At 44.3% G+C, this 115,343-nt stretch carries 102 protein-coding genes and 8 tRNA genes (1 of these 110 running past the window's edge); 78 read left to right on the forward strand and 32 right to left on the reverse strand.

All coding sequences use genetic code 11. From position 1 onward, the window contains the following. From OH459_RS11615 to OH459_RS11665, 11 genes are all read left to right on the forward strand, one after another. Positions 1 to 457, forward strand: a 457-nt coding sequence (locus OH459_RS11615) for an Hcp family type VI secretion system effector (RefSeq protein WP_269986846.1), incomplete at its 5' end; no start/stop codon positions are given. 50 nt (positions 458 to 507) lie between these two features. After that, positions 508 to 2,343 carry a type VI secretion system tip protein TssI/VgrG gene (gene tssI, locus OH459_RS11620; RefSeq protein ID WP_269986848.1) on the forward strand — a complete coding sequence of 612 codons (1,836 nt, stop codon included), beginning with the start codon at positions 508 to 510 and terminating at the stop codon, positions 2,341 to 2,343. 11 nt (positions 2,344 to 2,354) lie between these two features. Then, positions 2,355 to 2,645: a PAAR domain-containing protein gene (locus OH459_RS11625; RefSeq protein WP_005447025.1), complete on the forward strand. Its 291-nt coding sequence runs from the start codon at positions 2,355 to 2,357 to the stop codon at positions 2,643 to 2,645. A gap of 9 nt (positions 2,646 to 2,654) precedes the next feature. Further along, complete coding sequence (locus OH459_RS11630) at positions 2,655 to 3,470, forward strand: NAD/NADP transhydrogenase beta subunit (RefSeq protein ID WP_269986853.1); 816 nt, start codon at positions 2,655 to 2,657, stop codon at positions 3,468 to 3,470. Between the two features lie 9 nt (positions 3,471 to 3,479). Continuing rightward, positions 3,480 to 7,718 carry an RHS repeat-associated core domain-containing protein gene (locus OH459_RS11635; protein WP_269986855.1) on the forward strand — a complete coding sequence of 1,413 codons (4,239 nt, stop codon included), beginning with the start codon at positions 3,480 to 3,482 and terminating at the stop codon, positions 7,716 to 7,718. Between the two features lies 1 nt (position 7,719). After that, a complete protein-coding gene (locus OH459_RS11640; protein WP_005447021.1) occupies positions 7,720 to 8,076 on the forward strand; it encodes a hypothetical protein in 357 nt (118 codons plus the stop codon). A gap of 224 nt (positions 8,077 to 8,300) precedes the next feature. Then, positions 8,301 to 9,014 carry a GAD-like domain-containing protein gene (locus OH459_RS11645; RefSeq protein ID WP_269986858.1) on the forward strand — a complete coding sequence of 238 codons (714 nt, stop codon included), beginning with the start codon at positions 8,301 to 8,303 and terminating at the stop codon, positions 9,012 to 9,014. 103 nt (positions 9,015 to 9,117) lie between these two features. Continuing rightward, positions 9,118 to 9,492: a hypothetical protein gene (locus OH459_RS11650; protein WP_029790240.1), complete on the forward strand. Its 375-nt coding sequence runs from the start codon at positions 9,118 to 9,120 to the stop codon at positions 9,490 to 9,492. A gap of 82 nt (positions 9,493 to 9,574) precedes the next feature. Continuing rightward, entirely contained in the window at positions 9,575 to 9,823 is a 249-nt protein-coding gene (locus OH459_RS11655) for a hypothetical protein (RefSeq protein WP_269986861.1), read from the forward strand. A 137-nt stretch (positions 9,824 to 9,960) separates the two neighbouring features. Further along, a complete protein-coding gene (locus OH459_RS11660; protein ID WP_050937858.1) occupies positions 9,961 to 11,100 on the forward strand; it encodes an exonuclease SbcCD subunit D in 1,140 nt (379 codons plus the stop codon). Between the two features lie 9 nt (positions 11,101 to 11,109). Then, positions 11,110 to 14,166, forward strand: a complete 3,057-nt coding sequence (locus OH459_RS11665; protein ID WP_269986865.1) for an AAA family ATPase — start codon at positions 11,110 to 11,112, stop codon at positions 14,164 to 14,166. A gap of 88 nt (positions 14,167 to 14,254) precedes the next feature. Here the strand turns inward: OH459_RS11665 and OH459_RS11670 are convergent, their stop codons facing one another. Beyond that, positions 14,255 to 14,635 (reverse strand): cystatin domain-containing protein, encoded by a 381-nt coding sequence (locus tag OH459_RS11670; RefSeq protein ID WP_009699049.1) that lies wholly within the window; start codon positions 14,633 to 14,635, stop codon positions 14,255 to 14,257. 375 nt (positions 14,636 to 15,010) lie between these two features. Here OH459_RS11670 and OH459_RS11675 point away from each other — a divergent pair, with 375 nt between their 5' ends. The 7 genes from OH459_RS11675 (at position 15,011) to OH459_RS11705 (ending at position 20,377) form a co-directional block, all read left to right on the forward strand. After that, positions 15,011 to 16,696: an immunoglobulin-like domain-containing protein gene (locus tag OH459_RS11675; RefSeq protein ID WP_239212991.1), complete on the forward strand. Its 1,686-nt coding sequence runs from the start codon at positions 15,011 to 15,013 to the stop codon at positions 16,694 to 16,696. A 184-nt stretch (positions 16,697 to 16,880) separates the two neighbouring features. Beyond that, positions 16,881 to 17,423 (forward strand): (d)CMP kinase, encoded by a 543-nt coding sequence (locus OH459_RS11680; RefSeq protein ID WP_017190817.1) that lies wholly within the window; start codon positions 16,881 to 16,883, stop codon positions 17,421 to 17,423. A 170-nt stretch (positions 17,424 to 17,593) separates the two neighbouring features. After that, positions 17,594 to 17,839, forward strand: a complete 246-nt coding sequence (locus OH459_RS11685; protein ID WP_269986871.1) for a hypothetical protein — start codon at positions 17,594 to 17,596, stop codon at positions 17,837 to 17,839. 70 nt (positions 17,840 to 17,909) lie between these two features. After that, positions 17,910 to 18,563 carry an amino-acid racemase gene (locus OH459_RS11690; RefSeq protein ID WP_017818788.1) on the forward strand — a complete coding sequence of 218 codons (654 nt, stop codon included), beginning with the start codon at positions 17,910 to 17,912 and terminating at the stop codon, positions 18,561 to 18,563. Continuing rightward, positions 18,550 to 18,978 carry a hypothetical protein gene (locus OH459_RS11695; RefSeq protein WP_017818789.1) on the forward strand — a complete coding sequence of 143 codons (429 nt, stop codon included), beginning with the start codon at positions 18,550 to 18,552 and terminating at the stop codon, positions 18,976 to 18,978. Before OH459_RS11690 ends, OH459_RS11695 begins: the two co-directional genes overlap by 14 nt. 27 nt (positions 18,979 to 19,005) lie before the next feature. Beyond that, on the forward strand, positions 19,006 to 19,533 hold the full coding sequence (locus OH459_RS11700) for a histidine phosphatase family protein (RefSeq protein WP_269986875.1): 528 nt from the start codon (positions 19,006 to 19,008) through the stop codon (positions 19,531 to 19,533). A gap of 322 nt (positions 19,534 to 19,855) precedes the next feature. Beyond that, the gene (locus OH459_RS11705; protein WP_005444070.1) at positions 19,856 to 20,377 is read left to right on the forward strand and encodes a lipocalin family protein; all 522 of its coding nucleotides are present in this window, start codon (positions 19,856 to 19,858) and stop codon (positions 20,375 to 20,377) included. 17 nt (positions 20,378 to 20,394) lie between these two features. Here the strand turns inward: OH459_RS11705 and OH459_RS11710 are convergent, their stop codons facing one another. After that, positions 20,395 to 21,174: an AraC family transcriptional regulator gene (locus tag OH459_RS11710; RefSeq protein ID WP_269986882.1), complete on the reverse strand. Its 780-nt coding sequence runs from the start codon at positions 21,172 to 21,174 to the stop codon at positions 20,395 to 20,397. 136 nt (positions 21,175 to 21,310) lie between these two features. On the opposite strand from OH459_RS11710, the gene OH459_RS11715 reads away from it, so the two are divergent. Continuing rightward, entirely contained in the window at positions 21,311 to 22,432 is a 1,122-nt protein-coding gene (locus OH459_RS11715) for a multidrug effflux MFS transporter (protein WP_172580936.1), read from the forward strand. 112 nt (positions 22,433 to 22,544) lie between these two features. Here the strand turns inward: OH459_RS11715 and OH459_RS11720 are convergent, their stop codons facing one another. From OH459_RS11720 to OH459_RS11740, 5 genes are all read right to left on the reverse strand, one after another. Beyond that, entirely contained in the window at positions 22,545 to 23,540 is a 996-nt protein-coding gene (locus OH459_RS11720; protein ID WP_172580935.1) for a succinylglutamate desuccinylase/aspartoacylase family protein, read from the reverse strand. A 145-nt stretch (positions 23,541 to 23,685) separates the two neighbouring features. Beyond that, positions 23,686 to 25,218 (reverse strand): putative basic amino acid antiporter YfcC, encoded by a 1,533-nt coding sequence (gene yfcC, locus OH459_RS11725; protein WP_005443800.1) that lies wholly within the window; start codon positions 25,216 to 25,218, stop codon positions 23,686 to 23,688. Positions 25,219 to 25,436: 218 nt separating this feature from the next. After that, a complete protein-coding gene (locus OH459_RS11730; protein WP_187993064.1) occupies positions 25,437 to 25,763 on the reverse strand; it encodes a c-type cytochrome in 327 nt (108 codons plus the stop codon). 78 nt (positions 25,764 to 25,841) lie between these two features. Beyond that, entirely contained in the window at positions 25,842 to 26,846 is a 1,005-nt protein-coding gene (gene ltaE, locus OH459_RS11735; protein WP_269986887.1) for a low-specificity L-threonine aldolase, read from the reverse strand. Positions 26,847 to 26,870: 24 nt separating this feature from the next. Next, positions 26,871 to 27,386: an NUDIX hydrolase gene (locus tag OH459_RS11740; RefSeq protein WP_269986890.1), complete on the reverse strand. Its 516-nt coding sequence runs from the start codon at positions 27,384 to 27,386 to the stop codon at positions 26,871 to 26,873. A 271-nt stretch (positions 27,387 to 27,657) separates the two neighbouring features. Here OH459_RS11740 and OH459_RS11745 point away from each other — a divergent pair, with 271 nt between their 5' ends. The 10 genes from OH459_RS11745 to OH459_RS11790 all read left to right on the forward strand — a co-directional run bounded on the left by OH459_RS11745 (position 27,658) and on the right by OH459_RS11790 (position 37,184). After that, a complete protein-coding gene (locus OH459_RS11745; RefSeq protein WP_009696114.1) occupies positions 27,658 to 29,319 on the forward strand; it encodes an ATPase RavA domain-containing protein in 1,662 nt (553 codons plus the stop codon). A gap of 15 nt (positions 29,320 to 29,334) precedes the next feature. Further along, on the forward strand, positions 29,335 to 30,789 hold the full coding sequence (viaA, locus tag OH459_RS11750; RefSeq protein ID WP_005443815.1) for an ATPase RavA stimulator ViaA: 1,455 nt from the start codon (positions 29,335 to 29,337) through the stop codon (positions 30,787 to 30,789). Between the two features lie 234 nt (positions 30,790 to 31,023). Further along, a tRNA-Cys gene (locus OH459_RS11755) sits at positions 31,024 to 31,097 on the forward strand. 218 nt (positions 31,098 to 31,315) lie between these two features. Next, the gene (locus tag OH459_RS11760; protein WP_101961103.1) at positions 31,316 to 32,218 is read left to right on the forward strand and encodes a LysR family transcriptional regulator; all 903 of its coding nucleotides are present in this window, start codon (positions 31,316 to 31,318) and stop codon (positions 32,216 to 32,218) included. A gap of 447 nt (positions 32,219 to 32,665) precedes the next feature. Beyond that, positions 32,666 to 34,372: a D-lactate dehydrogenase gene (dld, locus tag OH459_RS11765; protein WP_017190803.1), complete on the forward strand. Its 1,707-nt coding sequence runs from the start codon at positions 32,666 to 32,668 to the stop codon at positions 34,370 to 34,372. Positions 34,373 to 34,618: 246 nt separating this feature from the next. Next, a tRNA-Leu gene (locus OH459_RS11770) sits at positions 34,619 to 34,705 on the forward strand. Between the two features lie 97 nt (positions 34,706 to 34,802). Beyond that, positions 34,803 to 34,878, forward strand: a tRNA-Gly gene (locus tag OH459_RS11775). Positions 34,879 to 34,883: 5 nt separating this feature from the next. Then, positions 34,884 to 34,957, forward strand: a tRNA-Cys gene (locus tag OH459_RS11780). Between the two features lie 320 nt (positions 34,958 to 35,277). After that, positions 35,278 to 36,801, forward strand: a complete 1,524-nt coding sequence (gene amyS, locus OH459_RS11785; RefSeq protein ID WP_005446966.1) for an alpha-amylase — start codon at positions 35,278 to 35,280, stop codon at positions 36,799 to 36,801. A 137-nt stretch (positions 36,802 to 36,938) separates the two neighbouring features. Further along, positions 36,939 to 37,184 carry a hypothetical protein gene (locus tag OH459_RS11790; protein ID WP_005446964.1) on the forward strand — a complete coding sequence of 82 codons (246 nt, stop codon included), beginning with the start codon at positions 36,939 to 36,941 and terminating at the stop codon, positions 37,182 to 37,184. A gap of 82 nt (positions 37,185 to 37,266) precedes the next feature. Here OH459_RS11790 and OH459_RS11795 read toward each other — a convergent pair whose 3' ends face one another. From OH459_RS11795 to OH459_RS11805, 3 genes are all read right to left on the reverse strand, one after another. Beyond that, entirely contained in the window at positions 37,267 to 38,055 is a 789-nt protein-coding gene (locus OH459_RS11795) for a lipase family protein (RefSeq protein ID WP_038899627.1), read from the reverse strand. Between the two features lie 166 nt (positions 38,056 to 38,221). Further along, the gene (locus OH459_RS11800) at positions 38,222 to 39,283 is read right to left on the reverse strand and encodes a hypothetical protein (protein WP_269986898.1); all 1,062 of its coding nucleotides are present in this window, start codon (positions 39,281 to 39,283) and stop codon (positions 38,222 to 38,224) included. 86 nt (positions 39,284 to 39,369) lie between these two features. Next, positions 39,370 to 40,416 carry a hypothetical protein gene (locus OH459_RS11805; RefSeq protein ID WP_026138207.1) on the reverse strand — a complete coding sequence of 349 codons (1,047 nt, stop codon included), beginning with the start codon at positions 40,414 to 40,416 and terminating at the stop codon, positions 39,370 to 39,372. 495 nt (positions 40,417 to 40,911) lie between these two features. Here OH459_RS11805 and OH459_RS11810 point away from each other — a divergent pair. From OH459_RS11810 to cobA, 10 genes are all read left to right on the forward strand, one after another. Further along, a tRNA-Leu gene (locus OH459_RS11810) sits at positions 40,912 to 40,998 on the forward strand. 97 nt (positions 40,999 to 41,095) lie between these two features. Beyond that, positions 41,096 to 41,171 (forward strand) — tRNA-Gly (locus tag OH459_RS11815). 5 nt (positions 41,172 to 41,176) lie between these two features. Continuing rightward, positions 41,177 to 41,250, forward strand: a tRNA-Cys gene (locus OH459_RS11820). 165 nt (positions 41,251 to 41,415) lie between these two features. Then, positions 41,416 to 41,489: transfer RNA gene (locus tag OH459_RS11825), tRNA-Cys, on the forward strand. A 352-nt stretch (positions 41,490 to 41,841) separates the two neighbouring features. After that, positions 41,842 to 42,327, forward strand: coding sequence for a hypothetical protein (locus OH459_RS11830; protein WP_009696661.1), 486 nt, complete (start codon positions 41,842 to 41,844; stop codon positions 42,325 to 42,327). Positions 42,328 to 42,453: 126 nt separating this feature from the next. After that, positions 42,454 to 43,806, forward strand: coding sequence for a sensor domain-containing diguanylate cyclase (locus tag OH459_RS11835; RefSeq protein WP_154203041.1), 1,353 nt, complete (start codon positions 42,454 to 42,456; stop codon positions 43,804 to 43,806). Positions 43,807 to 44,158: 352 nt separating this feature from the next. Then, positions 44,159 to 46,723 (forward strand): nitrite reductase large subunit NirB, encoded by a 2,565-nt coding sequence (gene nirB, locus OH459_RS11840; protein ID WP_269986899.1) that lies wholly within the window; start codon positions 44,159 to 44,161, stop codon positions 46,721 to 46,723. Between the two features lie 13 nt (positions 46,724 to 46,736). Then, on the forward strand, positions 46,737 to 47,060 hold the full coding sequence (nirD, locus tag OH459_RS11845) for a nitrite reductase small subunit NirD (RefSeq protein ID WP_005387969.1): 324 nt from the start codon (positions 46,737 to 46,739) through the stop codon (positions 47,058 to 47,060). Positions 47,061 to 47,242: 182 nt separating this feature from the next. Next, complete coding sequence (locus OH459_RS11850) at positions 47,243 to 48,091, forward strand: formate/nitrite transporter family protein (RefSeq protein ID WP_005446948.1); 849 nt, start codon at positions 47,243 to 47,245, stop codon at positions 48,089 to 48,091. 297 nt (positions 48,092 to 48,388) lie between these two features. Then, positions 48,389 to 49,147, forward strand: coding sequence for a uroporphyrinogen-III C-methyltransferase (cobA, locus tag OH459_RS11855; RefSeq protein WP_029789298.1), 759 nt, complete (start codon positions 48,389 to 48,391; stop codon positions 49,145 to 49,147). A 21-nt stretch (positions 49,148 to 49,168) separates the two neighbouring features. On the opposite strand, the gene OH459_RS11860 is transcribed toward cobA, so the two are convergent. Beyond that, positions 49,169 to 49,609, reverse strand: coding sequence for a DUF4174 domain-containing protein (locus tag OH459_RS11860; RefSeq protein WP_009696657.1), 441 nt, complete (start codon positions 49,607 to 49,609; stop codon positions 49,169 to 49,171). Between the two features lie 127 nt (positions 49,610 to 49,736). Between OH459_RS11860 and OH459_RS11865 the strand changes: the two genes are divergently transcribed. After that, positions 49,737 to 50,225: a LabA-like NYN domain-containing protein gene (locus OH459_RS11865; protein WP_005446941.1), complete on the forward strand. Its 489-nt coding sequence runs from the start codon at positions 49,737 to 49,739 to the stop codon at positions 50,223 to 50,225. Positions 50,226 to 50,323: 98 nt separating this feature from the next. On the opposite strand, the gene OH459_RS11870 is transcribed toward OH459_RS11865, so the two are convergent. Next, positions 50,324 to 51,655 (reverse strand): anaerobic C4-dicarboxylate transporter, encoded by a 1,332-nt coding sequence (locus tag OH459_RS11870; RefSeq protein ID WP_005446939.1) that lies wholly within the window; start codon positions 51,653 to 51,655, stop codon positions 50,324 to 50,326. Between the two features lie 390 nt (positions 51,656 to 52,045). Between OH459_RS11870 and OH459_RS11875 the strand changes: the two genes are divergently transcribed. Both OH459_RS11875 and OH459_RS11880 read left to right on the forward strand, forming a co-directional pair. After that, positions 52,046 to 52,786 carry a siderophore ferric iron reductase gene (locus tag OH459_RS11875; protein WP_199450747.1) on the forward strand — a complete coding sequence of 247 codons (741 nt, stop codon included), beginning with the start codon at positions 52,046 to 52,048 and terminating at the stop codon, positions 52,784 to 52,786. 88 nt (positions 52,787 to 52,874) lie between these two features. Next, positions 52,875 to 55,046 (forward strand): TonB-dependent receptor, encoded by a 2,172-nt coding sequence (locus OH459_RS11880; protein ID WP_269986913.1) that lies wholly within the window; start codon positions 52,875 to 52,877, stop codon positions 55,044 to 55,046. Positions 55,047 to 55,117: 71 nt separating this feature from the next. Here the strand turns inward: OH459_RS11880 and OH459_RS11885 are convergent, their stop codons facing one another. Beyond that, positions 55,118 to 55,306, reverse strand: coding sequence for a DUF2986 domain-containing protein (locus OH459_RS11885; RefSeq protein ID WP_005446933.1), 189 nt, complete (start codon positions 55,304 to 55,306; stop codon positions 55,118 to 55,120). A gap of 72 nt (positions 55,307 to 55,378) precedes the next feature. Here OH459_RS11885 and OH459_RS11890 point away from each other — a divergent pair, with 72 nt between their 5' ends. Further along, positions 55,379 to 55,888 (forward strand): GNAT family N-acetyltransferase, encoded by a 510-nt coding sequence (locus OH459_RS11890; RefSeq protein WP_017819651.1) that lies wholly within the window; start codon positions 55,379 to 55,381, stop codon positions 55,886 to 55,888. 254 nt (positions 55,889 to 56,142) lie between these two features. After that, entirely contained in the window at positions 56,143 to 56,541 is a 399-nt protein-coding gene (locus tag OH459_RS11895; RefSeq protein WP_269986917.1) for a nitrous oxide-stimulated promoter family protein, read from the forward strand. 7 nt (positions 56,542 to 56,548) lie between these two features. Here the strand turns inward: OH459_RS11895 and OH459_RS11900 are convergent, their stop codons facing one another. Then, entirely contained in the window at positions 56,549 to 57,934 is a 1,386-nt protein-coding gene (locus tag OH459_RS11900) for an MATE family efflux transporter (protein WP_269986918.1), read from the reverse strand. A gap of 52 nt (positions 57,935 to 57,986) precedes the next feature. On the opposite strand from OH459_RS11900, the gene OH459_RS11905 reads away from it, so the two are divergent. After that, the gene (locus OH459_RS11905) at positions 57,987 to 58,883 is read left to right on the forward strand and encodes a helix-turn-helix domain-containing protein (RefSeq protein ID WP_029789304.1); all 897 of its coding nucleotides are present in this window, start codon (positions 57,987 to 57,989) and stop codon (positions 58,881 to 58,883) included. A gap of 106 nt (positions 58,884 to 58,989) precedes the next feature. Here the strand turns inward: OH459_RS11905 and OH459_RS11910 are convergent, their stop codons facing one another. Beyond that, on the reverse strand, positions 58,990 to 60,150 hold the full coding sequence (locus OH459_RS11910) for an MFS transporter (RefSeq protein WP_005446927.1): 1,161 nt from the start codon (positions 60,148 to 60,150) through the stop codon (positions 58,990 to 58,992). A 176-nt stretch (positions 60,151 to 60,326) separates the two neighbouring features. Next, entirely contained in the window at positions 60,327 to 60,761 is a 435-nt protein-coding gene (gene trxC, locus OH459_RS11915) for a thioredoxin TrxC (RefSeq protein ID WP_005446926.1), read from the reverse strand. A gap of 165 nt (positions 60,762 to 60,926) precedes the next feature. Between trxC and OH459_RS11920 the strand changes: the two genes are divergently transcribed. Further along, the gene (locus OH459_RS11920) at positions 60,927 to 62,024 is read left to right on the forward strand and encodes a ketoacyl-ACP synthase III (RefSeq protein WP_017189083.1); all 1,098 of its coding nucleotides are present in this window, start codon (positions 60,927 to 60,929) and stop codon (positions 62,022 to 62,024) included. A gap of 69 nt (positions 62,025 to 62,093) precedes the next feature. Here the strand turns inward: OH459_RS11920 and OH459_RS11925 are convergent, their stop codons facing one another. The 4 genes from OH459_RS11925 to OH459_RS11940 all read right to left on the reverse strand — a co-directional run bounded on the left by OH459_RS11925 (position 62,094) and on the right by OH459_RS11940 (position 68,595). Continuing rightward, on the reverse strand, positions 62,094 to 63,419 hold the full coding sequence (locus tag OH459_RS11925) for a DUF1501 domain-containing protein (protein WP_269986921.1): 1,326 nt from the start codon (positions 63,417 to 63,419) through the stop codon (positions 62,094 to 62,096). Positions 63,420 to 63,428: 9 nt separating this feature from the next. Beyond that, positions 63,429 to 64,991 carry a DUF1800 domain-containing protein gene (locus OH459_RS11930; protein WP_269986923.1) on the reverse strand — a complete coding sequence of 521 codons (1,563 nt, stop codon included), beginning with the start codon at positions 64,989 to 64,991 and terminating at the stop codon, positions 63,429 to 63,431. A 786-nt stretch (positions 64,992 to 65,777) separates the two neighbouring features. Further along, positions 65,778 to 67,040, reverse strand: a complete 1,263-nt coding sequence (locus OH459_RS11935; protein WP_017189080.1) for a hydroxymethylglutaryl-CoA reductase — start codon at positions 67,038 to 67,040, stop codon at positions 65,778 to 65,780. A 541-nt stretch (positions 67,041 to 67,581) separates the two neighbouring features. Further along, positions 67,582 to 68,595: a helix-turn-helix domain-containing protein gene (locus tag OH459_RS11940; protein WP_045487499.1), complete on the reverse strand. Its 1,014-nt coding sequence runs from the start codon at positions 68,593 to 68,595 to the stop codon at positions 67,582 to 67,584. Between the two features lie 160 nt (positions 68,596 to 68,755). Here OH459_RS11940 and OH459_RS11945 point away from each other — a divergent pair, with 160 nt between their 5' ends. Genes OH459_RS11945 through OH459_RS11960 form a run of 4 tightly spaced genes read left to right on the forward strand, consistent with a single transcriptional unit; the run spans position 68,756 to position 72,684 of the window. Further along, positions 68,756 to 69,877 carry an HlyD family secretion protein gene (locus OH459_RS11945; protein WP_269986927.1) on the forward strand — a complete coding sequence of 374 codons (1,122 nt, stop codon included), beginning with the start codon at positions 68,756 to 68,758 and terminating at the stop codon, positions 69,875 to 69,877. After that, a complete protein-coding gene (locus tag OH459_RS11950; RefSeq protein WP_017189078.1) occupies positions 69,867 to 70,880 on the forward strand; it encodes a DUF2955 domain-containing protein in 1,014 nt (337 codons plus the stop codon). Before OH459_RS11945 ends, OH459_RS11950 begins: the two co-directional genes overlap by 11 nt. 29 nt (positions 70,881 to 70,909) lie before the next feature. After that, positions 70,910 to 72,031, forward strand: a complete 1,122-nt coding sequence (locus tag OH459_RS11955; protein ID WP_009701207.1) for an AI-2E family transporter — start codon at positions 70,910 to 70,912, stop codon at positions 72,029 to 72,031. After that, positions 72,028 to 72,684 carry a potassium channel family protein gene (locus OH459_RS11960; RefSeq protein WP_005446913.1) on the forward strand — a complete coding sequence of 219 codons (657 nt, stop codon included), beginning with the start codon at positions 72,028 to 72,030 and terminating at the stop codon, positions 72,682 to 72,684. The genes OH459_RS11955 and OH459_RS11960 overlap by 4 nt, the downstream gene beginning before the upstream one ends. Before the next feature lie 70 nt (positions 72,685 to 72,754). Here OH459_RS11960 and manA read toward each other — a convergent pair whose 3' ends face one another. From manA to uhpT, 5 genes are all read right to left on the reverse strand, one after another. Beyond that, entirely contained in the window at positions 72,755 to 73,978 is a 1,224-nt protein-coding gene (manA, locus tag OH459_RS11965; RefSeq protein ID WP_269986931.1) for a mannose-6-phosphate isomerase, class I, read from the reverse strand. A 118-nt stretch (positions 73,979 to 74,096) separates the two neighbouring features. Next, a complete protein-coding gene (locus OH459_RS11970; protein WP_050906999.1) occupies positions 74,097 to 75,437 on the reverse strand; it encodes an MFS transporter in 1,341 nt (446 codons plus the stop codon). A gap of 5 nt (positions 75,438 to 75,442) precedes the next feature. Next, positions 75,443 to 76,942: a signal transduction histidine-protein kinase/phosphatase UhpB gene (gene uhpB, locus OH459_RS11975; protein ID WP_017189075.1), complete on the reverse strand. Its 1,500-nt coding sequence runs from the start codon at positions 76,940 to 76,942 to the stop codon at positions 75,443 to 75,445. After that, positions 76,942 to 77,550, reverse strand: coding sequence for a transcriptional regulator UhpA (gene uhpA, locus OH459_RS11980; RefSeq protein ID WP_005446909.1), 609 nt, complete (start codon positions 77,548 to 77,550; stop codon positions 76,942 to 76,944). The genes uhpB and uhpA overlap by 1 nt, the downstream gene beginning before the upstream one ends. A 297-nt stretch (positions 77,551 to 77,847) precedes the next feature. Continuing rightward, the gene (gene uhpT, locus OH459_RS11985; RefSeq protein ID WP_005446907.1) at positions 77,848 to 79,245 is read right to left on the reverse strand and encodes a hexose-6-phosphate:phosphate antiporter; all 1,398 of its coding nucleotides are present in this window, start codon (positions 79,243 to 79,245) and stop codon (positions 77,848 to 77,850) included. Positions 79,246 to 79,653: 408 nt separating this feature from the next. Between uhpT and OH459_RS11990 the strand changes: the two genes are divergently transcribed. The 5 genes from OH459_RS11990 to OH459_RS12010 all read left to right on the forward strand — a co-directional run bounded on the left by OH459_RS11990 (position 79,654) and on the right by OH459_RS12010 (position 84,644). Then, on the forward strand, positions 79,654 to 80,667 hold the full coding sequence (locus OH459_RS11990) for a helix-turn-helix transcriptional regulator (protein ID WP_029789315.1): 1,014 nt from the start codon (positions 79,654 to 79,656) through the stop codon (positions 80,665 to 80,667). A 277-nt stretch (positions 80,668 to 80,944) separates the two neighbouring features. Beyond that, the gene (locus OH459_RS11995) at positions 80,945 to 82,276 is read left to right on the forward strand and encodes a metal-dependent hydrolase family protein (RefSeq protein ID WP_005427103.1); all 1,332 of its coding nucleotides are present in this window, start codon (positions 80,945 to 80,947) and stop codon (positions 82,274 to 82,276) included. A 78-nt stretch (positions 82,277 to 82,354) separates the two neighbouring features. Continuing rightward, positions 82,355 to 82,987, forward strand: coding sequence for a DUF3299 domain-containing protein (locus OH459_RS12000; protein ID WP_005446901.1), 633 nt, complete (start codon positions 82,355 to 82,357; stop codon positions 82,985 to 82,987). A gap of 111 nt (positions 82,988 to 83,098) precedes the next feature. After that, entirely contained in the window at positions 83,099 to 84,325 is a 1,227-nt protein-coding gene (locus tag OH459_RS12005; RefSeq protein ID WP_269986936.1) for a carbohydrate porin, read from the forward strand. Positions 84,326 to 84,425: 100 nt separating this feature from the next. Further along, entirely contained in the window at positions 84,426 to 84,644 is a 219-nt protein-coding gene (locus tag OH459_RS12010; protein WP_017189071.1) for a DUF6500 family protein, read from the forward strand. Positions 84,645 to 84,704: 60 nt separating this feature from the next. Here OH459_RS12010 and OH459_RS12015 read toward each other — a convergent pair whose 3' ends face one another. Beyond that, positions 84,705 to 86,408: an FAD-dependent oxidoreductase gene (locus OH459_RS12015; protein ID WP_269986939.1), complete on the reverse strand. Its 1,704-nt coding sequence runs from the start codon at positions 86,406 to 86,408 to the stop codon at positions 84,705 to 84,707. A gap of 151 nt (positions 86,409 to 86,559) precedes the next feature. Here OH459_RS12015 and OH459_RS12020 point away from each other — a divergent pair, with 151 nt between their 5' ends. Genes OH459_RS12020 through OH459_RS12030 form a run of 3 tightly spaced genes read left to right on the forward strand, consistent with a single transcriptional unit; the run spans position 86,560 to position 87,736 of the window. Beyond that, on the forward strand, positions 86,560 to 86,853 hold the full coding sequence (locus OH459_RS12020; RefSeq protein ID WP_009700376.1) for an ArsR/SmtB family transcription factor: 294 nt from the start codon (positions 86,560 to 86,562) through the stop codon (positions 86,851 to 86,853). Between the two features lie 26 nt (positions 86,854 to 86,879). Beyond that, complete coding sequence (locus OH459_RS12025; protein ID WP_005446896.1) at positions 86,880 to 87,281, forward strand: YeeE/YedE family protein; 402 nt, start codon at positions 86,880 to 86,882, stop codon at positions 87,279 to 87,281. Positions 87,282 to 87,295: 14 nt separating this feature from the next. Beyond that, positions 87,296 to 87,736, forward strand: a complete 441-nt coding sequence (locus tag OH459_RS12030; protein ID WP_045487474.1) for a YeeE/YedE family protein — start codon at positions 87,296 to 87,298, stop codon at positions 87,734 to 87,736. Between the two features lie 36 nt (positions 87,737 to 87,772). Here the strand turns inward: OH459_RS12030 and OH459_RS12035 are convergent, their stop codons facing one another. After that, positions 87,773 to 88,636 carry an endonuclease/exonuclease/phosphatase family protein gene (locus OH459_RS12035; RefSeq protein WP_005446894.1) on the reverse strand — a complete coding sequence of 288 codons (864 nt, stop codon included), beginning with the start codon at positions 88,634 to 88,636 and terminating at the stop codon, positions 87,773 to 87,775. A gap of 308 nt (positions 88,637 to 88,944) precedes the next feature. Here OH459_RS12035 and nrdD point away from each other — a divergent pair, with 308 nt between their 5' ends. Further along, the gene (gene nrdD, locus OH459_RS12040) at positions 88,945 to 91,065 is read left to right on the forward strand and encodes an anaerobic ribonucleoside-triphosphate reductase (protein ID WP_005435223.1); all 2,121 of its coding nucleotides are present in this window, start codon (positions 88,945 to 88,947) and stop codon (positions 91,063 to 91,065) included. Between the two features lie 85 nt (positions 91,066 to 91,150). After that, positions 91,151 to 91,621: an anaerobic ribonucleoside-triphosphate reductase-activating protein gene (gene nrdG / locus OH459_RS12045; RefSeq protein WP_005435220.1), complete on the forward strand. Its 471-nt coding sequence runs from the start codon at positions 91,151 to 91,153 to the stop codon at positions 91,619 to 91,621. A gap of 146 nt (positions 91,622 to 91,767) precedes the next feature. Here the strand turns inward: nrdG and OH459_RS12050 are convergent, their stop codons facing one another. Further along, complete coding sequence (locus OH459_RS12050) at positions 91,768 to 93,153, reverse strand: MATE family efflux transporter (RefSeq protein WP_269986948.1); 1,386 nt, start codon at positions 93,151 to 93,153, stop codon at positions 91,768 to 91,770. A 155-nt stretch (positions 93,154 to 93,308) separates the two neighbouring features. Here OH459_RS12050 and OH459_RS12055 point away from each other — a divergent pair, with 155 nt between their 5' ends. From OH459_RS12055 to OH459_RS12065, 3 genes are all read left to right on the forward strand, one after another. Beyond that, entirely contained in the window at positions 93,309 to 94,166 is an 858-nt protein-coding gene (locus OH459_RS12055; RefSeq protein ID WP_269986989.1) for an AraC family transcriptional regulator, read from the forward strand. A gap of 155 nt (positions 94,167 to 94,321) precedes the next feature. After that, positions 94,322 to 95,509 (forward strand): amino acid aminotransferase, encoded by a 1,188-nt coding sequence (locus OH459_RS12060; RefSeq protein ID WP_005446889.1) that lies wholly within the window; start codon positions 94,322 to 94,324, stop codon positions 95,507 to 95,509. Between the two features lie 12 nt (positions 95,510 to 95,521). Next, complete coding sequence (locus OH459_RS12065) at positions 95,522 to 96,199, forward strand: ATP-dependent zinc protease family protein (RefSeq protein WP_269986951.1); 678 nt, start codon at positions 95,522 to 95,524, stop codon at positions 96,197 to 96,199. 106 nt (positions 96,200 to 96,305) lie between these two features. On the opposite strand, the gene OH459_RS12070 is transcribed toward OH459_RS12065, so the two are convergent. Both OH459_RS12070 and OH459_RS12075 read right to left on the reverse strand, forming a co-directional pair. Continuing rightward, a complete protein-coding gene (locus tag OH459_RS12070; RefSeq protein ID WP_005446887.1) occupies positions 96,306 to 96,842 on the reverse strand; it encodes a hypothetical protein in 537 nt (178 codons plus the stop codon). A 162-nt stretch (positions 96,843 to 97,004) separates the two neighbouring features. Then, positions 97,005 to 97,376: a YgiW/YdeI family stress tolerance OB fold protein gene (locus OH459_RS12075; RefSeq protein WP_005427087.1), complete on the reverse strand. Its 372-nt coding sequence runs from the start codon at positions 97,374 to 97,376 to the stop codon at positions 97,005 to 97,007. A 164-nt stretch (positions 97,377 to 97,540) separates the two neighbouring features. Between OH459_RS12075 and OH459_RS12080 the strand changes: the two genes are divergently transcribed. From OH459_RS12080 to modC, 4 genes are all read left to right on the forward strand, one after another. Then, a complete protein-coding gene (locus OH459_RS12080) occupies positions 97,541 to 98,992 on the forward strand; it encodes a cobyric acid synthase (protein ID WP_269986954.1) in 1,452 nt (483 codons plus the stop codon). Positions 98,993 to 99,082: 90 nt separating this feature from the next. After that, positions 99,083 to 99,835 carry a molybdate ABC transporter substrate-binding protein gene (gene modA, locus OH459_RS12085; RefSeq protein WP_269986956.1) on the forward strand — a complete coding sequence of 251 codons (753 nt, stop codon included), beginning with the start codon at positions 99,083 to 99,085 and terminating at the stop codon, positions 99,833 to 99,835. 12 nt (positions 99,836 to 99,847) lie between these two features. Then, complete coding sequence (modB, locus tag OH459_RS12090) at positions 99,848 to 100,537, forward strand: molybdate ABC transporter permease subunit (RefSeq protein ID WP_005446883.1); 690 nt, start codon at positions 99,848 to 99,850, stop codon at positions 100,535 to 100,537. Beyond that, positions 100,534 to 101,640, forward strand: a complete 1,107-nt coding sequence (modC, locus tag OH459_RS12095; RefSeq protein ID WP_269986958.1) for a molybdenum ABC transporter ATP-binding protein ModC — start codon at positions 100,534 to 100,536, stop codon at positions 101,638 to 101,640. The genes modB and modC overlap by 4 nt, the downstream gene beginning before the upstream one ends. A gap of 63 nt (positions 101,641 to 101,703) precedes the next feature. On the opposite strand, the gene OH459_RS12100 is transcribed toward modC, so the two are convergent. After that, positions 101,704 to 102,141, reverse strand: coding sequence for a DUF3069 domain-containing protein (locus tag OH459_RS12100; RefSeq protein WP_005446880.1), 438 nt, complete (start codon positions 102,139 to 102,141; stop codon positions 101,704 to 101,706). A 244-nt stretch (positions 102,142 to 102,385) separates the two neighbouring features. On the opposite strand from OH459_RS12100, the gene OH459_RS12105 reads away from it, so the two are divergent. The 3 genes from OH459_RS12105 (at position 102,386) to OH459_RS12115 (ending at position 105,852) form a co-directional block, all read left to right on the forward strand. Continuing rightward, entirely contained in the window at positions 102,386 to 103,345 is a 960-nt protein-coding gene (locus OH459_RS12105) for a diguanylate cyclase (protein ID WP_005446879.1), read from the forward strand. A gap of 14 nt (positions 103,346 to 103,359) precedes the next feature. Then, complete coding sequence (locus OH459_RS12110) at positions 103,360 to 104,337, forward strand: Solitary outer membrane autotransporter beta-barrel domain (RefSeq protein WP_269986959.1); 978 nt, start codon at positions 103,360 to 103,362, stop codon at positions 104,335 to 104,337. A 540-nt stretch (positions 104,338 to 104,877) separates the two neighbouring features. Then, the gene (locus OH459_RS12115) at positions 104,878 to 105,852 is read left to right on the forward strand and encodes a Solitary outer membrane autotransporter beta-barrel domain (RefSeq protein WP_050938536.1); all 975 of its coding nucleotides are present in this window, start codon (positions 104,878 to 104,880) and stop codon (positions 105,850 to 105,852) included. A 25-nt stretch (positions 105,853 to 105,877) separates the two neighbouring features. Here OH459_RS12115 and OH459_RS12120 read toward each other — a convergent pair whose 3' ends face one another. Continuing rightward, complete coding sequence (locus OH459_RS12120) at positions 105,878 to 107,122, reverse strand: GGDEF domain-containing protein (RefSeq protein ID WP_005446873.1); 1,245 nt, start codon at positions 107,120 to 107,122, stop codon at positions 105,878 to 105,880. Positions 107,123 to 107,376: 254 nt separating this feature from the next. Here OH459_RS12120 and OH459_RS12125 point away from each other — a divergent pair, with 254 nt between their 5' ends. The 8 genes from OH459_RS12125 to OH459_RS12160 all read left to right on the forward strand — a co-directional run. After that, a complete protein-coding gene (locus tag OH459_RS12125) occupies positions 107,377 to 107,745 on the forward strand; it encodes a late competence development ComFB family protein (RefSeq protein WP_005446871.1) in 369 nt (122 codons plus the stop codon). Positions 107,746 to 107,804: 59 nt separating this feature from the next. Next, entirely contained in the window at positions 107,805 to 108,086 is a 282-nt protein-coding gene (locus tag OH459_RS12130; RefSeq protein WP_005446863.1) for an HlyU family transcriptional regulator, read from the forward strand. A 435-nt stretch (positions 108,087 to 108,521) separates the two neighbouring features. After that, positions 108,522 to 110,078 carry a Re/Si-specific NAD(P)(+) transhydrogenase subunit alpha gene (locus tag OH459_RS12135; RefSeq protein ID WP_009696668.1) on the forward strand — a complete coding sequence of 519 codons (1,557 nt, stop codon included), beginning with the start codon at positions 108,522 to 108,524 and terminating at the stop codon, positions 110,076 to 110,078. A gap of 12 nt (positions 110,079 to 110,090) precedes the next feature. Further along, entirely contained in the window at positions 110,091 to 111,485 is a 1,395-nt protein-coding gene (gene pntB, locus OH459_RS12140; RefSeq protein ID WP_005446861.1) for a Re/Si-specific NAD(P)(+) transhydrogenase subunit beta, read from the forward strand. Positions 111,486 to 111,673: 188 nt separating this feature from the next. After that, positions 111,674 to 113,095 (forward strand): sensor histidine kinase VxrA, encoded by a 1,422-nt coding sequence (gene vxrA, locus OH459_RS12145; protein ID WP_301182665.1) that lies wholly within the window; start codon positions 111,674 to 111,676, stop codon positions 113,093 to 113,095. Next, positions 113,070 to 113,732 (forward strand): response regulator transcription factor VxrB, encoded by a 663-nt coding sequence (gene vxrB, locus OH459_RS12150; protein WP_005446851.1) that lies wholly within the window; start codon positions 113,070 to 113,072, stop codon positions 113,730 to 113,732. The genes vxrA and vxrB overlap by 26 nt, the downstream gene beginning before the upstream one ends. Before the next feature lie 8 nt (positions 113,733 to 113,740). Beyond that, positions 113,741 to 114,622, forward strand: a complete 882-nt coding sequence (locus OH459_RS12155; protein ID WP_005446850.1) for a DUF2861 family protein — start codon at positions 113,741 to 113,743, stop codon at positions 114,620 to 114,622. Between the two features lie 59 nt (positions 114,623 to 114,681). Next, positions 114,682 to 115,343, forward strand: partial view of a conjugal transfer protein TraF gene (locus tag OH459_RS12160; protein ID WP_005446848.1) — the 5' portion only. Its footprint extends 466 nt past the window's final position; 662 of the gene's 1,128 nt are visible here — the first part of the coding sequence; the start codon lies at positions 114,682 to 114,684; its stop codon lies off the right edge, out of view.

Below are 115,343 nucleotides of genomic sequence, written 5' to 3' on the forward strand. Positions count from 1 at the left end.
ATATGCAGATATTAAAGGTGAGGCAACAGCCGAACAGTACAAGGATCTAATTACTCTACTATCTGTAGATTGGAGTGTTGGTCGTGAAATTTCATCGTACACTGGTACAGCGATGGACCGCGAAGCAAGTGCAACACGTCTATACGATTTGACGATCACTAAGCTTCAAGACCGTTCATCACCGGACCTATTTAAAGAAGCTACCATTGGTAAAGGTAAACCAGCGGTATTCCACATCACCAAGCAAGGTGAAAAGGTAGAAGAGATCATGAAAATCGAACTTACCGATGCAATGATTTCAAACTACTCTGTGTCAATCCAGGACGATCGTCCAATTGAAACAATCACTATTTCTTACACTGAAATGATGATGACAGTTACACCTACTGACGATAAGAACAACACATCTGCGCCATTAGTATATGGCTACAGCGGTGTTAAAGGTCAGCAAATGTAATTGTATTGCGGGAAGAGCTTTCTTCCCGCTATTTTATAAAGAAGTATCTAATGAAAAAAGCATCTCAGAAAAATAACTTTATACGAATTTCTTCACCATTTGGGAGTGATACGTTAATTCTTAATTCCTTTGAATATAAAGAGACTGCATCCCAACTTTTTTCATTGTATGCTCATGCTTATTTTAACGACCAACATGAGGAATTGAATAACATCATTGGAAAAGAGGTCTTGATCACGATGGATAATCATCCATCTGTTAGCGCTAAACCTCGTTATTTCCATGGGGTTGTATCTAGAGCCAGATTAACTGGTTCAAGGGTTACTACAGTTGAGCATGGTGAGAATTACAAAAACATAGATTTGTATATCGAGCCTAAAATTCGATTTTCTGATTACCGCACTAACTGCCGTATTTTTCAAAATAAAAGCATAGAAGAAATAATTTCATTGATTCTATCAGAACACGATGTTGAGTTCAGTTTTAAAACTCTAAGAAGTTACCCCAAGTATGCGTATAAAGTTCAATATGACGAAACTGATCTGGCATTTATAGAGCGGTTACTGTCTGAAGAGGGAGTTGCTTATTGCTTTTCGCATACAGAATCTTCCCATGTTATTGAATTTTTTGATGACGCTGATTACTACGAGTCAGGGGAAGAGTTCTTTGTTAATCATTCAACAGGTACGAGTGAAGTAAGCCACATTAGTTCATGGAATGAGACCCAAACACTGACGACTAAAAAAACATGTAAAGCAGGCTTTGATATGCTTAAGCCTTTGTCTCATCCGATGCACCAAGCGAATGGAAAGAGTGAATATTTTTCGGTACCAGTTAGTGAGCACTATGAATATCTCGCGGAAACTGAGACTAAAGATGATTTTTCCTTACGCAATAAGCATGCAATTGAATCGTTACAACAAGATGCTTATCAATGTAGTGGTGAAGCAAGTTGCAGAACCTTTACTGTTGGTAAATTATTTAAATTTAAAAAACATGAAGATGTAAGCCGTGTAGGTAAAGAGTTTGTCCTTTCTTCGGTTTCCATGTCTGCATCAGTGCTCAATCAAACCGGGCAAGGTGGGACGTCAGCTCAAGGTTTTAAAATGTCTTTCCACTGCGTCGGTTCAAAAACCATGCTTCGTCCAAAAACTCATATTCGAAGACCTCAAGTTAGAGGTCTTCAAACCGCGATTGTTACTGGAAATGAGGATGGTGAGATTTACCTTGATAAGCATGGACGAATTAAAGTTCAGTTTCATTGGGATAGACAAGGTAAATATGATGCTAACAGTTCATGCTGGATTCGCGTTGCGCACGCGAGCGCGGGTAATGGCTGGGGTAGTATTTTCCACCCAAGAGTTGGTCAAGAGGTCATTGTCGATTTTGTTAATGGCGACCCGGATCAGCCTATAGTTACCGGCTCTCTTTACAATGGAACTCAAGAGACACCATACAAATTACCGGACCAAGCTTCTCAAAGTGGTTACAAATCTCGCTCTGTACAGAAAGAGGGAAATAACTTCAACGAGCTTCGGTTTGAAGACAAGCCTGGTGATGAGCATGTCTACTTACACGCAGAAAAGCTGTTTCAAATGGTAGTCGAAGACTGTGCAGATATTTCTATAGAGAACAATAAAAAAGAAAAAGTCACCAATGAATTGCGCCAAGAAGTGGGTAAAAGTGCCGACCTTAAAGTAGGTGAGAATCAATCTTTAGATGTTGGTAAGGCATTATCAATTAATGCAGGAAAAAGTATTGAAATTAAGGTTGGTGGGGCGTCGATTCAAATGTCGAGTTCTGGCGAGATCAATATTAAGGGCAATAAGATCTCGATTAATGGCTCTGCCATCGCACTAAAAGCCGGGCAAATTTCTCTTAATTAAGGCGCGAAGAAATGGGAAAACCAGCAGCAATAATAGGTAGCTTTCACATATGTCCCAAAAAGACAGGGAAAATTCCTCACGTCGGAGGACCTGTCATAATGGGGTCTCCAAACGTAAAAATCACAGGTCTTCCTGCAGCACGAAAAGGCGATAAGCTAATTTGCGTTGGCCCACCAGATAGTATCTCTTCGGGGTCTTCTAGCGTGAAAATCAACGGGAAACCGGCAGCACGGCTAGGGGATTCGACATCTCACGGCGGTAAAATTTTAGTCGGCAACCCAACGGTAGTCATTGGTGGATAGATGGGGCTTATGTTTCAGCCAAGCTTGTGTTTGTTGGGAGACCAAGAATTTTCAATATCTCAGCTCACTAATCATACGTTAAAGCCGTCAGAATTCTCTGTATCGAACTTTGAAGAGATCGACTCTCTCTCTATTATTGATACGCTTGATTCTTATTCTAACTATCTGAGCAAGTGGGATATTTCAGGTCATGTTTTCTTGTTGCTGCCAAATATCACCGATAAGAACATTCTGCGAAGAGTTATCGCTTCGTTTTTGTCGATATTTAGCAAAGTCGAGGCGGATAAAATTGCCCTTTATCCATATGGTAATGCCTCTTTTTTGATGGCTCTTAACAGTATTGAACGCTTGGTCAAAAAAAATAACTCAGTGTGGGTCGTCGCTTTAAACGCAATCGATTCAGTATATGGTCTTGATTCGTTAGTTATGGCGCGTTGTTCCATGGGGCATAGAGGACTACGTCCTTACAAGGTTGCTGTTGATTTGGACTTTGAAGGGACTGATACGGCGACATCAAATATCACTAAACAATTGGGGCTTGTTTGTACCCATCTTCTAGACGAACTCGCTCTGTCTATAGAAGGAGAAGAGCCAGTATGGCTGGAGTCTATTCAGTTCTTATCTCCTTGGATAACAGCGGATACTTCCTATCAGCTAATAGATTCGATCACGGGTCCCTTAGGTCCTTGTAATGGTTTATTAAAAGCGCTCTGTGTTTACCAGCAGCAAGCAAATAGAAACATATCAAATTATTGCGGATTGCAAATTGACGTTGAACGGTATGGATATGCCGTAGGCGTTTTGTATCGCTGGGTTAATGAGTAACTTGAAGAGATGAACTTACAACGGATTGTCAAACTTAAAGCGTTAAGTGGTGCCGTATTTTGCTTTTCTCATCAACGTTTAAATGTTGGTATTGAAAAAGAATTTGGCACCGAAAACTGTGCAGCGGTTTTTATTGAGCAATTTCATTTTGCATCATTGGATGACCTAAGAGAAATCGCCTCTTGGACGAGTAAAGAAGTGTCATTTGCTCATGAGTATGAAGATAAAGGCATAGAAGAGCTCGACCAGCTACTCGCTAAAGGGTTATTTGATCGTGTTTTGTTTGTATCAGAACTGCCTAAGTTACTCCCTAAAACATTCTATCCACCAACGAATATTCCACAACCTGTCGCTCTAAAGGCGTCAAAAGGTGCGAGGGTATTGTCGCGTTCTGAACGTGTTAATGCGAGCAGTTCTGTAAGTCTCTCTCCTCAAGATGAAAGCAGTAAACGTCATGTTAAAGCTGGCGATCCCGTGTCGATGGTGACAGGTGAAGAACACTTATCTTTAGTGGATGTTAGATTACCTTTTCATTTGACGTGGTTACGTACGTATCGCTCTTCTCTCTGTGATACGAGTACATCTTTAGGCTTTGGCTGGAGGCATATATTTCAATACGAGCTAATGGATGTATTAGATGAAAAGTCTAACGTGGTAGGTTGGCTTTTTATGGATGAAGTAGGAGACACGATTCAATTTCCTAGTGTGGAGATCGGCGGAATTAGTTATCAAGCTTATTCTGGTGCAAGCTGCCTGTTCCACAAAAATGGTTATCGACTCGTGTCATTGAGAAACGAAGTTCAAATTAAGTTTTATTTGAAAGACGAGTTGTGGGTCGCACGTGAAGTTCGTCTGGGTCACATGAAAACCGTGAACCTTGAATACTCTCGCAATCACAGAGTGGTTGGAGTCAGTGTCAACCAGAAACCAAAACTTGAACTTCAGTACGACGAACATGGATTGCTTGTAGAAATCAGAACCCCCAAAACAAACCACGTGTTAGCAAAATATGATTACGATGCAGGTAGTCGCTTAATCTGTGCCAAGAACGAAAACGGTCTCATAGAAAAGTATCAATACAACGACTCGAACCTACTGGTTAAGCGAACGCGAGCGACTGGCTTTTCTCATTATTTTGAATGGTTGGGTGAAGGAAAAGATGCAAAATGTGTTCGAAATTGGGGGGATGAAGGCGTCTATGACTATCGGTTTGATATCGGGTTATACGAGTCAACTTACTGGGACTCGTTAGGAAACCGATGGCAATATAAGCATGATGAAAATGGAAAATTGCTTGAATGCATAAGCCCTGAATCCAGACTTATGGCATATGAGCACGATTCTATGGGGAGGTTAGCGTGCACGACTAATCCGGATAAAAGCTACACTTTCCACTTCTACGATGAGTTTGGCTTGATGAAGCAAAAAGTGCATTCTTCAGGGGCGATCGAAGATTTTGAATACAATGAATTTGGTCAATGTATAAAGCATTGTTTTCCTGACGGTGAAGTTGAGATAAGAGAGTTTAATGCTTTAGGTCAGTTGGTCATGCACCAATACAAAAACGGGCGAAAAGAACATTCGTTGTTTGATAAACACGGTCGACAAGTAGAGCAGAACAGCGATGTTGGAACTCGTACTCAATGGTGGTGGAGTGAGGCAAACCAGCTGCTAGCAAAGAAAGTAAACCAGTGTTTGGTTCGTTATAGCTATGACGAATATGAACGTATCAATGGTATCTCTTATCCCCATGATTTGATTGCTGGTTTTGAGCGACACGAAAACAACTTACTTACCCGTTTATATTTTCAAAGTAAAAAAGATCAAACATTTCGAGAGCATCGTTACGAATATGATGATTTTGGTCGAGTTAAACAGATCTGCACGCCACGAGGTTCTATAGATATTGTTTGGGGGCATCTAGCCCAGCCAACAGCGATAGTGAAACAAGATCAGAGTGCTTTTTCTTTTTCTTATGATTCGGAAAGAAACCTGACGAGCATTGAGCGCTCGGATGGCTGCAAATATGAGTTTGAGTACACACCTGACGGTCATATAAGCCAGACAATTAACTTCGATCGAATTAAGACCAATTACACCTATGACCGAGCTGAAAGGTTAAGTCAAATATCACATTGCTCTATTCTGATCTCGTTTCAATATGATGAGCTTGGACAGGTTGCAAAAGTTAAAGCCAGTGGCAAAAATCGAAGTGTAGAGAACCATTACCAGCATACTCTAGGTGGTAAATTAACTCGCGCGCACAACCGTTTCTCTAATATTTCATATACGTATTCTGGCACGAAATTGGTGAGTGAGGAGCAGGGACGCTTTTCTTTCGTCAATCAATACCAAGATAACGGTTTACTTCGTTCTCAACGCTATGACGATGGAACAGAGGTTCTATATGAGCATGACCAATTTGGCACGGTATGTGGATTAACGATTCATTCAAACGGCTCTGAGAGAGAAGATTCAATTAAGTTTGAATACGATGAATTACAACGTTTATCGATAATCACTTATAGCGCGGGAAAAGAGCTAAGAGAGTTCGATGGAATAGGTCGCTTGAAGCGCCAAATATGGACTGGTTTCGAGCGTAAGTATCATTACAACGCGCAGCATTTATTGTCTCTTATCGTTGATAGTGAAAAGGGGGCGTTGCATTACCGTTATGATGAACTTGGGCAATTAGAAAGAGTAAAAACACAGACTTTAGAAAAGTCATATTCCTTTGACAGTTTTGGTAATTTTAATGATGAAAGTGCACAGCTAGACAATGATCGGCTGGTTGAATATAACGGCGTAAGGTACGACTACGATGAGCTAGGCAATAGAATCCGCACTCAAGGCAATGGGTGGGAACAGCATTGTGCTTATGATGCAAAAGGACAGTTAATCAGTGTCGAGACTGAAGGGCGGTTGTGTCAATTTGAATATGATGCACTAGGACGCAGAACGAAGCAAATCAGCGAAAATGGAACCACCGAGTTTATTTGGCAAGGAAGTCATCTAGTCGGCGAGTATTCGCGTTCGGGTTATCGGTGGTATCTATATCAACCAAACAGCGTAGTTCCGCTTGCTCTTATTGAAAACGGCAAGTGTTATTTTTTCCAATGTAATCAAATCGGAACCCCAGAACGTTTGGTGGACTCTAAAGGGCAGGTAGTTTGGCAAGCAACATACGATACCTTTGGATTTGCTCACGTTGAAATCGAGACGGTTAAAAACAACCTTCGCTTACAGGGGCAGTATTTCGATATTGAGACTGGTCTGCATTACAATTTAGCACGCTATTATGATCCTCAAATAGGTCGATTTATCCAACCCGATCCCCTAGGGCTGCTTGGTGGAACTAACCACTATCAATTCGCACCAAACCCTGTCTCGTGGGTTGATCCTTTGGGTTTATGTGCAAAAGAGGAGTCGCATACAGTTCTAGCGGGGCGCAACGATAATTCGCCTGAGAAGTCGGTGTACTACGCAATGGGCTCGGGGAATTATCAAGCTACAATTACTCAAGCTTCACCTAGTTACAAGCTACATGCGTATTCGTCCCCGCATCATTCAGCTTTAAGTATTAACGATGTTCATATGGCACTCGATGCCGCGGGTATGCTGCCCGGAGTCGGAATTATTCCTGACGCAGTTAATACTTTTTTGTATGGAGTAACTGGTGACTTTGTTAACGCGGGAATGTCACTTTCTGCAATGGTTCCTGTTGTCGGGCAAGGGGCTATGGCGACTAAGTATGTCAGTGAGCTCGACAAAATTGAAGGTCATGGCAATAATATCGCGGATAATGTAAGTACGCATATAGACGATTATGTGTCACGGCTTTATAGTAAAGTCACGCCTTCAAACCGACCTGCCAATCTGTTTGAAATAGAACAGACTGGGCCTCGGAACTATCGAGTCTTTGGAGGGGGGACATCAATAGACATTGATGGCTATGAAGGAACTGTAATTCTTGAAGCAAAGTTTGTTGATAAAAAGAGCAGAAGTCCTTTTATTGAAGACTCTAAGATTCCGCCATTTTTGCGTGAAAAAATTCGCAAGGAGCAAGCACATGAATTTGAACGATTTAAAGCTGTTTTAAAGGATTCTGAGGTTCCGTTTAACAAGTTGGAGGTGAGAATTAATGAGCCTCTAGCAAAGCCTTATTTTCAGTCACTAATCGAAAAATATAAAATACCAGGGCATGTTAAGGTTGTTAGGACATCAATCAAAGAGTCAGGAGGGGGATGATATGAGTAAACTATTACTATTTATTGGTGAAAATGAACAATTTGATAAAGATACCGTTGTTCAACAAATTAGAAAGATAGTAGGTGTTAGAAATGACAAAGAAGGAAATTTTATTGGCTCTGTTTTTGAGGCAGAGTACGCTGTAAATAATGAGAGTTACATTGTTCGATTGAGTGATGACCTCGAAACAATAACTGTCGATGGAATTGATGATAATAGTCTAGATTTTGTTCTTCAATTGAAAACTCTGCTCATGATACCTCTCCAAGTGGTTGACATGGATTACTCATTTCATCTGGAGTTAGCTAACGTAAACTCATTAGTTCAGCTTAAAGAAGAAATTAGGAAGGGAGTGTAATTGAATCGAGCAGTGTCTGGGCGAAAATTTTGATAATCAGGATACCACTTCTTTCGGGGAAATAATTTGTATTCTTAAAGTTGCGTCCAAAACAAACCACATGAAAAACTTACGAACTCACGATATCCGGCGGGGATCTCAGTGGCGCACAAAATCGCGCTTATCTCAGACGGATGAGCAAGCGCAACGTGCATTCGAAACTTTAGGACCAGATACCCAAATGAATGTTTCGCTGGATCGCTGCCCATTACGTGGAATCAAATAAGTTGAATGACGAATATTTTGAAATGTTTATAGAAGAGTTTGGCGAGCCGACCGAACATATTCAGGCGACTGACCAACAAGTTGAAGCATATCGAGGCATACTTCCAGATCAGCTACTTAAATACTGGCAAATGGTCGGTTTCTCTGGCTTTAACGATGGTCTATTCTGGATCACCAATCCCGCAGAATTTGAAGATGTGCTTGAATCTTTTCTCGACGATACAGAGTTCGCACACTATGACAACTACCATGTGATAGCTCGAAGCGCCTATGGTCAACTCTATTTGTGGGGAGAGCGAACAGGTGCGTCACTCGATATAGCGACACACTTAAATTGGATAATGACAAATCAAGGACACGCAAAAGACATTTCTAAAGGCGATGCTAATATTGCAATTCAAAGCTTTTTCGGTTTTCAAGATAAAGAATATATAGACGTAGAAGTTAGTTCAAAACCTCTCTTTCCGTCTGCGATTAAAAAACATGGTCCAGTGGGTAAAGAAGAAGTGATGGTGTTTACCCCTTACCTATTTATGGGGGGCAAGAAGTCCGCAGATGCTATGACCAAAGAAGATCTACATGTATTTTTACAGGTTATGGCGGATTTAGGGGGAGCCGAAATTATCGATATGGCGTCAATGGTCGGCAATGTCCTTAAAAGTCACAGAGATTAACCCGTCCTGCATAGCAAAACTCAAGCTCACGCTTTGTGGGCTCTTTTGTTTACCCAGTATCGATCTAGATAGATATCTTTTAAACAATCAGTTTGGCTGAATAGTGATCACACACAAGGCAAGAGTTCTTAGCTTAAACCCAGATATTGAAGAAGAAGTTACGCTTGAAGTTAATGGTGTCGAATTAACCTGTTTTGCCGGGGTGTGCCCCTATGAATTGTATATTGGGCAAGAATATCCCGTTGCATTTGAAATGTTGGACTTTGAATTAACAGAGCAGGAAAGTGCAGACGAAACTAGTATGACAAGGGTCGATAGTACCTATGCTTATAAGCTATTAGGTAGACTAAGCGGTGGGACCATAGACGCTGGACTTAAGATTTGTGATGATTTTTTAGAGTCTGATTATGCATATTTGGATGGTCAGTTTATTTGTCTCTGTGTCGAGCGGTTGGACGTAGAATTTTTAGATAGGTAAACCGAGTTCTTAGGGCATGTCTTTTCCCCCTAAATAATGAGCGGGTTTGTGCAAATAAATTAGGCAAAGGATATAAACGCAAATGAATAATGAAAACTCTACACTAGTTCGCTTTGTTATGAATGCTGATAAATTGAAAAAAGTACCTCATCAATCCTATAGCCTAGATGGACTAAAAAATGGTGAGTGTTTGTGTGTGGTCAATCGAGATGATTCTTGGCAAGTTGTATACAACAGTCAAGGAAGAATTACGTCTGTAACTGAATGTCAAAATGAAGAAGATGCGTATGAGGAACTATATCGCCAAATCTTAGATGCTTATGGTTGGTAGATTTGAAGAACGCACAATTAGCTCGTTTATACTTTAACTTCAGCATACGCCACAAACCACATGAAAAGCTTACGAACTCACGATATCCTAGGGGGATAATAAGATAACGCCATGTAGATGGCAGAAAGTGAATTCGAATGAAGTTTATCCATACCTCAGATTGGCATCTTGGCCGACAGTTTCATCACGTCTCTTTGCTTGACGATCAGCAAGCCGTTCTTGACCAGTTAATCCAATACATTGAAAACAACCCTGTTGATGCGGTGGTAGTTGCTGGTGATATTTATGACCGTTCTGTCCCACCAACCATTGCGATTGAGCTACTTAACAAAGTAGTGAAGCGAATCTGTGGTGAGCTAAACACGCCGATGATTTTGATTTCTGGTAACCATGATGGTGCAGAGCGCTTGGGATTTGGCTCTGAGCAGATGAAAAATGCGGGCCTTCACATTATCAGTAACTTCGAAGACATGCTTACCCCTGTTGTTATTGAAACCGAAAGCGCAGGGCAAGTGGCTTTTTATGGCATGCCTTATAACGACCCTGAGCAAGTCCGTTTTGCCTACCAAGAACCCGTTTCGACCCACGACCAAGCGCACAAGCTACTTGCTGAGAAAATCGCTGAACAGTTCCAATCAGAGCAACGCAACGTGTTAGTCAGCCACTGCTTTGTCGATGGTGCCATTGAGTCTGAATCTGAGCGTCCACTTTCGATTGGCGGTTCCGACCGCGTCAGTCACGAGCATTTCCTCAACTTTGACTATGTGGCGTTGGGGCATTTGCATCAGCCACAGAAAAAAGGCGAAGAATACATTCGTTATTCTGGCTCATTGATGAAATACAGTTTTGGTGAACAAAATCAGAAGAAAGGTTTCACGCTGGTGGAAATTGACCAAAACGGGTTTGTCTCTGCAGAGCACTTTAACCTTACTGCACCTCATGAGATGCGAATCGTTGAAGGTGAACTTGAACAAGTGATAGAGCAGGGCAAAACCGATCCGAAAAACGAAGACTACTTGTTGGTACGTTTGATGGATAAGCACGCGATCTTAAACCCAATGGAAAAGCTACGTACTGTTTACCCGAATGTTTTGCACCTAGAAAAACCGGGCATGTTGATTGGTGTCGAGCAAGAAATGGCGCAAGCGAAATTGGCGAGAAGTGAGATAGATATGTTCCGAGACTTCTTTTCGGAAGCGCAAGACGGCCAATTATCGCAAGAACAAGATCAAGCGATCAGTGACATTATCAAACAACTTTCTCAGCAAGCTCAGTAAGGACCAAACATGAAACCCATTAAACTGACAATGCAGGCTTTTGGTCCGTTTGCTCAAACAGAAACGATTGAATTCGACAAGCTGGGAACTAACCCTTTGTTTCTCATCAACGGTCCTACTGGTTCGGGTAAAACCTCGATCCTCGATGCGATTTGTTTTGCTCTTTATGGTGAAACGACGGGTAATGAACGCCAAGGCATTCAAATGCGTTGCGATATGGCAGCGCCAACGTTGCTGACTGAAGTGACGCTAGAGTTCTCGTTGCACGGTAAGTCTTATCGAGTGATTCGCTCACCAGAACAAGAAGCGCCAAAAGCGCGTGGTGAGGGCATGACGGTGCGTAAGCATACCGCAGCATTGTATGAGATTACGGACGAAGAAAAGCTCATCACTAGCAAAACAACGCAAGTAAAGACAGAAGTGACCAATATTATTGGCTTGAACGAAACTCAGTTCCGCCAAGTGATGGTGTTGCCACAAGGTAAGTTTCGAGAGTTGTTACTTGCGACATCCAAAGAGCGGGAAGAGATCTTTGGTCAGCTATTCCAAACGGATATCTACAAGAAGATTGAATATGCACTGAAAGACAAAGCGAGTGCCATTAGCAAAGCCAAAGACGAGTTTGATAACCAAATTCGAGGCGCACTGCAGGTGGCTGGTGTTTCTTCTGAAGCGGAGTTGACAGAGCAGCGCGAAGCCTTATCTGTTCAATTTGAATCTGTACAAAAGCAAGAGCAAGAATCTCTGGCGCAATTAAATGCTCTAAAAACTGAACTGCAAAAAGCAGAAGCGCTGAGCAATGAGTTTAAAAAGCGCGAGCAAGCCGAAATTGCATTGAAGCAACATTTGGAACAGAGCGATGCTGTCTCATCACGTCAATTGCAGTTAGACAATGCGAAGAAGGCAAGCAAGGTTGAGTTGCCTTATGTCACGTTACAAAGCGCCTCCAAGCAAACGCAAGAACTTGAGCAAAAAATAGCTAAGCTATCTCAAGATCTTACTGTGGCAAATGACGCGGTAAAATCCAAAGAAGGCGCATTGCAAACCGCGAAAGAACAAGCCGCACAATTGCCAAAACTGACAGAGCAGCAATACCAACTTGAAGGTATGAAAGGAAAGTTGGTTGAAAAGTCAGAGCTAGAGAAAGCCATTAATGCAGGTTTGACGCAAAAATCTGAGTTTGAGGCAACGCTTAAAAAATATATCGCTCTGAAAGAGAAGTTAACGCTAGAGGCGCAACAAGGTCAGAAGTTACTGGATCAAGCTCGAGTCGATGTTGCAAGTATTGGCACCGTAGAGGCAGAGATAAAACAGCAACAGCGTTTGATGCAAGACCTACAGAAGCTCACTGGCTTAAACCAAGAGCTAGCGAAATTGGATGCATTGACGCCTAGCAAACAAGCTTCGGTTGACCAAGCAAAAGCGCGATACGTAGAACTTCAACGCTCAGCAGATACACTTGAATTGAGCTGGCACAATGCTCAAGCTGCTGTATTGGCTCAGCGCTTACGGGCCGGTGAAATGTGTCCGGTGTGCGGTAGTGTAGAACACCCTCAACCCGCTCAATTTGTTGGTGAAGAGGTAACAAAAGAGCAAGTTCAGCGTGCTCGAAATACGGAGCGAGAAGGGCAAGTTGCGCTTAACCAATTGAGCAATCAATTGGAGCAGCACAATATCGCAGTCGGACAATACAAGCAGCAGATTGAGCAACTATCCGTTGAGCTTGGCCAAACCGCATCAATGGATTTAAGCGCGTTACAAGCGTCTATGCAGCAGCTCAGTGAACGTTTACAGCAATTGTCATCGATTAACTTGGTTCAGCTGGAACAAAGCGTCAATGAGCTAAACCAGCGTTGTGTTACTGGGGAAGGTAAGATCAATGATCTGCAAAACCAGATGGCAGCCAATGAATCGACGATAAAAGTGAACCGAGAGCAACTGGCTAAACTGTCTGCTTCGTTAGATGCCAAGTACTCATCTCTTGAAGTTCTTGAGCAAGACATTGTTGCGATTCAAAAACAGATTGCGGAGTTAAATTCCGCTTTAGAAAATGCACAAAATCATTTGCAACAAGCCGTGCTGGCGAAGACCAATATTGAAAGCCAACTGACAACCAATCAACAGTGGTTGAATGAAGCACTCGATCGTTTTAGCACAGCAAAAGCTGATTGGGAGCAAGCGTTGCAGGCTAGTGCATTCGAGGACGAAGCGCAATTCCTAGCATGTAAAGTGGATGAAGCCGAGATGCAGGTTTGGCAGCAAGAAATTGATGCGTTCAAACAAACTCAAATCAAGCTAGAACAAACATTGGCAGATTTAAGTTCAACATTGAAAGACTTGGCGTTGCCAGATTTAGAAAATCTTAACGTTAAGTTAAACAGCGTTCAGCAAAGTTACGTTGAAGCGCGTAATCAGCTTGATAGCACGCGCTCTTTGTTTGAACGTCTAGAGAAAGTCCGTAATGACATCGCGACGTTACATGACAAGAACATTAAGTTAGAAGACGAATATAAAGTGTTTGGCACCTTGTATGACGTTGCAAGCGGTAAAACGGGTAGCCGCATCAGTCTGCACCGATTTGTCCTTGGTGTGTTATTAGACGATGTATTGATTCAAGCGTCACAGCGTTTAAGTCTGATGAGCAAAGGCCGTTATATCTTGGCTCGTAAAACTGAAGGCTTTAAAGGTGCGGCAGGACGAGGCTTGGATTTGGTAGTAGAGGACAGCTACACAGGTAAAACGCGTGATGTTGCGACGTTATCAGGTGGTGAATCTTTCATGGCAGCGTTGGCATTAGCGCTCGGTCTATCTGATGTTGTGCAGTCTTACAGTGGCGGTATTCGCTTGGATACGCTGTTTATTGATGAAGGTTTTGGCAGCTTAGATCCGGAATCTTTGGATCTTGCGATTCAAACCTTGGTCGACTTACAACAAACGGGTCGCATGATTGGCGTGATTTCTCACGTATCCGAGCTGAAAGAGCAAATGGCGCAACGCATTGATGTCGAACCGTCGCGACTTGGTTCTACAGTTTCTGTGAAGTCTCAGATGGCATTTGATTCTTAATCAGTACTGGAAAATATGAATAAACAAAAAGCCCCACTAAATTACGGTGTAAAATAGCGGGGCTTTTTGGTTCTCAGTTTCGAAGCATTTATTGTTCGCAGAAGCGACCTTCTTTCGGTGATTGCGTAATCGCATATTCACCATCAAGGTTGCGATAAACAACCGTGTTCCAAACTGATCCGTCATTCAATTCAAACTCTATCGCGTAGTTCACACCACTCACAATTTGTGCATGAACGGACAAGATCTGTTTAAACGAAGCGAGAGTTTCCATTTTGTTTAGGACAAAGGCCATTGCCTTTTGAGCGTCTGGGGTAGCATCGAATTCGTTCCACCCACCTGGCATATTTCCTTGTGTATTACATACATCTGCCGAGGTTGTTGACTGTGTCGCTTCATCTTGAGTTTTTTGCTGACATCCGACAAGCAAAACCAAGATTGCGCAAGCTGACACTGTTTTTAATTTCATAAAAATAACCTCTATTTATGTAAGCCCGCATTATATAAGTTGGCGTTCCAGCCCAATGTCTACGTTGTGCAAACTTTTTATATGAACAGGGTTAAATCCTGATTAAATCGTTGCGAGCGAGCTCCAAAAAATAGATTTTGGTTAACTTTTTGCCTAATTTTGCTAGTAAGTCACGCATAAGAGCGAACGCTAATTTCCTATTCATTTCGCGTCGTGAATTAAGATCACAATTATAAAATAGACTTGGAAAACATAACTTTGCACGTGTATCTGTTTTCGCAATACAGCCATATAATCCAATGAAAATTCATTAGGCACTAATATAAAGTGCTGAATGATTGTTGTGATGAAGCAAAATGGATGAGAGGTAACACGATGAAGCAAAAAGCGCTATATCTAGCAGTAGCATTGGGTTTGAGTGGTCTTTCAAACGTAGCATCCGCTAATGAAATGGTGAATCCAGATGGCGGTGTTGTAGTCGGTTATTGGCATAACTGGTGCGATGGGGCTGGTTACAAGGGCGGTAATGCGCCGTGTGTGACGCTGGATGAAGTTGACCCAATGTACAATGTGGTTAACGTCTCCTTCATGAAGGTGTTCAATACCAGCGAAGGCCGCATTCCAACCTTTAAGCTCGATCCAAATATTGGTCTTTCAGAACAACAATTTATTGATCAAATTAGCGCACTAAACCAACAAGGACGCGCCGTTCTTATTGCGCTTGGTGGTGCAGATGCGCACGTCGAGCTGAAAACTGGCGATGAGCAAGCATTCGCACAAGAGATCATCCGCCTTACTGATAAGTTCGGCTTTGATGGTCTGGATATCGATTTAGAGCAATCTGCAGTAACCGCGTCAGACAACCAAACAGTAATCCCAGCTGCACTTCGCCTTGTAAAAGAACACTATCAACAGCAGGGCAAAAACTTCCTAATTACGATGGCGCCTGAGTTTCCATACTTAACAGAAGGTGGCAAATACGTTCCTTATATTACTGGATTAGAAGGGTACTATGATTGGATCAACCCTCAATTTTACAACCAAGGTGGTGATGGTATTTGGGTTGAAGGTGTGGGTTGGATTGCACAAAACAATGATGCGCTAAAACAAGAATTCATTTACTACATTTCAGACTCTCTATCGAACGGTACACGTGGTTTCCATAAAATTCCGCATGACAAATTGGTGTTTGGTATTCCATCTAACATTGATGCAGCAGCAACGGGCTTTGTACAAGATCCTCAAGATCTTTACGACGCGTTTGACCAACTTAAAGCGCAAGGGCAGGCACTTCGTGGCGTAATGACATGGTCAGTTAACTGGGATATGGGCACCAACAAGAATGGTCAGGCGTACGGTGAAAAATTTGTGAAGGATTACGGTCCGTTTATCCACGGTCAGACTCCACCACCGCCAAGTGAAGGCGAACCAGTGTTTAGCGGCATCAACGATGTTCGAGTGCATCACGGTAGTGCATTTGATCCGTATGCAGGTGTTACCGCATCTGATAAAGAAGATGGAGACCTAACTAACAGCATTACTGTCGAAGGTTCAGTTGATGTGAACACCGTTGGCACTTATGTTTTGGTTTACAGTGTAAAAGACAGCGACAACAATGAAACCAAGCAAAGCAGAACGGTTGTTGTTTACAGTCTTGTGCCTGAGTTTGAAGGTGTCGCGGATACAACTATCCAGCTTGGTGATGCATTTGACCCAATGGCAGGTGTAAAAGCCACGGATGCAGAAGACGGTGATTTGACTGATCAAGTTCGTGTAGAGGGCCGTGTAGATGTGAACGTTCTAGGCGTCTACAACTTGGTTTACCGCGTAACGGACAGTGCTAATCAAACTACGACAGCTCAACGCTCTGTGATTGTTTCTGATGGCGGCAGTTACCCTCCGTATGAATCTGGAAAAGCGTATGAAGCAGGTGACATTGTCACAGGTTCAGATGGCAACTTGTATCAATGTAAACCATGGCCATACACTGGGTGGTGTTCAAACCCTTCTTATGCGCCAGGTGAAACCGTTTATTGGTCAGACGCATGGGATAAGTTGTAATTAGTTCATTTGCAAGCCTCCTTCACTGGAGGCTTTTTTATGCGCGTAACTTCACATCTTATTGAACCTACACTAGAACTTTAAAGCGTAATCATTAGTATCCCGCCTCCGCATTTTCCAGACTTACCTATAGTTGGAATGCGTCGCTCTTTGTCAATTTGGTACGGTCACCTAGGAGGATTTAATGAAAAGGATCAATGTAGTAGGCAGCAGCGGAAGCGGTAAATCGACGTTTTCAAAGCAACTCGCAATGAAATTAGGTGTCACGTACATAGAAATGGACAGGTTGTTCTGGCTTCCCGATTGGAAAGAACTCGATGATGAGACGTTCTTCGATAAAGTCGTGGACGTAACTCAACAAGACGCTTGGGTACTCGACGGGAATTACAGCCGAACACAACCATACAAATGGCAAAGAGTCGATACCATCATCTGGCTCGATTATTCACGTTCTATCACCACTTATCGTTCCATAACTCGTGCTATTAAAAGGGCATGGACTCAAGAAGAGTTTTGGGAAGGAACTGGCAATAGAGAAAGCTTTAGAAAAGCGTTTTTGAGTACAGACTCGATTATTTGGTGGTCGGTTAAGAATTACCGAAAGAATCGGAAGCGTTATTTAAAATTGAAAGATGACTTAAAAGGTTCGCCTATCGAGTTCATCCACATCACTTCACCAAAAATGGCACAAGATTTTCTTGGTTCTCAAGATTTTATAAATAGATAAGTAACTTATTTAAGTGACTTTTTGGCAACGGCTCGCAGCTGTGTAAATCCTGACATTCCGCCTCCGTTAGATGATGAATACTAGGGTCTGTTGACCTTTCGCTGCAAAAATCAGCTCGAGAGATTAACAGACCCTAATAACGTTCCCGTCGTATTCATTGTGGAGGTATTATGATCGGCTACGAAGAAATGGCGATATCCGGCTACCTAGGTTGGTTACTCGCTGTTTTGTTGGTTTACCCCTTTGCCTATGTTGGTATCCATATCGGTGTATTCGATATAAAAATCCGTACCAAAGTCAGTCGTTATTTCAATCGCTTTATATTAGCTTTAATTGCATTTTTACTGATTATGCATCTAAAAACCGAAGTGGTTTACGGCAAGTACTTTCTTGGTCTTTGGGAAGCACAACAGTAACTCTGATCGCATTAATTCCCATCGCCTTGTGCTAAGTTGTCGAAATTGAACTAAAAATCGACAACTTAGCATGAAGCCATACGACCTATATTTTCTTCATACTTCACCCGTACACATTCCACCTTTCTCCGAACTGATGACAGAGCTCGCACCTGATTTAAAAGTCGCACACTTTGCCGATGCTGGCTTGTTAGAGCGTCTGGTTGCTGGGGAGGACGAATCTAAGGTGGAACAATCCGTACAAGGCAAAGTACGCGAGCTTTCTGAACAAGCAAACTTGGTGGTTTGTACCTGCTCCTCAATTGGTCGCTTTGCTGAATCACTTACGGAGCAGGGAACCAATGTTCAGCGTATCGACCGCGCGATGGGTGACCAAGCTGTCACTCATGAGCGAGTGTTGTTACTCGCGGCATTATCGACAACCATTGAACCTAGCTTGGCGTTACTTGAGACAAGTGAGGGCAATTGCATCCGTCAGTTAGATACGTTTGTGGTTGAAGGGGCTTGGGAGCGTTTTCTCGACCAAGATAACCAAGGCTATTACGACAAGATAAAAGCGGTAATAGAGCAAAAGGCTCGTGATTATGACGTAATCGTACTGGCACAAGCTTCGATGTCAGGTGCTGCATCATTAGTTGATGTCGACATTCCAGTATTAAGCAGCCCACGTTTAGGCGTAAAAAGGGCAATTGAAACCTTAAGGATATTCCATGCAAATAACTAGTTGGATTCAGCTTTGCTTGCGCGAGCTTGAAGGGACGCCCATAAAAGAACATTCCGATATCGAAGCATCTTTTGCTGAGTCGGAACGTTTCTCAAAATGGAAGGCAAGCAAAAGAGAAATACGCCTCGAAGAAGTCAGTGATCGTTGCTGGATCAAGAGCTGCACGGGTGGCTACATCACAGAGGTACATTTGCATGCAGATGGTTCACTTGATGAATACACCTTGTTTGGACGCCTTCATACCAAAGGGCATTGGGAGCTAGAGGCTGGTGTACTTCATATCACGATCTACAAAGGTGAAAACACTTATGAACTTTCTGTTGTGGGAAACCGTGAACCTTCCATCCACTCTGCGATTGAATATAAGAATGGAGAAGTGCACTCCTATCTAAAATTGACTCCAATTTCTCAATAGCAATTTAATAAGGACGGGCACCACAATATGGACATTGTATTTGTAAGGCATGGCGTGCCAGATTTTACGTTAGCGGATGAGAGGCAGATGACCCAACTTGAGAAGGATTATGCGCCGCTTAGCCGAGCGCATTTGCCCGTGTTGCAAGAAAAACTCAATCATCCAGTCTTTAATGATGCTGAAATAATCATCAGCTCTCCTTACACAAGAACACTTCAAACTGCAGAAATTCTCAATCGTCATCGCGGTTTGCCTTTGTTTGTTGAGCATGACTTGAGAGAGTGGCGTGCGGACAAAGAAGGCGGCTACATTACATTGAATGAAAGAGACCGACGCTGGCACGAATACCGAGAGCTGTTAAAAGCGGGTATTCCAATGACCGATAGTCGCTACGAACATGTTGATGAGCTAAAAGCACGGGCAGAGTTGGTGCTGGATCGTTACCGCCAATATCGAAAGGTTGTTGTCGTGAGCCACTTTAATGTGTTTGAAGCACTACTAGGTTTCCAAGACGTAGGACTGTCCTGTGGAGAATTTAGGCTCATTCGTTTTTGATCGATTTCTTATCTTCTATAGTAAAATCAGGCATTAGGGTCTGTTGACCTTTTGAGCTGATTTTTGCAGCAGTTTGTGGGTTCTTTATACAAGGCAGAGGCTTTGAAATGTAGTTGCCCTACCTGATAAGCCGATAACGCAGTAGAAAGGAGCCACAAACGCTGCCCGAAGGGTTCGGCTAAAAGCGTTTTACTCTTTGTTGAGAGGATTTTGCTTAGAATAACTAGGCTACAAACCTCTCGCCGCGATTAAAACGCTTTTATCTCGAACAAAATTTAACCGCAAAAGGTCAACAGACCCTAGTTTAATTTCAGGTTGCTGTATGAAATCTCTCAAAACACTTTTACTTTTGTCTCTTGCAACGTTGTTTGGCTGTACGTCTAAACCGGACGGCGTGGAGCCGGTCAATAACTTTGAACTACAACCATATCTAGGCAAGTGGTATGAAATTGCGCGTCTTGATCACTCTTTTGAGCGCGGTTTATCGAATGTGACGGCTGAATACGAGCTCCGTGAGGATGGTGGCGTAACGGTTATCAACCGAGGCTATTCAGAAGAAGATAAAGAATGGACGCAAGCTGACGGCAAAGCGTATTTCGTTGATGGTGAAAACACAGGGCATTTAAAAGTGTCTTTCTTCGGTCCGTTTTATTCGTCTTACATCGTATTTGAACTAGGTGAGAACTACGACTACGCGTTTATCTCTGGTTTCAATCACGACTACCTATGGCTACTGTCACGCACACCAACTGTCGATAAAGCAACGGTCGAGCGTTTCAAACAAGTAGCAAAAGAGAAAGGCTTTGCGTTGGACGAGCTAATTCTCGTAGACCAAACCAAATAACACGCGAAATGATCGCCTTATAACAACGATCTGTGCTTCATAAAATTCAGTGGTGTCTGTCCGGTTTGTTTCTTAAAGAACGCAATAAATGCGCTGTCTGATGAGAACTCCAAACAATGGGCAACATCACTGACTTGTCTTTCTTCACATAAGAGCTCGATAGCCTTTAGTAGCCGCCACTGTTGACGCCAATCTTGATAAGACATGCCAGTCTCAGCCTTAAATAGGCGCGTGATGGTTTTGCTGCTCGCGCCAACGGTTTGTGACAGTTGGTTTAACTCAGGTGCTATAAAACCACTCTTGGTCATTGCCTTACGAAACCCTGTTAAACGTCGATCAGAAGGCAAGGGTAAAGAGAACTCAAACTGCTTCGCTTGGTAAAACTCTTCCCAAAACAAAGCGCTCGTAGCTCGGGTTTTCGTTTCTTCAATATCCCATTCCCATAATGCCATTTTGTCGATAAGTGCTTTTAAAAGATCGTTCACTTCAACCATAACGATATCATCCGGACAGCTGTATTTACTGCAATCGAAATAGAGTGAACGGTAAGCCACAACGTTAGTCATGACGGCTCTGTGAGAAGTATGCGGTGGAATCCACACCGCTTTGGTTGGAGGTAATATACAAATAGAGTTGTCGAGTGCGAACGTCATGCAGCCTTGTGGCGCATAAAGCAGTTGTCCTTTCTTGTGTTCGTGCATACCGGAATCATGTTTGCCGACATCCGCTGCGATGCCAACCACACTCGCGGCAATCGCGTCCGCATCGAATCGAGTATTATCTTCAATAATTGCCATTTGTCCGAATCTTGATGTTTTTGGTTTTAATGTTGTTAATGGGTAAAGCATAACGCCTTCTATACTGCACGCCAAGTTAAGTTCGTTACCCACTTATGCCAATAAATACTGGCTGGAGTGGGAAAGAGAGGTAAAAATGAAAACGAAACCTTCTATTGGATTGATGGTGGTGATGCTGATGTTTCCGCAAATTGTGGAGACCATTTACAGCCCAGCACTTGGCAACATTGCTCAGTCATTTGCTGTAACGTATTCGCAAGCGGCGCAAACCCTATCTATCTATTTTTCTGCATTTGCTATTGGCGTGGTGGTTTGGGGAATCTTGGCAGATAAGTGGGGCAGACGCCCGACCATGCTGGCAGGGTTGCTTGTTTACGGCGTATCTGCTTTGGTCGCTATGCAAACAGAAAGCTTTGATGTGATGATGATGGCTCGCGCGTTCAGTGCTTTTGGTATTGCGGTTGGGTCGGTCGTGACACAAACCATGCTAAGAGACAGCTTTTCAGGTGATGAGCTAAGCAAAGTATTTAGCGTTATGGGTATGGGTATTTCCATTAGCCCAGTGATTGGCATGTTGCTCGGTGGTCAGTTAACAGCACTCGGTGGCTATCAGGTGGTGTTCTTTACGTTGTTTATTTTGGCTCTTGTGTTGCTGTGCTACAACGCAGTTAATCTACCTGAAACACAAACTCAAAAGCAGCCGCTAAACATAGGTTCATTACTTGGACGAATGTTGAAAGATGCTCAAATCTGGCAATCTGCGTTGTTGGTTGCGCTCTACAACATTGCTTTATTCGCATACTACCAATTGGGCGCATTCACTTTTGAGCAGCTCGGACTGAGTTCTGAGCAGTTCGGATACAGCGGTGTGATATTGGGCGTTGGTACCTTAATTGGCAGTTTGATGAACAAGTCATTGCTAGCAAAAGGTCGCTCACAAACGCATTTGCTTTGGATTGCATCAGCATTTTTGATCATCGGAGGTTTCGGTGTGTTTATGCTGCAAACATCGATTTGGTTCTTGGTTCCAATGTCATTCATTGTGATGGCATTTGGTATCGCCATTCCAAATGTACTGAGTACCGCTTTGGTTGATTACAAGCAACAAGCGGGCAGTGCAGGGGCATTGCTAGGATTAATGTACTACTTGATGATTGGTTCGGGTCTAGGTTTAGCTGGAATGATTCAAAACCTTGGATTTGTTCTTATGTCGTGTGCAGCTTTGGTTTTGTTAGTGACATTGTCACGTAAAGTTTAGCTGAAGTATATTGAAGAGACCGACAAAGAAAAGCCCTGCAAGTAATGCAGGGCTTTGTGTTATTGGTTTGAGTCTAACAGTTTGAATTTGTGAACTATTAAATTCAAAGGTATTACTTAATCAGTCGAACAACCAAAGAACCTGGCGCTCGGATCGATTCAATGTTGTGGCTCAGTACCGTGCCTTCTGTTGGCGCTGTGTAACGCTGAATCTCATCACCAAAGCTGTCGTATTGAATCGCAACCAATTGACCTTGCTCTACCTTATCCATCATCTTCACTTGTGGTAGTACAAAACCACCCAATTCAGCGCGAATGCTGATGATGTCTTTGCCTTCTAAGCAAGGAGTGATTTCTGCAACTTCACTAGTTACTACGTCATGACGAGCAAGGATATTGAAGATGCCAGTCACGGTACGGTCAATCAGGTCCTGTTCTGTGTAACGACCCATACCCACTTCAATGGTGATGCTTGGAATGCCGCTGTTGTTCCAGACGGTTTCAAGTACTCCAGCGTCACCCGGATCGTTAAGAATCGCATCTGGGTTAATGAGGCGAGCCATTTCCAGAGATTGCTCAATACGGAAATCGGCAAACACGTACAGCGGGTAAGCAGCACCAGTGGTTTGAGTGTGCAAATCAATCGCCAGTTCTGCGTTTGGCTTTAGAAGGTTATTCCACAAAGCAAATAGGAAGCGGTTTGCTTCGTTGCCGTTTGCATCGCCAGGGAAGAAGCGGTTTAAGTTTGCAGGAGATGCATCTGGATCCGCAGAGAAGAAGTCACGGCTGTGGTTCAGCATACCCGTCAGGTTGATGGTCGGAACGACGGTTACAGTACCTGCGATGTCTTTACCAATCAGTTCACGAGCGGTCTTTTGCGCCGCTAAAACACCGTTGTATTCATCACCATGAACACCTGCTGTGATCATGATTTTCTTACCCGGTTTTTCGCCTTTGAAAACCAACACCGGTAAATGTTGCCATTGAGATAGGGCGTTGGTTGCGATACGGAACCAAAACTTGTGCTCGCCTGCAGGCAAGTCTGTTACGTCAAGAGATTGAATGACTTGATGACCTTGAATTACGTCATCCAGAAATTGTGTTGCCATTAAAGTTGTCACTCCAAAACATCTTACTTCGATGCTTGTTTGCCATACGGCTTGAATTAAAAAAGGCGAGAACTTGTCTCGCCTTATTCTTTATACCCAAACTCTGCTTTCGCGTTTAAGTTGCTTGGGGATATTGGTAATCAGTTTACGCAAAACCCATCACGTGAGCTGCGACGACGACAATGCTCGATAGGGTAAAGAGTAATAGCATAAAGCGCCAGCAGAATTTCGCCCAGTCACCCCAGTCGATACGACACACACCCAGTGTTGCCATTAGAGACGCTGAAGTTGGAACGATAACGTTCGTGAAACCATCACCAAGTTGGAATGCTAGAACAGCAACCTGACGTGTAACGCCAGCGATGTCTGCAAGAGGAGACAATAGAGGCATTGTCAGTGCTGCTTGACCAGAACCTGAAGTCACGAAGAAGTTGAAGATAGATTGGAAAACATACATCAACCAAGCCGCTGCAACGTCAGGAAGACCGCTGATTACGCCACCAGCACTGTTCAGAATCGAGTTCAGTACGCTCGCTTCATCAGTAGTACCGCCACCTAGGATAAGCAATACACCTTTCGCACAACCAACCAATAGAGCAGGGGCAAGCATGATTGCTGCACCTTCTTTAAATGCGTCAGCCGCACAGTTTAGCGTCATGCCGTTTAGACGGAAGATCGTACCGATGATCGCAACGACAAAGCCCATTGTGAAGAATTGAGACGCGATTTCTGGAATGTACCATGCGTTAGCCACTACGCCCCAAACAACCCATACGGTAGTTGCGATAACCGTAAGGATAACTAGGGTGTCACCTAGGTTCCAACGAGAATCGTGGTCACCTAGCTCTTGCTGACGGAAGTATTTGTCAGTGCGACGGCTGTAAGAAAGCTCAGGGTTTGCTTTGATACGCGCTGCGTAAATCATAGTGAAAGCAATACCGATAAGTGTAAAGCCAGCCCACAGACCCATACGTACAGTCATACCAGACAGAACCGGAATACCAGCAATACCTTGCGCGATCGCTACCGAGAATGGGTTCATCCAAGACGTTGCAAAACCAATCTGAGTCGCAACGTAGGTCACCATTACTGTAGTGATGCCATCGTAGCCAAGGCGAACCATTAGTGGCGCGATAATAATCGCAAATGCAACGGCTTCTTCACCCATACCAAATACTGCGCCGCCCAAAGAGAACAGCAAGAACAGAACTGGAATGAATAGCGCTTCGTTACCTTTGGTCTTGTCGATAAGACGTAAGATACCGTTGTCGATTGTGCCTGTGCGCATTACCACACCAAATGCACCACCGATAACCAGCATGAACATGATAACGCCAATCGCGCTGCCCCATTTAGAGCCTGAAACCAGACCTTCGAATGGGAAGTTCATTAGACCAATGCCACCGCCTGAAGCGAACAGTCCAACTTTGTTGTAAACCAATTCACCGTTTTCGTCGGTTGCATAAGAGAAAGAAGATGGATCGATAACTGTGCGAGTTTTTTCTGCACCGTCGACCATGTAGGTCACCTGTTGGCTATCGAAATGACCAGCAGGAATTAAGTAGGTAAGAATCGCAGCAAGAATACCAACAATGAAGATCAAAATGAGGGTATCAGGCATCTGCCATGATTTAGGGGTTGCCGCCGATTCCGATGGCTGAGCGTGTGTGTGAGACATAACCTATTTCACGTCGAATTATAGAAAGCATGAAATATCGATAAAATAGAATAAAAAGTCAATATTAACTGAGTTGATGAACTATAAATTCATCAATAATTTGATCTGAAGAGGGTTGAGTTGATTATCAATGATTTAATGGTTAATTGTTTTGGTTAGATGTTGTGCGAATGAAAACGGAGTTAGGACTTGTGGCGATTCACAAGTCCCATAATTATTCACTTTTCTGCATGAGAAGTTTGTTCTGAATAAAACGCGGCAACATCGCGCAAATCTTCATCATTTAGCATGCGTAATTGGGCTGCCATCATCTCAGCCAAAGGACCTAAGCGAAGCCCATCTTGATAGGCTTTCATAGAATCATACAGGTACTGAGCATTCTGACCGGCTAGGTTAGGGTAAGCGTCGTTTGTCGTCATGCCGTTCGAACCATGACAGTAAACACAGCTTGGCGATTTAAGTTTGCCTTTATCAACGTCACCGAAAGGTTTCGCCACAACAGAGGAAGAGATAAGAAGAGACGTTAGAAGCACGTATCTAAGCATGAAATGCACTCACTGTAGTTCTTGAAAGCGCATAGAATAAAGCTTCCCCTTAGGGGAAGCTCAATGATCAAAATCAAGTTAAAGCAGGGATTTAAGGCTAGATAGGAAGGTATCGATGTCTTGTGCCGAAATATCTTTGTGCGTCACGAAGCGGATTGGGTTTCCTGGAGTAATCGTGATGCCTTGCTCCTTCATCTTTTCTGCAATACCAGCGATATCCACTTGTGGATCAAGCTTGGCAAAGACGATGTTGGTTTGAACAAATTCTGGATTAACAGAGAAACCAGACAATTCCGCTAAACCTTCCGCCAAGGTTTTTGCATTGATGTGGTCTTGTTTTAGCTGTTCTACTTGCTCGGTAAGGGCTAGTTTACCAGCTGCAGCGAGAATACCCGCTTGGCGCATACCACCGCCGACCATCTTTCTTAGGCGGCGTGCTTTTGCGATGTACTCTTTGCTACCAAGCAGTAGCGAACCAACAGGAGCTGCCAATCCTTTCGACAGACAGATAGTCATTGAATCAAAGTACTGACCAATCTCTTTCACTGGAACATCAAGCGCTACAGCTGCGTTGAATACGCGAGCGCCATCTAGGTGCATCTGCAAGTTATGTTTGTTCACAAACTCACGAGCCTCTGCAAGGTAGGAAAGAGGAATCACTTTACCGTTGATGGTGTTCTCTAAGCTAAGTAGGCGAGTACGTGCAAAGTGCGCGTCATCTGGCTTGATAGCTGCTTCTAGCTTATCGAATGGCAAAGTACCGTCTGGGGTGTTTTCAATCGGTTGAGGTTGAATAGAGCCCAGTACCGCAGCGCCGCCAGCTTCGTACTTGTAGTTATGCGCTTGCTGACCACATAGGTATTCATCACCGCGCTCACAATGCGCCATTAAGCCAAGTAAGTTTGCTTGTGTACCAGAGGTCGTGAATATTGCCGCTTCAAAGCCCGCAAGCTCAGCCGCAAATTGCTCTAACTCGTTAACGGTTGGGTCATCACCGTAAACATCATCGCCGACAGGAGCGGTAAACATTGCTTCACGCATTGCTTGGGTAGGTTGCGTAACGGTATCTGATCGAAAGTCCATAATTCTCTCCTCGGTCGAAAAGACCTAAATATAACCGCAAAGACGAGCTTTGCTTAGGCAAGCGATAGTTTTGGCATCCGTAATAATGCCTTGAATAATTTGTTGTTCGAGTTCTTCTCGTGACAATGTCACTACTTCAATAACTTCGTCGTCGTCACACTCGTATCGATTGGTTTTGTTCAGTTGTTCGGCAACAAACAAGTACTGGATTTCATCACAGAAACCAGCAAGAGGGGTAACTTGACCAAGCGATGTGAACTTTTCGGCGCTGTATCCTGTTTCTTCTTCCAGCTCTCTTTGAGCACAGTGCAAAGGATCTTCATCGCCTTCACGTGTACCAGCAGGCAATTCAAGCAGCCATTTGTTAAGAGAGGGACGGAATTGATTAACAAGAACGATGTTGCCATCTGAAGTAATAGGTAAGATAACGGCAGCACCGGGGTGTTGGATAGTGGTATGTGTGATCATCTGACCAGTTGGTAGTTTAACTTCCTCTTCGACTAGAGAAATCTGCTTCCATTTATGAATTGTATTGCTCATGCAGTTGTGGATCCTAGCTGTAACCGCGCATTGACGTGTTTTGCACATTAACCACAAACCACCGGAAACAAAAGAAGAAAATGGTTTCATACTCTTGCGAAACCAGCACATTCAGTGAGTTATGTCTCATAAATGAAAACTATGGTTGCTCGCGCACGCGCGCGAAGAGCATCTGGTATAAACGAGGTTCACTAAAAAATACGCTTGTAACAAAGTGATAACAAATGTATAAAATTATATATACAGCCTCAGTTCAACAGCCGGAGCTTCTATGATTCAACCATCTTTCGCATCTAATGCAGAAAAGGCGCTTCTTTCGGAGCGTATCAACAAGCTAGCGAAAGCGTTAACTGATGGCGTTTACGAACGCGAACACACCATCAAACTTTGTCTTCTTGCCGCTCTTGCCGGCGAAAGCGTCTTCCTTCTTGGTCCTCCAGGGATCGCAAAAAGCTTAATCGCAAAACGACTTATCCAAGCTTTTGATAATAGCAGTTATTTTGAATACCTCATGACACGCTTCTCAACACCTGAAGAAGTGTTTGGTCCATTGAGCATTCAAGAGCTAAAAGACAACGGTCGTTATGTCCGTCTTACTCAAGGGTACTTACCAACGGCGCAAGTGGTTTTCCTTGATGAGATTTGGAAGGCGGGTCCTGCCATTCTGAACACGCTATTGACCGTTGTGAACGAAAAGACATTTAAAAACGGCAGCGATATCGAACGTGTACCGATGCGCCTTTTGGTTTCTGCATCAAATGAACTGCCAGATGAAGACAGCGGGTTAGACGCACTTTACGACCGTATGTTGGTACGCGTGTTTGTAAACCGCATTCAGGACAAACAAAACTTCAAATCCATGCTGACAGTGGGTACGTCTCAAGAAGCGCAAGTTCCAGAGGGCTTGGCGATCACAGACGAAGAATACCACCGTTGGCAGCAGCAGCTCGACAAACTCACTCTGACCGACAACGCATTCGAAAAGCTTTTCCAACTAAAAACCATGTTGGAAACCAAAGTCGAGTCTGAGTTTGGCGACGCATCATTAACGGACATGTACGTGTCTGACCGCCGTTGGAAGAAAGCGGTCAAACTACTTAAAGCAAGTGCGTTCTTTAATGGGCGTGACGAGATCAATCCGCTTGATCTTCTGCTACTTCAAGATTGTTTATGGAACAGCCCTGAATCACGCGATGTCGTTCGCGGTGTGATTCAAGAGTTCGCACTTAAACATGCCTTTGACCAGCAAGAAGCTGAACAAGAAATCGAATACTGTCGTGAATCTTTGGTTGATGTTCAGCATGAGCTTGAAGACAAATATCGCATGACGCTAAACGCAGAAGCGGCAACAGGTCTGCTTCGCAAAGAAACCATGAGCTTCGATACATCCAAAGCGAAAACTTACAAAGTAGGCGCGGCGGTGAATCTGGTTAAGCTGGTTATTCTGCAAAGCAACATGTCGGTCTCTGAATCAGAGAAGGGCGACAGTCGCTGGGTATACGTACCAAAAGACGAGCTTGACCGAGTGATCAAAGAAGGTCATGGCGATGTGTATGGTTACGTGAACCAAAACACCAATATGTGTCGTCTGCGTTTTGATGTCGATGCAGCCAACAACCTAGTGATCCGTGACATTGCTAACCGAGGCGTGTTGGTGAGCTTGGTTACCCAACAAGGTTTAGACGTTGAGCTTTACCAAAAATGGTTGGCAGAAAGCGAAAAAGCAGTCAGCCAATTGAGCGAAGCTGAACATCATATGCGAAAGGTTAAAGCCAACTTCCATGGCGCATTGCCGCACAGTTTCGTGGACCCAGAGTTACCACGTCTAATGGAGTCGAGTCTGCAACAGGTGAGTCAGAGACTTGAGTCTATTCAAGGTGAAAGCGAGAAGATCATTCAACGCTTCAAAAACTTACATCAGTTTTTCTCTTAATCTTAAGGAGACGACATGTTAGGTGCAGACGGACTCAACTTGGCGCTCATGGTGGCTGATTCAGGCATCATTGATAGTGCGGTTAACGATTTAATGGCGCGTTCACAAGTCATGATGATGGCAGAAAACCGAGGCATGAAATCCTCAGTGAAAAACCATCTGCTTAAATGGCGTGGCAACGTGAAAAAGCGCATGACGAAAGTCTGTGAGACAGAACGTTTTCAACAGGAACTCGCGCTCTACCAAGAAGTCATTTATTGGGATGAGAACGAGTTCTTTGAGCGCATTGATGACGTGATCAAGAAGCTTGAATGGCACTCGGCGTTTTACATGCAAGCGCGTCGCATGATGGAGAAGAACAAGGGCGTGAATAACCCAATGTTCCCTCATTACTTCTGTGACCAGTGGTATCAAAGCCTTGCTGAAGCGATCAAACAAGCGCAAGTTTCCGAGCTTGAAGAGAACAAAGAAAAAGTCCTTAACGACCTTTATCAGCGTATGGAAACCATGCGTAACATGGATAAAGTGACGGAGTCAGGGGACGAAGAAAGCGTCGGGCGCTTGTGGGATATGGCGTCCGCTAAGTTGAGTAAAACCGACTTAACCGTGATGAAGCGCCACGCAGAGTTCCTTAAAAAGCACAAAGGCTTACAAGAAATCGCAGAACAGCTTGGTCGCATGGCGGGGCAAGTAAACGATCCTGACCTCAATCGCGCACCAGCAGAAGAGCTGCAAATGGTTGAGGAAAAGAGTGACGAAGCGACAGACGATATCGTCGGTATTCATGAAAGTGACGACCTCAACAAACTGCTACCGAACGAAACCATGTTTTTGGCGTATCCAGAACTGGAAGTCGTGTTCTATAAGCATTTAGTCGATAAACGTTTGATGAACTACCGCACGCAAGGTAAGTCCCGCACACTACGTAAAGTGAAGGCGCACAAACCCGATCATAAAGCGGTGGACGTTGAAAAAGGACCGTTTATCGTTTGTGTTGATGCGTCAGGCTCGATGAGTGGCTTCCCAGAGCAATGTGCTAAAGCTATGGCTTATGCACTGATGCAAATCGCTCTCGCTGAACAACGAGATTGCTACGTGATCATCTTCTCCACGGAGCACATTACTTACGAGTTAACGCGTCAGGATGGCTTACGTGAAGCTGCCGACTTTTTAACTTACAGCTTCCATGGTGGCACGGATTTGGAGCCAACGTTGATTAAATCCATCGATTTGATGAACAGCGACAAATACAAAAACGCCGACATGGTTGTGATTTCAGACTTCATTGCGCCAAAACAGCAGGATGAATTGCTTGCAAAAGTCGACGCGTTAAAAGCGAAGAAGAACCGCTTCCATGCCATTAGCTTGTCGAAGTACGGCAACCCAGCCTTAATGTCGATGTTTGACCATACTTGGTCTTACCATCCAAACGTAGTAGGACGCTTGTTTAAACGCGTTGCCAACGGTTAATCGCGTGAATAGAGATACAAAAGCGGCACCGATTGCCGCTTTTCTTCTGTCTATCTGTTTTGATTTGCTTTAACCAAAGTGAGTAAATCTGGGCGGTGTAGGTCGAATTAACATCGGATTGGTTTAAAACAAAGCAAACAAACAGAAATTTTGGATTTTTGTTTGACTATATTTCCTGAATCCGTAAAGTAGCAACCAACGCAACGGGGCAGAGCCTTTAAGCGTAAACAATTTGGCGCCTTGGCAGAGTGGCTATGCAGCGGATTGCAAATCCGTGGACCTCGGTTCGACTCCGGGAGGCGCCTCCATATTTTTGGGTATGGCAATGGCGATATCCAGATGCAAAAGCATCACCAATAGACCAGCGAAAGCTGGTTTTTTTGTATCTGATGCTTGGCAAGCTGAACAAGCACTCGTTGAGTGTTTGCATACAGAAAGATGCGCTTCTCAAGTGTGACTTCTCAGCCAGCATTTAGCTTTAAAGCCCTTTACAATATGTTCTTCAACAAGGAAGCAGTGAAGACACATGAGAAATACCGACGACTACATTATTTTCTATCATTTGGTTGAGCAAGGTTCATTCAGCGCCGCAGCAAGACAAATGGAACTTACTAAGTCGGTCGTCAGTAAGCGTATTGCCAAATTAGAGCAGGAGATAGGCGTTCAACTGCTTTATCGAACCACTCGCACGCTTAAACTGACAGAGGCAGGGCAATCCTTCTTCGAACATGCACGTAGTGTTTACCAAGCCGTCGCAACTGCAGAAGAATCCATTGTTGGCTTAGGCAAGAACCTATCCGGCAATATCAAGATTACGGTACCTACCATCTCTGGTGAACTTATCCTTCCTACGGTTATTTCTGAATTCAACCAAGCTTACCCTGATATCAACATTGATATGGAACTGGACAACCGGTTTGCTGACATCGTCAACGAAGGTTTTGACCTAGCCATTCGTACTGGGGTTTTACCAGACTCAAGCCTAATCGCACGCAAGCTTGTTGATGCAAACTGGATTGTGTGTGCATCGCCCAAGTACGTAGCCAAACATGGCAAACCAAAAACGCCGGACGATCTCACTAAGCACAACTGTTTGGTTTACGCCTATCAAGAGACAGGTGCACGTGAGTGGGTTTTCAAGCGTGATGATGAGGTGTATCAGGTTAAGGTGGATGGGAATCTATGTACCAATAACTCATCTGCGCTACGTAACGTCGCTTTACTAGGGCAAGGTATTATTTATGTGCCTCGGGTGCTGGTTTATGAAGACTTACAGCAAGGCAAACTGATTCAGTTGTTTAAAGACGAAACGGCTAAGTGCTTGGGTATTTATGCCGTGTACCCATACACTCGTCAGCAACCAGAAAAGATTAAGATCTTTATCGAGCATCTCTATCAGTGCTTTCAAAGTCGTAGCCATCAATTCTAGTGGCTCAACTTTTCTCAAAGGAGTGATTCTCCTTTGATTGAAGGGATTTGCTCTAAATTTTAAACTCTCCACTCTAACTATTTTCTTCACTGATCGGCAATGTCACAGCCATATAACGCTGCTATAACGTCATGGTATTCACATGTTGTGGCTTTGTTCTGACTCAATATTCTGACAAGGTCAGGAATACAAAGCCTTGTCATCCCTTTTAACTTTCTTGTTCTTCGATATCGTGCACATTTGTTAACAATGTACTTTGCTATTGTTTCTTTTTGGAAACGATAAGTTTCTTTGTTGATTTTACAGTTCTAAGAATTTTAAGTAATTGAATGTATGGGTAATTAATGTAGTTAACTTGATCTGAGCGTCGTTATCGGACTTTGGTGGCATGGACGTTCAGATTCGGACTACTTATATTGGCTGGGCATAATAACTAGAGATACGGATATGAAACAGAAGCAGCTCATCGACGCGTTTGTCACCATTGTCGGGGAAGAAAATGTCCTTACCGATCAAATCAAAACCAAGTATTATCGCAGCGGTTTTCGCTCAGGAAGCGGCACGGCGTTGGCGGTGGTTTTTCCTAAGACTCTGCTAGAGCAGTGGAAGGTCATCCAACAATGTGTCGACAATAATTGCATCATCATCATGCAGGCGGCTAAGACGGGTCTGACCGAAGGCTCAGCGCCAAGTGGTAGTGATTACGACCGCGATGTGGTGGTGATCAATATTACCAAGATGAAGCAAATCTATCTGTTAGATGGCGGTAAGCAAGCCGTTTGTCTTCCGGGGGCGAGTCTGCATTCGTTAGAAAAAGAGTTGCGAGCAGTTAATCGCGCGCCGCATTCGGTGATTGGTTCTTCTTCTCTTGGCGCAACAGTTGTAGGTGGTATTGCGAACAACTCTGGTGGCGCTTTGGTTAAACGTGGTCCTGCTTACACAGAATTAGCCATATTCGCTCAGGTGGACAAAGACGGTAAGCTCAATCTTGTTAACCACCTTGGTATTGAAGGATTAGGCTCGACGCCTGAAGAGATCTTACAGAACATCCAAGATGGTAATTTCGACCCAGATAAAGTGATTCATGATGAACGTATGGCGTCGGATAAAGAATACGACGAACGTGTTCGTGATGTGACTTCTGATATCCCATCGCGCTTTAATGCCGACGAACGTCGTCTGTACGAGGCGAGCGGTTGTGCGGGTAAGCTGGGCGTTTTTGCGGTTCGAGTCGACAGCTATCCAATCCCAGAGAAAGAGCAGGTGTTCTATTTAGGCACTAACGATCCAGAGAAATTGACCAAGCTGAGAAAAGACTTCCTTACTCAATTCGAAAACTTGCCAGAGATGGGTGAGTACCTTCACCGTGACATCTTCAACATGGCGGAAAAATACGGTAAAGATGTGTTCCTTTCTATCGATTTATTAGGCACGGACAACCTGCCTAAGATGTTCTCGCTAAAAGCTAAGGTTGAAAACTTCTTAGAGCGTGTACCGTTAGTCAGTAAATACCTGCCAGATACTATTCTCTACTACGCAAGCAAGCTATTCCCACAGCACCTTCCTAAGCGAATGTTGGAATACCGTGATAAGTACGAGCACCATCTTGTACTTAAAATGAGTGACGGCGGTATTGCCGAAGCGCAGAAATACCTCAAAGAGGTTTGGGCAGCTGAGCACGATAGTGACTTTTTCGAATGTACACCAGAAGAGGGTAAGAAAGCGTATCTACACCGTTTTGCAGCGGCAGGTGCAGCAATTCGTTACGAAACCATTCACCGCAAGGAAGTGGAAGACATTGTTGCTCTCGACATTGCGTTACGTCGTAACGATGAAGAATGGTTAGAAACATTACCTGAGGAAGTAAGTAAGAACCTCGTTAAGTCTCTCTATTATGGGCATTTCATGTGTTATGTGTTCCACCAAGACTACATCTTTAAGAAGGGTACAGACACCAAGCTGATGAAGAAACTGATGCTGGAGCACCTAAATAGTCGTGGCGCGAAATACCCAGCAGAACACAACGTAGGTCACTTATATGAAGCAGAAAACTCGCTACAAAAGTTCTATCATCAACTTGACCCGACCAACACCTTTAACCCAGGCATAGGTAAAATGGACCGCTACAAGCGCAACTGTAACTGTTGTGCTTAAGCATTAAGTCAATATGATGTGGAGAGTCGCTTAAACAGCGGCTCTTTTTTAGTAATAAATGGTGGTAGAAGGCGTTTGAGTTTTAATCGAATCGCTCAACTCCCATACGTTCAGTCTTGTTTTTAACCATCTGAATCAAAAAGAATAAATTTTTGTTGACCTAAAATCTTAATCCGTTAAAGTACGCCTCGTTCTCACGGCGAAGGTCGTTAGAACAGATGGTGTTACCATCGCATTGATTGCGTTGCCCTGGTGGTGGAATTGGTAGACACAAGGGATTTAAAATCCCTCGACGTTCGCGTTGTGCCGGTTCAAGTCCGGCCCGGGGCACCATCCGAAAATTGAGTGGGTGAATTTAATATCCCGCCGTCGAGTTGACCGGCCGAGTGTCGGACCATCAATTCCGGCTCGGGTCACCATCTCAAATTATGCGACACTAGCTCAGTTGGTAGAGCGCAACCTTGCCAAGGTTGAGGTCACGAGTTCGAACCTCGTGTGTCGCTCCAGTTGAGGCGCCTTGGCAGAGTGGCTATGCAGCGGATTGCAAATCCGTGGACCTCGGTTCGACTCCGGGAGGCGCCTCCATTATTTTCGAAAGCTCGTCATCATGACGGGCTTTTTTTCGTTTTAAAGCATGATAATTCATCGCTTAAGTCTCAATTTCGCTACGCTTTTTGGTTATCTCCTCCCTGATTATTTGATCGTGATTCAATAATTGCGCTCAATTAGTTATTGGTTTTATAAATGTTACACAACTCAATAATTGTAGAGGGTGATTGGTGATAATTTCTCCACGATTGTAGTCCGAACTTTTTGTTGTACAACAGACGGTTAGTTGGATCTCTTCTAGTCGTCATGTTGGCTCTCTAAGTTCGAACTTCGTTCTAAAACGTGAGAGAAAAATAATGAAAACATTCAACCTTAAACCCACACTTTTACCTTTAACTTTGCTGCTGAGTTCGCCGGTATTGGCGGCACAAAATGGAACTATGATGCAGTATTTCCATTGGTATGTGCCAAATGACGGCGCACTCTGGACACAAGTTGAAAACAATGCGCCAGCACTATCCGACAACGGTTTTACAGCGCTGTGGTTGCCACCAGCATATAAAGGCGCAGGTGGTAGCAACGACGTTGGTTACGGTGTTTACGATATGTATGACTTAGGGGAGTTTGATCAAAAAGGATCGGTACGAACTAAGTACGGCACCAAAGACCAATATCTAAATGCCATCAAAGCAGCACACAAAAACAATATCCAAATTTATGGTGACGTAGTGTTCAACCATCGTGGCGGTGCAGATGGCAAGTCGTGGGTCGATACCAAGCGTGTGGATTGGAATAACCGCAATATTGAACTTGGCGATAAATGGATTGAAGCATGGGTTGAATTTAGCTTCCCAGGACGTAACGATAAATACTCAGACTTCCATTGGACGTGGTATCACTTTGATGGCGTCGATTGGGATGACGCAGGTAAAGAGAAAGCGATCTTTAAATTCAAAGGTGATGGTAAAGCATGGGATTGGGAAGTCAGTTCTGAAAAAGGCAACTATGACTACCTCATGTACGCAGACTTAGACATGGATCACCCAGAAGTAAAGCAAGAGCTGAAAGATTGGGGTGAATGGTACTTAAACATGACGGGTGTTGATGGCTTCCGAATGGACGCGGTTAAACACATCAAATATCAGTACCTACAAGAGTGGATCGATTACTTGCGTAAGAAAACGGGTAAAGAGCTCTTTACCGTTGGTGAGTACTGGAACTACGACGTGAACAATCTGCACAACTTTATCACTAAGACTTCTGGCAGCATGTCATTGTTTGATGCTCCGTTACATATGAACTTCTATAACGCTTCACGCTCGGGTGGCAACTTCGATATGCGCCGAATCATGGATGGCACCTTAATGAAAGACAACCCAGTGAAAGCAGTAACACTGGTTGAGAACCATGATACGCAACCACTACAGGCCTTAGAGTCTCCGGTGGATTGGTGGTTCAAACCACTTGCGTACGCGTTCATTTTGCTTCGTGAGGAAGGTTATCCGTCAGTCTTCTACGCAGATTACTACGGTGCGCAATACAGCGATAAAGGGCACGACATCAACATGGTGAAAGTGCCTTACATTGAGCAATTGGTGAAAGCACGTAAAGATTATGCTTATGGTAAACAACATTCTTACCTTGACCACTGGGATGTGATTGGTTGGACACGAGAAGGGGATGCGGAGCATCCGAACTCTATGGCGGTTATCATGAGTGATGGTCCTGGCGGAACAAAGTGGATGTACACGGGTTCACCGAGCACACGTTATGTCGATAAACTAGGTATTCGTACCGAAGAAGTATGGACTAACGCTAGTGGATGGGCGGAATTCCCAGTGAACGGCGGATCGGTTTCTGTTTGGGTTGGCGTTAAATAATCTCGAGTGCAGAGTTGCAGGTGTGACCAATTTCGAAAATAGCATGCATTTAATCAATGTCTTATTTGATATTCATGAAACAAATGCGTAACTTTATTGTTGAGCATTATCAGTAGGCAGATTAAGGAAAGGAATCTATGCAGGAAGTTGCAACTATTGCGATTATATTCGGTGCAATATTCGGTGGTGGTATCGTTAAGTTGATTCTTAATCATCGCAAGGAAGTAAAAGCGCTCGAAATCTCTGAGCGTAAACTGATGAATCAAGAAGAGCGAGATGGTCTTAACAAACAAATAGACGACCTGAAACAGCGCGTCGAAGTATTAGAGCGCATCGTTACTGACAACAAATACCAACTTGATAAAGAAATTGCGTCTTTGTAATTCTGAACCAAGAACAAAGAGCCAGTTTAATACTGGCTCTTTTTGTATCTGTCGCTGAATCACAAGAAAGCGAAGTAATGGATTAACGCTCATCAAAGAAGTCTTTGTTGCGAATGTACTTGCTCATTAAGTGATAGGAAAAAGGGCGGATCAACCAACTTACCAAAGAACGCCCAAGGCGCATTAACGTTGGCGTGTTCTCATAAATTCTTCCATTATAAAGCCACAACATTTTACCTACATGCCAATAAAGAAAAGGTACCGGAGGCATAAAAGTAACAATATCGATGTCGCAACAGATTCGATAGGTTTTGTGACTTAAACGATAGCGTTTCTTGAATGTCCAATCACCAATCGCTGGTTGACCAAATGTCACCACTCGTTTGATGCTTTTTGGGTACTTACGTTCGATATAGTCGGCAAACACGCTGCCAATTGCGCCGCCCGACGAATGTCCAGTAATGGTGATGCGCTTACCCTGTAGAATCAGAGGTACAATGGTGGCTTCTAGTCGTTCAATCACACTCAAACCAAGACGATCTTCATTTCGAGAAGGTTGGCTTTCTTGAAACAACAAATGGTAGAAACCTGCATGGATGCGATAGTTAAGTCCTAATCGCTTGCAGCTACGAGTCCACATGGCAAAGTTCAGCAACCAATCGGTAATACTGTGCGAGCCTTTAATAACCACAACGACCTCAGTACGTTTTTTACTCCATAAAACACGGATCATGGTTTTGCCAAATTCGTTTTTAATGATCCGCTGCCCATTAGGGTCAAACCCATAGCGGGTCTGTTTAAAGACTCTGGGGTAGGCGAGATTGCACAGCACGGCGTAGCGTTCGTATTGGTATCGTTTTAATGGCTTCACGTTTTTCTTCTTAGTCTTTGTCAATTTAAAACTCTAGACATGAAATATGAAAAACCGATGAAATGAGCAGGACTAAATTCAGGGTGAAATTTGATAAGTGAAGGTTCTTTGTTTGTACTCAAGCGAGCTTAGCGCTTGAGTACAGACACATAAAGTGCGGACAAAGTTAGTTTGATGCTTGATGAAGAAACTCAAGTTGTTGTTTTTCTTTATCACTCTTCTCATAAGGCTCATCAGAGAGAAGACCGGAATCAAACGCGCCGATTGGATATACTTCGCTTTCGCTTTGACCGTATTGCGCTTTTTCTCCCGGAAAACCAGACATGCGTTCTATCATGATGTCACGCAGTTCATAATCCGTTTTGCCTTTTAAAAGGACTTTATGGAAAGCCTTAAGCTCAATGGTTTGCTCTCCTTCCGATAAACGCTGCTTGTGCACCAATGACGCAATCGCGGAGCCGTTCGATTGATACAGATTCCCCCTTACTCGATAGATACCAGCTTTATCAATTTGTAACGTAATAGGAATGATCATATCAGTATTTTTTGGCGTGCCGCTGCCTACATTGACAATACTTGCGACAGAATGAAAGAGACGTAAATCAGTACTAATGACGTCTTCGCCTTGCTCAAAAGTGATATGGGCAACCAGCCTTAACTCTTCTGGCCAATCAGGTTTTGGGGATATACGCCAGCCAGTTTCTTCCATCGTAAAAGTCGCGAGTGTCTTTTGCTGCTCAATATCTTCGACATCTAGTGACGCTGTCACTATATTGCTAGAGGATTTCAAATTGACTTCGATATCGTCTGGGAAGAAGTGGCGATACTTGGTTAAACTAAGTGTCGCTGTGTCTTTTCCATCTAATACGGGAACGGGCACTTCCTCAAAATGGTTCCAATCTAAATAAGGACTATTCTCTCCAAGGATGGGCTGGGAATATGAGGGGTATTGTAAAACTTGCTCGTGACGCACTGCGATTAACTCGAGATCTTGCGAAGAAGTAATATCCTCTATCAGCGGAGAATCGTCATACTCTACGTTGGCTAGCTCTGTTGTTACTTGGCTTGGCTTAATGATAGAAGAAGCTTGCTTATGTGGCATGAGCTCTTGGGATATTGCAGTTTGAGTCGACGTTTCAGGTCCGTCGGAGGGGGATTTCAAAATAAAGAGTGTGACAGCACCGAGCGTTACGAACGCAACAAGGGGAATAAGTTTTTTGTTGTTCATGTTCAATCTCTTGAATCATCCACTGTGGGTAAACAGAGCCAAACGATGTATTGCTTGGCTCCTGTACGGATTTAAACTGAACTTAGTTATAATCCTGCAGCAATCTCAGACATTGTATCTTGTTGGGAACCTTGAACATAAATGTACTTACTGCCGAACCATCCATTTTGTTGATAGCTATCGACTTTGACTGAGTGACCGTCCGCGAGTGCAACAGAAGTGTTGCTAGACGTCACTTTCCCTTTGTGCTTTGAGCCAATCACTTCGCTGTGGCTGTAGCCATTTCCCATGATGAAAGGGTAATGGTTAGGCATCAAGCTCGTTACGCCTTTACTTTGTGAAGATACTTTACCGTCCATCGCTAAGTGAGTCGAACAACTGTCGAAACTGCCGGAGCTAGAAGAACCACAGGATGAGTGCGCGGCTACAACGCCATCGTCTTTGCCCGGTAAGAAACTTGCTGTTGCTTTAAAATAATCACTGCCATTGCCGACAAAACGAATGCGAGGAATTCGGTGATCAGGCAGCATCGCTATTTGGCGAGCATTTGAGACTTTAAGGTCGTTTAACACTCCAGTGTTGTTTTTGTTCGGAGTATCACCGAGCCAGAGCGAAATAGCATAGCGCATGGCACTGTTTGTCCAGCCGCCACCTTCCGTAATATTGATGACGATATCACCCAGCTCTGAGCCACCACCGGCACCTGCGAAGTCGAAGGTGGCAACGACGTTGAGGGGAGTAAGCCCTGCGTTAGTTAGCCAGTTCTCTTGGTTATCAAGGAGATACCTTGCGACAAGATCACCGGTAGAGTGGGTCACTAAGATACAACCCGGCTGGCATGTCCCATTTCTCGACAACTCTTGAAGCTTCGGCCAAACGTAATCACTGGTAATTTTACCTTCGACGCGCTCTTGAGAAGGCCAGTCAATCCGCGCATCGGCGTATTGCATCCAATAATCTTTCCAATAATCCGCTCCTTCTGTTTCAACTTGCGTTCGCGAAGGTTGAGTTTGCAATTGATCGGGTTGGAAACCGTGAATGAGGACTACTTTGTAATCCCCAATGGCAGCGTTGGAAACTCCGGAAAATGCCATCGCCACTGCGAGTGAGGCAACTTTTGTCATTTTATTCATGATGTTATTAACCTTTGAATGTTTAGACTTGCTAGTAATAGCAACGTTTAATAAGCAAAAAACAAACATCAAAACCACTTTTGCTCAATGGTATGATTAGCGCCATGAATAAATACTAACAACACATCGGATCAGTGAAATGTTAGCGAGGTACAAGAATGAAGATTTTTTTTGCTATAAATGAGAGCATTTGCCGAAGTGGTTTATAAAATTGTTGATAAATTCATTATTTTATCCTCTCGTCTCGGGGACCATTATTCGTTGAAGGGCATTCATGGAGAGTACGTTGAGAAAAAACATCATGTAAGAGTGATGGATGTGTACATGGAATGGTCGAATTGGGTGCGGAGTATTCGCCTGAGTCTGCTTTTTAACCGCATGAATAAAAAAGATAAAATTTATTGTTGACCTAAAATCTTAATCCGTTAAAGTACGCCTCGTTCTCACGGCGCAGGTCGTTAGAGCAGGTGGTGTTACCATCGCATTGATTGCGTTGCCCTGGTGGTGGAATTGGTAGACACAAGGGATTTAAAATCCCTCGACGTTCGCGTTGTGCCGGTTCAAGTCCGGCCCGGGGCACCATCCGAAAATTGAGTGGGTGAATTTAATATCCCGCCGTCGAGTTGACCGGCCGAGTGTCGGACCATCAATTCCGGCTCGGGTCACCATCTCAAATTATGCGACACTAGCTCAGTTGGTAGAGCGCAACCTTGCCAAGGTTGAGGTCACGAGTTCGAACCTCGTGTGTCGCTCCAGTTGAGGCGCCTTGGCAGAGTGGCTATGCAGCGGATTGCAAATCCGTGGACCTCGGTTCGATTCCGGGAGGCGCCTCCATTCAATAAAGTACCATTACATATCTATTGAATGTTTACTGTATAATTGCTGCTTATTAAAACGAAGGCGTTGAAGATAAACGACTCTATCTCGTTAGTAACGTGGTGATAATCGAAAGAGCAAACGCTCTGACGAACCTTTCAAAGTTTCAATACGAAACACTATGGCGCCTTGGCAGAGTGGCTATGCAGCGGATTGCAAATCCGTGGACCTCGGTTCGACTCCGGGAGGCGCCTCCATTCTCTTTCTTGTTTCAATTCAGACCTCTGACCAATCGGTCGTGAGAATTCGCCTTTTCGTTGTGATTCTTCGACAAAAGTATCAATAACCTTTACATCTAACTCTTAATTCTATTTCACCCTGATTTTCGACTGGGCATAACTGCTCAACGATCCCAATTTGATCATTCAACTGTATTAACAGAACGTTGTTGTCTATAAACTATGTGCATTACTAAGGGCTAATTGATAACATCATATATTAACACTTGTTAATATATGAAAGTGTTAGTCTTTTTGCTCAGGAAGAGCGTATTCGGTTTATGGAGAAACACACGTGTTAAGACAATTGAGCAGGCAAATCGTAGTCTTGATGATGAGCACTGCATCTTATACTGCTTTTGCAGCGTCAATGGCAAGTTACCCAGAAGGGTGGCAAGATTGGCCCGTTGTTAAAGAGTCACAAAACCTACCTGCAGATACTGTCCTGCCGCCAGATACTTCACTATTTATTCAAGAATCCGTAAGAGCCTACAGCTGGATCAACAATGGTCAGGGGTCACCACTTACTATCCGAGTGAATCCGAACAAAATAGAGCAATACAAAACTCACGGTCCGTATACAGATGGACCGACTGCGGTGGCGATTTCAGAAGTAGAAGGTATCGTGTGGGTGACAGAACATATTGGAGGTATGGCAATTTATGGCAGCTATGACCGTAAAGGAAAAGACATTAGCCATTCACATCCTTCATTGGCGCCTTCGTTTTGTCAAAGTTGCCATACTACTTATCAGGACATCTGTATAAACGGTACTTGCGCAGAGCCCGTTTTGGATGTGTACAAAGATAAGCAGTAATCCAAAGTGAGTAATCGAGTTTTCGGTTGGTTGACGATAAACCAGATGCTTTTTTTATCGCATCTGGTTTTAGTGATTTCCATTATTTCTGGGTTGTCCTATACTCGCTTCCAAAGTGAATGGGATATGCGTATCGAGCATGCAGTGATTATGGCGAAAACGCATCTGTCTTCACAAATGACGTTTCTCTCCGGCTCTATAGCGGGTCGTAATTACGCAAACTTGATGATGCCTTCGACCAAAGAGAACTTCAGAGCCATCGATGGTCTACTGTTTGTTGAGGTCTCCGGCACGTCAGATTACAAAGAACAAAAAGTGGCAGTTCGATATTTGGCACAATCCAATCAAGTGTGGCGAATTGATGTCAGCGATCAGGAGGTAAGGGAGCTCCAAGCGCAAAAGGGAAACCTTGAGCATATCTTGGCGGCGACGCCTGACACAGATGAAATTAAGCGTAATAAGCTCCAATACCTTATCAACAAAGCAAAGGTTGATTTAGAGGCACTACAAATCAGCAAGGGGCTCAATCAAGATACCAATCTGCCATGGACAAAAGATTATCTTCGACAAACCGACTTCTACTACGATGCCAATCTATCGGTGCTTCATGTTTGTCTGCCTTTAAGAAACGTAAACGGTGGCTACATTTGGGCGGTATTAGATGCAAGTAAACTCGACACTATCAAAACGACGCTAATTAAAGAGCTGCTTAATGAGGCGTTAATCGCTTCATTAATCTCTATGGTGATGATATACATGGTCACCATGTGGATTGTTAGCCCACTCAAGCGTCTTTCAATGTCGATGAAAAAAGACATTGAAAAGATCGACCAATCGTATATTCCTGAAATTCAGCGATCGGATGAAATTGGTGACTTAGCTCGTTCATATTCCAGCTTGATTACGAAAATCAAAAACCAGTTGCGCGTTCTTCGTCAACAAACTGATACTGATGCCTTGACGGGATTAGGGTCGCGTTACTTGTACAAACGTACTGCACCACTGTTTGTTCAGCAAACGGTAGGTAATATGAGTTATGCCTGCTTCGTTTTGTGCGATATCGATAACTTTAAAAAGTTTAATGACACATACGGACATATCGAAGGGGATAACACGTTATGTGATGTTGCTGAACTCTTTCGCTCGTTTTTAGGTAAGGACCAACCGTCGTTTCGATTAGGCGGCGAGGAGTTTGCCTTGCTTGTTTACGGGAATACCTTAGATGTGCTTCAAGCAAAAGTAGAACATTTAAGACAAGCCGTAGAGGCTTTAGCCATTCCACATGCCAAAAATCTTCCATCACAAGTTGTGACCATTTCAGTAGGGGCGGTGCCTCTGACAAAAATAACGCCTTATCCGAGTGTGGATGCATGCGAGAAAGCACTCGAACAAGCCTTTGAGGTTGCGGATAAAAACTTATACCTAGCCAAAGATAAAGGACGCAACGTTGTGATTATGGACAAACCAATTGAAATATAATCAGCACAGCCTAATGGTGTAAAAGAGTAGGGCTTACTCTGAGCTAGTTCTATCGCATCATAAAATGTTGAATTTTTTCAAGCAAATTCAATACTGCTAAACCGTTTTCAACACGTACCAGCCAAATAGATTCATTTCATTTATGAAGAAATGTTAAGAGTTTATTTTCTCGGTGATGAATTACTACACAAAGATGTAGCAAATTTACCGTTAGACCCTTTTAAATCGAGGGTTTTAACCTATCTACCCCTTTAGGGTAGTTTGATTCCGTAATTGATTTACATCATGTATTAATTTTCTTTCACATTTAACAATGCGCTCAGTTATAAGAACCTAACCCTTAGGAAGTACAATGAGCAAGTTGAAGCTAGTAGTCATCGGTAACGGTATGGTAGGCCACCGTTATATCGAAGACTTAGTCGAGAAAGCTGATATGTCTAATATGGACATTACGGTTTTCTGTGAAGAACCTCGTGTCGCATACGACCGTGTGCACCTTTCCTCTTACTTTTCTCACCATACTGCAGATGAACTTTCTTTAGTGAAAGAAGGCTTCTACGAGAAACACGGCATTAACATGTTGATCGGTGAGCGTGCGATTAACATCAACCGTGAAAACCGCATTGTTTACTCAAGCACTGGTCGTGAAGTTCAATACGACAAGCTGATTCTTGCTACTGGCTCATTCCCATTTGTTCCACCTATCAAAGGTCACGAAAGCAAAGACTGTTTTGTTTACCGCACTATCGAAGATCTTAAAGCGATCGAAGCGTGTGCGAAGAAGAGCAAATCAGGTGTTGTTGTCGGTGGTGGTCTGCTAGGTCTTGAAGCAGCTGGTGCATTGAAAGCACTAGGTGTAGAAACGCACGTTGTTGAGTTCGCACCAAAGCTAATGGCTGAGCAACTTGATCTAGCTGGTGGTAACCAACTTCGTCAAAAGATCGAGCGCATGGGCGTGAACGTTCACACTAGCAAAAACACGCTTGAGATCGCGGCAGAAGGCACAAATGCACGCAACGTTATGCGTTTTGCTGACGGTTCAGAGCTAGAAACAGACTTCATCGTATTCTCCGCAGGTATTCGTCCACAAGACAAACTAGCGCGCCAAATGGAGCTAGAAGTGGCACCTCGTGGCGGTGTTGCTATCAACGACCATTGTCAGACTTCTGATGAGAACATCTACGCCATCGGTGAGTGTGCGTCTTGGAACGAAATGTTCTACGGCCTGGTTGCTCCTGGCTACAAGATGGCGACAGTTGCCGTTGATCATCTACTAGGTAACACAGAAAGCAAATTCGAAGGCGCTGACATGTCTGCGAAGCTGAAACTTCTTGGTGTAAAAGTAGGTTCAATCGGTGACGCAAACGGTCGTACCGAAGGCTGTAAGAGTTACATTTACCAAAACGAAGAGCAAGAAGTTTACAAACGTCTTATCGTTTCTGAAGACAACAAGAAACTGCTTGGCGCGGTTATGGTCGGTGACACCTCTGATTACGGCGACCTGCTTCAACTTATGTTGAACGAAATCGACCTACCAGAACACCCGGATGCGTTGATCCTTCCTGCACACGCAGGCGCTGAGAAACCAGCACTAGGTGCAGACGCTCTACCAGAAAGCGCAGTAATCTGTTCTTGTTTCGACGTAACCAAAGGCAAGATCGCACAAGCGGTTGCTGATGGTCACCACACATTGGGCGACATCAAAGCCGTGACTGGCGCAGGTACAGGCTGTGGTGGTTGTATTCCTCTAGTCACTTCTGTTCTAAATGCTGAGCTTGCTAAATCTGGCATCGAAGTGAAGAACGACGTGTGTGAGCACTTTGCATACTCACGCCAAGAATTATTCCACCTTATCCGCATTGAAGAGATCAAAACATTTGATGAGCTTCTAGAAAAATACGGTAAAGGTTACGGCTGTGAAGTTTGTAAACCATTGGCTGGTTCTATCTTGGCTTCTTGCTGGGGTGAGCACATTCTTAAGCCACAACTGGTTAAGCTGCACGACACGAACGATAACTTCCTAGGTAACATCCAAAAAGACGGTACTTACTCTGTGATCCCACGTATGGCGGGTGGTGAAGTAACGCCTCAAGCACTGGGTGCGCTAGCGAACGTTGCTGCTGAATACAACCTGTACACCAAAGTCACTGGTGCTCAACGTATTGGTCTGTTTGGTGCTCAAAAAGACGATCTTCCAGAGATCTGGCGCAAGCTTATCGACGCTGGTTTCGAAACAGGTCAGGCGTACGCAAAAGCCCTTCGTATGGCGAAGACCTGTGTTGGCTCAACGTGGTGTCGTTACGGTGTTCAAGACTCTGTTGGTCTAGGCTCCTACATCGAGAACCGTTACAAAGGCATTCGTACACCTCATAAGATGAAGTTCGGTGTTTCTGGTTGTACTCGTGAGTGTGCGGAAGCACAAGGTAAAGACCTTGGTATCATCGCGACTGACGCAGGCTGGAACATGTACGTATGTGGTAACGGCGGTATGAAACCTCGTCACGCAGACCTACTTGCAAGTGACCTAGATAAAGAAACGCTAATCAAGTACATCGACCGCTTCATGATGTTCTACATCCGTACTGCTGCGCCACTACAACGCACATCAGTTTGGATGGAAAACATGGAAGGTGGCGTTGACTACCTACGCGAAGTGATTGTTGACGACAAACTTGGCATCAACGCGCAACTAGAAGCAGACGTAGCGAAACTTGTCGACGAATACGAGTGTGAGTGGACTGCGACTATCAACGACGAATCACAACTGACTCGTTTCGCGCACTTCATCAACTCTGACAAGCGCGATGAAAACGTCGTGTTTGTACAAGAGCGTGAACAGCACCGCCCAGCAACCTTCACGGAAAAACACCCTGAAGCGAAAGGCGACATCCTACACGTAGCGATCACTGAAGCATAAGGGAAGGTTGATTATGTCATTTGAAAAGATTTGCCAAATCAGCGACATCGTACCGGGCACGGGTGTTTGTGCACTGGTTGATGGTCAGCAAGTTGCGGTATTTCGCCCAACACAAGCAGAAGAAGTGCTGGCTATCAGCAACACAGATCCGTTCTTCCAATCAAACGTGCTTTCTCGCGGTTTGATCTGTGAGCACCAAGGCGAGCTTTGGGTGGCAAGCCCACTTAAAAAGCAGCGCTTTAACCTGACTACAGGTGCGTGCATGGAAGACGAGCGTTTTAGCGTGAAAGCGTACAAAACGCGCGTAACCAACGGCGAAGTAGAGATTTCTGCATAAGCGTGGTTTCCATTCCCTCCTCTAAGGGGGAGGGAATGAACCGAAATCTAGATTTAATAGGTAAAGGCTTTCCAGAGTCATCTGCGGGGGACAGGGAAGCGAGATGTTACTGAGTTAACGGGAAGCCTTTCTCTATTCAATCTTTAATTTTTAACTTTCACTTTTTGAATAAGGACACATTCATGTCTACTGATTTTAAGCCTGCAGAATTCGTTCAAACCATGATCAACGTGGGTGAAGCGAAAACCAACACCAGTACTCGCGATTTGCTACTCCGCGGTACAATGGCGGGTATCATCCTGTCGCTAGCGGTGGTTGTGGCTATTACGACTATCGTACAAACGGGCGTGGGCGTTGTGGGTGCGCTTGTCTTCCCAGTTGGTTTCGTGATTCTAAGTGTGATGGGTTACGACCTAGTAACAGGTGTTTTTGGTCTGGCTCCTCTAGCTAAATTTGCAAACCGTCCTGGTATCACTTGGGGTCGTATCTTCCGTTGTTGGGGTTTGGTTGGTTTGGGTAACCTAATCGGTTCTCTAATCGTTGCTTACCTAGTAGCTATCTCTCTAACAGGTAACTTCTCTCTAGAATTGAACGCAGTAGCGAAGAAATTTGTCGCTGTTTCTACAGCACGTAGTCTTGGTTTCGAAAATATGGGCATGGACGGATGGATCACGTGTTTCGTACGCGGCATCTTCTGTAACCTAATGGTGTGTCTTGGCGTTATCGGCAACATGACTGCACGTTCAGTGTCTGGTCGTGTAGCAATGATGTGGTTCCCAATCTTCATCTTCTTCGCACTAGTATTTGAGCACACAGTGGTAAACATGTTCCTATTCCCACTAGGTATGATTCTAGGCGCTGATTTCGGTATTGCGACTTGGTTGAACTTCAACCTTATCCCAACCATCCTAGGTAACATCGTTGGTGGTCTAGTGATGACTTGTATTCCACTGTACCTAACTCACGCTAAAACTGCGCCTTCTATCAATGCTGAAGAAGAAGTAAAAGCACAGCCTGCAATGGCTAAATAATCGAGGTTTATTGCCAATATTAGGTAATGAACAAGTCGGGACTCTCTTTGGACTTGAACTGAGAGATTCCCGACTACGCTCCTTCGTCGCTTTCGGGAATGACTCATATAGGGGCAATTCAACAAATACTGCTCATCTAATGCGATAACAAGCAAAGCGAAAAGCCTGTCATTCCTTAGATGAAGGAACTTCAGAGCAGGGAACCTCGTTCCCATATACTAATAAGCTATTTGGCTATAAAAAGCGTTTCTTTGTCAGAGTCTCTCTTTATATCTAAATTCTTCGATAGGCGTTGATATGACAACTGTTAACTCATCTTTAAACAGCGGCTTTGTTTCTCTTGTTGGTGCAGGTCCGGGTGATCCAGATTTACTGACAGTAAAGGGCTTAAAAGCCATTCAAGCAGCCGAAGTTGTGGTGTATGACCGATTGGTGTCGAAAGACATTCTAGAATTGGCGCACGCATCAGCAGAGATGATCTACGTAGGTAAAAAGTTGGACTTTCACTGCGTGCCTCAAGATCAAATCAACCAAATCTTGGTGCAAAAAGCGCAAGAAGGTAAACGCGTTGTACGTCTAAAAGGCGGCGATTCATTTATCTTTGGTCGTGGCGGTGAAGAGCTAGAAGAGCTAGCAGAATTCGGCATCAAATACGAAGTGGTTCCGGGTATCACAGCTGCTGCGGGTGCAACGGCTTACGCAGGTATTCCATTAACGCATCGTGACCACGCGCAAAGCGTTCAGTTCATTACTGGTCACGTACAAAAAGATGGCCGTGAGATTGAATGGCACTCGCTAGCGCAGTCAAACAACACGCTTGTGTTCTATATGGGGTTGAAGCAAAGCGGTCATATCATGGATAAGCTTATCACACATGGATTAGACCCAGAGATGCCATGCGCTATCATTGAAAACGGCACACGTACAGAGCAGCGCGTATTCCAAGGTAATCTGAACGAGCTATCTAATATGGCAGAACAAGCAGTGAGCCCTGCGTTGATTGTGGTTGGCAGCGTGACGCAATTGCACAGCAAATTGGATTGGTTTGGAAAATAACTGAAGACTTAGTCTTAAGCATTAGATCGCGCAAGGACTGCGTTTCTGTTGCATCTCTCTTTTTCGCATTGGCATTTCATCGATCAAATCGTTGATGAACTGCCAATCAGTCTTCGCACCCCAGCGGTGTTTCTCTTCTCCGTCTTTACCCAAAAGAATCGCAGTGTGTTGACCTGCTTTGACTTCGTAGAGAGCAGCCAGCATTTTCAAATCGAACTCTTCTTTTAACCATGAAGGTTCAGTAAAACCGTCCTCTGCAATCACTAAAGTGATCACATCGCGGTCTTCCAATTCACATTCATTCATCAAAGCTTCGAGCAAAAACTGTTTTACGTGGTCGTCATTCGCAGGGGCAAAGTATAGGACACTGCGATGTGGCCAGTACTGTGAGTGTGCTGGATAACCAAACGCATTGCCTGATATGAGGCATGCAAGCAAAAGGGCTAACGTCGACTTGTTCATGGCTCCCTCCTTGAAACGCGAGACTTCGTTTATCACGTTATACGGTAAGTTTAGTGGAATTAGCTCATTGTGCTTTGGTCCAAAGTGGCATAGGGTATGCGGCAAACAAATAAAGCGTATTAAATAGATGAACTCTGAAAGCAAACAAAAGATCGCAATCTTAGTCGACGTACAGAACGTGTATTACACCTGTCGTGAAGCGTACCGCAGCAATTTTGATTACAACCAGTTTTGGTATGTCGCGACACAAGGAAAAGAAGTGGTGAGTGCACGTGCCTATGCCATTGCGAGCAATGACCCAAAACAGCGTCAGTTCCACCATATTTTGCGTGGTGTTGGGTTTGAGGTGATGCTTAAACCTTATATTCAACGTCGTGACGGGAGCTCGAAAGGCGACTGGGATGTAGGTATTACACTAGATGCGATTGAGATTGCGCCGGAAGTGGATGAAGTGGTTCTGGTATCTGGCGATGGCGATTTTAGTTTGTTGGTGGAACGCATTCAGCAACGCTTTAACAAGAAAGTCACAGTGTATGGCGTACCAAAGTTAACTTCCCAAACCTTGATTGATTGCGCGGACCATTTTGTTGCTGTCGATGACGACTTTCTTCTTTAACTTCTCTCGCTGTATAACTTTGAGAATAAAGAAAGGGCGAGTCACTTCAGGCTGTACATTAACGTACAATGACTCGCCCCGAACTATAAGTTGGTTAGTTACGAAGGAATGATCATTTGTCCTAGCACGTAACCCAAGCAACAAGCGCCAATCACACCAATTAAACCCACAGACATGAATGAGTGGTTGAAGTACCACTTACCAATCTTAGTCGTACCTGAAGTATCGAAGTTTACTGTCGCGATATCAGAAGGGTAGTTAGGGATAAAGAAGTAGCCGTAAACCGCAGGCATTAAGCCGATAAGCAGTGCAGGGTCCAAGCCTAGTCCGAGACCAACAGGTAACATCATACGTGCTGTTGCTGCTTGAGAGTTCACTACTACTGATACGATGAATAGCGCGAGTGCGAACGTCCAAGGATAGTTGGTTACCATTTCTACAATGCCGGACTTGAATTGAGGCATCGCGTATTGGAAGTAGGTATCTGACATCCATGCAATACCGAAGATAGCAATCGCTGCCACCATGCCGGATTTAAAAACAACGCCGTTTGGCACGTCACGTGGGTCGGTTTTGGTCGCAAGCAAAATAATACCGCCGAAGCAGAGCATCATCATCTGAATAACCACCGCCATGCTGATTGGCTTCGCGCCATCGACGATGGTTCGTACTTCCGGCCACATCGCAATAACGACGATCACAAGAATCGACAAAATGAACAGCAAAACAGAGTTGCGTGCGCTCGCTGGAAGCACTTCATCCAAAGAAGTTGCCGTTGTGTTTAAGATTTTCTCACGCCAAACCGGATCTTTTAGACGCTCTTGGTACTCTTCGTCATCTTCAAGCTCTTTACCGCGTTTCAAGCTGTATAGCGACATCAACAGCGTACCAAACAAGGTTGCTGGTACTGTTACGAGAAGAATCGATAGCAAGGTGATTTCGTGTTGAATGTCAGACAGTTGTGCTAGGTAGTAAACCACAGCGGCTGAAATTGGTGATGCCGTGATTGCGATTTGAGAAGCAACGGATGCCGCAGCCATCGGACGCTCAGGGCGAATGCCGTTTTTCAACGCAACGTCGCCAATGATTGGCATGATGGAGTATACCGCGTGACCAGTACCAAGTAGAAAGGTCATAAAGTAAGTGACGAACGGTGCAATGAGGGTAACGCGCTTAGGGTTCTTACGCAGTACGCGCTCGGCTACCTGCAACATGTATTTTAAACCGCCAGCAGCTTCAAGAATGGAAGCACAAGTAACCACCGCAAGGATGATCAGCATTACAGTGACGGGTGGGGAGGTTGGTGGCATCTTGAAGATGAAAACCTCAATGACCAAACCAATACCTGAAACAACACCAAGACCAATGCCGCCATACCGTGAACCGATATACAGCATCACGAGCAAAAATAGAAACTCAAGATACAACATGTTTAATTTCCTTATTAGAAACAGGGACTTTTATTGTTTCTATATTCAAGAAAAAAATACTTAGCCTTGTTCACATTCCATTTCATAGGAAATAGTAATGTCTAATAATTGGGAATAACTCACGCTACGGAGCCAAAGTGTTACGCTGCCTTTGAGCTGGTGTTGTTGGAATGTTTTTATCCACTAGTTCTGACGTTAAACCGAACCATTTTGGTGCATCTTCGCGGTATAATGGTTTGTTTTGCTGCCGTTTATTTGCGGCTTTTTATTGATTTTAATGCTCTGTAGCACGTCAAAGTGATACAGTGTAAGCATTACTGATAATTATTTGCATTGAGTGCTTGGCTTGCGTATAACTGCGTTCAAACAAAAACGTACGTAAACACAACAATGTCTGAGCAGTTTTTTCCGCAACTCTTCCATTACTCAAAGGAAGTCACGCCATTCTTACATGGCAGTATTGGTGAGATTGGTGCTAGTGCAATCCATATCGATAACGACATCAATCCAATTGTACAATCACTCTACCAATCGCTTTCTCAAGCGCATCCTGAAGCGGGTAAAGCCTATTGGCTAACTCGAACATGGGACCTGCTTTGTTGGCAGCCTATGTATGTGGCATTCATTTCGATCTATGGATTTCACACTTTGCCAAATCTACGGGGGATGGGGCAATACGTGCAGCAAGGGTTTGTCACGGGTTACCGCTTTGCTGATGAACAGCATATTCATGGTGAAATTGAAGAACTGATTGTCGAAGCTGGTAAGCAAATACGCGCACTTTATGACTTCTATCAAATTCAAATGAGTGATTGGACTCGCATACGCCCGGGCTTTACTCATCAATTGATGTCTGATGGTGTGATGGCATGCTTGATTCGACTCCAGCAACATTTTCCTCAATTTAGTGACGAGCTCATTCACCAGCATGCCAAGTTGTGGTTGGAAGCGCTTGGGTTAAGTTCTGAAAATACATCATCCCTGTACGCTTTTTCAGACGAGCGTCCTTTGAAATTAGTCCGAAAAAGCTGCTGTTTAGTCTACAAATGTGAAGGGCGAAAACTGTGCGAAGATTGCCCTCGAACAGAGGAAAATAAGCAACTCGTCAAATCTCGAAGTGTCGCAAGGTAACAAACGTATAACATATGTAACAGTGCTCGATCTATGATTGAGAATGAGTATTATTGTCGACTCTGTAATTTATAAAAAGATAAAGACAATGATAAAAAGGAAGTTTTCTTTAAATCTCATCATGCTTGCGATGAGCAGTGGCTATGCAATTCAAGCGCTTGCAGAAGAATCTAACATAAGCGAACAAAGTAATGCGGATGAACAAGTAGTGGTGGTTGGCAGTGTTATGCCTAAGTCCATTTCAGACATTCCAGGTACGGTTTGGTTCGTTGATCAAGAGCAGATCGCTCAACAATACCGAGCAGGAAAAAACCTTGGTGACATCTTATCGGCAACGATTCCGTCATTAGACGTTGGTACGGGTGGTCGAACTAACTACGCGCAGAACCTCCGTGGGCGTGCAATGTTGGTTATGATCGATGGGGTGTCATTGCAATCCTCACGCCCAATCAGTCGTCAACTCGACGCGATTGACCCATTCAATATTGAACGTATTGAGGTGTTATCCGGTGCGACATCGATATACGGTGCCGGCGCAACGGGTGGTGTGATAAATATTGTCACAAAGAAAGCGACGTCAGATGAACTTGCATTTGAATCTTACGTGAGCGGTACGACCGGTTTTAATGGTGGTGACGATTTTGATTATAAGGTTGCCCAATCTGTCTCTGGCGGAAACGACAAAGTAAGTGCGCGTGGTTCGGTGGTGTACGGCGAAACTCAGGGTTTCTATGATGGCAATGGTGACATTGTCACGCCGGACATCTCACAAGGTTCACTGCAGTACAATTCAACGCTTGATGTGATGGGCTCTGCGGAGATTCAAACGTCAGATGAAAGCCAACTTAGCCTAGTTGCGCAATACTATGATAGTCAACAAGACTCGCCTTATGGTCTGTACATTGTGGGGCGCGATTTCGTCGATGTACGTAAAGGATTTGAATCTGACCGCCAACACGGCACAGAACGTGTTCTTCTTAGTGCAAGTTACAGCCATGAGTCTGTATTAGGTCATCAATTGATTGGTGAGTTGTCCTATCGAAGTGAAGACCAAACTTTCACACCATATTTCCAAAGTGCTTCTCAGCAAGAAACAGAGGTTTTTGCTGGGCGTCTGGCGTTAGCGAAGAATTGGAACGATTTTAATCTTATCTATGGTATTGATGCTTATCTTGATCGTTTCGACAGTAACCAAGCACTCTTCGATTCGACGATTGCTAATAATTCTGGAAACTTGATAAACAAGACGTATGCACAAGTTGGTCGTTACCCTGGTGTAGACGTGTCTTCTTACGCATTGTTTATTCAAGGGGACTACCAAATTACTTCGGATTGGTCTGTACAAGCAGGTTATCGCCATCAATACATGGATAACAAAATTGATGACTTTGTCGCTTATAGTGTGCAGAAGAAGATTGCTGCAGGAGCGGGAACGTCGGCTGATTCAGTACCAGGTGGCAGTACAGATTACTCAGTTAACCTATTCAACCTTGGCACTATCTATCGGTTGAATGATGAGTCGCAAGTTTGGGCAAACTTCTCCCAAGGTTTCCAATTGGCGGACCCAGCGAAATACTATGGTCAGGGCAGTTACGATGCAGTAGATGCAAATGGTCATTACGCACTAAAGGACAGCATCAATGTATCTGATTCTAAATTGTCAGGCATTAAAACGGACAGTTACGAAATTGGTTACCGTTTAGATAAGGAAGCGTTGTCTCTTCAAGCAGCGGGTTATTACTCGTTGTCAGATAACTCAATCAAATACGACCGTAAAACTTTGCTGATTACCAGTGTGGATGACGAGCAACGTGTGTATGGTGCGGAAGCAAACATCAACTACTGGGTAACCAGTGATATTCTTGTTGGTGCTTCCGGTCATTATGTCGTATCTGAATTGAAGACCAATGGTAAATGGGAAGATTTGAGTGCTGGTAAGGCAAGTACATCTAAAGCGAACGCTTGGGCAGCATGGTACCAAAACGATTACTCTGTGCGTCTACAAAGCCAAACTATGTTCGATTACGAAGATGATGCGAACAACAAGTTAGATGGATACACAACATTTGATTTGCTAGGCAGCGTGATACTGCCTGTTGGTCAATTAGGATTCGGAATCCAAAACCTGTTTAACGAGGATTACACCACGGTGTGGGGACAACGTGCGCAAATCCTATACGCAACTCACTATGAGTCTGCTGCTTATGACTATAAGGGAAGAGGTCGTACGTTCACGCTTAACTACAGCCTTGAGTACTAAAAGTCCGTATCTGAGATACAAATAAGCACGTTAAATTTGGATAAAAAAAGCCGCGTTATGCGGCTTTTCTTTTATGCTTCGTCTGTTGCTTGAGTTTCTTCAGTGGCTTGTGAAGTTTGCTCATTAGCTTGCTGTTCCGCTTCCATCTTCGCGCGTTCTGCTTTTGAGATGTAGCGAGGCTTATTGCTCTTATGAAGCTTTGCATTTTGTTTTTTCTGCTTCGCTTTTAAAATCGAATTAATTTTCTTCTTGCGGTTCATGGTGTTGGTCCTTTAATTTAGCGGGGCAGGATAGTGATTTTTCCGCCAAGTTACAACCCTAATGGATTCCCTATGAAAACACTTACTACCAAGCGCCTCACACTGCGTCTTGTCAGTGTAGAAGATGCGCCGTTTATTTTAGAACTCTACAACCAACCAGACTTTTATCGTTTCGTCGGTGACAAACAAATTCGAACCCTAGAAGAAGCCAAGCGTTACATCCAAGATAACATGTTAAGAATGCAGGAACTTAAGGGGGTCAGTTTGCTGGTGGTTGAAACCAACCATGATAAACAACCAGTTGGCATTTGTGGTTTGGTTAAACGCGATACATTAACAGCGTTTGATATTGGTTACGGTTATCTGCCTAGCGCTTATGGCAAAGGTTACGCGAAAGAAGCCGCAAGTGTCGTCGTGGATTTTGCTCGTGAGGAAATGAATATAGAAAACTTGGTCGCTATCACCAATAATGACAATATTCGCAGTATAAGTTTGCTAGAAAAATTGGGTTTTCAGTTTGAACGCGTTGAGCAGACTTACGATAATGGTCGAACTTTACAGCTCTATACGAAGGAGTTGTAACCAGATAAGTAACTAAGGTCCTTTTAGTTAAAGCCTTATTGTTAAGGTCTCTGGGTTATACCAAGTAACCTGAGATACTAGGTTCAGCGTGAATGACTTGGTTTTTTAGTCAAACAAATGGCTACGTCAAACAACTTGGAAAGAGCTTGCTATTACACGGCGTAGTTTTCCTTGCTCTCGAATCAATGACAGGGCTCTGAATCCTGCATCTTGAAGTCACTTGGGTATGAAGCTGTTTTAGTTAGAGGAAAAAAATGAGCGACATTTTGTTAGGTAAACTCGCCACTGAATTTAAAACCGTTAAGGCGATGGTCGAGGTTTACTGTAAAGACCACCATGGCACAAAAGGTGAGCTATGCGCGGAATGTCGCGAATTGTTAGAATATGCGGAAGTTCGGCTTGATCGTTGTCCTTACGGAGAAGACAAGCCGACTTGCAATAAATGCCCAATACATTGCTACAAACCCGACCCTAAAGAGCAAATGCGTTTAGTGATGCGTTATTCAGGACCGAGAATGTTACTCAAGCATCCGATCTTAGCGATTCGGCACTTGGTGCATGAGAAGCGTGAGGTTCCAAATAAACCAGCTGCAAATGTGTCGAATCGCCACAAACGAATGAGTGCAGAACGCGAAGCCAAGAAGCCTAGTTAAAAACGTACTAAGAAGTCGTAACAACGGTGAGATTCTTGATCCAATACTTTTGCGTGTATCGACGATAACACAGTGCCAATTTCACTACTTCTTCTGCGATCATTAGTGCGTAAACGTATTTAAACTCCCAACTTGAGACGAACGCGGCGACGGCGCACAAAGGCAATCCAGTCATCCACATCGCGATAAAGTCCATGCGTAAACAAAAGACGTTATCGCCACCCGCTCGAATAATGCCGTTTATGATGATCATGTTTAGCATGCGGAGCCAAATCGCGCTACATAAAATCACGACTGCGGGTGCCGCGAGTGGGTAAAGTTCTGGGTTATCTAGGTTCAATGCTGCAATGATTAACTCTCGATTTAGTAGCAGTAATGCACCAATCGAAATACCAAACACAAACACCGCTTTAATGAAGAAGCTTGCCATGTGCTGAGCTTGCTCAAAGGCATCACGCCCTAACGACTGCCCAATCATCACTGAACACGCAACAGAGATTCCAAAAAAGATGGAATAACACAGAGATTCGAATGGACCTAACATGCTAAACACCGCGAGTTCTGTCGTGCCCATGTGACCAAAAATCATTTGATACACCATCGTACCAATGGCCCAAAGTAGCGCGCCTAAGGTCATTGGTAATGCCAAACGGCGATAAGAGAGCCACAAAGAGGGGCGTTCAACCCCTTCTTTTACTTCCAATAACCAATGTTTACGCCAACGCATATAGCCAATCATGGCTAGCACTTGGAATAAGCGAGAAATCGTCGTCGCTAATGCCGCACCTGCAACACCCATTGCAGGTATACCTAGCCCGCCTTTAATGAGCCAAAAGTTCAGAGCGATATTGAGCACAATAGTCATTGCTCCCATTAATAGCGGAGTGACGGTGTCACCAGACGATCGCATGCTGGCTTCTAATACAATAATGATGTGAGTCAGTAGCAACACAGGGAACGCATACCAAAGGTAGGTAGAACCAAGGTCAATGACTTGAATATCGCTGGTTTGCAGGCGCATGATCACTTCGCTGCCAACTGTGATAATTAGAGTGACAGGAATAAGCACCTTTAGACCAAAACGAATCGCAATACCGGTGACGGTTTTTGCACTTACGGCATCGTCTCGTCCCCAATATTGCGCAACAAGTGTGCCATTTGCAGATGCTAAACCTGCCATGATCATAATGGCGACAAAATGCCATTTTGATGCAATTCCCACAGCCGCGGTTGCTTCTTTACCAAAATCGCTAACCATGAGAACATCGGCTAAGGCAAGTATTGCTACCAAAGCACTCTGGATGGCGACAGGAAAACCCAAACGGACAATCTGCTTAAGTAGCCCGTTATATAAAGGGTTAGCACTATTTTTGATACCAATGTTGTTTGCCATAGTCACTCCTCAAATTTTGAGAGGAATATAAAGCGTATAGGAAAGGAAATACATGTGTGAAAAACCACAAAAGCTGTGCAAATCCGTCATTGAGCAATTTGCAACCAAAACGGAATGGCAAGATGACGTGTACTTGGCTCCTGCATGTAAGGAACGCTTTCTCACTTTGACAGAGATTCCTGAGTGGCATCGTGCAGACATTTTTATGGCAGGCTTGGCTGAGTTACGTGATGGTTATCATGTCGAAAGAAACAAAGTTGGTGTGCATACTTTGTTGTTTACGGTTGAAGGTGGTGGCGTTCTGATAACCCCCGATTCTGTCAAAGAGATAGAACCTTATACGCTGACCATTTTGCCTGTCGATACGTGCTTTCGGTTTGAAATGAATCCTGACAAAGATCATTGGAAAATGGTTTGGCTACTACCTCAGAATGCAGGTTCTTGGCGGCATCTGTCGGATCTTGGTCAGACGGTCATGCCTTTCCAAGGTTCAGAGCAAATTTGGGCGTTAATGACCTTGCTCTACAATGAGATAGGCGGTCGTACTGGTTTTCGTCAGTTATTGATCAGCGAAGTACAACGTTTAGTCAAAAGCGTCGAAACGCCTATCAGTAGCTCGCTTTCTCGCGTTCAAACATTATTTAATGAAGTGGAAGGGCAACTGCACCTACCTTGGACGGTCGCCGAGATGGCAAAGCGATGTTTTATAAGTGAAGAGCAGTTTAACCGACTGTCCAAACAATTATTCAACATGAGTCCGAGGAGCAAGTTAATTGAGCTTCGCATGCACAAAGCGGCGGACTTATTACAGTATCCAGCTTGGTCGGTTGTCATGATAGCAAACCGATTGGGTTATCGTGATCCTTACAACTTCACGCACCGATTTAAAAAGTTCTACGGCAGTTCGCCAACACGTTATCGCAAGAAATTATTGGAGAATCAAAACTAATGAGCCGCTTTAATTCCCCAATGATTTAAAGAGTAGAGTATTTCAGAAACAAAAAAACGAGGGCATGAACCCTCGTTTCTTTTGTCTGGTTGGGACAGGTTAAAAATTACAAACCTGCCGCCATTTGGTGCTTGGATTTAGTTGCTGCGATTAGCATGTAAATGCAAGTTGCAAGTAATGCTGCAAATAAGTAGCCCAACAAACCGTGCATTTGACCCATAAATTTATCAGCAACCACTGGACCTGCTACTGAACCCACGCTGTAGCTAAACAACATGACTTGCGTTGCAGACACGATGAAACGCTCGTCTAAGCCTTCACAACCTAGGTTAATCGCAATTGGGTATAGAGCAAATGTAGCCATGCCCAATAGGAACAACGCCACTGCCAACACCACCGCTGACGAAGAAATGAAAGTCAGTCCGATAGAGAAAATGCCAAGGATGCAGAAGAACGCCATTAGTACAGTACGTGCCATGTACTTGTTTAAGGTTGTCACCATAGGTTGAACCAACATACCGCCCAGAATCACTAACGCCATCAAAGTCCCAATGTCTTGGTGGCTGATTTTACGGTTTGCGAGCTCTACTGGCATCAGACCGTAAATTGCTCCCAGAGTAAGACCTGAAACAACACAACCAATGATTGCAGCGTGGCTTAGTTTAGAAATCTGTTTGAACGACAGTGCAGTAGACTCATGGCTGTTTGGTTGCTCACAGTCGATAAATAGTAGCACTAGCATCGCCATCAAGATCAGTGTCGTGATGGCAACAAAAGGGACGCCACCACTTACGCCAAGAATGCCAATGCCAAATTGACCAAGCGCAGAACCGCCGTACAAAGAAAGCATGTATAGACTCAAACGTTTAGCGCGTGAGGATTCATCGCCAGACATTAGCCATGATTCTACGATGACGAATACGCCCGCTACTGCGATGCCCGCAATAAAGCGTGCAAATAGCCATACCATACCATTAGGAATAATCGGCAAAACGATGATTGTCAGAGAAAAGGCTGCCAAGCTACCGACAAACGCTTTACGGTGTCCAACGCTGCGAACGATTCGCTCAAAGAACATGGCGCCAAACAATAGACCGCCATAGAACACACTCGCCAACCAACTCGCGTAATCAGCAGAGATGTTGTATTCACCAAGCATGAGAGGGATCAAGCTCATCAAATAGCCTGATGCCACTGCATAAAGAGACAGTGCTACGACAGGAACTGTGACTCGTGGTGATGCTGCAGGAATGGCTGTGTTTTCCAATGTTTTGCGCCTATAAGTTAAGTAAAAATCAGGGGTTATTTGGCGCGAATATGAGGCTAATTAATAGGCAAGTAAAATGATATATTTGAGTCGTTTCGACAAAAGTTATTTATCGAAATTCTATGAGGAAATGCTGCATAAAAACGCCAGCCCGAGAGCGAGGCTGGCGACTGGGTTTATTTGTTAAGTGCTTGATTTAGCCACTGATCGAATTGAGTTTTTGGTAATGCTCCGTTGATCATGTCAACGCGTTGTCCATTCTTAAATACCATGATGGTAGGGATACTACGAATACCGAATTGAGCCGCCAATTGTTGTTGAGCCTCAGTATCAATCTTGACAAAACGAGCGTTTCCGGTCTGTTCTTGTGCGACATCCGAGAAAACAGGAGCAAAACCAACACATGGATTGCACCATGGTGCCCAGAAATCAACCACGACTGGAGTGTCACTCTCTAGTAGTGCTGAGAAGTTATCGATGGTGCCTTCTACAGGCGCACCATCAAATAAAGCGTTCTTACATTTACCGCAACTTGCAGCTTCTGCAACTCGCTCATTAGGGACACGATTTAAACCGCCACAAGACGGGCAACGAGTTTTAAACGATGACATGACTTCTTCCTTTATGACAACTTGATGAAAACATGACTTACCAGTCTGCTTCATAATTTGTATACTTATTTTTTAGCCTGCCGAAATACGATATGACAGGTTTGTATTTGGACCCGAACAGGTTCTAAGAAATTTCATTAAAATACAACAATAAATAGGTCTGCGATGACAAATTACTACGCTGAAATTACTGGCTGGGGAAAATGCCTTCCACCAGCTTCGCTCTCTAACGACGACCTTAGCACTTTCCTTGAAACTTCAGATGAATGGATTCGCACCCGTACTGGTATTGAAAACCGTCGCATTAGCCACGTAAATACGTCGGACATGGCAACGGTAGCTGCGCAACATGCGATGGCTCGTGCTGGCGTGGAAGCGAGTGACATCGACCTTATCATTGTTGCGACATGCTCTCCTGATTCTCTTATTCCAAACATTGCCTCTAAGGTGCAACAAAACCTTGGTATTCGCTCTGCTGCCGCGTTCGATTTAAACGCGGCGTGTACGGGTTTTGTCTACGGTCTTGAAACTGGTACGCGTTTGATCCAGTCGGGCAACTACCGTAATGCGATCATCATTGGTGCGGAACGTCTTTCTTTCTACATCGACTGGGCAATGCGTGATACGGCAGTATTGTTCGGTGATGGCGCTGGTGCAGTCGTTCTGACACGTACAGAGCAAGAAACGGGTCTTCTGCAATCACAAATTGGTTGTGATGCAAAAGGGCGAGACATTCTCTCTGTTCCTAAGTTTGGTACATGCATGGACCGCTTCGCTGAAGACAACGGTTATTGGGATTTCAACTTTGTTGGTCAAGAGATCTTTAAACGCGCAGTTAAAGGCATGGGGCTGGCTGCGAAAACGGTTCTGAAAGCTTCAGAGTTAACTACAGATCAAATCGACGTGGTAATCCCGCACCAAGCGAACATCCGTATCATCCAAACGCTGTGTGACCTTTCTGGTATCCCACAAGAAAAAGCGTTCGTGAATATTCAAAACTACGGAAATACATCAGCAGCAACAGTGCCAATCGCATTGTGTGAAGCTCTTGAGCAAGGTCGCGTGAAGCCAGGTGATAACATGTTATTGGCTGCATTTGGCGCTGGTTTGACATGGGGCGCTGCTGTGTTGAAATGGGGTGACCGCGTAACGCCAATTGGCGAAAGTGAAGCGGCATTACCAGAAAGCGACAAGACCGCATTAGAACTTCTAGAGCGTGCAATCAAGCTATGTAATGAACGACCACGCAGCGAAGACGCTTAAATGAGATATCAAACTCAATAAATGAAAGGGAGCATAATGCTCCCTTTTTTGCGTACTGGATTGCAGCAGTTATGACATAAAGCCAAGGTTAGAGGAAGGGAAGTTGCGTATATTTGGGAACACGTAATCCATTGCTGTCCCATCAGTAATGCCCATCCATTGAGCTAAGGTTGCACCTACTTGATCAGTGCCGATTCTTGGAATCAAACGCCCTTTAGAGTAATCATCTTCACCACCTAGTATCAATTCGGGCCAAGTTCCAATTGGTTGAGAACCATTTACCGCGCCTCCCATCACAAATTGATGTCCACCCCAGCCATGGTCGGTACCATTGCCATTATTTGTCATGCGTCGCCCAAAGTCAGACATGGTAAATGTAGTGACATTGTCACGCATTCCAAGTGCATCAATAGCGCGATACATAGCGAACAGGTTAGTCGCCAAGTCTTCTAGCAATGCAGGATGTTTTGAAAGCTGTGAATCATGAACGTCGTAACCGGTATGTTTAACAAAGAACACTTGTCGTTGTTGGTTTAATTGGCTCTGGCTTGCGATAAGCTTGTAAACCGTCTGCATCTGTTTCCCTAGCGTTGTAGAGGTAAAAAGTGGCGCATTGTCGACGTTATGCAGTTGCTCAGCTAACACACCACTCATGGTCATTGATTCATCCACCATGAGATTAAAATGTCCGCTGAATGGATTATCGGGAGAAGTGGCTAACAACTGATCGTACACTTCTTTGTAAAGCGGGTTTCCAATCGCACTCAACTGGACGGCGCGGTCCTTTTTCAAAACTGTTTGCCTATGTTCAAGTGAGCGCAACCATAAGGAGTCACCATGAACACTGTAGAGTGGAGTAATCTCAGACGTTCGTCCCATTATGTCGAGCATACGTCCTGCCCAACCAAGGTTTGAAAACGTATCCATACCGCCACGCATCAGAGTTTTGGTCTGCGAGTTGTGAGAAAAGAGTTGATCCGGTAAGGGCACTTCGCCAGACTCGATCATCTGCTTTGACATTGGCTGTTCAAGTACGCCACTGTTCAGGACGACCGTCGCATCGCCATTTTCAAAGACCTCCGCTAATCGAGCCAACTTAGGGTGCATCCCCAAAGGCACGTCATTTCCTCGATTATCTTTGGCGTTTAAGCCAATCGGAATGACGGTATTTTTTGCGACCGATAACTTACCGCGCACGCTGGCATATTGATCATAATGAAAGTCGGAGAGTGGCAAGAAGGTATTGATTGCATCGTTACCGCCATCCATATAAACACAGATCAAAGCACGGAAGTCATTGCTCGGTGTTGCGAGTGCGTAGCCTGATAAGCCGACAGAAGCAAAAGCACCCAAAGAAGCGGTACCTTTCATAAAGTTGCGTCGTGAGAGTTTCATAATCCGCTCCTAATCTTGAATGTAGAATTCGCTGCCCGAAATTGCTGTGAAAATCACTAAAGCAAGTTTGGTTTTCGGTACGTAACTGGTTTGGTAATTATCGAGCACCTCAATCATGAGTTGTTTTAGCTCTGGTGAAGCGGTTCCAGCAAAGAAACGCATGTCGACACGATCAACTAAAGCGTTATGGTCATCGAGGAGTTGATAAAGTTCATCCATATTGAGCGTGTAAGTCGATTCGGAACCTTTGCGCACGCTATAAAGCATGAAGTTCACCAGTTCGGTGTATACCGACCAATCAAACAGTTCATATTCCGGTGCAACTAAACCATTAAAGACAAAGTCTTTTGACGGCTGATAATCAGGAGAGTAGAAGTTGAACACGGATGGAGAGCGCAATGGTCCTTGATTCGCGATATTCATCAAGGATACTGCGTTGTCGTAACGTGCCGCTGTCAGAGTAAAACCAGCAGCGCGATGGAAATTAGTGATGACCAAGATTGGCTCTTTAACTTTAATTGGTTGGTTCGATGTCAATCCTCGCGCTTCGTCGTCGAGAAGAATCGCTTTAATTACCGCGCGCAAATCGCCTTTCACGCCCTTGCCATTGTTATTGAACGTACTAGCAACGCGAGCAATGTACTCTGGCGTTGGGTTTGAGGTGACAAATCGCTGAATGAGCAATTTAGAAACAAAAGGGGCGATGTTGTCATGAGCCATTAAGATATCAATGACAAGTTCGAGCTCTTCTTCTGCATCTAAACCAGCAGGGATAGTGGACCCAAGCACGACTTTCTCGTTGGTATCATGAAGGCTGTTTACCACTCGCATTGGTAACACAAAGTCGACATCCGACTTATTCCAGCCAGTTAGAGCTCGAGCGAGTTCTTGAATATCGTTTTGTGAATAGGTAGCAAGAGGTTGCCCGGTGTCATGATTAAACTTAACACTGCCATCGAGGTTGAGTTGATATAACCCAATAGTGAAGAGCTGCATCAGCTCGCGAGCAAAATTTTCGTCAGGTAGTGCGCCGGTTGTTGGGTTTTCTTTCGTACTCCCCATCATAGATAGGTAATTTCCCATTGCAGGGTGTTTAGCCGCTTTGAGCAACAAATCCTTATAGTTGCCAAACGCATTCTCAACGAGTAAGTCGTAATAGCTGACTAGTCCGGTTGGCTTGCTCGATAAGAAACCGCCATTTTTTGAGACCACCAGAATCTGACTTAATGCAAACGCCATTCTCTGACGCAGTTGATCTTCGGAGGTTAAAACAATTTGATACCAAGCGTTTTCTCTATTTGCTTGGGCTCCTTTGCTGAAAGGAGTGAAGTAAAGATCACTGTGATAGGTGGGTGGGAGAAGTATTTGTTCTGTAATCCACGTGTCATAACTGGTTTGGTTTATCTGGTCTATCAAAGCAGGAGTTGGACCAAATGTCGTTTGATATAAAAATCGTGCGGTCGCTTGGTCAGGGTCGTCTTCGTCAGCCGACACTGGTCCGACAAAGAACAGCAGCATGGCAACAAAGCCCAATACCCAACAAGAAATTTCATTTTGCTTCTGACGTTTCATCGTTAACTCTCTTACCCAAAGGAACGACTTAAATCCATTTAACGGGAGTAATGAAGCTCTTAATGAGCTAATTAATAAATTCAGTTAAATCAAGCAGCTGCAGAACGGATTATAGACGGTAAAAATCACTATCAAAGTTATTAATTGCAGAAAATAGTCTTGCTGAAGGTTAATTTTTAATGAGAAAAAATAATAAGTGACTGAATAATCGGTGAGCAATGTGATGTGAGCTATCTCAAATAAAATATGAAACTTTTTTGAATTCATACTTTGAGAACGAGAACGTTTGAGTCAGCTTTGACCGAAAAGTGCAAATTGATATAACACTTAGTTGTGGTTTTATGAGCTTTTAAAGAAATTTTGAATAAGAAATGAAACCATCAAGCGTGACGAGTTAAACCGTTCACGAAAGGTGAGGGTTTTATGTGTTCTGTGTATTTATACAGTGGTGCGCTGTAACCGTAGTTTCTTGGGTTTAATAATAGAAACCACTCTACGATGAGGATCTGTTGCTCTTTCGCGGTTAAATTTTGTTCGGATTGGAACGCCTAGTCATTCTAAGCAAATATTCCTAAACAAAGCATAAAACGACTTTCGCCGGGAGCGACTAACCGAACCCTTCGGGCAGCGTTTGTTGGTCATTTGTATTGCGTTATCAACTTCTCGTGTAGGCTAGCTACACAGCAAAGTCTTTGCCTTGTAAAAGTAACCAACAATTCGCTACAAAAATCAGTTCGAAAGGTTAACAGAGCCTAAAAAAGAGTGGTTTTATTGGATCTCGTGAGACTATTTTCTTGCTAGCTTATGGTGCGCGCGGGAGAAATGATCGGCACAGAAAGCACCAACAATAGAAAGCTCACCCGCTAAACACAGACCAGCTGCCACTTCTGCCAACGCTTTCGCTTTGCCATTTCCATGCAAGCCAAGTATATCCAAACACGCTTTCTGAGTTGGTAAGCCAGTACCGCCGCCAACAGTTCCAACCATGATGTTTGGTAAAGTTACGGAGGCATATAGATTGCCGTTAGAATCCACATCCATTCGAGTAATACCAACTGCTGATTCTGCAACGCAAGCCGCGTCTTGTCCGCATGCGATGTACAAAGCGGTGAGGGCATTGGCATAGTGCGCATTAATACCGATAGTGCCGCTTAGTAATCCACCGACCGTATTCATCTTGCCAAATTTCACCATGGCATCTGGTGTCGTGTGCAGGTATTTCTCAACCAATGCCGCAGGGATTGTAACCTCAGCGGATACTTTTTTACCGCGGACTGAACGCAACGTGTGTGCGTTGGCTTTTTTATCACCAGATAAGTTGCCATCTAGGTAAGCATCAAGCGGAGTGACTGGACTGTGTTCAAGAATGTAATGGAATACTTTGTGCGTCGCGATGGTCACCATGTTCTGACCAGACGCGTCGCCCGTCACGTATTCAAACACGAGGTAAACATGATTGCCCTCAATGTTAACGTTGATGTCTTTGAGTTTGCCGTGTGTAGTGGTTGATTCCGCTTCTTTACGGAAGATATCGTATTGAGTCACTACCCAACTGACGAACTGCGCTGCTTCTGCAAGTGATTGGAAACCAAACACGGGAGTACGGCTCACACCTTCGCTGATCAAAAGGGTACTCGCACCACCAGCAGCAGTAATTAAGTTTGCTCCGCGGTTGTAAGACGCCACCAATGCAGCTTCCGTTGTTGCAAGTGGTACTAAATAGTCGTCGCTTGCGTACAGACCGTTAATACGCAAAGGACCTGCAACACCAACAGGAACGTTTACCGTGCCAATAAAGTGCTCAATGTTGTTGGCGTATTGGTGGTAATGCGATTGCGTGAAAGGATCTAAGAGAAGATCTTTGTCTGTCATCGATTCCAGCACGTTCCAACGGCGTTGAATGTGCTTCTCCGTCAGACCTGCACTGAGGCAAAGTTTCTTTTCTGGCTTGTGGTATTTCGGTTCTAATGCCGATTGTACTTTTTCGCAGGTTCCATTCTCAGAAAGTGCAGAGCTTTTCCTTGCGCTGTCTAAATTTAATTTCGGCATACAAACGTTTCTTTATTCATTTGGTTTGGAATTGTAGTGATACAAAACGTGATTACAATCCCGTGTATACGTTTTGCAACAAAAGGCTGCTCAGCTTCAAATTGAACAATGCGCGGCTTGAGCGGAATATTGCTTGATATCGATCAGATAACAAATAAGGAATACGATGGGGTATTAATATAACGCATTGAAAATACGGCATTATAAAGCATGCATAACGTCGACGTAGGAAGGTAAGAAACGGGCAAGTCGGTAAATTCTTCCTATTGTAAAGATTGTGCAAAGTGGATGAATTACTCTAATTTGAGACTTCAAAATGATTGGATTGAAATGTGTTTGAGTGGCGCAAAATGGTAAATAACTTGGTTTGCGCCACGGCATAATAGCCCCACGTTTTCAATTGAGGGTAACGTATGATTGTTTACTTTCGAGTTCAGGACGTAGAAGTGCTGTGTGATGAGATAGACCTCGCAACACTGATGCAAGCCAAGCTCAAGCAATTACCAAGTACCAAGCCTCAAATGGACTGAGCAGTATAACGTCACGAAGTGCTGGATGCGTTCAGCGCAATAGACTGTTTATACACTTTAGGAGATAACCCGGACACTCTTTTAAAGGCGCGCGAAAAGTGCGAAATACTGGTGTAGCCAAGTTGATTGGATATATAAGTGAGAGAGTGTCCTTCTTCCATCAATTCGCAAGAAACAGAGAACATCAATGACTCCTTAATATGTCGAAAAGAAGTCCCTTCATTCTTTAACTTTCTTTGAAAGGTTCGAACAGAATAGCTCAGCAATTGAGCCGCTTCTTCTATCGACAAATTACGCTCTCGCACATAAGGGCGCAGGAGTTCAAACACGCTATCGGTAAAACTCGTATGCCACTGAATCTGACTTGGTTCAGTGCCTAACTGTGAGTCTGATATTTGAATGGGTACGTTAAGAATGTCATCGGGAATGTAAACACCAGTCTTCTCTTGACCTACGAATATCTGGCACTGGCTAGGTACAACACTTTTTACGATGTCACTGTTGCTTCCTTGTAGGCGAACCTTGCTTGGATGCCAAGTGGTTTTGGTCAAAATGCTGATGAGTTCCGTGATGTAAATAACAGCAAATGCTTCAGACCAGTCCGCAATTTGTGTGTCTTTTTGTTCAGAGAAACGACAGAACCAAGCGTGACCATGATGGGTTTCGAAACAAACGTTACTGCCGGGGGAGTCTAAACTGAATATCTCATCAATGTGTTGCATTGATTCACCGATGGTTTGAAACGACACAAACTGATGCAGGACATTAGGTATAACGCGGCGGCGGAAGACCAACACTAATAAATCGGTAAATTTTGTAATGCCGAGTTGAGAAGAAGTTAAATGAATCAAACGCTTTATCGATTCAGATGGGATGTAGTCACTCTCGGTCTGGAATAAGTCCGCAGGCAAACCGGCATCACTGAGCAATTTGTGTTTGTCCAAGCCATAGTCGGCAAAGACCTCGACCAGAATACGAGCATAGTTAGTCTGAATAACGGGTAGATGAAATGTTTGATTTGGCATCAAGCGAATACTCCATGTATGCCCAAGTGACCTTCAACCAATCTTAGCGCATAACGCACGGTTTTTGATATAGCTCGCTATTTATTCTTCAATTAATGGCAGGTTGGACAGGACGGTATATTCTTAAAATGTTCAATCTATTCAATGGCAAGGGGATAACATGTCCGAGAACGAAAACGAGAAACAGCCAACGGAAGTGGCGGAAAACAAAGAGACGAATAAAAAAGACAAAGTAAAGACGGTCACCAACCATCTGCTTTTATTTATTGTTGTCATGCTCGGCTTCAGCATTGTGTCAGATCGCATCATTCCAGTGACCGACAATGCACGTGTTAAAGGTTATATCGTGCCAATAAAGCCTCAGGTTTCTGGCAATGTCCTCAATATTAATGTTCGTCCGAACCAACTTGTTGAAGAAGGCGATGAGCTCGCCGTTCTCGATAAATCTGACTATGAAATCGCGGTAAAGCAAGCCGAAGAGAATCTTGAAATCGCAGGGCAAAACGTTGGCGCGCAAACCGCATCAATCGCTTCGGCTCAAGCAAGGTTAACGTCTGCGATTGTTGAACGCCAAAACACTGAAGCGCAAGCCAACCGTGTTCTTGCCATGGCAGAGAAAGGTGTGGTTTCTAAATCGGATGCAGACAAAGCCAGAGCATCATTGGCAACGGCGAGAGCAAACGTAGTAAATGCAGAAGCGGATCTTGAAAAAGCGAAACAACAACTTGGCGCAGAAGGTGAAGAAAACAGCCAAGTCAAAGCAGCATTGCTGGCACTTGAGCAAGCTCAACTGAACTTAGAACGTACTGTGATTCGTGCGCCAACTCAAGGTGGTGTTTCGAACTTCAGTTTGACCGAAGGCTTCTACGCTTCAGCCGGTCAGCCAATCATGACGTTTGTGTCGACAGAAGACATTTGGATTGAAGCGTACTTCCGTGAAAACAGCTTAGGCAACGTTAGCATTGGTGACGAAGTAGAAATCGCCCTCGATTTTGTTCCCGGCAAAGTCATCAAAGGTAAAGTGAGCAGCATCGACTGGGGTGTCGATTGGGGACAAAACCAACAAGCGGGTAAGCTGGCGCAAGCCAACCAACAAACAGGCTGGTTACGCCAAACGCAAATGCTACCAATCGCTATCGAGTTTGATCGTGAAGAGGTAACAGGAATGCTACGTGTTGGCGGTCAAGCAGACGTGATTGTTTACAGCGGTGACAACTTCGTGTTCAACACCCTCGGCAAACTTTGGATTCGTCTACTGAGCGTACTGTCTTATGTCCGATAATCTGAGCATTGATAACGCAACTCAACGCCGGATTCTGCGCTTCACCATTGGTGTAGGTCTGGCGGTGTTTCTCGCTGCTTGGATTAATTGGCAACTGGCGTTTGTCGCGCCGGTATTTACCGCGAAGTTCTTGGTCGATAAGCCAAACCTTCATAGAGAAACGATTTACGAGTTGCTGCTGGCATTGATTGCCACTATGGGATTGGGGTTGCTTCTTTCAGGAGGCATTACTCAGTACCCAATTGTTCTACTGATTGCCGTCGGTTTGATGATGGCATGGGGTTACTACTTGTTTACTGACCCCAAATGGAATCTGTTCGCGACCATTTTGTTGATTGCGGTGTTGATGTTGCCGTTTATGGCAATTAATAACCCTGCGATTTCTGTAGTGCTCGCGAGTGGCTTGGCGATTTCTGGTGCGGTATCGGTGGCTATTTTTGCTCTGGTTCATATTTATCTACCAGAGCCTGACAGTGAGTTCGCGGGTTATGCGGCTCCACCAATTGGTAAAGAACAACGTTGGCATGCGTCATTTCGAGCCATGTTGATTTCGTTTCCTGTGGTGTGCTTCTTCTTTGTCTTTCAGATTTCAGAAGCGCTGCTCACCATGATGTTTGTCGCGTTGCTGTCTTTGATGATTACGTCAGAGAAGTCAGTCAAATTAAGCGCGTTCTTAATCATCAGTAACGGTATCGGCGGGATACTTGCCATCTTGGCTTTCTCGATTCTCGCCATTGTGCCAAGCATATTCTTTTACACCGCCTTTATTGCGTTATTGGCGGTATTGATAGGGAAGAAGATTTACACCGTGCCAGAGAAGGCACCGATATTCGCCACGGCGTTCAGTACCTTGCTTGTCTTGATCGGCAGCACGCTAATGAGCTCCGGAGATATCGACAGCAATACATTTATCCGAATCTTCCAATTGGTGTTGGTCGGGACGTACATGATCCTCGCATCACTCTTTTTGGAAACCCGACAATGGAAGTTTTTGCAAACATAACACTTAACAGACAGTGAAAAGGTAACGCTATGAAAGCTTCAAATGATTTCTCTAAACAGGCGATAGACGCCGCTATCAAGATCGGAGCCGTAGCGTTACTGATCTGGTGGTGTTTCTCTATCCTCAGTCCATTCATTATGTTGGTCGTGTGGGGCGGTATTATTGCCATCGCGCTCTACCCAGTCATGATGTCCCTTCACAATCGGTTAGGTATCTCAAAAGGTAAGGCGAGTGCGCTCCTCAGTACTATCGGTGTGCTGTTACTTTTAATCCCACTTATCGCGCTCTCATCCGGTCTATATACCAGTGGTACCGAGGTCGTCACTGGGCTGCAAGACGGCACCTTAGTTGTACCTAAGCCACAAGAAAGCTTAAAAGAGATCCCTGTCGTGGGCGACAAGCTGTTCGTTGCGATTAACTATGCATCGACCAACATGGAAGGCTTCTTGGTTAAGTATGGCGAGCAAGTGAAAGGCTTCCTTTCTCAAGCAGCATCTATTGTTGGCTCGGTAAGTGGTGGTTTCATCCAGTTCATTATTTCGACCATGATTGCAGGTGCGTTCATGAGCAATGCTGAAGTTTGCCAAAAAGGTTTTACCAAGCTAGCAGACCGCCTTACCAACAAGAAAGGCGAAGCGTTGATTGATCTTTCAAAATCGACCGTTCGCAGTGTCGTTCAAGGTGTGATTGGCGTTGCACTGATTCAATCTGTCATGGCGGGTGTTGGTATGGTCGCAGTTGGCGTTCCTGCTGCTGCGCTTTGGATGGTTGCTGTGATTCTGATTGCGATTGTTCAGTTGCCTCCGATTCTGGCATTGATTCCTGCGATTATTTACGTGTTTAGCGTCGAATCAACACTGGTTGCTGGCATCTTCTTAGTTTGGTGTATTTTGGTGAGCGCGAGTGATGCGGTACTGAAACCAGTGCTTCTAAGCCGTGGCTCTGACACACCGATGCTTGTAACACTGTTGGGTGCACTGGGTGGTATGGCAATGTCTGGTATCGTAGGTCTGTTTGTTGGTGCTGTGGTATTGAGCCTGACTTACCAGTTGATGGTGAACTGGTTAGATGAAGATGACACTGAAGCAAACAAAGCACTGAGCATGGACCAAAAAGCGAAGGAGGAAGACAAAGCAGAGGTGGCATCATGAAACCGATGACCAGGGAAGATAACTTTTACTTTTTGTTCTTTGCACTTATTGCGTTATTTTTTGGCTGTGCCGTGATGCATCAGTTTTATCCAGATGGGCAGGAGTTTGTTCTTGCTCTTTTGGTGGTGACGCTAGGCGCTTCGATTGCAGGCATCAACAAGAAGAACAAATCCAATCGTACATGGTATGGCGTGTTACTGATTGTGGCCGTCATCTCCTATGGTATGTCGTTTTTAGAGCATTTAGATCTGTCCATTTTGACGCTAGGTGCATTACTGGTTTTCTTGTTTTCACATATATACTCGGCGCTAAAGCAGGTGGTTTTGACCAAGTCTGTCACGACAAACCACATCATCGGTTCGATTTGTATCTATCTGCTACTGGGGCTTGCGTGGGCGGTGATTTACTTGTTGGTGCTGGAGTTTTTCCCAAGCTCTTTCACCGGATTAGAAGCAAAACCTTGGCTGTCGAACTTGTTTAATGCTTTGTACTTTAGCTTTATCACATTAACGACAGTGGGCTATGGTGACATTTCACCGACGGTTCCAGTGGCTCAATTCTTCGTTTTCTTTGAAGCGATAGTCGGGAGCTTTTACTTAGCCATCATGGTGGCAAGTCTGGTGAGCATTCGTTTGGCTCAAGCACAGAGTTAGCAAACAAATGAATGGTCTGAATGGCGGAGCGGAAAAGTCTCCGCCATTTTTATTTTAAGAGAAAATGAACTTAGCCATTAAATGCACGAGCAACGCGACCTTCACAACGGATTGTGTAGCTACCCACATAAGCAGGAATGAAAGCCGATTGCCCTTTACCAAGCACTAAGGTTTCGCCGCTTTTTGCAAGAAGCGTTACGTCTGCATCGATCGGCATTAAGATTTCCGCACTGCTCATCTCAACTTGTTGATCTTTTGGCTCTTGGAACACAGAGAATTTGAAGTCTTGTACAGGAACAGGGAAGTAATGCTCACACCCTTTGATTTCTGCTTTGGTTAGCAGCGTGTTCATCGGTTTTGGAATAAAGTCGGTACACTTAACCAGTTCTTCCACATCCATGTGTTTTGGTGTTAAACCAGCGCGAAGTACGTTGTCTGAGTTCGCCATGATTTCCAGACCGGTGCCTTTAATGTAAGCATGAGGTGTTCTTGCGCTTAAGAACATGGCTTCACCGGGTTTAAGCGTAATAACATTCAGCAGTAAAGGGGCAAACAAACCCACGTCATTCGGGTACTGCGTAGCAAGGTCTAAAATCAATTCGCACACAGGGCGTACTAGGTTGGCTGCTGCGTAACTTAATAAGTGATCCACTGCGTTAGCCTTGCGTGCTTCTTCCATGGAAAGAATCTCTACGAAGAACTGACACAACCCATCTTGGTTGGGATTGCGCTCAAGTTGTTCTAAGTAGCCGTTGATTTCAGGAATGTCACACAGGCGGAACTCAGCGATGATTTCATCAAATGGACGAAAGCCGTTCATTGCTTGATATTCCGTTAGGGCGTAAACCAGTTCTGGCTTGTGGTTGGCATCTTTGTAATTCCGATTGAATGCACTCAGCGGTACACCTAGTTGTTGTTCTTTTGCATAACCGATCTCAGCATCTTGCTTGTTTGGGTGCACTTGAATTGACAAGGCTTTATCTGCTGCAAGAATCTTGAAAAGGAAAGGTAGGTCACCAAAGGCGTCTGCCGTACTTTGGGATAGAAACGCTGACGGGTCCTGATTGATCAATTCTGATAATGAAACAGTTGTACTCGAAGCAGCAGTACTTCCCTGTTTAACGATAGAGCAACCATTCGGATGCGTGCCCATCCAAACCTCGGCTTGAGGTTGTTGAGCTTCGTTAGCAAAGCCAAATAAATCGTGGATAGACGTGCGGCTTCCCCAGTCGTAGTTTTGGATCTTATTGTCCATTTTGAAGAAGCATTTTGATGAAATAGTATTCGAATTCATGAATTTTACCCGTAGAAAACCCTCCGAACTGAATCGGAAGCAAAAAATAGTGGAGATTGGGCGGGTGAGCGGTTAACTCACCCTAAGAGGTGTAGAAGTCGCTTCTACAATCAGGTGTCTACAACCTAAGTTTGGGAGCGAGCGGCTTTCTTGAAGGTTGAGCCTGTAAGAACGGTAACAACAGCAAGCCAATAACGGCTGCGCATACCGAGATGGTGATAAAGAATCCAGTCCAGCTGTATTCTTCAAGAATCAATGCTAATGGGTAGCCAGAAAGTGCGGCACCCATGTAAGCAAACAAACCAACAAAGCCCGTTGCTGCACCAGCGGAATCTTTGTGTGAACATTCCGCTGCTGCCATTCCAATCAACATTTGTGGACCAAATACGAAGAAACCAATCGAGAATAACCCAGCAGCTTGGAATGCGAAGTTGGTTAATGGCATCAACCACAGTGCGGCGACAGATAGGAATATGCCTGCGGCAAACAAGAGGTTCATTGGACCTCGGTTACCACCGAACAGTTTATCCGATCCCCAACCAGCCACTAGAGAACCAACAAAGCCACCGATTTCAAACATCGACAATGCTGCGTTGGCATTGATTAGACTGTAGTGGTGTTGTTCTGTCAGGTACAAATTCCCCCAGTCATTGATGGCGGTGCGCACGATGTAAACCAGTACATAGCTAAATGCGAGCAACCAAATGTACTTGTTGTTGAACACGTATTGTTTGAGGATTTCTTTATAACTCAGACCTTGCCCGTGATTTTCTTGCGCCAGTTCTAACTTGTCATCACGCCATTGACCAACCGTTGGCAGTCCTTGAGTGGTCGGTTTATCGCGTAAGCGCCAACAAACAATGACACCAAGAATGACGCCGATAACGCCCGGTACGATAAAGCCTTCTCGCCAGCTGTAATGGAATGTAAGAAATCCAACGAGTAGGGGAATTAAAGCGCCGCCTACGTTATGGGCGGTGTTCCAAATTGCCCACAAGAAACCACGTTCTGAGCGCGAATACCACGTCGTAAGTAACTTAGAGCACGAAGGCCAGCCCCAACCTTGGAACCAAGCGTTCATCACCCAAAGAGCAGCGAGTGCAACCAAAGAGCTAGAGAAGCCAAACGTGATATTGATAAGGCCCGTCGCGATTAAACCGACACCCATGAAAAAGCGAGGGTTAGAACGGTCAGATATGGTGCCCGAGATAAACTTCGATAAACCATAGGTGATGTAAAAAAGCGTACCAATCATACCGATGTCGGCTTTATCTAAACCTAAATCAGCAATCATCGCGGGTGCAGCGTAGTTAAACGTTTTACGAGTGAAGTAAAAGCCCGCATAACCAAGATACATACCCAGCATGATGTGTAGACGCCAATAGCGATAGCGTTCATCCACTTGGTCTTTGCTAAGGGGAGCTTGGTTGTAGCTCGGAGACTGAAATAATCCAAACATGCTCGTTACACCTTAGGTAATGTGATGGCGATTTGTGTGCCATCCACATGATCGTTCAAAGAGTAGATATACATTTTGCCGCCAAGCGCTTGTACACGTTCTTGCATGCCGCGAACGCCCATGCCTTTCATGCAGTCTTCGGTTTTGAAACCAATGCCGTTGTCAGCGATGTTCAACGAAATGTTCTCCTTAATAGAGAGCTCGATAACGATAGACGTCGCATTCGCGTATTTAGCTGCGTTGTTTAACGCTTCTTGGCATAAACGGAATAGGGTGACTTTTAGCGTGTCGCCTAAAGACTCATAGTCACCTTGCCAATCAAGCACAACGCGAGTGCCATGATTGTCGAACTCCATTTCACGGGTTAACTGGTGAACGGAGTCTTTTAAGTCCAAATCATCGAGCATCTTCGGGCGAAGTTTGCTCAGCAGATGTTTGGTCGTGTCATAAACATTGAGTGATAGGTTTTCGATCATATCGGCACAGCGTGTGTTCATTTCAGCGTTATCGACCCGCTTAATGATGCTCGCTTGGGTACGGATCGCTGTGATGTTCTGACCAATTTCATCGTGCAGTTCTCTTGCCACGTCACGACGCACCGACTCTTCCGCTTGGATGAGCTGTCGAGACAAGGTTTGGTTTCTCGATAATTCACCACGAAGCTTTTGGTTAAGATCTTTTTGTTTCTGCACCGCTAAACCGAGCATGATGCCAGTTAGGGTTTGTGCCGAAAGGGATAACAGAAGGTCAGTGATTTCCAGATTCGAAACACCGCTTCGCGCAGCAATCAGCGCGATACTATTTAACATGGTCGCAAGCAGGGCACCTTGCCAGCCGTAGCGTAGCGCAAGCACAATGATTGGGATTGCCATGCAGAAAGGTGCGAAGCGTTTTAACTCATCCGGCAGGCTGGTTTGAACCAAAATGCTGGCAATCAACAACACACTGTATAGCAGAATATGACGAACTTTGAACTGAACTTCGTTGGCTAACAAATTCGAGGTCAGCGGTGACCAAGGGCTTTGGAAGAGATAGTTCCAAAGCAAATAGCACATTGGCAGAACTAACAAACCGCCAGCAATGCTAGCTAACCATGCCATGTAGACAGATTGAACATGATAACCAACCGCTAGTACGTTAATACAAGACGTCACGAGCAACACGACCGCCATAACCGCTAAATGCTGGTTCTGATCGCCTTTGTAATAACGCTTAGCAAGGTAAACAACCGGCATACTCAGGAAGCTGGCAACCAACACCATTAGCCATTGCGGCTGTTCAAGAAGTAGAGCAAGAGCAACGGTCAATCCCCATTCGGCGAGATAAATCGTTGCCCAATACTTTGTACGCGTATGCAGTGTTAGTCCCAAACGCAACGCAAAAGGGAACAACAAGATCGCGAGCTCCGCATCGTTCACAAAGTAATAAGCGATCACCCACAGACAGAACCACGAGCATCCTGTCATGAATAAACCGCAAATGGAGGTGATGGTGTAGCTACGCATTAAAACGACTCTTGCGAGAACAGTTTGGCGAGCTCAACGTTGTTCTTCACGCCAAGCTTATCCATGGCGTTTGCACGGTGAACGTGAACGGTTTTATGGCTTAAACCAAGCTCAGTGGCGATTGATTTCACATCTAAACCACGAGCCAATAATTGGCACACTTCGTTTTCTCTGCGAGTCAGTTGAGTCAGCGTTGCCGCTTTGTCACTTGGTGTCGCGAGCTTCAACGCAATATCAGGCGTTAAATAACAACCGCCCAAAGCACTGGTTCGTACGGCTTGAATCAACTCGTCAGGACTACAACGTTTACTTAGGTAACCTTTTGCGCCGAGTTTAAGTGACTTTTCAACCATTGCGGGAGAGTCGTGCACGCTAAGCATGACACAAGCAATGCCTGAAGGGATTTCGGAGAGTAGGGTAAGCCCACTTTCGTCTGCCATCGAGATATCTAGGATAACTACACTTGGCTTGCACGCAGGTAATCCCACTCGAGCTTCTGCTACCGAGCTAAATTCACCTACAACATTCATGTCTGGCTCAAGGCTCAACAACTGAGCAAATCCTGAACGAACAATGACATGGTCATCAACAAGCGCTACGTTAATCATCTTAAATACCAAACTTCAGCAATACACAAACGAAAATGAGCTCAATACCAATCGGGATAAATAAGTGTTTAGAAAATTGCGCAGAAAAAATCGCTTAGAGCGAGGCGGAGATTGCCGTTAGCTAGTTGCTCTAACTACAAAATTTCCAACAAAGCTATAAGTGATTTTAGCCAGCAAGAATAAACACCTATTTGTTTTGATTGGTATCTAAGCTCAATAAAAACTTACTATGATACTAAATTGACCAAGTTTATTTAATGATCTAGCGCGCTTTGACTAACAAAGCGCGCTGTTTGATTAAGCTTGGTTTTCTGCGAGTTCAAGCTTCTTCTTGTTTTGACGAATCTTTTTCTCTTCTGCGATAGCAACGAAAGCAAGCAAAACAATACAAATCATTGCCGAGGTATCTAGGGCAGCGAACGTGCCTTTCCAACCCGTTAGACCAAAGATTGGTGTACCGTCTGCAATCATACCTAGACCCAACTTCGCGAAGCTGTCACCAATTAGGTAAGCGAATGTGCCTTTTACGCCGTCTGCCACACTAATTGCTTTCTTAGGAACAAAGCCAACCGCAGCAACACCGATAAGCAGTTGAGGACCAAATACTAGGAAGCCAAGAACAAATAGTGACGCTAGGTACATGAACTCACTGGTTGCGTGTTGGTAGAACTCAAGTGATACGATGATCAAACCCAAAGAAACACAAGCCACTAGCGCACGGCGACCATTTGCAAGGTCAGACAGGTAACCCCACATCAAAGTACCCACAAGCGCACCCACTTCGAATAGGGTGAAGCCAGAGATTGCTGCTTCTTTTGATAGACCAAGTTCTTGGTATGCGTAAACCGTTGACCATTGGTCGATACCGATACGCACGATGTAAAGGAAGATGTTTGCGAAGCAAAGTAGCCAGATCACTTTGTTTTTCAGAACGTACTCAACAAAGATCTCTTTCTTAGTCATTTGATTGCCTTCAGCCGCTTCGTCTTCTTCGCTGACTGCTTCATCAAATAGCTCTTCTACTTTACCTAGACCGTAGGCTTCAGGAGAGTCGTTACCATAGCGCATACCGATGAAACCAACGATGATCGCAATGATAGAAGGGAACACGAACATGCCGATTACGTGACCGTCGAACAAGTAGTTTGCACCAAACAGAGCTACACCTGCAGCACCCGCACCACCTACGTTGTGAGACATGTTCCAAAGACCTAGGTAAGAACCACGCTTGTTACGCGGTGTCCACTTAGTAATGGTCGAGTAACTAGAAGGACCACCAGTACTTTGGAAGAAACCACTTAGTGCGTAGAACGCCACCATCAAGAACAAGCTTGCGCTGCCACCGCCCATGCTGAAACTGAAACCAAGCATTGCCAGACCAGAAAGGATAAGCATGAAAGGAAGGAACTGCTTGGTGTTTTTACCATCGGCATAGTAGGAAACCACGGTCTTACCGATACCATAAGTAATCGAGAAACCGAGACCAATCAAACCTAGATCTGTCATCGACAAACCGTAAGTAGAAATCATGTCGTTTTGTGCGACGTTGAAGTTTTTACGGATCAGGTACATCGTCAAATAGCCAATAAATACCACTAGGTAAGATTGGATAAATGGTTTGAACCACATTTTTCTACGCGCTTCGACTGGAAGGTCTAGGGTAGGCTTCCGGACTTGTTCAAGGAATTTTAACATCGTGAACTCTCTTGTATTAGTGTGATGCACTTGCGTGCTCGCTTTCTTTTAACTGCTGGCGATTGTAGAGAGTCCTCTTTTTAACTACATGAGAGGAGGGCTTAGATCGACTAGGAAAAATTCCTAGAAAACGATTGCTGATTAAGAAAGCGTGAAAATCATCACATTCATAGAAGTATAAATAGCGCTTTAAATAGTGCTTTAAAAGTGAATAGAACGTATCTGTGGCGTGAATTGGCAAGTTCTTGAACAGGCAATGGTCTATGTTGAATGCCAATGTGCGTTGGCTCTTCTGTTCAGAGTGAGTCGTCTCTCATTATCAAATTGCACTTGGATTGTGACTAATGACAGCCCGGAAGTTTGTGCTTAAACTAAAATAATCCTTGGTATTTTAAGATGATAGCTTGTATGCCCAATACAGATATTCCTTTGGTCCACTCGGAAGAAGTAAAGCTTTTTGCTACGATGCTCAATGAGCTTGATGGTGATATTCATTCATTACTTGAAACCGCACGTATGCCACAGGATATCTTATCCAGCCAATCCTCTAATGCATTTGTGCCAGAAAGTGCATTAAAGTCGGTATTCCAAACCTTAGGTGAACGAGCATCACCAGAGAAGTTTGCCTTGCTTACTTGGACGCTTTGTCACGATATCTACGTTCCTAGGTTTGCCAATCAAATTACCCAAACGCACTCACTTAAAGCAGCGTTAGAAGAAGTCTCCCAACTGCTAAAACAGATCTCAGATAATGTCAGTCTTTCGGTCGTATCGCGTGGCGGTAAATGGTGGCTCGTCAGAGAAAAACAAGACGCAAAGAGAGAATGGTTTCGTTACGCGGAAATGTTCTCCGCCATGTTTATGAATGAACTACTCAAAAAGCTTGTGGGTTCACAGTGGCGATTGGCGGAGGTCGGGATTCAAGACATAGAAGCCGAGCCATTCAATCTATTACCTGGGATGAAAAGTGCCCAGTTCTTTACTAGAAGACCGGTTACTGCTATCTCGATTCCGAACGAATGGATTAACCAGCCGATTGCTTTCACGCCATCTCAAACGGCGCCAAACACGAGTTTTCGTGGTGAGAATGATAAGTTTAGTGATGCATTAGCAAGGGCGCTGACGCCTTATCTCTCGATGGGAAAGATCTCTATCCAGTTTGCTGGCGAGTTGATTGACATGAACGCTCGCACCATACAAAGGCGGTTGGCGAGCGAGAACACAACTTATCGAGAAGTGATCGAAGGGTTAGTACTTAAACAAACGTTGGAACTGTTAGCGGACCGAGACCTCAGTATTACGCACATTGCACTCAAAACAGGCTATTCAGATTCTGCTCACTTCACCCGCGCGTTTAAGCGAATGATGAATCTCACGCCTAAAGCGTATCGTCAGTCTTTGTTGTGCCCCTCCGTCAAATGAAACGTAACACATAAAGCCTCTGAATAATCGGAGGTTTTTGTCTCAACTCGCATTTCTTTCACAATATCCGCATGTTGTCGTGTAAAGGCAATTAAACCGCCTTGAAAGTCGTCATGATGACTTCTATGTTTTTAACGTAAGCCGTCTGTTTCATATGTTTTTTGCCTGATCAGTCGTTTTTGGTGATCACAGAAATAGATGCCCTCATAACACCGCTGTTCTGACAGGGAAGTTATAGGAAATGGACCCCAACTATCCAAAAAACGTAGGTGTAATAATGACAATTTCTAAGAAGAACCTTTCTTTTGTTGCGCTATCTTGTGCATTTGCCTTAAACGCGAATGCAGCATCGACACTGTTTACTAACGTTGATGTTTTCAATGGCACCGATGAAAAGCTACTTCAAAACCAAAATGTCTTAGTCGTGGATAACATGATTAAGGAAATCTCACCGAAACCAATTAAAGCTGATAAGCAAACGACAACAATTAATGGCGAAGGCTTAACCATGATCCCTGGCTTAATCGACATGCATTCCCACATGTGTATTCAAGAAGGCATGTTGGTTGGTAGAGATGGTTATGATCAAATGGCGATGGGGGCTCGTGCTCATGTTTCCATGATGCAGTATCTCGACCAAGGCTTTACGACGGCTCGTGATGCAGGCTGTAATATTCTTGGTATCGCAAAAGCCATCAACAATGGTTTGCTTGAGGGACCGCGATTGTTCCCAGCGGGGGGCTTCTTGAGCCAAACTGGTGGTCACGCGGATACCGGTAGCTTTAACGATGTTCCAGGACGCGTTGACGATCTTGAACGCCACGGCTTTGGCTATATCGTCGATGGCGAAACAGAAGCTCGTCGTGCTGCACGTCAGAACTTACGTTCGGGCGCGACGCAGATTAAAATAATGGCCGGCGGTGGTGTTGCGAGTGAGTTCGATCCAATTCACATGACGCAATTCTCTAAACAAGAGATGGAAGCGATTGTTGGCGTAGCAGAAGATTACGGTACCTACGTTATGGCGCATGCTTATCATGATCGTTCGGTTAACCGTGCCATTGATGCTGGCGTAAAAGTGATTGAGCATAACTTCTTAATTTCCGAAGAAACCATTAAGCGAATGAAAGAAAAGGGTGTGGCACTTTCTGCACAAGCGGTGATGTCTCTTGAAGCCTTTGCTGAACCTGAAAAGATCACCTTCTTCAGCCCGGATCAAAAAGCCAAAGCGACCAAAGTAAACGAAGGCGCGAAGCAAATGTTTGAATGGGCGCGTAAATATGACCTGTTGATTGTTACTGGTGGCGATATGTTTGGCCCTGCATACAATACGCGCCAAGCAGACAACATGGTTTGGATGGAGAAAGTCGGTTTTACACCATATGAGATCATGAAGATGGGCACATCGAATGCCGCAGAAGTGCTAAGCTGGTCGGGTGGCATGAATCCATATAAATACGGAAAACTCGGCGTTGTAGAGCCGGGCGCTTACGCTGATGTAGTGCTGGTGGATGGGAATCCTCTGCAAGACATCACAATTCTTAACGATTACCAAGATAAATTCAAAGTAATTATGAAAGACGGCAAGATCCACAAGAATACCTTGTAGTAAACTCTTTCGACTATTTGGGGGCGCTATTGTCCCCAAATTTTTCTCTAAAAGACAAAGAACTATTCAAGGGAACGTATGAAGAAGTACCTATTGGCTGGCTTAGTTTTGCTGGCTTCATCAAATGTATCCGCCGATCAATTAAGCTGGGAGCAATTGTTGCCAGTGGATGTCCCTCAGATTGAAGACCCATTTGTAAAACTCACAGACCAACAACTTTTTGAACTTGGTTCTCTTGCAAGATACCGTGATGCTCAAAATCTTAATGAGCAACAGAAACAAACCATGAAGGAATTAGAAGACAGCTTAAAAGCTGACGACTTAGACATTGAATGGTTGTTCAAAAAGCGCGAAGAGATTACTCAGCATCGTCGTATGTTGGCATCAATGCCAAACACAACACTTACTGAAGATACTTATGAAATTCCTGGCTTTGTAACGCCAGTAGAATTTAACAATGACGTTGTCACAAAATTTTTCCTTGTTCCAACTATGGGCGCTTGCATCCATACGCCACCGCCACCTGCAAACCAGATTGTTTTGGTCGATTATCCGAAAGGTTTGAAACTGACTTCTCTTTACGAGCCAATTTGGGTGAAAGGGGATCTGCATGTGAAAAAGACTAAGGCGGATGTTTCATACTCCGACGGAGCTTCGAACGTAGAAACCATCTACCAGATGGACGAGGTTTCAATTCGACCTTATCGATAAGAGTACACCACCGAAAATACAAAAAGCAGTGAGCTGTCGCTTAATGGCAATTTTCAAAACGCTGAATCATTAAACTCTTTTTCTAGAAATCAATTTAATGAGAAACCAGACATGAAAGTAACTGTTCCAAAGCTTAGTTTTTTCGCTCTTTCACTTGTAATGGCGTCATCGATTAACGCGGCGAACTTTGGTAGCCCTGATACGGTTGATAATACCATTGCTGAAAATGCTCGTGAAAAACGCACTTGGCGAGAGTCACTAGCGGAAGATCATAACTTAACGTTTGGTTTGGATTACCAAGCGCTTGGCTTAACGGCGTCTGACCCGCAAAGTGGCGGTGAAGATACCGCAAGTGCTGGTGTAGCTCGTTTTTATGGTAGCTGGAATCTGGTTGGTCTTGAGTCTGGAAATACGGGCGGATTGGTTTGGAAAGTCGAACACCGCCATGCTTATAGTGATTTGTCACCAAAAGAGTTTAGCTTCATCGGCAATGGGTTAGGTTATGCAGGTATGATTGGTCCTGCGTACAGTGATCAAGGTGCTCGCCTAACTAACCTATATTGGAAACAAAAGCTCAATGGTGGCAAAACCTCGTTCATGGTGGGTTTCTTAGATACCACTGACTATGTTGATACATACGCTTTAGCCAGTCCGTGGACCGGATTCAGTAACCTTGCATTCAGTACTGGTGGTGGTTCCATTGGTCTACCGGATGATGGGATTCTGGGCTTAGCCGTGGGACACATGCTGACTGATAACTTCTATATGGTTGCAGGCGTCGCAGATGGTAAAGGGCGTTCAGATGAACCATTTGATGGCTTCGATACCTTATTCAACGATCATAAATTGTTTACGACGTTCGAGCTGGGTTGGACGGCTTCACAAGACCAAATCTATACCGACAATGTTCACCTAACTGCTTGGCATTTGGATGGCGGCACGCAGCATAACTTAACGAATAAAGACAGCGGGCAGGGTATTAGCTTTTCAGCAAGCTACTTTGCTACAGAGCAATTAATGCCATTTGTTCGTGGTGGCTTCTCGGAAGGCGATGTGGCACTTTATGATCGCTCCCTAACGGTGGGGATTGGTTACTTTGGTTTAGGTAAACCAACCAACAACCTAGGCTTAGCCATCAACTGGAGCCATGTTAACGATAACCTAGAGCACGCTTATGGTGTGGATGACTCTGAACAGTTCACTGCCGAGCTATACTACAACATGCAGTTGAACGACTACATTCAAATCACACCGGATATTCAATACATCAAAGACCCAGCATTTTCGAACAAAAGCAGCACTTGGGTATTAGGTCTTCGTGCGAGAATATTCATCTAGATGATTATGTTTATTTGCCTTACTAAGAATAACTGTATATAAATACAGTTATTCTATTTTTTGGGCTAATTTTGCTGTCGCAAAGAGAAAGGGAAAGGCAATGAACATCGCGTTAAGAGACAAAATCATTCAGGTGTGTAAGAAGAAAATAGAGCAGAAAGGCGACAATGTTGGTGTGTCCTTTTATGCCTTTTTCGCTAATAAGAATGACAACCCTGAGTTACTGATGGAAGCGGCGACTTGGTGGATTCAAATTCATCAACTCGATCACTTCGAAAAAGCGACCAAGATTATTCAATTAGTCGAATCTGAAATGTAGAAAGGGGCACATAATATGCCCCTTTTTTCAGCCCTAAACTTAGATATTTATAATCAGAGATTAAGCTCTTGCGAACTTATAGGTACGGTAACCACCAAGTAGGTTACGTGCTTTAAATCCTGAATTGACCAGTTGACGATAAGCGACGTTACCGCGCAAGCCGACCTGACAATAAATCACGATCTCTTTGTCTTTCGGCAGTTCATTCATGCGTTGACGAAGTTGGTCGACAGGAATATTGATCGCGCCTTCAATGAAACCTACGGATTCCAATTCTCCCGGATTACGAACATCAAGCAGCACTTGATCTTCTGACAGGTTGTCGATTTCATCAAAATGAATCGCTGTTGCGTCACCTTTAATGATGTTATTCGCAACGAACGCCGCTTGGTTAATCACATCTTTCGCTGAACCATACGGTGGCGCGTAAGTTAGCTCAAGGTGTTGTAGTTGTTCTACTGTCATACCAGCACGCTGAGCGACTGCCATTACGTCGATACGTTTATCAACGCCATCTTTACCTACTGCTTGCGCACCTAAAATCTTTCCGGTTGCTGGATCAAACAGCATTTTGAACGACACAGTTTCTGCGCCAGGATAGTAACTCGCGTGGCTGGCTGTGTGGACATACACTTTTTCATAAGTGATGTTGTCACGTTTTAGCTGTTTCTCGTTTTTACCAGTAGAAGCGACGGCTAAATCAAAGATCTTGCAGATCGCCGTGCCTTGCGTACCTTGGTAAGTTTCTTGGCGACCAAGCATGTTGTCTGCTGCCATACGACCTTGACGGTTTGCTGGTCCCGCCAACGGAACAAGTGTTTGTTCGCCAGTGACAAAGTCTTTCTCTTCAACCGCATCACCAACGGCATAGATAGAAGGATCGCTGGTCTGCATGTACTCGTTGGTGTAAATACCGCCTAGTGCACCAATTTGAAGACCGGCTTCTTGCGCGAGTTTTGTTTCAGGGTGTACACCAATAGCCATGATCAGGATATCGGTATCAAGCTGATCACCATTGTTTAGAGACAGCGTCAGTTTTCCTTGAAGGTGTTGGTGTGCGTCATCTTCACCCGCTTCTATGTTCGCAACAGATTGGTTCGCCACATATTCAACAGAAGATAGAGCAACGCCTAAACGCAGGTCGATGCCTTTCTCTCGGATTTCTGCATGAGCAAAGCCAGCCATTTCTCGGTCAACGGGCGTCATCACTTGATCCGCCATTTCAACCAATGTGGTTTTTACGCCAAGCTGGTGGAAGGCTTCCATCATTTCCAAACCGATGAAACCACCACCAACGACCGTAGCGTGTTCCACTTTGTTGGTTTCGATCGTCTTAATGATGCGATCCATATCTGGGATATTACGCAGCGAATGCGTCAATGGGTTATCAATACCCGGAATAGGCGGCACAACTGGACCTGCACCAGGGCTAAGTAGAAGAAAGTCGTAGCTCTCTTGGTATTCAGAGCCATCAAGTAGGTTCTTAACCGTAACCGTTTTATCTTGGCGGTTAATTGAAACCACTTCGTTCATTACACGAACATCAACATTGAAACGCACTAAAAAGCTCTCAGGCGTTTGAAGAAGCAGTTTGCTGCGTTCTTGGATATCGCCACCAATGTGGTACGGCAAGCCACAGTTTGCAAATGACACAAATGGACCGCGTTCAAACATAATGATTTCTGCGTCTTCACTAAGACGACGAGCGCGAGCTGCTGCAGATGCACCGCCAGCAACACCACCAATAATCACGATTTTGCTCATGGATTTCTCCTACTGAATGATCGAAAACGCCTACACCTTACTTAAATAAATTAGCCATGTCTAATGTTAATTTGACTACATTAGCATTGACTTAATAATATTAATTAGTAATATCTAATAAAACTTAACGTATTGATGAAGAGGCATAAGAATGGGCGACAGTATGCTACAAAGTGCGACCGAAGCGAGTGAGCTACTTAAAATAATGGCTCATCCAGAGCGCTTAATCGTGATGTGCAAGCTTATTGAAGGCGAAAAAGGGGTCGGTGAACTGTTTGAAGGCTCAACATTAAGCCAATCAGCCTTTTCACAACACCTCACCGTATTGAGAAAACACGACATCATCAAAGCTCGAAAGGTTTCTCAGCAGGTGTTCTATTCGATTTCTGATGAAAGAGTTGGTCCGCTGATCGAGGCGTTTAACCAAGTTTTCTGTAAGCAGTAATTCAAAACTTTATACGGGTGGTTGTTATGTTTGAAGTTCCTTGGATGTCGCTTTTGGGCGGCGTCATGGTTGGCGCATCAGCGGTAGTATTGATGCTTTTCAATGGCAAGACCGCTGGAATCAGCGGGATCTTAAATGGTGCCGTTGAGAATGCGGACCGAGTTTGGCGAATTGTCTTCTTAATTGCGATGGCATTGGGCGGTGTGTTTGCTGTTTATGCTCTTGGCGGGTATGTACCAACTGAGTACAGCGGCTCTCTTGGTTTGGTTGTCGTTGCTGGTTTACTGGTTGGGGTCGGTACACGTATCGGTAATGGTTGCACAAGTGGTCATGGCATTTGTGGGATGGGGCGTTTCTCTATCCGTTCTGTAGTCGCAACGTGTACTTTTATGGCAACCGCCATGTTAACCGTCTTACTAGTCTCGTAAGGAATAGTGTCGTTATGAAAACTCAGGTAATGAAAAGTATTAAGCAAATTTCTATCGTTGCATTTTCTGGTGCGCTCTTCGGTATTGGTATGGTGATTTCCGGTATGGCTGATCCGGCAAAAGTGATCGGCTTCCTCGATATTACCGGCGCGTGGGACCCAAGCTTAGCCTTCGTTATGGGCGGAGCACTTGCGGTGTTCGTTCCTGCTTATCTTTTATTAATAAAGCCAAGAAGCGAATCTGTGTTTGGTGATGAGATTGTCTGTCCAACTTCTAAAGCGATAGACAAAAAGTTAGTTGGCGGTGCAGCACTGTTTGGTATTGGGTGGGGCTTACTCGGTGTGTGTCCTGGACCTGCGGTTGCCAGCCTTTTTACTGGCAACACACAAGTTCTGCTATTTATTGCGGCAATGTTGGTTGGGTCATTCACCGCTAAAACAATGGTTAGTCGATAAAGAGCGAATTTCAATGCTAAAAAGAGTTTTTCAACGTTAAAATGAGAGCGTAGTAGAAACTGGGCAATGGTCACTCAGCTTATAGTCGAGCACATCTTGTGTTTTAAAAACGGTTTGAACACCTGACGACGCCTTTAAATCACCACTCACTATGATGTGATCGATCACAGAGCGGAATTGATGGGTTTTATTCGGATTACGATTAGAACGTACTTTACATTCCGCTTTGGTATTTTTGGTCACTAGCTTTGCATTGGTACTGTCCGATAGCACGTCCCATAACCAATCTCCTCGATAACCCAAATTGTGGTTAAAGTCGCCAAGCACCACATATTGTTGTTTGTTGTCCTCGCGCGCTTTTATCCATTTGGCTAGTGCCTGTCCTTGTTGTTTCACGATCTTACAATCGCGATTATTGCGATACGCACCACTGCATCCCGCTTTTAGATGCACAGAGAGTAGGTGAGTCTCGTTGTCTTGGTTTGGATTCAAGACAAGGTAGCTGGCGAAGCGGAGCTTGCTGTTGCCTCGTGTGATAGAAAAGTCTGGTTTGTCCAACACGCTCATACCATTACGTACCGCAAAACCGGTGTATTGATTGGTGTCATTGAACTGAAGGTGTCGGTTGGAGGCGTTTGAACGATCGGACAGATAAATAGTGAAATCATTGCCAACGGCTTTTTGGATTGCGGCGACACTTTCGACTTCTTGAAAAGCAAGAATATCGACTTGTGTCTTATCCACATAGTGGGTCAGTTTTTCAAAATCTTGTGGTGTTCTAGACACTTTTCCACCATCTATAGATAGCCATTCAATATTCCAGCTGGTTAATTTGACGGAATTTTGAGCAAATGAAAGAGAACTAAAAAGTAATATTACCGTAACAAAAAGTGATCGCATTTTGGTCTATCGCACTCCTATAATTTAGCGCATTCCTTTCCATCCTTTATCCTATAAGACCTCGAAAAAAAGCAAGTGGATTTCGCTCCAATTTTGCAATTTTCACAGTTTTCTTCGCAAGTGAGATCAACGCCAATAAGATCGATTTGTTCTTGTTCGCTACCCATTTTTTATTGATCAAAATCAATGTTTTCAATTGGTGCTTCTCGTTAAATACGCCACAATATATTGTGTCAGCAGAATAAAAAATAACCCCATATAGTGTGTTTGTGGATAACTCTGTGAGTATGCTGGGGTAAGGAGAAAAAGTGAAACCAATCGTAATCAAGCGTGACGGCTCAAGAGCTCCGTTCAACAGGGATCGTATACAAGCAGCAGTAGAAGCTGCAGCGGAAAACAAAGACAAAGATGTCGCCATTTATGCACTAAATGTTGCTCTGGCAGTTGAGTTACAGCTTCAGGATCACGATGAAGTTCACATCCATGAGATTCAAGACTTAGTCGAAAATGAACTCATGCAAGGTCCTTACAAAGCCCTAGCACGTTCTTACATCGAATACCGCCACGATCGCGACATCGCTCGTGAGAAACAAAGCGCACTAACTCGTGAAATCGAAGGTCTGATTGAAGAAAGCAACCTAGACCTAATCAACGAGAACGCGAACAAAGACGGTAAAGTAATCCCGACTCAACGTGACTTGTTGGCAGGTATCGTAGCGAAACATTACGCGAAGACACACATCCTTCCTCGCGATGTGGTTCAAGCGCACGAAGTAGGTGACATTCACTACCACGACTTGGATTACGCACCGTTCTTCCCAATGTTTAACTGTATGCTTATCGATCTTAAAGGCATGCTAACGCACGGCTTTAAAATGGGTAACGCTGAGATTGATACGCCTAAATCAATTTCAACAGCAACAGCAGTAACAGCACAGATCATTGCTCAAGTAGCGAGCCACATTTACGGCGGTACAACCATCAACCGTATTGATGAAGTTCTAGAACCGTACGTAATCACAAGCTACGAGAAACACCTAGAGATCGCAAAAGAGTGGAACATTGCTGAGCCAGAAGAGTTCGCAAAAGCACGTACTGAGAAAGAGTGTTACGACGCATTCCAATCTCTAGAGTACGAAGTAAACACGCTACACACGGCGAACGGTCAAACCCCATTCGTTACGTTTGGTTTTGGTCTTGGTACAAGCTGGGCATCACGCCTTATCCAGAAGTCTATTCTGAAGAACCGTATTGCAGGTCTAGGTAAGAACCGTAAAACAGCGGTATTCCCTAAACTTGTATTCGGCATCAAAGATGGCTTGAACCACAAATCAGAAGATCCAAACTACGACATCAAGCAACTTGCGCTTGAGTGTGCGTCTAAGCGTATGTACCCAGACATTCTTAACTACGACAAAGTAGTAGAAGTAACGGGTTCATTCAAAACACCTATGGGCTGTCGTAGCTTCCTTGGTACTTACGAAGAAAACGGCGAGTTGATTCACGAAGGTCGTAACAACCTTGGCGTAGTGAGCTTGAACCTTCCTCGTATCGCTATCCGTGCAAACGGCAGCGAAGAGAAATTCTACGAGCTTCTAAACGACCGTCTACGTCTTGCTCGTAAAGCGCTAGAAACACGTATCACTCGTCTAGAAAACGTGAAAGCACGTGTTGCACCAATCCTTTACATGGAAGGTGCGTGTGGTGTTCGCCTGAAAGCTGACGACTCAATCGCAGACATCTTCAAAAACGGTCGTGCGTCTATTTCTCTTGGTTACATCGGTGTACACGAGACAATTAACGCGCTATTCGGTACAGAAGCGCACGTTTATGATGACGCTGTTCTACGTGAAAAAGCAGTAGCAATCATCAAGCACCTGAAAGACACAGTAAACGGTTGGGCAGAAGATACTGGTTACGGTTTCAGCCTATACGCAACGCCAAGTGAGAACCTATGTAGCCGTTTCTGCCGCATCGACGCGAAAGAGTTCGGCGTTATTGAAGGCGTAACAGACAAAGGTTACTACACCAACAGCTTCCACCTAGATGTTGAGAAAAAGGTGAACCCATACGACAAGATCGACTTTGAGATGCCTTACCCAGAAATCTCAAGCGGCGGCTTTATCTGTTACGGCGAGTTCCCGAACATGCAACGTAACGTTGAAGCACTAGAAAACGTGTGGGACTACAGTTACACCCGCGTTCCTTACTACGGTACAAACACTCCGATTGATGAGTGTTACGAGTGTGGTTACAACGGTGAGTTTGACTGTACAAGTAAAGGCTTCACTTGCCCAAGCTGTGGCAACCATGATTCAACCAAAGTGTCAGTGACACGTCGTGTTTGTGGCTATCTAGGCAGCCCAGATGCACGTCCGTTTAACTTCGGTAAGCAAGAAGAAGTGAAGCGTCGAGTTAAACACCTGTAAGGTTTACTTAAGCTCAAACCTAATAATGAAAATCAACCTGTCGTAGGTTGATTTTCTTTTCTAGCCAGCAAAACAAGGCACGATTATGAACTACCACCAATACTATCCAATCGACGTTGTTAACGGACCAGGTACACGCTGCACGCTGTTTGTGTCGGGCTGTGTACACCAGTGCCGCGGCTGTTATAACCAGTCGACGCAACGCTTGGATTCTGGTGTGTTTTTCACGCAAGAAGCGGAAGACAAAATCATTGCAGACCTAAACGACACACGCATCAAACGTCGTGGTTTATCTCTGTCTGGTGGTGACCCTTTGCATCCAGCGAATGTGCCTCACATTCTTAAGCTTGTAAAACGCGTAAGAGAAGAGTGCCCAGGCAAAGATATTTGGGTTTGGACAGGTTACACGCTTGAAGAGCTGGACGACGCGCAGCGTGAAGTGACGCAATACATCGACACATTAATCGATGGCAAATACGAGCAAGATAAACGAGACCTCAATCTAGAATGGCGAGGCAGCTCGAATCAAATTATCCATCGATTCACTGAGCTTTAAGCGTTCCAACTCAAGAAAAGCCAATATAAAAAGGGCACATTCGGATATTTCGAATGTGCCCTTTTGGTGTGAGTTATTTTAAAGCTTTGATTGATGAAATCGTTCGGTGTGAGGCTTGACTCAACAACTATAGCACAACGTTATAGTTACGCTGTCACACTAGTATCATCATCAACCATGTTATTAATCCATCGCTTAGACTGAATTCGGTGAGTCGTTAGAATGCCTTTTACTAATTCTTCGACCAGTAGAGACATCAACACCCAATGCAGTGGTAAACCTAACACCATCCCAGTGTAGTAGGTAAGCGGTATACCAATCGCCCATTGACCAAACGTGTCAATGAAGATGCTATAGCGAATATCAGCACCACTTTTCAACACGCCGCCAATACCGACCATGTTGAATACGCGCAGTATCATGCCTAATGCGAGTACCAAACATACATTTAACGCCATTTGCTTGTCAGTAAGCGGACTCATCTCCAGCAAGTTCAAAATCAATGGTGAACATGCCCAAACAACTAAGAATAATATCGTTGCGAGTACTGCACTGGTAAACACATACCACCAAGCGGTTTTCTCTACACGGTCATATTCTTGAGCACCAATGTCATTACCCAGAAGTACAGAGGCTGCGACAGCAAATCCCATAAAGGTTGAAATCAACACCCCTTCAATTGGTGATAGGAACGCGATAATTGCCAGTTCGGTTACGCCCAATTGACCATAAATGATGCTGTAGACAATCAAGCCGCCAGTCCACAACGCATCGTGGATCAGCATTGGCATAGAAACTTTGAAATATTTGTTTCGATACTTCTTTACTGTGCCTTCACGCCAATCTGAGCGAGTAGGGAGCAGATGTGAATACCGACGACAAAAGAAGTAAACCAGCACCCCAGTTTGGAAAAAGCGTGAGATAAAAGTACCGACCGCAGCCCCAAATACACCCCATTGTGGAAATCCTAGCAAGCCAAAGATCAAAACCGCGTTGAGGAAAACGTTCACGATGATAGCGGCAATACTGACGTAAGTTGGCATCTTCGCCTCACCGACGGATCTCAATACCGACTCAATGGGAACGACTACGGCGGTACCTAGGAGACTCAAACCAGTCACTACTAAGTATTCTCTCGCATAACCAACATACTCAGGATCGTCCGCCATAAAAGAGACGATTTCTTTGTCATAAACCACGTACAGCCAAATGAATGGCAAAGTAACTACCAGCGAAATAAACCAGGATTGGGCGAGTGTTCTGCGTATGCCAGAGAGGTTTCCAGAGCCATAATATTGAGAGGCTAAAACCGTTACTGCACCACACAATCCAAACACCACGGCGAGATTAAAGAAAAAGATTCGGTTACCAACGCCAACCGCCGCTGTTGCCGATTCACCTGACTGACTCACCATAAAAATGTCCACTGCGCCGAGCAGTGAAAACAGCATGGATTGCAGCGATACAGGAACGCCGAGCGCAATCAGTTTTTTCCAAAATGCTTTGTCTATGTATTGACGTGTTAAGAGCATCGCATTTCTCCTCTAAGAACAATGCGAGTAGTTTATCCGTATGATTTGGCGGTGTATTTTTCGAAGACATCCAAAAGTTTTGTCAAACTATCCAGTGTTTATCGGTGGTTTGATAGAACACGTTTGCCGTGAGTGCATTTGTGAGCCATCGAATCATGGAAGAGAAGCAAGAACGTTACACCATTTCAGAAAAGACCTATCAAGAGTTCATCGACCACACTCGCGTGCTTGCTCTTGAAGAAAGAGGCATCGTCCAATGTGGAATTGCTACTTGTCGAGAGTTCTTTTCCGTTTATCGAAAAAACCAGAAGAAACACATGTTGTTGTACACGGTTCGTGGCAAAGGCTGGTTGGAGAGCGGAGCCTGTCGTTATGAACTGGAGCCCGGATCGTTGGTGATCGTGCCAGCAGGTATTGAAAATGGCTTTGGAATGGAAGACGAAATGTGGCAAATCGCATGGGTGTTTCTCTCACAAGACAAAGAATGGTCGATGGTGAATGAAGAGATTGAGTATCAACTTACACCAGCACCAGAAGTGATGTATTTCTGCATTCAGACTCTATTGCGAAGTATCAATCTACCTATCTATTATGGTGGTGAAGTCGGCGCACACAGTGTTGCCCAGTTAGAGCTCATGCTGAATATGCCGCACTCAGATTCCATATCACGCAACCAGTTAAAGTTGCGCCGCGTATTCGATTTGGTTCAGAGACAACTCCATAAAGAATGGACGGTAGAACAACTTGCAGCCCTGTACCCATGTTCTGAACCCCACTTGCATCGTTTGACCCAGCAACAGTTTGGGCGAAGCCCAATGGCACACTTAACTCGTATGAGAATGGAATATGCCGCGCGTTTGTTGCGCTCAACAGAGTGGTCAATTCAGCACATCGGTGAAATAGTAGGGTACCCAACAGGCGCAAACTTCAGTACACGATTTAAAGCTTGGTCCAACATGACTCCGCGCGAATTTAGGAAAAACGGTAAGCTAGATTCAAACTTCAATGAGTGAATCGTTCTTTTTATGACCGATTGAGTTCATAAAATTCCCTAGGCACCAGAATTTTGTACTCTAATTGGCGAAATGTGTGAAAAATCATTTCGCCATTTTTAACGAAAGTGTTACCGTGAGGTTCGATACTTGAATTTCAAAGGGTTATGACTTTCATGTTTTCTAATCTACCAACTCCCGTATTAGATCCTATTTTATCTCTTTCCGTCGCATACCGCGGCGATGAACGTCCAAACAAGGTTGACCTTGGTATTGGCGTGTACAAAAACAGCGCTGGTGAAACGCCAATCATGAAAGCCATTCAAATGGCACAAGACGTGGTTGTCGAAAACCAAAAGACCAAATCCTACGTTGGGCTTGCAGGCTGTGAAGAATTCAACCAAAGCATGATCGATCTACTTCTGACGGGTACGTCAGCAACAGATCGTGTGGCAGCGATTCAAACGCCCGGTGCAAGCGGTGCGTTGCGTATGCTGGGTGACCTAATGAAGGTTGCACAACCAGATACGACGGTTTGGATTTCAAACCCAAGTTACGTAAACCACAAGCCAGTGATGGAAGCGGCTGGACTTAAGGTGAAGTTCTACCATTACTTCTCGCCAGAAACGAAACAAGTTGATACAGCGAAAATGCTAGAAGACCTCTCTAAAGCAGGTCCTTCTGATGTCGTGCTTCTGCATGGCTGTTGCCACAACCCAACGGGTGCAGATATTGATTTTTCTGCGTGGCAATCAATTACAGAGCTTTCGCAAAAGAACGGTTTTACCCCATTTGTGGATATTGCTTACCAAGGCTTTGGTGACGGTCTAGAGGAAGACGCAAAAGGTCTCCGCTTTATGGCTGACAACGTAGAAGAAATGCTGATCACAACCTCATGTTCTAAGAACTTTGGTTTGTACCGTGAACGTACTGGTGCTGCGATTGTGATCGGTAAAAACACGCAAGACGTGGCGAATGCAAAAGGTAAGCTTCTTACATTAGCACGTTCAACTTACACTATGCCGCCAGATCACGGTGCAGCATTGGTGAAAACCATTCTTCAAGATGCCAACCTTACTTCAGTTTGGAAACAAGAATTGAACGAAATGCAGCAACGCTTGCTGAATCTTCGTCAAACTTTGTGTAACGAATTGAGAAACAACCATAATACAGATCAATTTGATTTCATTGAGAGTCACAAAGGCATGTTTACTGTGCTAGGCTTTAGTGAAAACCAAATGGCGCAACTGCGTGAAGATTATGGCATTTATGGTGTCGGTGATGGTCGTATCAACATCGCTGGTTTGACCGAAACTCATATTCCTTACGTTGCTGACGCGATCCAAAAAGTATCTCAACGTTAATTGGGAGAGTTAATGAAGAACTGGAAACTGATTCTGCCGCTAATGATGAGCGGCGGTCTTATTGCTTGTACATCTACACCGAAAACCACTGAGCCTGCTGAGCCAGAAACGCCAGTTGTGGAGCAACCGGTAGAGAAGCCGGACGTAAAACCTGAAATCGAGCCAAAACCTGAGGTGAAACCGGAGCAAAAACCGGAAACAGAACCTGAGAAAAAGCCGGAGCCAAAACCAGAAAAGCCAGCTAAGGTTCAAAAAACGCCTGATGGCATGCTGGTCCTTGGTGCAGAAGAATGGGTTTACGTACCAGCGATTGACCGCACATTTAAAGCTCGCATTGATACAGGAGCGACAACGTCTTCTATCAGCGCAACCGAAGTGGTTCCGTTCGAGCGTGATGGTAAAGATTGGGTTCAGTTCAAAATCGATATCAACGGTAAAGCAAGTAAAGAATTTAAACTTCCAGTAGAGCGTTGGGCAAAGATACGTCAGTCTTCTTCGGAAGATGTTGATAAACGTCCAGTTGTTGTTGCTTACATCCAGGTAGGCGACCTAAAAGAGCAAACCGAGTTTACTCTAACAGAGCGTGGACATATGAAGTTTCCGATGCTCTTAGGACGTAGCTTTTTCCGAGATGTCGCTGTTGTGGATGTATCAAAAAAATACGTTCAAAACAAACCAAGCGGTAAGTAGTTCATCGTTTGGAAACTGAAACAAAAAAAAGCCTCTCAACTGAGAGGCTTTTTTATTTTTTCAATCAGTTAACCGAGTTTCAGTTCGCTTGGTTAACCTGTAGAAGTTAGTAAGCGAAACGCGCTGACAACACAAGTTGTTGACCGTAAGTACCGTTATCTTTCAAATCAGCACCTAAAGATAACTGTTGAGTCGAATGGAACCTTGCACCAAGGTTGTAAATCGTTTTTGAATCATCATTATCGATTAATTGGCCAATTCGACCGTGCAATTCGATGTTCTGCATAAACCAAACGCGAGTACCGATGTTAACTTCGGTCTTCCATTCATCACCGACAAGATCACCACTGTCTTTTTTAATGTTGTGAACCAGCATTTGACCATAGATATCAGCAAACTGACCTGCCGGACCATTAAAGCCAATACCACCGGCGATGTCCCAGTCACCACTGAACTCACTGTCTGCGCGTCCAATAAAATGCGTGTTTTCTGTAAAGTATGTTGTGACTTCGCCGCCAAACGTGCCTGGGCTTGTACCCATGCGGAATTCCATCATGTTGTAATTGAAATTGTTAGCGTGTGCGGCAAGTGGCAAAACAGCGCACAAACCAAAGGTTGCTACCTTTAGAGCTTTACCTAGCATGGGTGTCTCCGGCAAAAAATAATACGAACGAAAAAAAGGTCTGCAAAATGCAGACCAAGATTTACAAAATATCATTATAGGTGTTTCCCGTCACCCTATGCACTAGGACAAAGTGCGCATGATCAATGTTTTATTGCCCAAATTGGCGTTGAAAGGGCAGAACTACATCACAACTAAATGTTCGACTTCGATTTCCGGTTTGCTTCCGCCTTCAAACTCACCGAATAGACGTACTTTTGTGGTTTGGTCAATAGGAGTTGTTAGTCGAATATCATCATCCAATTCAACCATGATTTCGCCAGAGCCATCGCTGAAGATAAATTGGTCAGCACGAGTTTGACGTAATAGATTGCCTTCTACGACAACGTCTTTCTCTGTAAACATGCTTGAGTCTTTGATCAAGGCATCTACCTTTTCTACCGTTACAGGTCCATTAAATTGGATGCTTGATTGACCGTGGTTGTGGTCTTTAGCCATTGCAACAGTAGGAGCGATAGCAAGTGCAGCGATAGTAGCGATTACAGTATTTTTCATAATTTGGTTTCTCTATATAGGTGTTCGTTTTTGATGGTGCTATTAAAACAAACCGTATTTGAACCATTACTGATTCGAACATTCATATTCGATTCATTTTCTTGAGTCCGATACTGAGATAACGTTATGATTGTTCACCTTCTTTTTTCTCTTATTAAACGTTCATGAAATCACCAATCCCTTCATTAATGGTACAAGGCACGACTTCTGATGCCGGAAAAAGCGTCCTTGTGGCAGGTTTATGCCGTGTACTAGCCCGTAGAGGGATAAAGGTTGCCCCATTCAAGCCACAGAACATGGCCTTAAATAGTGCAGTAACCAAAGATGGTGGGGAGATTGGGCGTGCTCAAGCAGTGCAAGCGCAAGCGTGTAATGTCGAACCAACCGTTCACATGAACCCAGTGCTAATCAAACCGAACAGCGATACAGGTGCACAGATCATCTTACAAGGTAAAGCTTTGTCGAACATGGATGCTGTCGGATTTCATGATTACAAAAAAGTGGCAATGGGAACCGTATTGGACTCATTTTCAAAACTGGTGGATGAATACCAATCCGTCATGATTGAAGGAGCAGGCAGTCCGGCAGAGATTAACTTAAGAGAAAATGACATCGCCAACATGGGCTTTGCAGAAGAAGCCAACGTACCCGTTATTATTATCGCGGATATCGACCGTGGTGGTGTGTTTGCCCATCTGTATGGGACGCTAGCGTTACTATCCAAATCTGAACAAGCTCGCGTTAAAGGCTTTGTGATTAATCGCTTCCGTGGCGATATCGGTTTGCTTGAATCTGGTCTTGATTGGTTAGAAGAGAAAACGGGCAAGCCTGTACTGGGTGTATTGCCGTATCTTCACGGGCTAAACCTCGAAGCAGAAGACGCCATTACGGCACAGCAAGAGCTGTCTTCACAAGTGAAACTCAATGTTGTGGTACCAGTATTAACCCGCATTAGTAATCATACCGATTTTGATGTGTTGCGTCTTAATCCAGACATTAACCTTCGATACGTTGGCAAGGGAGAAAAGATCGACAAAGCCGACCTCGTGATCTTGCCGGGTACTAAGTCAGTTCGAGACGATTTGGATTATCTACGTAGCCAAGGCTGGGATAAAGACATTCAACGTCACATCCGTCTGGGTGGCAAAGTCATTGGCATTTGTGGTGGTTACCAGATGCTTGGCAACGTAATTGACGACCCAAATGGCGTAGAGGGTCAGCCTGGTCGTAGTGAAGGTCTTGGTTTGTTAGACATCACTACAACTCTAACCGACAGTAAACAGTTAACGCATACACAAGCGCAGCTTTGCCTAAACGGTAAGACAGCAGACGTGAAAGGCTATGAGATTCACGTTGGTCGAACTGAAGTTAAGAGCGCTCAACCTCTCAAGTTAAATTCTGGGGAGGCAGAAGGATCGCTGAGTGAATGTGGCCAAATTATGGGAACTTACCTACACGGGTTCTTCGATGAGGCAGACGTGTTGAGCTTGGTTTCAGAGTGGGTAAACGGCACTCAAATAAAACAACAAGACTTTGAAGAGTTAAAAGAACAGGGCATTAATCGCATTGCGGATGCGATAGAACAACATATGAATCTTGACTTTCTGTTCAAATAAAACCAGTTTTTAACTGTTTGAAGCACAAATAAAAGTGGACAGATAGCTCCACAGTTTCAACTTCTGCCTGCCTAGAACCGGAGTGTTTTTATGAAAGCATGGAAAATACATGCTTGCCTAGTGGCAATATTGAGCGTTTCATCAGCAGCAAACGCAGCAACTGAATTAAAAGTCTACGCAGCTTCGTCAATGACCAACGCGGTCAACGATATTGCACAACAATTCGAGACAAAGTATGACGTAACGGTCACGCCTGTTTATGGGGGGTCTTCGTCTATCGCTCGCCAGATTTTAAACGGCGCACCTGCAGATATTTTTATCTCGGCAAACACTAAGTGGATGGATTACTTAGTAAAATCAAAAGCAGTAAAAAATGACAGTGTCACTAATTTAGTGCGAAATAGCCTAGTTTTGATTGCACCAAAAGCCTCAACAATCGAGCCTTTTGATTTTTCAGATGCAAAAGCATGGAACCAAGCATTAGAAGGTAATCGCCTTGCTTTGGGTAACCCTGTATCTGTTCCTGCCGGCATGTACGCGAAAGAATCGCTCACCAACCTTGGTGTTTGGAAGAAATTAGAACGCCAAATTGCACCTGCAAAGAACGTTCGTTTAGCTTTAGCGCTTGTTGAACGTGGCGAAGCCCCATTGGGCGTGGTGTATAAGACGGACGCACTTTTAACAGATAAAGTAAAAGTGGTGGGCGAGTTTGCAAATGACACTCACGCGGACATCATTTACCCAGCAGCGATTGTTAAAGACTCTACGCAATCCGAGCAATTCTTCGAATATTTGAAATCGGACAATGCTAAAAAAGTGTTTGCACAATACGGTTTTCAATAAAAAGGGCATAGAGTGACAGAACTTGAATACCAAGCCTTAATACTGAGCCTTAAAGTTGGAGCATATGCTGTCCTATGGTTGATTCCTTTGGGAATTGCTCTTGCTTGGTTACTTTCACGAAAAGAGTTTATCGGGAAGTCTATTCTAGACAGCTTGATCCATCTGCCATTGGTTTTACCGCCAGTGGTAATTGGTTATCTATTGCTGATCTCGCTTGGCCGTCAAGGCTTTTTGGGGAATTGGCTATATGAACATTTTGGTTTGGTATTCAGCTTCAACTGGAAGGGAGCGGTGGTTGCTTGTGTTGTTGTAGCTCTACCTTTGATGGTGCGTTCCGTCCGTCTGAGTTTAGATAATGTTGACCCGAAACTTGAGCATGCCGCATCGACGTTAGGCGCATCACCTTTGAAGGTGTTTTTTACGATCACATTGCCTTTAACCATTCCTGGAATTATTACCGGAACGATGTTGTCTTTTGCCCGTAGCCTTGGTGAATTTGGTGCCACAATCAGCTTTGTTTCTAACATACCAGGCGAAACCCAAACCATTCCTTTGGCGATGTACAACTTCATAGAAACGCCAGGAGCAGAGATAGAAGCTGCTCGTTTGTGCGTTATTTCCATTGCTTTAGCACTGTCGACCTTAATGATCTCTGAATGGTTAAATCGTAAAGCGGCTTCACGTCTGGGAGCTAAGCGATGACTATCAAAATTCAATTTAAACAATTACTTGGCGAAACTGACTTTGACATTGACCTGACATTACCGGGTAACGGAATAAGTGCCTTATTTGGTCGCTCAGGAGCAGGAAAAACAACGTTAATCAATGTGATTAGCGGATTGGTCACACCCCAACAAGGCAAAGTGTCCATTGGGGAACATGTTCTTTTCGATAGCGATGTTGGCATTAATTTACCCACGCATAAACGCAGAATCGGTTATGTCTTCCAAGACTCGCGTTTATTCCCGCATTACTCCGTGAAAGGCAATTTACTCTACGGTGTCGTGGAAAAAGATGAAGATTATTTTGATAAGGTGACAGAACTGCTCGCTATTAAGCCGCTACTGAAACGCTTTCCAATCTCTTTATCCGGTGGTGAAAAGCAACGTGTCGCTATTGCAAGAGCGCTTCTTTCCAAGCCTAATCTACTTTTGATGGATGAACCTTTGGCGTCTCTAGATATGCCGCGTAAGCGTGAAGTAATGCCATTTTTGGAAGAGCTGTCTGAGCAAGTCAATATTCCAATCGTATACGTTACGCATAGCTTGCAAGAAATCTTACGTTTAGCGCAGCACCTGTCGATTCTAGACAAGGGGCGAATCATGACGTCTGGCAAGTTAGAAGATGTGTGGGCTTCTCATACCATGCGTCCTTGGCAGTCATTCTCGGACCACAGTAGCTTGTTTGAAGGAAAGATCGCAACGCATCACGAGAAATACGCATTGACGTGTGTAAAACTCGCGCCATGTGCTTGTTTGTGGGTTCAAAAGGTGGATGGTGAACCTAATACGCCAATTCGTCTTCAAGTACGTGCGAACGATGTTTCTATTGCATTAGAGAAGCCTGTTGGCACCTCTATTCGTAACGTCTTAGCCGCAACAGTTGCTTCCATAGAAGAGCTGAATACAGGTGAAGACAAGCAAAGTATTACCGTTTCGCTCAAACTAGATGAAGAGTGCCATTTGTGGGCAACGATTACGCCATGGGCATTGGACGATTTGAACCTAAAAGTCGGCGATGCCGTCTACGCTCAGATAAAAGGCGTAAGTGTTACACAACGAGATATTGCGTTAGCTCATCACTGATTACCAGAACCTCAAATACACAAAAGGCCGCATCTGCGGCCTTTATTTTGAAGAGTTTCGGAATTACTTCACGAATACTTCTTTGAATTCACGTTTAAGAAGAGGATCGCGACGTGCTTTCTTAAGTTGCTTAACCATGTCTTTCACGCAGTTGTGTAGAACATTGTCTAGCAGTTGAGCACGGTAGTCTTCTTTGTCTTCATCTGTCATGTTTTCTGGCAGATTTAGTGTCGGGAATTCTTCCATTACATTTAGGCCAGCAAAAGCTTGACCAACAGATACTAGAGCGTGGAATTGCTCGAAGTTGTCCAGAATGTTTTGTGCACTCGCTGGCATTTCATCCCAAGATGCACGAACAGCTTCTTCAGACACTTCATGGATAGAGGTAACCATCTCGAACATTTGCTCAGGAACTTCGTCAAACTCGATAACTTTGCGCAGTTCTGGAGAAATAGTTTCTAGATCGATTTTTTTACTTTCGTTGTTAGTTGCTTCTGACATGGTAAGTCCTGTTAGTACATAAGTGCGCACATTACTTTTAGTGCATAGTGTAACCAGATTACAGTGGCTCTCGTTACAAAAGGCGGGAATATTAATACCAAATGCATCAAATAGCTACCATAAGAACTATTTGATTACGTGACCGTTCAACAAAAAAATATAGCACTAAATTTGTCGCGTAATGCAACAAGTCTGTGAGTATGATATATGTTTAATAAAGACTGATAAAAGAATGGAACGCGCTATGCAACCGACAGGGACATCGATGCGCATTCTGTTAGTTGATGATGTTCAACTAGACCGAATGCAGTTGGCTATCCGATTAAAACAACAAGGTCATATAGTTAAAGCCGTTGGAAGCGGGCTGGAAGCACTCAATACCTATGAAAGCTTCGACCCAGAGCTCGTATTGCTCGACATTGCGATGCCCGACATGAATGGCTTCGAAGTGTCGCTTCATATCAGAGAAACCTTCCCGGATTGGATTCCTATTATCTTCTTAAGTAGTCATGAAGAGCCAGAAATGATCGCGAAAGCGATAGAGGCGGGTGGTGATGACTATTTGATAAAGCCGGTCGACAAATTGGTGCTCAATTCCAAACTTATGGCAATGCAGCGTATTGCCCACATGCGTCGTGAATTGAAGCAAGCAACAGCGCAACTTGAAGAAATGAATTCACGTCTGCAGCAACAGGCGAACGAAGATGGTTTAACAAAGTTGTATAATCGACGCTATATCGATCATAAACTTGAAACCATGATCGCGTGGCATGGTCGCCATCATATGCCGATGGCGTTAATTCTTCTCGATGTAGACTTCTTTAAGCCATTTAATGACAACTACGGTCATATAGAAGGGGATCGATGCTTACAAGCAATCGCAAACCAACTCAAAGCGACATTCTGCCGTTCAGGAGAATATGTAGGTCGTTACGGCGGTGAAGAGTTTGTCATTTTACTGAACAGTACAGACGCCCAGACCGCAGAAAGAGAGGCGGAGCGAATCCAAGAAGCGATGTACTTCTTAGATTACCCACATGCATACTCTAGCGTTGCAAATAGAGTGACAGTGTCACAGGGTGTGTTTGCATTTCAGCCAACAGGTAAGGATAATGTCGCTGAATTATATGCGACTGCAGATAGAGCACTTTACACATCAAAGTCGCTAGGTCGCAATACGTATACTGTAGTAAATGCAAGTTAAATCAATACGATAGAATGAGATACACACCAGTGACATTGTCACTTATTTCGACTGTTACTTTTGCAAATTCAGCGCAAGTACAGCAAACCTTACAAAAAGAGTTTGAGCGTAATTTCGCAATTGGCATCGTCTTATCCGATAGTGATGTGTTTACGTTAGGATTTCACGATTTTGACCCAAACAAATACCTAAATATCGACAATGAGGATATTGGTACCCAAGATTCGATTGATTTGAGAAAACAGGTCGCAATTTCGACGCTACCTTATCACCTTTCACTGACTGACAAAGAACAAACGAAGGCTCGATACAACTTAAAAGGCAGGTTGTACGCTCTCAGTATTGATCAAGATGTCACGGTAAACGATGATAAAAGACCTGACCGAAACAAAGAATTGATTCTTGGCGCGTACAATGAACTCCAACGTCAAGACACTCTCTCTGAACACCTCACGCTAAGCACCGCAGCAGGTGCCCATTTTATGTATTATCGCAACGACTATGATTACCGTAGCGATGCTCTCGATAACTTGAAGCCCTATCTAGAAGGCATTTACCTCAATACCGATGCGTGGGCATTGGTTGGTGAAGTTAATGCTGAGCTCAAATACTTAGAAAATGAAAAGTGGGGGAAATGGTACGTTTGGTCTTCGCCGCATTATTTTTACGGTGCAGGCTGGGGCGAAGGTAATAATGGCGATGTGGGTAACCCTGAGGGCTGGTACTGGGTCAATGGCGTAAAGCTTTTCTATGATTTTACTAAGGTAGGTCGCACGGTTCAGTCTGTTTATACAAGCTTCAATCGAGTAGACGTAGGTGGCGATACCAGTAAACCGATGAATACTTCACACTATTATGAAGCAAGCGTCGGCTGGTTGATGACACCGCCATTCAAATCCGATTGGATTGACAATGTCGGACTAGGTCTGACGATCAACTACGGCAGCGCACTCAAAGGCGGCAGTTTGGTTTTGTTCTTTAATCAAGAGTAGAGTCAGTCTATCTCTCGCGGTTGAATTTTGTTCGGATGAGGGACGCCTATACCCAAGTAACCTCGAGATGCTAGGTTCAGCGAGACTGACTTGGTTTGTAGACGCGGCGGCGATTTAAAGGTTTAGTGGGTCTAAATCAAGAATCGACAACAAAGTATACAAGCCAAGGCAGCTCGCCCTTTGGGAGCGTGTCATTGACCCGATTGCTGCGTCAAACAACTTGGAAAGAGCTGGCTATTACACTGCGTTGCTTTCCTTGCTCTCGAATCAATGACAACGCTCTGAATCCTGCATCTTGAAGTCACTTGGGTATAGTCAAAATTATTTTAGGCGAGGCAAGGAGTGTGTCGTTTAGCCTTCCAAACAAATACTGCTTAATAAACCAGCATAAAACTGCTTGAAAACGCAACCGCTCCAAGGCATAAAGAAAACATTTGCATTTATTTCTTCTCCAAGCCAAAATCGCGCCCCATTTTGCTTAATAGGAACATAAGCACATAAACCAAGTCATGGAACGGCGATAGCAAACACATAAGAGTTATGCGTAAGTTGGCTTGTCTGGCGATGGTTTTCGCCTCTACTTCTTCTTATTCCAGTACGGTTCAAAAACAACTTCAAAAAGAGTTCGATTATAACTTTGCATCCAGCATTGTGCTTTCTGACAGCGACGTTTTCACGTTTGGATTTTCAAACTTCGACCCTAATGAGTTCCTTAACCTTGATGATGAATTGTTGGGTGATAGTGAATCCGTCGATTTACGAAAAAAAGTCTCTGTGATGTCTTTACCATTCAGTGTTCCCGTTAACCATTATCGTTACTCTCCTTATCAAACTAAGGTAAATGGAAGGGGGTATCTACTGTCTGCTCAACAAAAAATATCCGCATTTGAGTCGAGTACACCCGACGAAATGGATGAGTTGACTTTTGGTGGCTACTTAGAAGTCGAACAGGAAGCGTATCTCAACCGAAATGTAACGTTAAGCGCGGCGGCAGGTACACACGTCATGTATTACCAAAATAATTATGCGTACCGGAGTGATACATTAGAAGACTATAGAGACCAGATTGATGGCGTTTATGTCAACACGAGCTCTGTAGCTATGGTTGGTGAACTTAACGCGACTGTAAAATACAGCCCTTACGGTCATTTTGGACAGTGGTACTTTTGGTCCTCACCGCACTATTTCAATGGTTTTGGCATCAATCTGGGGAAGGGAGATGATGCTATTAATCCCGAAGGTTGGTACTGGGTCAATGGCGTGAAAGTCTTCCATCGGTTGGCTATTTGGCAAAATATGGTCCAATCGTTTTATACCAGTTTTAATCGTGTAGACATTGGTGGAGACACGAAAAAGCCGTTAAACACAGACCACTACTACGAAGCAAGTATGGGCTGGTTGATGACTCCTCCAGTCAAAATTCCGTTTGTCGTTAACATCGGTGTGGGGATGAGCCTGAACTATGGTAGTGCATTCAAGGGGGGAAGCTTGGTGCTTTTCTTCAACCAAGCATAATGTCCGTACATTGATGTAATACGGATTAAGCGTGGCAGAACCTAACGCAGTTTCTGCCTGCTTTTTTCGCCTTGTACAAGGCGTCATCCGCTAACTTAATAACATCAGCAGGATTGCGAGCACTGCGGCTGTCTGCCACACCAAAACTTGCCGTTACTGACACGGTTTTCTTCTTCGGAACGGCATTACCACGTTTTTTACGACCTTGTTTGTTATCTTCAGGACGGTTGTCTTGATCGCGTAGAATCATTTCATATTGTGCAATCAGTTCGCGAACTTCTTCCACATGCGTTTCGCAATCTTCGGTGTACTTGCCTTTGAAAACGATCGTGAACTCTTCTCCACCAAAGCGGTATACCTTGGCGCCGCCCTGGGTTTTCATTAGGCGAGAAGCCACCATCTTCAATACATCATCACCAGTATCATGCCCATAGGTGTCATTGAATTTCTTAAAATGATCCACATCGAGCATCGCAATGGTGAACTTTCGCCCCATATGTTTTAAGTCTAAATCTAATGCGCGGCGGCTTGGGATGAGCGTCAGGCTGTCAGTAAATGCCAGCTGATGACTTGCTGATGTTGAGTAGATGATGATCAACAATCCAGTTAGCGTGAACATGGTGCTAGATATGTATTGAACATCGAAGAAAATAAACGTTGCTGATGCCAGAACCATTGCAGAATAGGTCATTGCATGGATGATCTTGTTCTTCTTAAGCACTAAGATTCCAAGAAAACAAACAATGCCAATGCAGTAAAGCACCAAGACCAAAGGAAGCTTGGAGATACTCGGTACGATAAACAAGATACCATTAGTCCACTGTTCAAAGCCGCCTTCGACGTAATACGTCAATGTTACGTAAGACCAAAACACAAACAGGATCAACATCAACATGTACGTTAGGGTTGCTCGTGAATCGAAGCCTTCTTTATTGAAGAGAAAAACAGCTAAGAAAGACACAGGAAGCAAACTTGCGAGGATGGTAAGCTCTAAAAGAGCTGTGCCAGTTTGAAGTGGTACCTGTAAGCGGTGCTGAATCACAAAATAAGCGAGGAGCATCGCGATACACACCATGGACTCGCGACCTTGCTTGAACGAGTAACACATTAGTAGTGCACAGCCGAGCAAAATATACGGCAAGTTTGCAGCGATTCCCCAGTTCGACTGAGTCATCTGAATAATGCTATCCATACCCACGCTGACCATACCCAATAACAAAATTGGGAATAGAAACCTAAAGCCTGGGGAGGTCATTAAAGATGAAGCCATCTACTACAAATTACCTTCAAATAGTTGAATATATCTAATGAGTTACATTAAGCATTCAATTAATACCGTGTGTGAACAGTATAAATTCACATGCTTTCAAAACTAACAAGAATACGTGTATTTAGGAAATTTCCAAGCATTTTACAGTCAATGCTTACAAAAAGAGAGAGGTTGATTAAATTAAGAGCAATCAACAAGTTGCATGTAACTTGTGGGTGCTATACTTTCAAAGTGTTGAACAAAGGAGAAAATCGATGCAGATCAGTTCAGACGTACACAATTACATGGAAACTTTGGTAGGACAGGTGCTTGCTTCAGAGCAGTATATCGATGAGTTTGACAATGAGCAGCTCGCCGATATTGCCTGTCTCGCGCTTATACAGTTAAAACCGGTTTATATTCGACACGACATCGATTTTCTTTCTGCACTTCCTGAGCGAAAGCTGGCTCAGTTTAAGCAAAGTGTTGATATCGCAGTCCAAAATGCAGCGGCAATGATCCTAGAAGACAGACGCAAAAATCGTAACAATGATGTGCCTGTAATTTTGTCCCATACCAGTTATGATGAAGACAAAGAACTGGATTGGTTCGAAAAACCGATCCTCAACGTCAACATAAAATAATCGATGTTCATTAGTATCTAAGAGAAGGTACAGATAGTGGGCATCCCCAAGGAGGAACCGTGGGATTCTTTTCACGCTTGTTCGGTGGCAGTGAAAAAGCTGCTGAAGTAAAAACGGTTGAACCAGTTGAGTACAAAGGGTACCTAATCTATCAAGAAAGCCTTTCAGAAGGCGGTCAGTACCGTATTGCTGGACGTATCGAAAAAGACTTTGATGGCGAAGTGAAGTCACATCGTTTTATCCGTTCGGATTTATTGGGTTCAGAGCAAGACGCCAATGAACTGATGCTCAAAAAATCGCAGATGTTTATTGACCAAATGGGTGAAAAGATCTTCGATTAAGAATTCACTGCAACTTGATACGAATCATCTTAAAGAGAGCCATTAGTGTATATGCTGATGGCTCTCTTTCTTTTTTAGGCTTAAATATCTGTTAAATAAGCAGTTAGAGTGTGTCTGGTTAGACCTCTGCTTAGTCATGCTAATCGTTGTTATTTTTCAGCGCGAAGTGGAGAATTATTCATTCCGTGGCGTTATATGTAATGAAATTTAGTATTTTTATTACAAAACACTTGAAGTCACGATTGACGTTAGATAAAAACAGAATAATAACAGGGCTGTTAGTCAAGATGTGACTATGCAAGTGGGTGACCCCAAACACCATCATTCGTTTGCATTTATCTTGCGTCGTAAACAGATAGAAATAAAAAAGAATTAGAGTAGAGCTACGCTCTGTTTTGGGACTAATTATTGATATGTATACAAGGAGTATGCGTTTTGCAAATCGGTGTACCTAGAGAAATACTCGCAGGTGAATCGCGAGTAGCTGCATCACCAAAGTCGGTTGAGCAGTTAATTAAGTTGGGGTTCGATGTCGCTATCGAATCTCAAGCGGGGGTGCTAGCCAGTTTCGACGATGCAGCTTATGAAGCCGCAGGGGCGAAAATTGTATCTAGTGAAGAAGTATGGACATCAGGCTTAATCCTTAAAGTCAATGCGCCGCTCGTGGATGAAGAGAAAGGCATCGACGAAATCGCATTACTACAAGATGGCGCAACACTAGTAAGCTTCATCTGGCCTGCTCAAAATGCAGAGTTAATGGAACAACTTTCTAGCAAGAACATTAACGTTCTGGCAATGGACGCCGTTCCTCGTATCTCTCGTGCGCAAGCATTAGACGCACTTTCTTCTATGGCTAATATTGCCGGCTATCGTGCCGTGGTTGAAGCTGCACATGAGTTTGGTCGATTCTTTACTGGTCAAATTACGGCAGCAGGTAAAGTTCCACCAGCGAAAGTGTTGGTTGCAGGTGCTGGTGTTGCGGGTCTTGCGGCGATCGGCGCTGCTGGTAGTCTTGGTGCTATCGTTCGCTCTTTTGATGTTCGTCCTGAAGTAAAAGAGCAAGTTGAATCGATGGGTGCAGAGTTCCTGACTGTAGACTTCAAAGAAGACTCGGGCTCAGGCGACGGCTACGCGAAAGAAATGTCAGATGAGTTCAACAAAAAAGCGGCTGAGCTGTACGCAGAGCAAGCTAAAGACGTTGATATCATCATCACCACCGCACTAATACCGGGTAGACCGGCTCCGACGCTAATCACCAAAGAGATGGTGGATAGTATGAAAGCTGGTAGCGTTATCGTTGACCTTGCCGCAGCAAACGGCGGTAACTGTGAATACACTGTAAAAGATCAAGTCATCACAACGGCTAACGGCGTGAAAATCGTTGGTTACACCGATATGGTAGGTCGACTGCCAACGCAATCTTCTCAGCTATACGCGACCAACCTTGTAAACCTTCTAAAGCTGCTGTGCAAAGAGAAAGATGGCAACATCAACATTGATTTTGAAGATGTTGTTCTTCGCGGTGTCACTGTAGTGAAAGAAGGCGAGGTTACTTGGCCTGCACCACCGATTCAGGTGTCTGCGCAGCCACAAGCTAAACCACAAGAACCTGTTAAGCCACAACCTAAAGTTGAAGAACCAACGTCTCCAGTTAAGAAGTTTGGTGCACTGGCAGTAGGCGTTGGTGCGTTTGCGTGGGTAGCATCTGTTGCTCCAGCAGCTTTCCTGTCTCACTTCACCGTGTTTGTGTTGGCGTGTGTGGTAGGTTACTACGTAGTGTGGAACGTAACACATGCTCTGCATACTCCTCTAATGTCTGTAACGAACGCGATTTCGGGCATTATCGTAGTAGGTGCACTGCTACAAATCGGTCAGGGTAATGGCGTTGTTACCTTCCTATCATTCATTGCTGTTCTCATTGCAAGCATTAACATCTTTGGTGGCTTTACCGTGACCAAACGTATGCTTGAAATGTTCCGCAAAGATAAATAATAGGAGTAACCAATGTCTGCAGGATTAGTACAAGCGGCATACATCATTGCTGCGCTATTTTTCATCTTGAGTCTCGCGGGACTTTCTAAACAAGAATCGGCAAGAAACGGTAACTACTACGGTATTGCGGGTATGGCGATCGCGCTTATCGCGACGATCTTCAGCCCAAATGCGGAAGGTTTTGCGTGGATCATTATTGCAATGGTGATCGGTGGTGGTATCGGTATCCACTACGCGAAGAAAGTAGAAATGACTGAAATGCCAGAACTAGTTGCGATTCTACACAGCTTTGTAGGTATGGCAGCAGTACTTGTTGGCTTTAACAGCTACTTAGAGCCACCAGCACCAGTTTCAACTGACCTCGCTGGTATGCACGCTGAACATGTGATTCACCTTGTTGAAGTATTCCTTGGTGTATTCATCGGTGCTGTGACCTTTACTGGTTCTATCGTAGCGTTTGGTAAACTGCGTGGCATCATCTCATCATCGCCACTTAACTTGCCTCACAAGCACAAAATGAACCTTGCGGCGATCGTCGTTTCTACGCTTCTTATGATTTACTTCGTAAAAGCCGACGGCAGCATGTTCGCATTGATCATCATGACGCTGATAGCGTTTGCATTCGGCTACCATTTGGTTGCATCAATCGGTGGTGCAGATATGCCAGTAGTCGTTTCAATGCTGAACTCATACTCAGGTTGGGCAGCAGCAGCGGCTGGTTTCATGCTAGCAAACGATCTTCTGATCGTGACTGGTGCACTGGTTGGTTCTTCAGGCGCTATCCTGTCTTACATCATGTGTAAAGCAATGAACCGCTCATTCGTGAGTGTAATTGCAGGCGGCTTTGGTCAAGAAGTTGTGATTTCCAGTGATGAAGAGCAGGGCGAGCATCGTGAAACGTCTGCTGAAGAAGTTGCAGAAATGCTGAAGAACTCAAAATCAGTGATCATCACTCCGGGGTACGGTATGGCAGTAGCTCAAGCGCAATACCCTGTTCACGAGATTACTGAAACGCTACGCGCTCAAGGAATCGAAGTTCGCTTTGGTATTCACCCAGTAGCGGGTCGCCTACCTGGCCACATGAACGTACTGCTAGCGGAAGCTAAAGTTCCTTACGATATCGTGCTAGAAATGGACGAGATCAACGATGACTTCCCAGAAACAGATACGGTTCTTGTTATCGGCGCGAACGATACAGTTAACCCAGCAGCACTAGAAGATCCAAATAGCCCAATTGCAGGTATGCCTGTATTGGAAGTTTGGAACGCGCAAAACGTAGTCGTATTCAAGCGTTCAATGAATACTGGCTATGCAGGTGTTCAGAACCCATTGTTCTTTAAAGAAAACACCTCAATGCTATTCGGTGATGCGAAAGAAAGTGTCGAGGCGATTTTCAAAGCACTTTAAAATAAGTTGCTTTAAAACTAATCAAGGTCAGCATTCGCTGGCCTTTTTTTGTGCTCTTTCAATGTTATAGTACTGCAAATCCTTAAGCCGTCTAATGTCATTTGCTTGTTTATTGATGTATAGTTCTGGCTAATATAACAAGTAACGGTAACAGTTTGATTAAACAGTTTTTGCTCCGTTCTGCTCTAATGCTGCCACTTTTTTCGGCACCCGCATTTGCAGATTCATTACCAGAACGAATAGATACATTTACAGAGCTATTTAATTATGAAGTGGCTCTTAAATCGTATGATATACGCATACTGCAATCTAACTACCCAACTAAGTTGCTTTCTCCGGATTCAATGCTGCCACAAACCGCAGATTACCCGCTGAAAGACATCCAGCAGTTGTACCGTTTGGCGAACACATGTCGCGGAAAATTACCGTTAAGCCCTTTAATTACTGAACCTTTGGTGTTTACGCGTGCCATATGTAAAGGGACGCAACTTACACCACGTTGGTTTTCTCGAAGCGGTCTGATCCACCCAGGTGGTGGTACATACGCAGCGCGTTATGCGGAAAAGTATCCTGAGCTACGTAACAAACTTGCTCAGTACATGCATATCAAAGAGAGAAGTAATGATGAAGGGGATGAACTGCTTTCTAGCCTGCAAAACATGGATGATGATGCAATTAATGCACTCATCGCTGGCGCAAGTATGTTCATTGAAGGCAAAGAACTGTGGCTTCGCCGTGGCGACCATTATTTTGTATTCGCTAAAAACGTATGGCAGGAGAACGTTGCAAACGCCGGTCTGTCTTACGGTTTAGCATCAGAAAGCCGAAGCTGCTTCGTAAAACGTGGCAACATTTGTTGGGATGTGGAAGATCACTCGCAAGTGTTGCGGATCAGTATGATCATCCTCGTCATCGCCAACATTTTGTTGGTGATCGGTTGGGCGGTATATCGTTGGAATAGCAAACGTGAAGAAATGCGCAGCCGCATGTTGGTTCTGCAAATTTTAACGCACGAACTGAGAACGCCGATCGCATCATTGTCGCTAACTGTAGAAGGGTTTCGTCGAGAGTTTGAACACCTTCCGGAAAGTGTCTACGATGAATTCCGTCGATTGTGTGAAGATACGCGCCGATTACGCCAGTTAGCAGAAGCAAGTAAAGATTATTTGCAATCTGATAACCAAATGCTTGCAACAGACTGGGTTCCATCCGTTGCAGAATGGCTAGAATATAAGATTGAAGAAGAATTTGATAACGCTGTACTTTTCAAAATTAATGAAGATGTAGCTGCTAAAGTTAACGTGTATTGGCTCGGGACCTGTATCGATAACTTGCTGCGTAACGCATTGAAGTATGGCGAAGCACCGGTAGAACTTCGTGTTGAAACCAGTGCAGAAAAAATCATTATCCAAGTCATAGATGCCGGCAGCTTGACTGCAAAAGATTGGGCAAACCTAAGAAAACCGTTTGTTAGTAAGAGCGGACTAGGGCTTGGATTAACAATAGTTGAATCAATGGTAGGCCGCATGGGCGGAAAAATGTCCCTAATGGGACCACCTACAACCTTTATATTGGAGATACCTTGTGAAACAGACACTGCTTCTCGTTGAGGACGATAAAAACTTGGCTGACGGCCTGTTAGTAAGCCTGGAACAAGCAGGATATGAGTGTTTACATGTGGAGCGTATTTCAGACGTTGAGCCACAATGGAAAAAGGCTGACTTAGTCATTCTCGATCGCCAACTGCCTGATGGTGATTCGGTACAATCACTTCCTGAATGGAAAAAAATTAAAGATGTCCCAGTTATTCTGCTGACTGCACTGGTGACAGTTAAAGATAAAGTTGCGGGTCTTGACTCTGGCGCGAACGATTACTTAACAAAACCGTTTGCTGAAGCGGAGCTATTTGCACGTATTCGTGCACAGTTGCGTGCACCAGATTCAGCAGAACAAGGTAATGCCGATAAAGTCATGACTAAAGACCTAGAAATCGACCGTGCAACACGCGAAGTCGTTTTCAAAGGGGAGATGATCACTTTGACTCGTACCGAGTTTGACTTGTTATTGTTCTTAGCATCAAACCTAGGTCGTGTCTTTACTCGTGATGAGCTACTTGACCATGTATGGGGTTACAACCATTTCCCAACCACACGTACTGTAGACACACACGTACTGCAGCTTCGCCAGAAGTTACCAGGTCTTGAAATCGAAACGCTTCGTGGCGTTGGTTACAAGATGAAAGCGTAAGAACAAGAATGAAAACACTACTTCCTGTAGTTCTATCATTACTGTTAGTGAAACCAGTCCATGCAACGGACTGGTTTCAATCCAACACACCGCTGACACAAGCACACCAACATCTTTTAGAAGATGACCTCGGTGGCATGTTCAACTCTCTTGTCGAACTTTGGCAAAGTGAACCTAATAAAGAACTAAGACCACACCTTAATGACTTGCTCGCTCAATCACTATCAAAAGACTGTGGAAAATCTTTAACGGGAGTGACTCTACCGGAGTGGATAAGCGGGATTAACGTTATCCGGCAAACCATACAAAGCCCCGGGCGTGATACCTATCGCTTAGTCGTTAAGCTACGTGCAACAACCGACATCGATGACATTTCTTTTCGTCGTTGGGTTGATAGCTCAATCTCGGCGGATAGTTCTTTTAACTACGAAGAGCCACAACAAGGGACGGAATTAGCCAACGAACGTAACTTCCTCAAGCGCTATAACCTTACGGGTAAACTAGACGCTGGCTTATACCACCTATCTGTGACGACAAAAGACAAACGCACTTACAGAACTTGGGTCATATTAGGTGATTCAAATTCTTCACAATATGTTCGTTGGACCTCCAAAGAAAATTGGAAAGTAGAAAAGAGCGCGCTACGCAACCCACATTGTCCTCTACCACAACTTGAAGTCGGACTTTACGATTACGTTGAAGGCCAGTATGAACAAGTGTGGAAAAAAACGTATGAGTCGAACTATCCAAACTCATTAGAGTTAGAGGGAATACCAAATGATCGCTATGTTTTAGCTGTAAGTATCAACAGTCGTCGTTGGCAAGGTGACATTATTGTTGAGCAAGCTCAAACTATTAGCCGAACCTATGATGTTTCTCTCGAAGAATAGCTAAAGAAATTACATTTGTGCCGATATAAGTTCAGGAAGAACGAAAACACAAGTGTAGTATGAAGACACAATTCAAAATTTTAGCCACCACCATGACTGCAGCGCTGTTCTCCGGCGCTGCTTCTGCTGCAACTTACGCAATTGAAGCACGCAGTGATGCGATGGGTGGAGTGGGCACTGTATCTGCCTCTTACCTAACCGCGCCATTCTTTAACCCAGCACTGACCGCAATCTATCGTCGTAACGATGATGCAGGCATGATCGTGCCAAGTTTCGGTATCAATTATAACGACCAAAACGGTCTGATTGATGAAATCGAAAGAATCGGCAAACTCACAGATCCAGCAGAGATCGCAAAAGGTCTGAATGGCATCAACGGTCAAAAAATGGATTTCGATATCGGTGGTGTTGTTGCTGTTGGTATCCCTAACAAATTCCTATCTGCGACCGCTTACGGAAAGCTCTACACAGAATCCTTTGTTCAACCGGAAGTTAACGACGTTACGGACATCGACAAAAACTATGTTCGAGGCGTTTCAATCGGTGTAGCAGAGGCGGGGATCTCTTTAGCGAAATACGCTAACTTCATGAATCAACACTTGTCCTTTGGTATAACTCCAAAACTGCAGCGTATATACACTTACTCATACGCTACAAGTTTTGCGTCTTTCGATACCAAAGATCTTCGCGAAAATGAAACCGCAGAAACCATGTTTAACCT

The sequence above is a fragment of the Vibrio sp. MM46 genome, from assembly GCF_027587135.1.
Taxonomy (GTDB): domain Bacteria; phylum Pseudomonadota; class Gammaproteobacteria; order Enterobacterales; family Vibrionaceae; genus Vibrio; species Vibrio harveyi.

Excerpts from the sequence above, each read along its gene's own strand:
- tssI (WP_269986848.1), top strand. The coding sequence starts at position 508 with ATGAAAAAAGCATCTCAGAAAAATAACTTTATACGAATTTCTTCACCA.
- OH459_RS11625 (WP_005447025.1), top strand. The coding sequence starts at position 2,355 with ATGGGAAAACCAGCAGCAATAATAGGTAGCTTTCACATATGTCCCAAA.
- OH459_RS11630 (WP_269986853.1), top strand. The coding sequence starts at position 2,655 with ATGTTTCAGCCAAGCTTGTGTTTGTTGGGAGACCAAGAATTTTCAATA.
- OH459_RS11635 (WP_269986855.1), top strand. The coding sequence starts at position 3,480 with ATGAACTTACAACGGATTGTCAAACTTAAAGCGTTAAGTGGTGCCGTA.
- OH459_RS11640 (WP_005447021.1), top strand. The coding sequence starts at position 7,720 with ATGAGTAAACTATTACTATTTATTGGTGAAAATGAACAATTTGATAAA.
- OH459_RS11645 (WP_269986858.1), top strand. The coding sequence starts at position 8,301 with ATGTTTCGCTGGATCGCTGCCCATTACGTGGAATCAAATAAGTTGAAT.
- OH459_RS11655 (WP_269986861.1), top strand. The coding sequence starts at position 9,575 with ATGAATAATGAAAACTCTACACTAGTTCGCTTTGTTATGAATGCTGAT.
- OH459_RS11660 (WP_050937858.1), top strand. The coding sequence starts at position 9,961 with ATGAAGTTTATCCATACCTCAGATTGGCATCTTGGCCGACAGTTTCAT.
- OH459_RS11665 (WP_269986865.1), top strand. The coding sequence starts at position 11,110 with ATGAAACCCATTAAACTGACAATGCAGGCTTTTGGTCCGTTTGCTCAA.
- OH459_RS11670 (WP_009699049.1), bottom strand. The coding sequence starts at position 14,635 with ATGAAATTAAAAACAGTGTCAGCTTGCGCAATCTTGGTTTTGCTTGTC.
- OH459_RS11675 (WP_239212991.1), top strand. The coding sequence starts at position 15,011 with ATGAAGCAAAAAGCGCTATATCTAGCAGTAGCATTGGGTTTGAGTGGT.
- OH459_RS11680 (WP_017190817.1), top strand. The coding sequence starts at position 16,881 with ATGAAAAGGATCAATGTAGTAGGCAGCAGCGGAAGCGGTAAATCGACG.
- OH459_RS11685 (WP_269986871.1), top strand. The coding sequence starts at position 17,594 with ATGATCGGCTACGAAGAAATGGCGATATCCGGCTACCTAGGTTGGTTA.
- OH459_RS11690 (WP_017818788.1), top strand. The coding sequence starts at position 17,910 with ATGAAGCCATACGACCTATATTTTCTTCATACTTCACCCGTACACATT.
- OH459_RS11695 (WP_017818789.1), top strand. The coding sequence starts at position 18,550 with ATGCAAATAACTAGTTGGATTCAGCTTTGCTTGCGCGAGCTTGAAGGG.
- OH459_RS11700 (WP_269986875.1), top strand. The coding sequence starts at position 19,006 with ATGGACATTGTATTTGTAAGGCATGGCGTGCCAGATTTTACGTTAGCG.
- OH459_RS11705 (WP_005444070.1), top strand. The coding sequence starts at position 19,856 with ATGAAATCTCTCAAAACACTTTTACTTTTGTCTCTTGCAACGTTGTTT.
- OH459_RS11710 (WP_269986882.1), bottom strand. The coding sequence starts at position 21,174 with ATGGCAATTATTGAAGATAATACTCGATTCGATGCGGACGCGATTGCC.
- OH459_RS11715 (WP_172580936.1), top strand. The coding sequence starts at position 21,311 with ATGAAAACGAAACCTTCTATTGGATTGATGGTGGTGATGCTGATGTTT.
- OH459_RS11720 (WP_172580935.1), bottom strand. The coding sequence starts at position 23,540 with ATGGCAACACAATTTCTGGATGACGTAATTCAAGGTCATCAAGTCATT.
- yfcC (WP_005443800.1), bottom strand. The coding sequence starts at position 25,218 with ATGTCTCACACACACGCTCAGCCATCGGAATCGGCGGCAACCCCTAAA.
- OH459_RS11730 (WP_187993064.1), bottom strand. The coding sequence starts at position 25,763 with ATGCTTAGATACGTGCTTCTAACGTCTCTTCTTATCTCTTCCTCTGTT.
- ltaE (WP_269986887.1), bottom strand. The coding sequence starts at position 26,846 with ATGGACTTTCGATCAGATACCGTTACGCAACCTACCCAAGCAATGCGT.
- OH459_RS11740 (WP_269986890.1), bottom strand. The coding sequence starts at position 27,386 with ATGAGCAATACAATTCATAAATGGAAGCAGATTTCTCTAGTCGAAGAG.
- OH459_RS11745 (WP_009696114.1), top strand. The coding sequence starts at position 27,658 with ATGATTCAACCATCTTTCGCATCTAATGCAGAAAAGGCGCTTCTTTCG.
- viaA (WP_005443815.1), top strand. The coding sequence starts at position 29,335 with ATGTTAGGTGCAGACGGACTCAACTTGGCGCTCATGGTGGCTGATTCA.
- OH459_RS11760 (WP_101961103.1), top strand. The coding sequence starts at position 31,316 with ATGAGAAATACCGACGACTACATTATTTTCTATCATTTGGTTGAGCAA.
- dld (WP_017190803.1), top strand. The coding sequence starts at position 32,666 with ATGAAACAGAAGCAGCTCATCGACGCGTTTGTCACCATTGTCGGGGAA.
- amyS (WP_005446966.1), top strand. The coding sequence starts at position 35,278 with ATGAAAACATTCAACCTTAAACCCACACTTTTACCTTTAACTTTGCTG.
- OH459_RS11790 (WP_005446964.1), top strand. The coding sequence starts at position 36,939 with ATGCAGGAAGTTGCAACTATTGCGATTATATTCGGTGCAATATTCGGT.
- OH459_RS11800 (WP_269986898.1), bottom strand. The coding sequence starts at position 39,283 with ATGAACAACAAAAAACTTATTCCCCTTGTTGCGTTCGTAACGCTCGGT.
- OH459_RS11805 (WP_026138207.1), bottom strand. The coding sequence starts at position 40,416 with ATGAATAAAATGACAAAAGTTGCCTCACTCGCAGTGGCGATGGCATTT.
- OH459_RS11830 (WP_009696661.1), top strand. The coding sequence starts at position 41,842 with ATGATGAGCACTGCATCTTATACTGCTTTTGCAGCGTCAATGGCAAGT.
- OH459_RS11835 (WP_154203041.1), top strand. The coding sequence starts at position 42,454 with ATGCGTATCGAGCATGCAGTGATTATGGCGAAAACGCATCTGTCTTCA.
- nirB (WP_269986899.1), top strand. The coding sequence starts at position 44,159 with ATGAGCAAGTTGAAGCTAGTAGTCATCGGTAACGGTATGGTAGGCCAC.
- nirD (WP_005387969.1), top strand. The coding sequence starts at position 46,737 with ATGTCATTTGAAAAGATTTGCCAAATCAGCGACATCGTACCGGGCACG.
- OH459_RS11850 (WP_005446948.1), top strand. The coding sequence starts at position 47,243 with ATGTCTACTGATTTTAAGCCTGCAGAATTCGTTCAAACCATGATCAAC.
- cobA (WP_029789298.1), top strand. The coding sequence starts at position 48,389 with ATGACAACTGTTAACTCATCTTTAAACAGCGGCTTTGTTTCTCTTGTT.
- OH459_RS11860 (WP_009696657.1), bottom strand. The coding sequence starts at position 49,609 with ATGAACAAGTCGACGTTAGCCCTTTTGCTTGCATGCCTCATATCAGGC.
- OH459_RS11865 (WP_005446941.1), top strand. The coding sequence starts at position 49,737 with ATGAACTCTGAAAGCAAACAAAAGATCGCAATCTTAGTCGACGTACAG.
- OH459_RS11870 (WP_005446939.1), bottom strand. The coding sequence starts at position 51,655 with ATGTTGTATCTTGAGTTTCTATTTTTGCTCGTGATGCTGTATATCGGT.
- OH459_RS11875 (WP_199450747.1), top strand. The coding sequence starts at position 52,046 with ATGTCTGAGCAGTTTTTTCCGCAACTCTTCCATTACTCAAAGGAAGTC.
- OH459_RS11880 (WP_269986913.1), top strand. The coding sequence starts at position 52,875 with ATGATAAAAAGGAAGTTTTCTTTAAATCTCATCATGCTTGCGATGAGC.
- OH459_RS11885 (WP_005446933.1), bottom strand. The coding sequence starts at position 55,306 with ATGAACCGCAAGAAGAAAATTAATTCGATTTTAAAAGCGAAGCAGAAA.
- OH459_RS11890 (WP_017819651.1), top strand. The coding sequence starts at position 55,379 with ATGAAAACACTTACTACCAAGCGCCTCACACTGCGTCTTGTCAGTGTA.
- OH459_RS11895 (WP_269986917.1), top strand. The coding sequence starts at position 56,143 with ATGAGCGACATTTTGTTAGGTAAACTCGCCACTGAATTTAAAACCGTT.
- OH459_RS11900 (WP_269986918.1), bottom strand. The coding sequence starts at position 57,934 with ATGGCAAACAACATTGGTATCAAAAATAGTGCTAACCCTTTATATAAC.
- OH459_RS11905 (WP_029789304.1), top strand. The coding sequence starts at position 57,987 with ATGTGTGAAAAACCACAAAAGCTGTGCAAATCCGTCATTGAGCAATTT.
- trxC (WP_005446926.1), bottom strand. The coding sequence starts at position 60,761 with ATGTCATCGTTTAAAACTCGTTGCCCGTCTTGTGGCGGTTTAAATCGT.
- OH459_RS11920 (WP_017189083.1), top strand. The coding sequence starts at position 60,927 with ATGACAAATTACTACGCTGAAATTACTGGCTGGGGAAAATGCCTTCCA.
- OH459_RS11925 (WP_269986921.1), bottom strand. The coding sequence starts at position 63,419 with ATGAAACTCTCACGACGCAACTTTATGAAAGGTACCGCTTCTTTGGGT.
- OH459_RS11930 (WP_269986923.1), bottom strand. The coding sequence starts at position 64,991 with ATGAAACGTCAGAAGCAAAATGAAATTTCTTGTTGGGTATTGGGCTTT.
- OH459_RS11935 (WP_017189080.1), bottom strand. The coding sequence starts at position 67,040 with ATGCCGAAATTAAATTTAGACAGCGCAAGGAAAAGCTCTGCACTTTCT.
- OH459_RS11940 (WP_045487499.1), bottom strand. The coding sequence starts at position 68,595 with ATGCCAAATCAAACATTTCATCTACCCGTTATTCAGACTAACTATGCT.
- OH459_RS11945 (WP_269986927.1), top strand. The coding sequence starts at position 68,756 with ATGTCCGAGAACGAAAACGAGAAACAGCCAACGGAAGTGGCGGAAAAC.
- OH459_RS11950 (WP_017189078.1), top strand. The coding sequence starts at position 69,867 with ATGTCCGATAATCTGAGCATTGATAACGCAACTCAACGCCGGATTCTG.
- OH459_RS11955 (WP_009701207.1), top strand. The coding sequence starts at position 70,910 with ATGAAAGCTTCAAATGATTTCTCTAAACAGGCGATAGACGCCGCTATC.
- OH459_RS11960 (WP_005446913.1), top strand. The coding sequence starts at position 72,028 with ATGAAACCGATGACCAGGGAAGATAACTTTTACTTTTTGTTCTTTGCA.
- manA (WP_269986931.1), bottom strand. The coding sequence starts at position 73,978 with ATGAATTCGAATACTATTTCATCAAAATGCTTCTTCAAAATGGACAAT.
- OH459_RS11970 (WP_050906999.1), bottom strand. The coding sequence starts at position 75,437 with ATGTTTGGATTATTTCAGTCTCCGAGCTACAACCAAGCTCCCCTTAGC.
- uhpB (WP_017189075.1), bottom strand. The coding sequence starts at position 76,942 with ATGCGTAGCTACACCATCACCTCCATTTGCGGTTTATTCATGACAGGA.
- uhpA (WP_005446909.1), bottom strand. The coding sequence starts at position 77,550 with ATGATTAACGTAGCGCTTGTTGATGACCATGTCATTGTTCGTTCAGGA.
- uhpT (WP_005446907.1), bottom strand. The coding sequence starts at position 79,245 with ATGTTAAAATTCCTTGAACAAGTCCGGAAGCCTACCCTAGACCTTCCA.
- OH459_RS11990 (WP_029789315.1), top strand. The coding sequence starts at position 79,654 with ATGCCCAATACAGATATTCCTTTGGTCCACTCGGAAGAAGTAAAGCTT.
- OH459_RS11995 (WP_005427103.1), top strand. The coding sequence starts at position 80,945 with ATGACAATTTCTAAGAAGAACCTTTCTTTTGTTGCGCTATCTTGTGCA.
- OH459_RS12000 (WP_005446901.1), top strand. The coding sequence starts at position 82,355 with ATGAAGAAGTACCTATTGGCTGGCTTAGTTTTGCTGGCTTCATCAAAT.
- OH459_RS12005 (WP_269986936.1), top strand. The coding sequence starts at position 83,099 with ATGAAAGTAACTGTTCCAAAGCTTAGTTTTTTCGCTCTTTCACTTGTA.
- OH459_RS12010 (WP_017189071.1), top strand. The coding sequence starts at position 84,426 with ATGAACATCGCGTTAAGAGACAAAATCATTCAGGTGTGTAAGAAGAAA.
- OH459_RS12015 (WP_269986939.1), bottom strand. The coding sequence starts at position 86,408 with ATGAGCAAAATCGTGATTATTGGTGGTGTTGCTGGCGGTGCATCTGCA.
- OH459_RS12020 (WP_009700376.1), top strand. The coding sequence starts at position 86,560 with ATGGGCGACAGTATGCTACAAAGTGCGACCGAAGCGAGTGAGCTACTT.
- OH459_RS12025 (WP_005446896.1), top strand. The coding sequence starts at position 86,880 with ATGTTTGAAGTTCCTTGGATGTCGCTTTTGGGCGGCGTCATGGTTGGC.
- OH459_RS12030 (WP_045487474.1), top strand. The coding sequence starts at position 87,296 with ATGAAAACTCAGGTAATGAAAAGTATTAAGCAAATTTCTATCGTTGCA.
- OH459_RS12035 (WP_005446894.1), bottom strand. The coding sequence starts at position 88,636 with ATGCGATCACTTTTTGTTACGGTAATATTACTTTTTAGTTCTCTTTCA.
- nrdG (WP_005435220.1), top strand. The coding sequence starts at position 91,151 with ATGAACTACCACCAATACTATCCAATCGACGTTGTTAACGGACCAGGT.
- OH459_RS12050 (WP_269986948.1), bottom strand. The coding sequence starts at position 93,153 with ATGCTCTTAACACGTCAATACATAGACAAAGCATTTTGGAAAAAACTG.
- OH459_RS12055 (WP_269986989.1), top strand. The coding sequence starts at position 93,309 with ATGGAAGAGAAGCAAGAACGTTACACCATTTCAGAAAAGACCTATCAA.
- OH459_RS12060 (WP_005446889.1), top strand. The coding sequence starts at position 94,322 with ATGTTTTCTAATCTACCAACTCCCGTATTAGATCCTATTTTATCTCTT.
- OH459_RS12065 (WP_269986951.1), top strand. The coding sequence starts at position 95,522 with ATGAAGAACTGGAAACTGATTCTGCCGCTAATGATGAGCGGCGGTCTT.
- OH459_RS12070 (WP_005446887.1), bottom strand. The coding sequence starts at position 96,842 with ATGCTAGGTAAAGCTCTAAAGGTAGCAACCTTTGGTTTGTGCGCTGTT.
- OH459_RS12075 (WP_005427087.1), bottom strand. The coding sequence starts at position 97,376 with ATGAAAAATACTGTAATCGCTACTATCGCTGCACTTGCTATCGCTCCT.
- OH459_RS12080 (WP_269986954.1), top strand. The coding sequence starts at position 97,541 with ATGAAATCACCAATCCCTTCATTAATGGTACAAGGCACGACTTCTGAT.
- modA (WP_269986956.1), top strand. The coding sequence starts at position 99,083 with ATGAAAGCATGGAAAATACATGCTTGCCTAGTGGCAATATTGAGCGTT.
- modC (WP_269986958.1), top strand. The coding sequence starts at position 100,534 with ATGACTATCAAAATTCAATTTAAACAATTACTTGGCGAAACTGACTTT.
- OH459_RS12100 (WP_005446880.1), bottom strand. The coding sequence starts at position 102,141 with ATGTCAGAAGCAACTAACAACGAAAGTAAAAAAATCGATCTAGAAACT.
- OH459_RS12105 (WP_005446879.1), top strand. The coding sequence starts at position 102,386 with ATGCAACCGACAGGGACATCGATGCGCATTCTGTTAGTTGATGATGTT.
- OH459_RS12110 (WP_269986959.1), top strand. The coding sequence starts at position 103,360 with ATGAGATACACACCAGTGACATTGTCACTTATTTCGACTGTTACTTTT.
- OH459_RS12115 (WP_050938536.1), top strand. The coding sequence starts at position 104,878 with ATGCGTAAGTTGGCTTGTCTGGCGATGGTTTTCGCCTCTACTTCTTCT.
- OH459_RS12120 (WP_005446873.1), bottom strand. The coding sequence starts at position 107,122 with ATGGCTTCATCTTTAATGACCTCCCCAGGCTTTAGGTTTCTATTCCCA.
- OH459_RS12125 (WP_005446871.1), top strand. The coding sequence starts at position 107,377 with ATGCAGATCAGTTCAGACGTACACAATTACATGGAAACTTTGGTAGGA.
- pntB (WP_005446861.1), top strand. The coding sequence starts at position 110,091 with ATGTCTGCAGGATTAGTACAAGCGGCATACATCATTGCTGCGCTATTT.
- vxrA (WP_301182665.1), top strand. The coding sequence starts at position 111,674 with ATGCTGCCACTTTTTTCGGCACCCGCATTTGCAGATTCATTACCAGAA.
- OH459_RS12155 (WP_005446850.1), top strand. The coding sequence starts at position 113,741 with ATGAAAACACTACTTCCTGTAGTTCTATCATTACTGTTAGTGAAACCA.